Origin of the sequence: Paraburkholderia sp. EG286B (assembly GCF_040965655.1) — a bacterium.
Classification (GTDB): domain Bacteria; phylum Pseudomonadota; class Gammaproteobacteria; order Burkholderiales; family Burkholderiaceae; genus Paraburkholderia.
The window spans coordinates 454,598-568,232 of record NZ_JBFRCF010000003.1; the positions used below are offsets into that span (position 1 = coordinate 454,598).

Consider the following 113,635-nt stretch of genomic DNA (forward strand, 5'->3'; position numbering starts at 1 on the left):
GCTACATGCCCGCGCTCTTCTACTACCTCGAGGACACCGGGTGGAGGTCCAGCTGGTTCACGCGAATGGGCATCGAGACGGGGTACGAGCACGAGTCGAACGGGACCGCCGGTTCAGGGTCGCGCGGCGTCGATATCGTGTACGTGAAGCCGATCTGGGATTTCGGCGACCTCAACGCCAACCACCTGACTATCGAGCCGAAAATCTACGCGTACGAGCACATCCAGGAGTCGAATGGGGATATTGCTCACTATCGCGGCTATGTCGATCTGCTGTTCAAATATGGCAGCCCCGACGGCTGGCAACTCGCGACGACCCTGAGAAAGGGCACGAGATCGACCTATGGAAGCGTCGATGTGCAATTTACATACCCGCTCGCCAAGCTATTCGGCAATGCATGGGGCGGGTACCTGTTCCTCAACTACTTCAACGGCTACGCCGAAGATCTTCTCGATTACAACCAGCACCGCTGGGCTGCGCGCATCGGTTTCGCGGTGTCGCGCTAACTGACTTTGGCTTGCGAATGTTGGGAAACGTCATTTTGTCAGGCGGGCATCGTAGAAAGACACCAGGCGTGGGTCACGTAATGCTTTGACCCACTACGAACCGGTGGCCGTCGGGTGTGGCCACGGTGCATTCGCGCATGCCGTACGGGCGATCGACCGGAGGCTGCAGGACAATTGCACCGCTTTGCGCGATTTCATCGTGAAACGCTTGAACGTTGTCGACTTCCAGATAACCGAAGTAGCTGTGATCCCCCGTCTCCGCCGGGGACAACGCATTGGGGCAATGGCCGAGCATGATCCGCACGCCGCCCCTCTCGACGATTCGCCAGTCGGTCGAATCGGCCCAATCCACGCGGAAGCCGAGCACGTCGCGAAAGTATGCCGCGTTGCGTTCGAGGTCCTGGACGGCAAGGACGAAAGCGAAGGGACGTAGCGTGTTCGTGTTGGTCATGAGCGATCTTCTTCAACAGAGATTCGATTGCGGGTGGCGTGAGTATGACGCACGCGTCGGGCATCGTGTTTGCTCGCTGCACAGGCAGTGCGCCATTCGCAACCTGGCTAGCCGGTTGCAGTGCTGCTTACGCGCGCACATCGGAGGAATGACCATGAATGACCAACGGGAAGAGCGCGTCCGGCGACGCGCATATCAACTCTGGGAAGATGACGGCGCGCCGCAGGGGCGGGCGGACGAATACTGGAGCCGCGCCGAAAAACAGGTTGCCGCGGAATATGACGCGGAAGGAGAAACGTCGAGTATCGCCAGCGATCAGGCCGGCAAGCGCCGGCTTGCGGGTGAACCCCTGCAGGAGAGGGACGCCATGCCGCCGAACGAACTGGCGCGCGACAAGCGGCGCGGCGGCGGGTGACATCCCGCATGTGCCGCGCTTTAGTCCAATGACATGCCAGCCTGCGCGACCTGTTCGCACATCAATGATGCGCGAACAGGTCGTTGCGGCCCTCGTGTGACACGAGTGCGTCGTGGCGCGACGTTTGCGCAACCGACGCATTCGAGGTGCCCGAGCTTTCCATCCCATAGCCGGAGTCGTCGGTGCGTTGCGTGCTGGCGTGCTGCGGGTTTGCCGGTTGCTGCATCTGCATCTGCCTGGTTTGTGCCGCGGGTTCGGTGTTCTGTGCGAAGACGACGGGGGACAATACGACGCCGAGCGAGACAATAGCAGTAGCGAGTAGAGGTTTCATGATTCACGACTCCATATAATAAAATCGATTCGGATGACTAAAAAAATGCGCGGATTGCAAAAACCGTTTTTGCAGACGCTCATTCAATCTTGCGCAGTCCGATCACTACGGCGCATGTCCCCAGACTACGCAGCCAACCTTAGAATTTGCTTATGCGCAGGCAACGGTTCGCGTTTCGTGCGTATTCGGCCGTAGTTAAGGCTTAGTTAAGCAACGGCGGCATATAGTCCCAAGCTGTTTCGTTCCGCCCGTCATGCGGCGCAAGGAGTATTCATGTCCACCACCACACGAAGTCTCATCGAAGATGCGGTCAGCAAGGTCCCCGCCGTGACGCTCGGCTTCTGGATCATCAAGATTGCTTGCACCACGCTCGGCGAAACCGGCGGTGACTGGGTGACGATGTCATTGAACCTGGGCTATCTGGTCGGCTCGCTCATTTTCCTCGCGTGCTTCGTCGTGCTGGTTGGGGCGCAGATCCGCGCACAGCGCTTCTACCCGTGGCTTTATTGGGCGACGATCGTCGCCACGACCACGCTCGGCACCACGCTCGCCGACTTTTTCGACCGCTCGCTCGGCGTAGGCTATCCCGGCGGCGTATCGATCATTCTGCTGTTGCTCCTGGCCAGTCTCGCGATCTGGTACCGGGCAGAAGGCACGGTTTCGATCGAGAGTGTCGCGACGCCGCGCGTCGAGTGGTTTTACTGGATTACGATCCTGTTTTCGCAAACGCTCGGCACCGCGCTGGGCGACTGGGTCGCGGGCGAAGACCGCGGCGGCCTTGGCGTGGGCTACGAATACGGCGCTGCGATCTTCGGCGCGGGCCTCGTGGTCGTGGCGCTGCTGTGGTTGTGGCCGCGCGTGTCGCGCACGGCGCTTTTCTGGTTCGCGTTCGTGCTCACGCGCCCGCTCGGCGCGACGCTGGGCGATCTGCTAGACAAGCCTGTCGCGGACGGCGGCCTGCACTTCAGCCGCTTTTATGCTTCGGCGCTGCTGATGATCTTTATCGTCGGCTGCATCGTGGTGCTGCCTCAGCGTGCCGCTCGCCGGGTGCGCGACGCGTAGCGCGCATGAGTCATTGCGGCATCACGCACGTGAAACTGGTCGCGCGATTCAGATTGCCCTTGCCCAGATAGCGCGGAAACGCCGGGTAGCGGCACAGCGGCCGCGTGCGGCCGTTCGTGGCCTGGGCAATGTCGGTCGCGAACAACGTTTCCGGCGCGCTGTCGTGCGTGACCCAGTCGTCGAGCGCGCCCAGCAGATCGACGGACGGAATGAACACGCCGTTGCCGTGCTGGTAACCCGGCACCATGTAAAGCCGCATGAAGCTGTCCACCCGCGCTTCGCCGTAGCGCCCCACCAGCCCCTGGTAATAGGCGATGGTCTGGTTCGGGCTGATGACCTCGTCGGCGAGTCCCTGCAAGGTGATGAGCTTGCCGCCTCGCGCGATATAGCGCGACACGTCGGGATTCATCGCGCCGATTGTCGTCGACAGCGTAAGCAGCCGCTCGCGGTAACGGCCGGGATGCATTACGTCGAAGTTCGTCGAATCGAAAGTCGGGTCGTGCGTGATGAAGTATTTGAGGTAGGCATCGCCCTGCGCGTACAGGTAGCCATTGGAGACGAACCCCAGTTGAGTCAGCCGCTGCGGCGAGTGCGCGAGGCCCAGCATGCTCGTGAAGCGCGTGCCCTGGAAGACGTTGTAGCCGCGATAGGTGTCCGCATTCCAGGCGAGCGCGTAGGGCAGGCGCAGGCCGTCGCGCAGGCTTTCCAGCGTCGCGAGTTGCGGTGGCGTGAGGCAGTCGTCGGGGGCGTGCTGGCGATCCGCCTGGTCCTGTGAGGAGCAACGCAGCGAGTCGATGATCTCCGGCTCTTTCGCGCGGCAGGCTTCGACGTCGCTGATGAGGCCGTCCGCCGCGCCGTCGAGCGTGTCGCACACCTGCATCACGCGCTCGTACACGTGCTCCAGCAGCTGCGGCGACAGATAGCCGCCCGGCGTGCGGTATTCGTGCTGGCCCACCACGACGCCTGTCAGGCGCACGCCCGGGAAGTTCAGCGCGGGCGAGTTCGCGATCACGCCGTCGTAGTCGTCGGGATAGCGCTGGATCACGGTGTAGCCTTCGCGGCCGCCCGTCGAGCCGCCCGCGAAATACATGTGCTCCGGCGCCCGCCCATAGCCGAGCGTGATCAGTGCGAGCGCAACGTCATGCGCCTTCTTCAAATGCGCGTAGCCGAAGTTGGTCACGGCTTCTTCAAGCAGCCCGAAGTTGGCTTCCGACGACGTGCCGTTGTGGCCGGAGTCGTCGCCGAAGGTCGCATAGCCGCGCGCGAGCGGGGCGCGGTCGGGCGAGAAGGGCATCGGGCCGGTTCCCGTCACCACGACGCCGCTGTAGCCGCCACCGCCGAATTGCAGCGCGCGGCCGTTCCAGCGGCTCGGCAGGTTCACTTCGAAGCGGATGTCCGGCGTCCCGGCGCTCTGGGCGCGGATAACGCCGGTCAAGCGGCAGAAGTCGCCGTTGAGATTGCCTGTGGCGGTCGCGGAGATCATCGCGGCGCTCTGCACCAGCGCGCCGTTCGTCGGCAGGCCGATGCTCGCGGGCGGCAGCAGCGCGCCAGCAAGGTCGGTGCAATGCAGCGGCAGCGAAGGCGTGTGCTGGGCGAAAGCGGGGCCGCTGGCGATGAGCGTGAGCGTGGCGATGGCGATCGCCTCGAGGGATCCGAGTGCGCGTGTGCCCCGTCGTATCATCCGCAGCCGGCTCCGTTGACGCGCGCACGGGCCTTCTCCTTCTGGCGCCCGAGCGAGCCGCGCCAGGCCCTCGCGAGCATGAGCGTCGCGCCGATCGCGACGGTGTCGCCGGCGAGCGCCGCCGCGAACGCCGCCGCGCCGTGCAGCGCGTGTGGCGTGGCGGTGTCGATGATCACCGAGATCAGCGTGCCGCCGACGAAGCATACGAGCCCCGTGCGGCCCACGGTCACGACGGCGGGCACGCGCGCGGCGATCCGCGCGATCGTGCCGCGATGAACGAAATACGCCGCCACCAAGGCAATGCCGATGAAGTTGACGACGCGCGCGAAGGCCAGATGCTGTTTCATTGTCCCAGGCATGGGTTGAGTCAGGACGAACCATTTAACCGCCGCGAACAGCACCACCGCGGCGAACGCGCATCGTACCAGCCAGCGCGCGATTGCCGAGGTCTTGAAGCCGGGCGGAACCGGGTGCAGCCGGCAGAGCATGCCGAATACGAACATCAGCTGCCACGCGAATGGGTTGAACGGCCAGGTCGCGAACGCGCTCGCGCCGATGAGCGCAGGCAGCAGCGGCGCGAAGGCCCAGAGCACCAGGCTGCAGACCAGCGTGGCGAGCGGCGCGCGGCGGGCGAAGGGCACGGCCGCGGGCACGCACAGGGCAAATATGACATACATCGGCAGCACGCTCGACAGATACGGCTGGCGCGCCAGCAGGACGACGTGGAAAGTTTCGCGTATGGGATGCGTGGCGAACGACGCCCAGCCGCTCAGGTCGGCGGCAGCGGGGTTCAGGTGCAGGAGCGCGAGTATCGCGCCCGAGAGCAGTGTGAGCAGGGCGGTCAGCAGATAGGCGCGGTAGATTTCCCAGCTGCGGCGCAGGAAGCGGCCTTGCGCGGCGCTCATGCCGCGGCGCGCGCGCACGGCCATAAAGGCCGCGGCCGACGCGTAGCCGCCGAGAAACACGAACACTTCGGCGGAGTCGCACAGCGCGTAAGCGTGCAACGTCAGCTGCGACAAGGCGCTGCCCGGAATGTGATCGAGCACGATCACGATCAGCACGACGCCGCGGAAAAAGTCGACTTCGATCGAACGCCCCTGGCGAGACTCCATGGTGCCCTCGCAAGCATCGCGGCGACGCCGCTCCGGCTTGGCGTCGACCGCTCGATGAATGGCCGGGCGGCGGTTCACGTATCGTGGCGCCGCCCTTATGCGTACGAGGGCATCTCGCAGGTATCGTTCCCTGCGCTCGGCGGGGTCAATGCTTTGTGCGCCGGATATGACGCTCACGCCATGCTGGCGCCATCTGCATGCCAGCTATGTGGCGCTTGCGATGTCCGGCCGCGTGCCGCTTACTTCGCGGCAGCGGCGCGCTCGATCGCGGCGATGTCGATCTTGCGCATGGTCATCATCGCTTCCATCGCGCGCCTGCCGGCTTCGCGATCAGCGCCGAAGACGCATTCGAGCAGGCGCTTCGGCGTGATCTGCCACGAAAACCCCCAGCGATCCTTGCACCAGCCGCAGTCCGACTCCTCGCCGCCGTTGCCGACGATGGCGTTCCAGTAGCGGTCGGTCTCTTCCTGGCTGTGGGTCTCGACCATGAAGCTCACGGCCTGGTTCGCCTGGAAGTTGGGGCCGCCGTTCAGGCCCACGAAGCGCCGGCCGAGCACCGTGAATTCGACCACCAGTTCCGCTCCCGCGCCGATGCCAGGTATCGGGGAAACATGGCCAGCCCCGACATGACTGTCCGGAAACGTCGCAGCGTAGAACTCCGCCGCTTCGCGTGCTCTACCTTCATCGAACCACAGGCAAGTCACAAGCTCCGTCATCACGATCTCCTTTGACAAGGCGCCTGATTGCCGGCGCGTAGCGCACATTGTGACAAAGCCCCGGCGGTATGGGGGACTTTTGCTGGTGGAGCAGGGTGGCTAGTCGATGCAACGTTCGATCGCGAGGGACTGGGCGTTGTGTGCATCTATCCTGTCGTGTTTCGACGGTGATTCGGACTGCGACGCAAGACACAGCGCAAGATTGGCGCGGGTGCTGTTTGGCGAGAACATGAGCGCAAGGATTAACGCTATTACTGCCGCAACCAGAATGGCGACGCCGCGCAAGGTTGCGCGCAGAGCGGGCGACAAAGGAGCAATGGCGCTAAAACGCGAAGTTTGTTTGACGAGGGTTCGGAACATGGCGGGCTCTTTGCGATGAGCGTCGAGGGCATGACGCCACGATAGACAGGCCCGGCAGCCGCGACAAGACCCAGCCGCGCCTCAAAACATGGAGCCACGCACGGCGGGATCGGGGGACCTGCGACTACTTCAGGAATGCTTGACGATAGACATTCGGCGCGGCGCCAAACGCGTCGCGAAAGCGATGGCTGAAGTGACTCGCATTCGCGTACCCGCACTCTGCCGCAATCTGCGCGAGCGGCAGGGCGGTCGTGCGCAACAGCAAACGCGCCCGCTCCAGACGCTGGGCGGCGATCCACGCATGCGGCGGCCGCCCGAACGAGGCGCGAAACATGCGCGCGAGATGGTACTCGGAAAGGCACGCGACATCGGCCAGTGCGCCGAGCGTCAGCGTCTCGCCCAGGTGGGCGTCGATATAGTCACGCAGGCGCCGCCGTGTCGACACGGCGAGGCCACCCTTGAGCGCCGCGCCCGCGCGACGCACGCCCTGGCTGCGCAGCAGCAGGCTCAGCACTTCGTGCGCCGTTGCGTTGCTGCGCAAAAGGCCGTCTGGATCGGCCCAGTTTTCGTTGGCCAGCGTCTGGCACAGCACGGCGATCCGCTTGTCCTCGAAATACGTGCGGTCGGCCAGCGTGAGTTCGCGCGGTTCCCGGTCGAGTTCGCGCACCGCGCGCTGCGTGAAGTGCTCGGGCAGGAAGTACAGATGCATGAAATGCATATGGCCGCGCACCCACCAGCGCGATTCGTGGTCGCCCGGAAGCGCGCAGAGGCGGCTTGGCGCGCCGTACACGCCGGGCAGCTTCTGCCGCTCCGTGCGGTAGCCGCCGTCGAGATAGCACGACAGCGTGTGATGGCCGGGCCGGTCATAGACGGTCTCGGCCTCGCGCGTGACGCGCGTCCAGACGGCGGCCGCAAACTGGTCGCCGAGCCACGCAAAACGCTCCAGCGTCGCGTTCGCCGCGCTCAACGTGCGGCACACCGAATGCAGCCCAAAGGGCGTCTCGGCGAGGGCGGGCGCGGGAAGCGGCACCTGGGCGTTCATGGTCGGGGCGGCGGGCTGCAAGGCGGCGATGGGCTCCACAAAGCGGGTAGTCAAAGCGGGTTGGCAAAGTATACGCTCGCGCCCCCGCTGTTGCTGGCCGTGGCCGGGCGCAGGCAAGAAATGCGCAATCCTGGACAAGTCCGCGCCGCCCCCGTGCGCCATAGTTGGGGCATCGACTAAAGGTCCTTTCCGACAATGAATCTTTTACTCTACGTGCTCACCGTCCTGATCTGGGGCACCACCTGGATCGCTATCAAGTGGCAGCTCGGCGTCGTGCCTGCGCCTGTCTCGATCGCCTGGCGTTTCGGGCTCGCGGCGCTCCTGGTGTTCGCGCTGCTGGGCGTGATGCGCCGCCCCATCTGGCCGCCGCGCGCGGCGTGGCGCTACCTCGTCGCTCAGGGGCTGGCGCTGTTCTGCCTCAATTTCCTGTGCTTTTACTATGCCGAGAACATCGTGCCGAGCGGGCTCGTGGCCGTGGTGTTTTCGACCGCGCCGCTGCTGAACTCGATCAACGGACGCATTTTCATGGGGCGGCCGCTGCAACCCTCCGCAGTGGGCGGCGCCGTACTGGGCCTGATCGGGATCGTTTGTCTCTTCCTGCAGCAGATGGCCGGCCATATCGGCGATCAGACCGTGTGGCTCGGCCTCGCGGTGGCGTTTCTCGGCACGCTGTGTTTCTCCACCGGCAATCTGCTTTCCAGCCGCATGCAGTCGATGGGGCTCAATCCGCTCGTCACGAATGGCTGGGCCATGCTGATCGGCACCGCGGCGCTCGTGGCCGGCAGCGCCGTCGCCGGATTGCCGTTCAGGCTCGAAATGGACGCGCGCTATCTCGGCGCGCTGGCCTGGCTCGTCGTGGCAGGGTCGGTGATCGGTTTTACGGCCTATCTGACGCTGGTTGGCCGGATCGGGCCCGAGCGCGCGGCGTATTGCACGGTCTTGTTCCCGATCGTGGCGCTGGCGGTTTCGACGGTCTACGAGGGCTACCGCTGGTCCTTGCTTGCCGTGATCGGGCTTTTGCTGGTCGTCTCGGGCAACCTCGTGGCGTTCGATCTGACGCGGCGCCTGTTCACGCGGCGCGCGCCCGCTGCCTGAGCGGGCTTCAGCGGGCGAGGCTGGCCTTGAGCGTAATGGCGTAGCGCCGGTACAGCCAGGCGGAACACGGCGCGCTGACGGTTGTTGTTTGCGTTCGTTCTCGAAGCGACAGTCGGGCCCTTATGTGTTTTGCATCACTCACCGCTGGCCCGGGCGGCCGCGTCGATTGTGACGGGATATGGGGCGCGAGTATGTGGGATGGCAAACCAGACCTTCCCGTGAATGATTATTCAATTGAAATTCGGATGCCTCCATTCTTATTACAAAAGAGGCGGCCTTCATAATTCATCGTTTGCGCTAAAGATTCGTCTGACGGTTGCCGATACCCTCGGATGAGCAGATAAATATGAATGCAAACACGCGGCGTGCCAGCCGCTCCGGGGTTACCGCGTAGGCCCGCGCCTGCGGGGACTGAAACGAATGCAAAGCCGATGGCCTGTCTGCGCGTGCAGCCCACGCCCGCGCGCGCTTTTCACCCTCCTGGCGGACGCGGTCCCCGCCGCGCTGTTCAGGTTCGCAGCAGCACTCAAACCCGATGGCACGGCCACGACTCCAGCGGGCGGATAAGGACATGGCATTGCAGACAATGCGGAATTCGCCCAGTGCGTCCAGTGCGTCGCGTGGTCCGCGCCGGGGACAGGGACAAAACAAAGACGGGAGAGGCCAGTTAATGAAGGTTCACGCTAGCGCGCTCACGCTGCTGCACTGGCTGGCGCAACGCGAAAGCGCGTCGGTCAGTGAAATTACTGCGTCGGGATTGATGAGTTCACGCGAAGCCTCGGATGTCGTTCGCTACGCCATGCGCAACGGCGCCGCCGAACGCGTCAATAAGGGCGCGAGTGCGCGAGGAACCGCGCGCTACCGCTCGACCGGCGTGCCTCTGCCGGAGCCACGGACGGCGCCGGCCGGTGCTTCGTTCGAAGGCTTGCTGAGCGCATGGGGAATCGCTAAGGAGCCGCCCGAGCTTCCCGCGGTGCGTACGCGCGTTTACCAGATCGAAGATAATGGCCAGGAAAGCCGAAGTGATGCTCGCCTCGGCAAACAAAAACTCAATGGTTGAAATTGACTGAGGGCAACTGAGAGAATAAGCGATGTGCCAACACGAGGCCGTATCCAATTCCTGTGCGGGCGGCCTCGATTAAAAAGAGAGTCAAGACGAGAAAACATGAGAGTACGTCCTTATCGGGGAAAACGCGCCTTGCTGATTGCTGTATTGGCAGGCGTCGCTTCATTTGCAATTTGCGAGTCTTTTGCACAGGCCGCCTTGGGCGGGAAGCTCGACTCACTTCAGATCGAAGCGTCCGCGCTCAGAGGCCAGTTGTCCTCGACGGCGTCGACGTCGACCTACACCACCCAGGTCATCACGCTGCCCACCGGCACGACGGTACGCGAATACGCGAACGCGGCCGGGCAGGTTTTCGCCGTGTCCTGGAGCGGGCCGCGTCCGCCGGACCTTTCGCAATTGTTCGGCACTTATTTCTCCGAATACAAGGCCGCGCTGCAGACGCCGACCCACGCTGACCTGCATCGACATGTAGCGGTCGAGTCGGCGCAGATGCGCTATGTGGGGGGCGGCCGGATGAACAACATGCGAGGCACGGCCTGGTTGCCTGCTGCGGTTCCTGCGGGTGTCACGCCGGAGGACCTGAAGTGAGCTCGGCTCGCAACGCATTTTGGGCAATGGCGCTCTGTCTCGTGCTGGCCGCTTGCGGCGGCGGTGGTGGCAGCAGCGGTAACGGCGGCCAGACCGCGCAATCAAGCACACAGGGTTCGGGCACGAGCAACGGTGGGAACTCGAGCGACTCGACGCTGGGCACCGGTAACGTCCTGCCGATTCGGGTGGACACCTCATTGGCGCCTTCCGGTAGCGGCTATGCGCCCAATCTCCCGGTGGCCACGGTGACGGTGTGCCTCCATGGCACCACGCAATGTACGGTCGTGACTGACGTTCTCGTGGATACCGGCTCGGTCGGCCTGCGTCTTACGTCCTCGGCGCTCGGTGCGCTGGCGAGTGCGCTGCCCGAGCAAAAGGACGGCAGCGGCAACGTACTTGGCGAGTGCTATCCGTTCGCGGACGGCCGGTATTTCTGGGGCCCGGTGGCTACCGCCGATATCAAGCTGGCTGGCGAAGTTGCCAGCAACGTGCCGATGATGATTGACGGTACGCCAGGCGGATTTCCTGCCGCACCCAGCGCCTGTGGCATCACCCTCGCGAACTCGCCGTCTGTCATTGGCGCTAACGGAATTCTGGGCGTTGCGAATCGCGTGGCGGATTGCCCGGGCTGCACGAGCAATGCGTCGAACGGCTATTACTATTCCTGCAACACGACGACCGGAACCTGCACGTCGACGGCAGTGACCGCCTCGGCCCAGACTCAGAACCCGGTGGCACTCTTCCCGCAGGACAACAACGGCGTCATCGTCGTGTTGCCCGCCATTTCGGCTGCGGGACAGGCGTCCGTCGATGGTTCGCTCGTCTTCGGGATAGGAACGCAATCGAACAACACGTTCAGTGCGACGTCGGTGCTGGGCTATGACGCGAGCCTGTTCATCTCGACCCAGTACAACGGGCAGGTGATGGCCGAGTCATACGTCGACAGCGGATCCAACGGCCTGTTTTTCGCTGACAGATCGATTACCCAGTGTGCCGGTGGGACCGGGTGGTACTGCCCGACGGCCACCCTGGCATTGAATGCGACAGCCTTCGGCAACGCAGGGGCCACGACGCCGGTGAACATGTCCTTCATGGTCGCGAACGAAAATACGCTTGCGAGTACACGCGCCTCGGCTTTCAACAATCTCGCGGCGACCGGAAGCAGCAGCACCTTCGACTGGGGATTGCCATTCTTCTTCGGGCGTAATGTCTACTTCGCGATTGCGGGCAGAACGGCGCCTGGCGGGACCGCGCCTTACGTCGCGTTCTAATGGCTGATTGACCGCGTGCAGTCATGACGCGCGGCAAAAGGGCGATCACGCTGTTAATGCGTGATCGCCCTTTGTTTTTGGGCGCGCTATCGCGCCAGCCGCTCCCGCAGAAACTCGATGAAGCGCTGCGTCTTCGCCGGCAGCAAACGCGTTTCCGTAATCGCGTAGACCGGCGTGGGCGTGCCATGCCACTGCGGCAAAATCCGCCGCAATGCTCCGCTGGCCACCTCGTCGGCCACGATTTCTTCCGGCAGCAGCACGATGCCCATGTCGAGTGTGGCGAGGCGGCGGATCATGCCGACGCTGTTGAGCGTGAAGCGTCCGCCCACCTTCACCGTGCTCGTGCGCTTCGCGTCGTGCAAGGTCCACGTGTCGGCCTTCAGGATGACCAGGCATTCGTGCCGTTCCAGATCAGCCGGCTTGCCTGGCTCGCCCGCGCGCTGAAGATAGCCCGGCGACGCATAAAGATATGGTGTGAGCGATGCGAGCGGACGCGCAATGAGTTGCGAGCTTTCGGACTCCCCCATGCGGATCGCCACGTCGAACGGGTCGCTCACCAGATCGACACGCCGCGGATTCAATTCGAAATCGAAGGAGATGGCGGGGTACAGGCCGGCAAATTCGGCGATCAGGGGCGCGAGGTAGGTGACGGCGAAATCGACCGGAAACGAGGCCCGCAGCACGCCGCTGGGCTGCGCGACCATGTCGCCTAGCTGCTCGTGCGCGAGGCGGGCTTCATCGACGATGCGCTTGCAGCGCTCGAAATAGATCTGGCCTGCTTCGGTCAACTCGATCTTGCGTGTGGTCCGATGCAGCAGGCGCAGTCCGATCGCTCTTTCCAGGCCGCTGATGCGGCGTGAAAGGGTGGAGTTCGGCATGCCCGTCACGTCCGCGGCGCTGCGAAACCCCCTGGCTTTGACGACCTCGACGAACAAGGCCATGTCGTTCAGTAGTTCCACCTTTGACTGCTCCATCAACGGATCAATGATATCCAAATTACCATATTTATCCCAATCGTGAAGCAGGCGATGATGCACCCATCCAAACCAGTCGAGGTGATCATCATGAGCAAGCTTTTCGAATCCGTGCGCGTCGGGCGTTACACGCTGCCAAACCGTCTGGCCATGGCGCCCATGACCCGTTCGCGCGCGCTGGCCGACGGCACGCCCGGCGAACTGGCCGCCGAGTATTACGCCCAGCGCGCGAGCGTCGGCTTGATCGTCACCGAGGGCACGCAGCCTTCGCAAGAGGGACAGGGCTACATTACGACTCCGGGCATTTATAGCGACGCGCATGTCGCCGGATGGAAAAAAGTCACTTCGGCCGTGCATGCGAGAGGCGGCCATCTCTTCATCCAGCTCATGCACGCCGGCCGCATGTCGCATCCCGACAATACGCGGCACCATCGCGCGGGCGTCGGGCCTTCCGCCATTGCGCCGGGCACGGCCATGTTCACGGCCAGCGGCATGCAGGACATTCCGGTGCCGCGTGCCTTGACCATCGAGGAAATCCGCCGCACCGTCCAGGACTTCCGCACCGCGGCCCGCCGCGCGGTCGAGGCCGGCGCGGACGGCGTCGAAATCCACGGCGCGAATGCCTATCTGGTTCAGCAGTTCTTCGCGCCGAGCGCCAATACGCGCACCGACGAATACGGCGGCCTGATCGAAAACCGCGCGCGCTTTGCGCTCGAAGTCGCGGCCGCCATTGCCGGGGAAATCGGCGCGGACCGCACGGCCATCCGCCTCTCACCGGGCACGACGCTGTGGGGCATCGACGAGGGCGCCCAAGGCCCCGATCTTTACCACTATCTGGTGGCCGAACTCGACAAGCTGGGGCTCGCCTATCTGCATATCGCGCATCAGGGCGACGAGGCGCTGCTGGCTGACATTCGCAAGCTGTGGAAGGGCGCGTTGATCGTGAACCGGGCGGGCCGCCCGCGCGAACAGATCGGCGCCGACGTGGCCACGGGGCTGGCGGATCTGGAGTCCTACGGTCAGATGGTGCTGGCGAATCCGGACTTCGTCACCCGCCTGCAGCGCGACGCGGCGATGAACGCGCCGGATCGCAACGGCTTCTTTGGAGGCGCCGCGCAAGGCTATACGGACTACCCCAGCTTGAGCGAAGTGGCCGACGCCTGACGCGGCGGGCAGACGCGCGGCGTGTGCTCCATTCGCCGCGCCCGTGCGAAGCCGCCTGCCTTGCGCGGTTTCGCATGGCTCACCCGAGCGGACCCGCAAGGGCGCGCCGATACCACGCATGGAAATGGCGCATGCCGTCTTCGAGCGGCGACTGATACGGCCCGGCGTCGCTGATGCCGCGCCGGTGGAGCCGCAGGCGTCCCGCGTCCATGCGCTCGGCGATCTCGTCGTCCTCGATCATCGTCTCCAGATACGCCGCGCGCTGGGCTTCGATGAATTCGCGTTCGAATGCCGCGATTTCTTCGGGGTAATAGAACTCCACCACGTTGAGCGTTTCCTGCGGGCTTTTCGGATAGAGCGTCGAGACCACGAGCACGTGCGGATAGAGCTCGATCATCTGGGTAGGGAAATACGCGAGCCAGATGGCGCCGAACTCGGGCGCTGCGCCGCCGCGATAATCGAGCAATCGATCGTGCCACGCGCGATAGATTTCCGAACCCGGCTGCGCAAGCGCGGCGTGCACACCCACGCGCTGCATGCTGTACGTCTCGGCGAAATCCCAGTCGAGCGTTTCGCAGGTCACGAAGCGCCCGAGGCCTGGGTGGAATGGCGCGACGTGATAATCCTCCAGATAGACTTCGATAAAGGTTTTCCAGTTGTACCGGCAGGAATGCGTTTCGACGTGATCGAGCACGTACCCGGAGAAGTCGAACTCGGGGCGCTCGAACACGCGCGCCATGTCGCGCGCGGGCTCACGTGGCCCTTCGTAGAGCAGTCCATGGCAATTTCGCAGTTCGAAGCGCTCGAGATTGCGGCACGGTTTGCGCTCGAACTGGGGCGCGCCGATCAGCTCGCCGCCGGGGGCGTACGTCCAGCGATGTAAAGGACACACGATGTTGCCGCCGCTCGCGGCGAGATTGCCTTGCGCAGGAGGGCCGCCGCTCGCAGCGACGTTGCCGGCCTTGCCGCCCAGCATGAGCGACTGGCGATGGCGGCAGACGTTCGAGAGCAGTTGCACGCCGTGCTCGCCGCGCACCAGCACGCGGCCGCCTTCGTCCTGCGGCAGGTGCCGCCAGTCGCCGCGCTCGGGCACCGACTGTTCGTGGCCCACGTATAGCGCCGAGTGCGCGAAGATACGCGCCATCTCGCGCTCGAACAGCGCCTCGTCGAAATAGGCGCTCGCGGGCAATTGCCCATGCGCTTCCTCCGTATCGGGCGGCAGCGCGAGATGCGCGAGGTCACTGATATCGTTCATCGGTCGGTTTCATCCTGTTTCGTGTTGCGCGTTCAGGCGCACGATGCGTTCATGCTTTGCGAGCCGCGGGCAGGTGCTGCAGAGTTCGCCGTCGCGGCGGCGATAGTGGTAGCAGCAGGTGCGGCGCTCCAGCGCGAGCGCGCTTGCGCCGTCCGTGCGCGAGAACGGGAAATAGCCTGAACAGCCTTGCAGGCCGAGTGCCGCGAGCCACCGCTGCCCATGCGCCTCGGCCTGGGCGTCGCTCCATTCGGGCCGCGCCTTGCGTGCCGCAAGCAGTGCGGCGAGCACCACGTCGGCCTGCGTGCCGCGCGCCGCCGCCGGATTGAGGCGGATCACCGGCATCAGCTCGTCGTGCATCTGCTCGCAGCACGAGGCGATTTCGCGTGCGGCGTGCGCGATCAACACGTGCGTGTCGCCCTGCGCCGGTTCGTGATCGCGTATGCGGACCTCGCGGGTCCAGCCCTCGGCAATGGGCTGCGCGATGTCCGCAAGCGACAGCGACACGCCAGCCGCATGCACCCCGATCACGCTCAAGTAGAGCGGTTGCCAGATCAGGATGCCCCAGCAGCGCGACGACCAGTAGGGGCGCCCCGCTTCGGGGTAGGTGCGCGACCAGAAGGCAAGGAGGGCATCGAGCGCAGCACGATTGGCGTCGCCGTTGGGCGGCGCCGGGCGCGTATGCACGATGCCTTGCGCGGGGCGCGCGGCTACCACGCCCTGCAACCCCGGCACGAGCCGCGCGGCGAGCTGCAGCATGTCGTCGAGCGCGCGGTTTGCCGCCATGCTTATGCCGCGACCGCTTCGGCGCTCATGCCAGTCGCTTGCGCGGCGTCTCGCGGCGCACCGCGCCTGCCCGCCAGCGGGTTCTGCAGATTGCCCGCCATCTTCAGATTGCCCGCGGGATCGGCGAGATTGACCATCTGCAGGTTGTTGCCGAGTTGCAGACGGTTCAGGCACGAGTGCAGGAACTCGGGCGCGAAGAGGTCGTATTCGGCGTATTTGCGCGCGAGTTGCGGGTGCTCGTCCTGATAGCGTGCAACGCAGCGCGCCACCGTGTCCCAGAAGACGTCTTCCGTGCAGCAGCCGTGCTCGACGAGTACCTGATTCATGTAGCGGAAGAAGCCATCGAACACGTCGATGAAGATCGCGAGCAGCTTGACGCGCTCGGGCACGTCCACGGCGAGGCGCTTGACGTTTTCCGGAAGCTGCGCATCCTTGTTGAGGATGGCAGATTCTTCCGCAATGTCCTTCATGATCGCGCGCACGGGCACATGGTTTTCAAGCACGAGGATGAGATTTTCGCCGTGCGGCATGAACACGAGATCGTGTGCGTAGAAGCAATGGACGAGGGGCGCGAGATATGCCTCCATGTAGCGCTCGAGCCAGGCTTGCGCCGTGAGCCCCGAAGCCTCGATCAGCGCCGGCAGCAGCGCTGCGCCATGGCGGTCCGTATGCAGCAGCGCGGCCATGGTCATGAGCCGCTGGCCGTCTCCCGCGAGACTGAGCGGATTCTCGCGCCAGAGCGCCGAAAACATCTTCTTGTAGGGGCTGTCCACCTGGACGGCCGCTTCGTAATAGCGATTGCGAAAGCCGATGGACGCGACTTCGCGCAGGATGGTGAACCCATGGTCCTGCAGATACGGATCGCTCGCCACGAGGCCCTTGATGAAGTCGTTGATGGCGGGCGTGCCCGACATGTAGTACGGCGAGAGTCCGCGCATGAAACCCATGTTGAGAATCGAGAGCGACGTCTTCACATAGCGCTTCGAACGGTCCGAGAGATTGAAGAACGTGCGGATCGACTGCTGGGCCTGATAGCGGTCCTCGCCGAAGCCGAGGCAGACGATGCGGTTGGTCGCGACATAGCTCGCAAACGCAATCGAAAGTTTGTTGAACCACTGCCACGGGTGCGCCGGCATCAGCCGATAGTCGGCAAAGTCCACGCCGTGCGCTTCGACCATCGAGCGAAAGCGCGCGACGGTCTCCCCGCCCAGTTCTTCTTCCATCAGCTGTTCGTAGTCGAGGTCGGCGGCGCTGTGGAACGCAGCGTTCTCCTTGTGCACGGCGAGCCAGACGATCTGGAGCGGCGAGCCCGCCTCGGGCGCGAACGCGCGATAGTCGCCCGCGTCGAAACCGAGCCTGCCGTTGTTGGCGACGAAGCCGGGATGGCCCTCGCTCATCGCGGTTTCGATCGCCTGAAAGTCGGCGTCGAGGAGTTCGGCCGTATCCGGGCCGTCTTTCACGGCTTTGTAGGCCGCGCCGTACAGCGTGCTGCTGATTTCGTCGAGGTAAATGGGCAGCATCTCCTCCTTGATGCCAAGGCGAGCTTTCACATCGAGGATGAAGGCGAGCGCGTCGAGCGGTTGCGGCGCGCCGTCCTGCGAGCACACCATGGTTTCGGGGCGAATGCTCCAGTGGCGCAGTGCGAGCAGACGCGCCTCGAACGTGTAGACGCGGGTGCCGTCGTCGGATTCGAGCGCATAGCGCGCGTAGCGCTCGCCGGGCGCATCGCCCACGCGCTGCGGTTCGACGATCAGTTCGTGCGCATACTCGGCAATGGCCTTGCGCACCAGCATGCGGTTCGCGCGCTGCCAGACCTCGGGTGTGAGGTGCCCGGTAGCCTCGTGGGGCGTGAGGAGAACGTGTTGCATGGAAGCCTGGGTTGCGAAATGATTCATGTTGCGATGTCCTTATGGAATTTAGTGATCCTGCGTAATGGCAGCGTAAAAATCGGCTCGTGTGCAGAACGCGAGCGAGGCGGTTTTCTCGCGAAACGTGACGTCCTTCGTATACACGAAGCCCATCGCGCGATTCAGCGCGTGGATGCGTGCGTTGCGCGCATCCGGCTCGACGACGACGCGTTGCGCGCCAAGGCGCTCGAACAGGAACGCCATGAGCGTTTCGAACACATGGCGCGAATAGCCCGATGTACGCCGGGCAGCGGGCCCGACGAACAGATGCATGCCGAGGTCGCCGGCGCACACATCGTAGTGCTCGCCGATCTCTTCGTGAGCCGGTTCGTAGCTTTCGAACAGGAAGGCGGGTACGTCATCCTGCAAGCCGAGCCAGGCGCGCGCGTGCCCGGAGTCTTCGATCGCCTGATAGAAAGCGGCCACGTCTGCCACGCTCTTGTCGCGCATGTTCCAGAACGCGGCGCGTTCTTCGATGAACCATCGATGCAGCGTGGGTGCGTCGCGTTGCGCGTCGAGCGGGCGGATGTGAAAGGCCTCGGCTCTGGCCATGCGTGCAGGCGGGACATGACGCAACGCGATTTCGTCGGCAGCGATTTCAGTTCGCATGGGCGGTGACTCCTGTTTCGGCAATCGGGTTGGAAAGGGCGGCGTCCTCGGCGCGCGGCCGGGCGAGCAGCCAGACGCTCACGAGCGCAGTGAAAACGAGGCCTACGGAAGCCACGAAGAACGGCGCACGCAAGCCCGCTTCGTCGACAATGGCACCGGCCGCGAACGAGGCGAGCAGCACGCCGAGGTTCTGGAAGCAGTTGATGACGCTGTAATCGGCGGCATACGAGGCGGGCGTGCTCAGTGCGAACATCGTCACGTCGAGCTTCACGACGATCTGGAACAGCGCCCAGCCGAACATCACGCGGCCCACGACGATCCATAGCGGCGCCTCCACGCCTTGCAGCAGCATGCCGGCGGTGCACAGCAGCAGGTTCGCGAGCATGTGGTCGGGCACGCGCTTGCCCTGCATGGCGAGGCGCTTGTTCAGGCGCAGCGCGACGAGCGCGACCATGCCCGGAATGGCGAACACGAGCCCTGGAACCAGCTCGCCGGGCGCGTCGGTGACCGCTTGCCAGTACGACGCCATGAACGGCCGGATGAGATACACGCAGAAGTCGAACGCGAGCATGAGCAGCGCGAGTCGCAGGATCGGCATGCGCGCACGCAGTCCTCGCTTGACTGGCGCCTCATCGGCAACGCCCGCGAACCGGCAGCGTCGCGCAATGCCATGCGTGCGGATCAGCGCAAGGCAGATCGCCATCTGCACGAAGTCGCCGGCGGCCATCGCGAAGATGCAGTGATGCGCGTCCCAGACCTGCATGACGAAGCCGCCCGCCACCGCGCCCGCAATCGCGCCGAAGTGCACCACCACCGACAGCACGCCGATGGTATGCGCATGCGATTCTTTCGCTTCGAGCCGCATCATGTACGGGTACATCAGCAGATAGCTGCTTTTGCACATGAACATCGCGAGCGAGAGCACCCAGAAGAGCGGCACCGTCGCCGCGAAATAGCTCGCGACCGACAGCACGCCCGCGGCGCACTGCGTATAGACGAGCAGATGCATGGCGTCGAGGCGCTTCGCAATGCGCGCCCAGAGCGGCAGCGTGAGCATCACGACAATGGAGATGAACGCCACGTAAGCGCCCGCATGCACGGGGCTCGTCACGCCATAGCGCGCGGCGAAGAACTGCGGGTAGAACGGAATCAGGATCGCATCGCTGACGACGGCGAAGGTCGTCATCAGGATGATCGTGCTGCGCAGCTTCATTGCGCCTCCAGCGGCATCTTCACGAACGCTTCCGTGTCGGGCACCGAGAAGTCTTGCAGCGCGATGCGCCGCTCGATCTTGTAGTGCTCCACACCGGTCAGCTCGCGCAGAATGCAGGAGTTGCGATAGCAGCTCATGCCGAGGTCGGGGTTGGTCAGGCCGTGGCTGTAGAGCCCCGCGTTCTGCACGAAAACCTCGCGCCCGCTCACGTCGATCGCATAGTTGCGCGAGAGCCGGTAGCGCCCCTTGTCGTCCCAGCGGATGCGAGCGCGAATGCCGTCGATGAAGCCGGGCACATTCTGCCCATAGCCGGTCGCGAAGATGGCGCCGTCCGTGACATGGGTGTACTGCACGCCCTCGTCGCGCTGCAAGAAGCGCAGGTGAAAGCGATCTTCGATGCGGTCGTGATGACAGGCGCTCAGCTCGGAATTGGTGATGAGACGCGCACGGTTGCTGCCGCGGCTGCGGCGGTCGTCGAGCAGGTCGTAAATCTGGTTGATGAGCGAGGCGTTCACGCCTTTGTAGAGACTGTCCTGCTTGGCGATGATGTTTTCGCGCACGCCGTCCGGCAGGTTGTAGAAGTAGTCGATATAGTCGGGCGAGATCATTTCCAGCGTGAGCTTCGTGTTCTCCATCTGGAAAAACCGCGGCGAACGCGTGATCCACGTGAGCGTGTAGTCGTGCTCGTCGCTTTCCTTGAGCAGGTCGTAGAAGATCTCGGCTGCGCTCTGGCCGCTGCCGATCACGGCGATCGAGCGCTTTTGCTGCAGCTCGGCTTTGCGCGCCACGTAATGCGCGCTATGGATGCAGCGCTCGCGCAGCTCGCCGCAGCACGGCGGCAATTGCGGCACGGAACCCACGCCGATCACGAGGCGCGCGGCGCGATGCATGAACCGCTGGCCGGTGCGCACGTGCCGCCCGCGCACCACGTAATGCCCTTGCTGCGCGTCGTATTCGACATGCTCCACACTCGAGCCGAACGCGATGCTCGACAGCTGGCCGATGGCCCATTTGCAGTAGCGGTTGTATTCGGCGCGGCTCAGATAAAAGCGCTCGCGGATGTAATACGCATAGAGCTTGCCTTCCTGCTTGCAGTAATTGAGGAAGCTGAACTTGCTTTGGGGATCCGCGAGGCTCACGAGGTCGGCCAGAAACGGATTTTGCAGCGTGGTGTCGTCGATCAGCATGCCCGGGTGCCAGTCGAAATCCTCGTTGCGCTCGAGGAAGAGGCCGCGCAGATCGCGGATCGGCTCGGCCAGGCAGGCGAGACTCAGATTGAACGGCCCGAGGCCGATCGCCACGAAGTCGAGCACGGGCGAGGGCGGACCTGGCTTGACATTAGTTCTACTCATGATTGAACTTTCACCTGGAGCGGAAAGGACCATGTCGGGTTACCTCATCGAAGGACGAAGACGGCGAAAAGATTCACGAGGCGCAACCGCGCAACCGTTTGCGCGGGCGTATGGTATTTCGATGCGAATGAGAGTGATTCGCGTTTGAGGATCATAGGAAAGACGCCGCCCAATGGCAAGAGCGAAACGCAGGGCAATGAGGATGCCGAACTATCGTGCCTGCCCAATACGCATCAAGACGGGCAGGGGCAATCGGCGGCAAAGTCCGGCTGCGCCGGGGCGGGCGGGGGATCGGCGACTTTCGGGAACCAGCGGGGTTCGCGGTCGCGCCGCCTCATTTTTGGCGTCAAATCACCTGACAAAAACCCTGCACTTCGCAGGGGTTAGCGGCGCGCAGGGAGAATTTCGGCTCTAATCGCGCGCGATTCGCGCGTGCGGGGCCACGGCACAGGGGCATCCATGACGCGATGATCCCAAACGTCTCATCGCTTCCGCCATCACTCGGTCTTGCGCGGCGGCGGGCTATGCCGCGCGAGAAATCGATCGAGCTGGCCGGCGAACGCCTTGCTGTCACGCGCGCTGAACGGGGCTGGTCCGCCCGTTTCGATGCCCGCATTGCGCAATTGATCCATCACGTCGCGCATCGTGAGCCGTTCCTGAATATTTTCGCGCGTGAACCAGTTGCCGCGCGGATCGAGCGCCTGCGCGTTCTTTTCGAGCACCGCGGCGGCAAGCGGAATGTCGGCGGTAATCACGAGGTCGCCCGGTTCGACGAGTTCGACAATGCGGGCGTCAGCCGCGTCGAATCCCGCCGGCACCTGAATCGACTTGATGAAGGGCGACGGCGGTGTGCGCAGATATTGGTTTGCCACCAGCGTCACCGTGACCTCGGCACGCCGCGCGGCCCGAAACAACATGTCCTTGATGACGGCGGGGCAGGCGTCAGCGTCGACCAGCACTTGCATGTAGGGAATCCCGGCACAGTAAAGCGCGATCATATCGCAATGCCGGCGATGCGCCGCGCATGGCCCGACGTTTCCTGTCGTTTCCGGTTGCACTGCGTTTTCCTTGCATTTGCCTGCATACCTGCCAACATTGATTTCGCAATGGAGCCGGATACCCCGACCTGACACTGCGAAGACGGAGCGGATATGAGCGACGCCACCCACGGGTTCGATGCCGCCGGGGAACACAGGGGCACAAACGGGCTGCGGCTGGGCGCGCTCGTTGCCCTCGTCGTGGGCTCGATGATCGGCGGCGGCATCTTCTCGTTGCCGCAGAATATGGCCGCTTCCGCCGGTGTGGGCGCTGTGCTGATCGGCTGGGTCATTACGGCCTTCGGCATGCTGACGCTTGCGCTGGTATTTCAGACACTCGCGAACCGCAAGCCGAATCTCGATGGCGGCGTCTACGCGTACGCCAAGGCCGGATTCGGCAATTACATGGGCTTCGCCTCGGCCTGGGGCTACTGGATCAGCGCGTGGCTCGGCAATGTCGGCTACTACGTGCTGCTATTCAGTACGCTCGGCTATTTTTTCCCCGTCTTCGGCGAAGGCAATACGTTACCCGCAATCGCCTGCTCCTCGCTGCTGCTATGGAGCGTGCATTTCCTGGTGCTGCGCGGCATAAAAGAAGCGAGTTTCATCAATCAGATCACGACGATTGCGAAGATCGTTCCGCTCGTCCTGTTCATTCTCATCTGCCTCCTCGCGTTTCGCCTGCATATTTTCTCGGCCGATATCTGGGCGCGCTCGAATCCGGCGCTGGGCGGTGTGCTCGATCAGGTCCGCAACATGATGCTCGTCACGGTGTGGGTGTTCGTCGGCATAGAGGGGGCGACCGTTTTTTCGGCGCGCGCCGCGGACCGCAAGAGCGTCGGCAAGGCCACGGTGATCGGATTTTTCGTCGTGCTTCTCGTGCTGGTGCTCGTCAACGTGCTGGCGCTCGGCATCATGACGCAGCCGCAACTCGCCGGGCTGAAGAATCCCTCGATGGCAGGCGTGCTCGAACACGTTATCGGACACTGGGGCGTGGTGCTGGTGAGCGTGGGGCTCGCCATTTCCCTGGCCGGCGCGCTGCTTTCGTGGGTCATGCTGTGTGCGGAGATTCTGTTCTCGGCCGCGCGCGACCGCACGATGCCCGCGTTCCTGCGCAAGGAAAACGCGAGGCAGGTCCCGGCCAACGCGTTATGGCTGACCAACGGCATGGTGCAGCTGTTTCTGCTCATCACGCTGGTGTCGAAAGGCACGTACCTCTCGCTCATCTATCTCGCCACCTCGATGATTCTCGTGCCTTACTTCTGGTCGGCGAGCTACGCGTTGCTGCTCGCCATTCGCGGCGAGACTTATGAACTGTCGCAAAAGGAACGCCGCAGGGATTTTCTGATTGCTGCGGTTTCTGTGCTCTACGCGGTCTGGCTGCTTTATGCCGGGGGCGTGAAATACCTTCTCCTTTCGTCACTGCTTTATGCGCCGAGCGTCGTCCTGTTCGCCAAGGCGAGGCGCGAGGCCGGGCAGCAAGTGTTTACGCATCTGGAGAAATTCGTATTCGCAGCCGTGCTCGTTGCCGCGGTCGTGGCCGGCTACGGCTTGTATCGCGGGCTGCTGAGCCTTTGATTGAGCCGCCGACAATCGAAAAGCGCGCTCATACCAGCAGGCACCACAGCGCGAGGAGCGGAGTGGTGCCCGAGCGCATGGCGTGCAGGCTGTTGGGCGGATTGTGGAGGCCGCCGCCGATGCCCGGATCGAACCAGTCGCCGTCGCGCTGGCGGAATTCCCCTGCGCTGAGCAACACATAGGCTTCTTCAGGGGGATGTCGATGATCGGGGTATCGCGTGTGCGGCGCGAGCAGCGAAAACCCCAGTTGCAAGTCGTATCGGCTCTCCATGCCGCCGGGGCCGCAAATCATGCCGTTCACATGCTTTTCGACATAGTCCTCGCTTCCGTTCGCTCCGGACGTTCGCCGCTGCCAGCCGATAGCGGGTTCGAGCGTTTTGATGGCGCGGGCCGCATCGCCGAGACTGGTTGAGTCGTCAAGCAGTGGTGCGAGGGATGCATCGAGGAGATCGCAGGCGGGATAGCGTGCGCGGTTGCGCTTGCCGTCGTCGGACGGCTGTTCGAGACGCTCGAATACTTTCACGGCCATCTGGCGGCCAGCCTCCGGCAGCGCTGGCGCCTGAAACAGCGTTCGCGCAACGCGAATGAAATGCTCGAGGTTCTCATGGCGCTGATACATGGGGGCTCCGGTGATTGAGTAGATAGGATTCCTGCAGTCAGCGCGGCGCCGGGTCCCCTCGCAGCCACTCGATGAGTTGCGTGATGACCGGCGTGATGGTCCGCCCGTGAGGCACCACGACGAAGTAGGCGTCGCTGGGCCGGAACGTCGCGAGGTCGATGCGGACCAGGTCTCCCGTTCGCAACAGGTCGTCGACCAACCTGTTCCAGCCGAGCGCTATTCCCTGCCCATAGCGCACGGCCTGAATGGCGTCGGTGTAGAGGCTGCACCGCAGCACCTTGTTCAGGCGCGCGGGCCGGTACCCCACGGCGCGAAACCATTCGTTCCAGCCCATCCATCCTTCGGACGTGGCATCCGACTCCACGAGCGCCATCCTGGCGAGGTCGTCGAGCGAGCGCGGCGTGCCGTATTCCTCCAGGAACTCCCGCGAGCAGACGGGAAAGACTTCGACATCGAACAGCAGGGTCGAGGTGCCGTCCGGCCAGTTGCCGTCTCCATAGCGCACGGCGACGTCGACCTCGACATGCCGAAGGTCCGCCGTAAACATGTCGGTCGACAAGCGCAGCTGCAAAGGCGGATCGAGCTTCTTCAGCTTCGCGAGCCGCGGCAGGAGCCGGAATTGCGAAAACGCGGCCGTCGAAGCCAGCACCAGTTCTCTTTGCTCGGTGCCGGTCACCAGCCGATCGAACACGCCTGCGATCTTCTGCATCGACTCGGCGACGACCACGTATAGCGCTTCGCCTTCACTCGTCAGATCAATTGAGCGGTGCAGACGATGAAAGAGCTGCACGCCGAGCGTTTCTTCGAGGAACCGCACCTGTCGGCTCACGGCGGACTGCGTGACACCCAGTTCGCTTGCCGCGTAGGTGAAACTCCCGAGACGCGCCACGGCCTCGAATTCGACAAGGGCGGTCAGCGAGGGAACGATCCGACGATAGCCTTTCGTTGCTTTGGTGGTTTTCATCCGCTTTCACATCTGTCGACGGGTAAGGCAAGTGGGTTTGTGCCTGCATGGACGACCTCTTTTACCGGGGAAACCCTGGCCCGGCATTCCCGGTTAGTCGGCCCGCTAGGCCCGTTTCGGGCGCCGCATTCCGGGCGCATTTTCGCATGATTTAAACGAATGTGAAGCAGCTTATAAAGCGCGTTGACGGTGTGTTTTGACGGTCCAATACTTCACGCCATATCAGTGTCCCGAACGCTACGCAACGTTCTCATCCAGAGGCCCACCATGTCTGAAGTTCAATTTCAAACACACCGCGAACTCATCGATAGCCGCAAGAAAGGACACGGCATGCCCGGTGAATTGTTCGGGCGTCAGGACGTGTTCGAAACGGACGTCGAGGTGTTCTTTCACAAGCTCTGGATTCTCGTTGGCGTGACGGCCGACGTGCCGGAACCGGGCGATGTCCACACGGTGGATATCGGTCGTGCATCGGTCATCATCGTGCGCGACGACGACGAAAACGTGCGGGCGTATCGCAACGTTTGCCGTCATCGTGGCTCGCGCATCATGAAGAAGGCCGGCAAGGCGAGTGTCGGCATGCTCGTGTGTCCGTACCATCAGTGGACCTACGATCTGGACGGCAGCCTCAAGCATTCGACACACATGGGCAAGGACTTCGACGCAGGCTGCCACGGCCTGATTCCGGTTCATGTGAAGACAGTGGGCGCGCATATTTTCGTTTGCCTCGCCGACGAACCGCCCGCGGACTTCGAGAAGCTCGAGGCCGTGATGGCGCCGCGCTTCGCGCCGTACGACCTGACGCGCACGAAGATCGCCCATGAAATGGAGATCGTCGAAAACGGCAACTGGAAGCTCGTGATGGAAAACAACCGCGAGTGCTACCACTGCGCGGGCACGCACCCGGAGCTGACGAACTCGTTTCTTGCCGAAGACTTCGGCTTTTGTACGGACGGCCAGAGCGAAGCGTCGCTGCAGGCCTACGACGATTACCTGAAGCGCAACGCGGCATGCCTGGAGAACTGGGAAAGGGACGGCTATGTCTGCGGCACGGTCGAAGCGCTCGACGAGAGCGTCGATACCAACTTCCGCACTCAGCGGCTCGTCATCTCGGGCGCAAACGAATCGCAGACGCTGGACACGAAAGTGGCCTGCACGAAGCTGCTGGGCGGCGTCGCGCGCCGCGATCTCGGCGACGTCCACATGTGGGGCCATCACTCCTGGACTCACGTGATGAGCGACCACGCGGTGATTGCCTACAGCCTGCCGCTCGCGCCGGACAAGACGCTCGTGCGCACGCTCTGGCTGGTCCATGCGGACGCGGTGGAAGGCGTGGACTACGACCTGAAGAAGCTCACGGAAGTGTGGGTCGCGACGACGACCCAGGACGCGGAGCTCGTCGGCAACACGCATGCGGGCACGCAGGATCCGGCCTATATTCCGGGGCCTTTCTCGAACTTCACCGAGGCCGCGCTCGACCAGTTTTCGCGCTGGTACGACGCGAAGCTGAAGGCACACGGAGTTTGAGGTCGCCATGAACGTAGCCGCAGATTCATGTTTCATCCAGCAGGGGCAGGAAATGCTTGATCGTTTTTGCAGTGCGAGCACGTGGGAACGCGCAGACGCGCAGTGGCCAAGCCACGAACAGCGCACGCTGACGTGCATGCGCGTGTGCGCCGAGACGCGCGACGTGCGGACCTTCGTGTTCAGCACGCGGGAGGGCCACTTTAGCTTCGAGCCGGGGCAGTTCATTACCGTGTCCGCCGAAATCGACGGCAAGGAGGTCAGCCGTTGCTATACGATCTCCTCGCCGCCCACGCGTCCCTATACGCTTTCCATTACGGTCAAGCGCACGCCGGGCGGCGTCATGTCGAACTGGCTGCACGAGAACATGAGAGAGGGCGTCGAGCTGCAGGCCTTCGGGCCGTCGGGGGTCTTCACGCCGTCTTCGGGACCGGCTGCCAAGAGTCTCTATCTTTCGGCGGGATCGGGCGTGACGCCGTTGATGTCGATGACGCGCGCGGCGCTCGACCTGGGGTTGAACCGCGACATCGTGTTCATTCATAGCGCAAGGACGCCGGAAGACATCATCTTTCGCAACGAGCTTTCGAACTTGTGCGCGCTCTCGGACAAACTGCGCGTGGTTCACGTCTGCGAGGCGCTCGGGAGCGAACCGGACTGGTCGGGGCCCGCGGGGCGACTCAGCCTGGATCTGTTGATGGAGCATGTGCCGGACTACCGCGAGCGCGAGGTGTTCATCTGTGGACCCGGTGGTTATATGGACGCTTCCAGAAAGATGCTGGCGGATGGCGGCCATGACCCCGCCCGCTATCATCAGGAAAGCTTCAACTTCGCGGAGACCGTGGAGTGCGCTGAGGCGCCGGTCGCCGAGGCCAGCGCCGAGCCGGCCGCGCAGGCCGGCTTTACGGTGCAACTGGCGCGCTCGGGCCGCTCGTTCACGATGGACGCCTCGCAGACCGTGCTCGCCGCCGCGCGCAAGGCCGGTGTGCCCTTGCCGTCGTCATGCAGCCAGGGCATATGCGGGACCTGCAAGACGAAGGTGCTCGAAGGCTCCGTGGACATGAAGCACAACGGCGGCATCCGTCCGCGCGAAATCGAGAAGGGGATGCGGTTAATGTGCTGCAGCCGCCCGACTTCGAACCTGGTACTCGATTTGTAGCAGGGCGACTATGGTCTGAATGGCTTCGGCAAGCCGTTCAGCCTGAATTGAAATGCACCGATGCCCCGTCGTGGCCCGCAATGCGTTGCGGGGCGCGCCGGGGCAATTTTTTTTTGTCGTCTGGACTTTCGCCCAATTCCCCGTCGTTTCTCCCATTTACTCGCATTTTTCTCGCATTTCCCTGGTATTTTCCCTGACTGAATGCTCCCCAGGACTTTCCCTTGTCCTATGCGGCGCGCGCCGCTTCCCGAAGATTGGCCAAACGCGGCCATTCCCACCACTCAATTGCCCGCAAAGCCCCCACCTATATACGATCTGCGCGCCGTTCGCCTTTTCGCTAAACGTTTCATTGCTCACCTGGCGCCTCGCACGCATTACCAAAGGTATGGGAAAGGGCCGAAAAAATGTAGCTGGAGGGGACAAATTGGATTGCTACGCTGCAATCACTGCATCAACGGCCGCGCCCAGAACCGAAACCGCCGACGTATTGGATTCGAAGTCGGGATGCCAGCTGAATCGCCACGCTAGCACTTCAGGTCGTACCGGAGTTCGCCAGCGCCAATTTTTTGAACCAGCCAGTTGGGATGACAAATGGCCCCTCATCTGACGTTCGCACCGGGCGACACGTTGCCGCCAGGCGCAATCAACACAGCGGGTACGCCTTCGGTGGCGCGGCCCATTGCCATATCAGGAACCGACATCCTGACGGTCAAGAACCTGTCGAAGATCTTCGGCCCGAAGCCCGAGGTTGCCGCGCAACTGGTCAAGCAGGGCCTGGGACGCGATGAGGTCTTCAAGCGCACCGGCAACATGGTGGCGGTCAACGACGTCAGCCTCAACGTGAAGGCCGGCGAGATCTTCGTCATCATGGGACTCTCGGGCTCCGGCAAGTCGACGCTCGTGCGGCTGCTCAATCGCCTGATCGAGCCGACCTCCGGCCAGGTCGTTCTCGAAGGCCGTGACATTGCGCCGATGTCCACGCCCGAACTGCGCGAAGTGCGCCGCAAGAAGATGGCGATGGTGTTCCAGTCGTTCGCGCTGCTGCCGAACCGCTCGGTGCTCGACAACATCTCGTATGGCCTGGAAGTGGCGGGCATGAAGAAGTCCGAGCGCTATGAAATCGCCCGTGCGGCGCTGCAGCGCGTGGGACTCGGCTCATACGAAAAGCTGCTGCCCAGCGAGCTCTCGGGCGGCATGCAGCAGCGGGTCGGTCTTGCGCGCGCCCTGGCGGTCAATCCTGCCGTGCTGCTGATGGATGAAGCCTTCTCCGCGCTCGATCCGCTGATCCGCTTCGAAATGCAGAGCGAGCTGCTGCGGCTCCAGAAGGAGGAGCAGCGCACCATCGTCTTCATTTCGCACGATATCGAAGAGGCCATCAAGATTGGCGGCCGGATCGGCATCATGAAGGACGGCTGCCTGATTCAGGTCGGCACGCCCGCCGAACTGATCCAGTCTCCGGCGGACGACTATGTGCGGGACTTCTTCCGTCACGTCGACGTCTCGCGTTTCCTCAAGGCCGAGAGCCTGCTGACCCGCGTCGAGCGCGGACTGATTTCCGGCGACGTCGGTGCGCCCGCTGAGCGTTACCTCAATCAACTGATCGATAGCGGCGCCGAATGCGGTTACGTGTGCGATCCAGCCGGCCGCTACCAGGGTTGCGTCACGCCCGCTTCGCTGCACAAGGCGGGTGCCCAACCGCTGCGCGAAGCGTTGCTCAAGGACTTGAGCACGGTCTCGCTGGACACCGACCTGCACGAACTCTCCGCGATCGCCCTGAGCCAGCAACACGACGTGCCGGTGACGGACGCGGCAGGCAAGCTCGCGGGCGTCGTGTCGTGCCGGACGATACTCAAACAGGTTATGGAGCGGAGGGCAGCATGAATTCGTCAGTCATCGGCAAGTTCGCAGAGAACGCCGTCAATTTTCTTTTCAATCACTTCCAGGGCGGATTCAATGCGTTTTCCGCGGCGCTCGGTGCAGTCGTCAAGCTGCTCGAAGACGGCCTTGGGGCGATTCCCTTCGTCGCGATGCTCGTCTTTCTCGTGGCGTTTGCATTGTGGCGCCGCGGCATCGCCTTCGCGGTGTTCGTCGGCATCGCGCTGCTGCTGATTCACTACATGGGGCTGTGGCCGCAAACGGTCGCGACGCTGGCCCTTGTCGTCGCCGCGACGGTGTTCAGCCTCATCGTCGGCGTGCCGCTCGGCATCTGGGGCGCGCGCAACAAGCGGGTCGAACTGATTCTGCGTTCGCTGCTCGATTTCATGCAGACCATGCCGGCGTTCGTCTATCTGATTCCCGCCGTGATCCTGTTCGGCCTCGGCCGCGTGCCTGCCGTGATCGCCACCGTCGTGTTCGCCATGCCGCCCGTGGTGCGGCTTACGACGCTCGGCATCCGCCAGGTTCGCGAGGAATTGCTGGAAGCGGGCCGCTCGTTCGGCAGCACCGACGCGCAGCTGCTCTGGAAGATCCAGCTGCCGAATGCCTTGCCGTCCATCATGGCCGGCGTGAACCAGACCATCATGATGTCGCTTTCGATGGTCGTGATTGCTTCGATGATCGGCGCAGGCGGCCTCGGCGAATATGTGTTGAGCGGCATCCAGCGGCTCGACATCGGCATCGGCTTCGAAGGTGGCCTCGGCGTCGTGCTGCTGGCCATCGTGCTGGACCGCCTGACGGAGACGTTCGGCGTGAAATCGAAGAAGAGGAGGCCCGTCACGAAGGTGGGCAAAGCTGGCACCACCGAAGCGGCGCATAGCTGACTAGCCGGATGCCTGCCTGAAATCGCAGGCAGGTCATCCGCTGCGAATGGGTAGTTTCAATATAAATCCGGAGTACTAACATGATTAGCGATACTTTCAAATCACTCGTGACGAAGCTGGCGCTATCGACGGTCGTCGCCATGAGTGTCGGCGTCGGGTCTGCGGTAGCGGCGGAGCCGATCAAGCTGGCGATCACCGACTGGGCCGACGTGCTCGCCACGGCCAACGTCGCCAAGTACGTGCTCGAAACGAAACTGAATCAGCCGGTCAAGTTCGTCAATGCGGACATCGGCATTCAGTTCCAGGGCGTGGCGCGCGGCGACCTCGACATCATGGTGGGCGGCTGGCTGCCGGTGACGCACGCTGTGTACTACGCGAAGTACAAGAACGATCTGGATGATGTCGGCGTCATTTACACGGGTGGCCGCAACGGCTGGGCCGTGCCCGCCTACGTGCCGGAGTCGGAAGTGTCGTCGATTTCGGACCTCAACAAGCCGGACGTCAAAAGCAAGCTCGACGGCACGATCCAGGGCATTGGTCCGGGCTCGGGCCTGATGCAGGCCTCCCAAAAGTCGGTTCAGGCCTACGACCTGAATGGCTACAACCTGCAGTCGTCGAGCGAAGCCGGGATGCTCGCTGCCGTGTCGCGCGCGTATCAAACGAAGCAGTGGGTCGTCGCCACGGTCTGGAGCCCGCACTGGCTCTGGCAGAAGTGGCAGATGCGCTACCTGAAGGACCCCAAGGGCACGCTGGGCGGCGAAGAACAGGTCCACGCATTCGCGTCCAAACAGTTCGCCACCAAGTTTCCCCGCGCCGACGTGTTCTTCAAGCATTTCAAGCTGACGCTGGCTGACGTCGAAGCCATCGAACTCGAAGGCAACAGCACGAACGACTATGCGACCGCCGCGAAGAAGTTCGTCGACGCGCACCCGGACAAGCTGAAGGCCTGGCTGCAGCAGTAACCAGAAGGTTCGTATTCACGGGGGCAGGAAAGGCCCGCTGCCCCCAACCATTTTCATGTTCCATCAGGGCCTGCTTGACACGATTACTTCCTGGAGTGACCTGTGAGCGAATACTCGTGCTTCTTTTCTGAAACGCTCCAGAGCCGTGACCCGGTCATTGCATCGGAGATCGCGCTCGAATTGCGCCGGCAACAAACGCAGATCGAATTGATCGCTTCCGAGAACATTGTTTCGGCGGCGGTGATGGAAGCGCAAGGAACGGTGCTGACCAACAAGTATGCCGAGGGTTATCCGTCGAAGCGCTATTACGGCGGCTGCGAGCACGTGGACCGCATCGAGGCGCTCGCGATCGACCGCGTGAAGGCGCTGTTCGACGCCGAGTACGCCAACGTGCAGCCGCATTCCGGCGCGCAGGCGAACGGCGCAGTGATGCTCGCGCTGGTCAAGCCGGGCGACACGGTGATGGGGATGTCGCTGGACGCGGGCGGCCACCTCACGCATGGCGCGCGGCCGGCGCTCTCCGGCAAGTGGTTCAACGCCGTGCAGTATGGTGTGAGCCCGCAAACGTATCGCATCGACTACGACGCCGTGCGGCGGCTCGCGCAGGAGCACCGGCCGAAGCTCATCATTGCGGGCTACTCGGCGTATCCGCGCGCGCTCGACTTTGCGGCGTTCCGTGAAATCGCGGATAGCGTTGGCGCGCTGCTGATGGTCGACATGGCGCATATCGCCGGCATCGTCGCGGCCGGCCGCCATGAAAACCCGATCAAGTACGCGGACGTGGTGACGTCGACCACGCACAAGACGCTGCGCGGCCCGCGTGGCGGCTTCATCCTGACCAACAACGGCGACCTCGCCAGGAAGATCAATTCCGCCGTGTTCCCCGGCTTGCAGGGCGGTCCGCTCATGCATGTCATCGCGGGCAAGGCGGTGGCGTTCGGCGAAGCACTGCGTCCTGAGTTCGCGGGCTATATCGACCGCGTGCTGCGTAATGCCGACGCGCTCGGCAACGTGCTGCAATCGGGCGGGCTCTCGCTCGTTACGGGCGGCACCGACAACCATCTGCTGCTCGTCGATCTGCGTGCCAAACACATTACGGGCACGCAGGCCGAGAAAGCCCTCGAGCGCGCGGGCATCACCTGCAACAAGAACGGCATTCCGTTCGACACGGAAAACCCGACCGTGACTTCCGGCATCCGGCTCGGCACGCCGGCCGGTACGACGCGCGGATTCGGCACCGCTCAATTCGAGCAGATCGGCGAAATGATTCTCGAAGTGCTGGCGGGCCTCGAGCGCGAGCCGGGCGGCGACGACCACGTCGAGCGCGCCGTGCGTAGCCGCGTGCGGGATCTGTGCAACCAGTTTCCGATTTATTCGCACGCCGACGCCCTGGCATAGGCCAGCCGCTCAGTGCGAATGCAGTGAAGACCCGTTTATCTGTTTGAAGATTACTGAAGAGAGGAATCGAAATGAGCTTCGAGGGCGTACATACTCCGCTGGTCACTCCGTTCAAGGAAGACGGTGAAATCGACCATGCCTTGCTCGGCAAGCACGCAGCGAATCTCGCGGGCCGCGTATCGGGACTCGGGATCGGCGGCACCACGGGCGAATATTACGCGTTGAGCTTCGAGGAACGCGTCAAGACTTTCAACACCGTTGCCGAGGCGGCGGGTGGAAAGACGTATCTGACCGCGGGCATCAACGCGACCACGACGAAGGAAGTGATACGCCTGGGCCTCGAGGCGAAGCGTGCAGGGCTACCGGCGCTGCTGGTTGCCGCGCCGTACTACGCGCAGCCCACGCAGGAAGAACTGCTCAGCCACATGCTGAAGGTGGACGACGCGCTCGACATGCCGATCATGCTGTACAACTTTCCGGCCCGCACGGGAACGGAAATCAGCGATGGCGTGCTGGCAACGCTGCTCGAGCGTCCGAACTTCATCGCCATGAAGGAGAGCACCGGCGATATTTCGCATCTGCACCATCTCGTCACGCACTTCAAGGACCGGCTGGTGGTCAGCTGCGGCATGGACGACCAGGCGCTCGAATTCTTCGCGTGGGGCGCGAAGAGCTGGGTAGGCGGCGCCTCCAACTTCCTGCCGGAAGCGCACACGGCGCTGTTCGACGCGTGCGTCAAACAGAACGATTTCGTGTTGGGCCGCAAGCTGATGGCGCAATTGCTGCCGGTGCTCGAACTGCTCGAGCGCAGCGGAAAATTCATCCAGTACGTGCGCTACGGCTGCGAACTGGCGGGGCTGCCGGTTGGGGGGGCGCGTGCACCGCTCGGCGCGCTCACGCAGGAGGAGCGCAGCGCGTTTGCGCAGCTTGTGAAACCGCTTATTCGCAACACCCAGTAATCACTGAAAATGGTCTCGAACCTGGAATTCGCGAGGTTTCCTGCGCCGGACGGCGTCAACGGGTGGTGGGAGAGTCTCCCGCCGGCGGGGCCTGCCAGAAGCGTGACGTTGGAGCATCGATACGACTGGGTCGTCGTGGGCGGCGGCATCACCGGGCTGTGCGCGGCTCGCCGGCTTGCCGAACTGGCGCCCGATGCGTCGATCGCGCTCGTCGAGGCCGATCGCATCGGGCGCACGACGGCCGGACGCAATTCCGGATTCTTCGTCGATTTGCCGCACGACATCAGCAGTGAAAGCTATTCGCGCAGCGTGGCGGAGGACAAGGCCGACGTGCGGTTCCAGCGGCACGGCATCGACTATGTGCGCTCGATCGTACGGCAACACAAGATCGATTGCGATTGGCGCGACGACGGGAAATTTCACGCCTCGGTCAACAAGAAGGGGCTCGACGCGCTCTCGCATTTTGCGCAGGGCCTGACGCGCATCGACGAAGCTTTCGAATGGCTCGATCAGGCGGCCATCCGCAAGGTAACGGGCACGGACTTTTATCAAGGGGCGCTCTTTACGCCGGGCTGCAGCACGGTGCAGCCGGCTGGGCTCATGCGCGGACTCGCGGCCACGCAGCCGGAGAACGTCACGGTCTACGAGCTGAGTGCAGTCACCGAAATCGAGCACCGCGGCAACGAAAAGGTCCTGCATTTCGCCAGAGGAAAGATCGTCGCCAAACAGGTGATTCTCTGCACGAACGCTTATGCGGCGACGTTCGGCATCCATCCCAATGGCTTGCTGCCTGTCTACACCTTTGCATCGATGACTCGCGTCATGAATGCCGGCGAGGTCGAGAAGCTGGGCGGAACGCGGTCGTGGGCGCTGATCCCGGCGGACCCCATGGGCACGACCGTGCGCCGTCTTGCTACGGACCGTATCTGCGTGCGCAACCATTTCGCGTTCAGACCAGGGCTGCAGGTGTCCGAAGCCGATCTCGCGAAGGCTAAAACGCTGCATCAGCGCTCGTTCGACCGTCGATTCCCCATGCTCGAGGGCGTCGAGCTGGAATACACGTGGGGTGGTCCACTGTGTCTCTCAGCGAACAACGGCGCGTTGTTCGGCCGCCGCGACGATGGAATTCTGGAAGCGGTGGGATGCAACGGGCTCGGGCTGAGCAGAGGATCGTCGTCAGGCAAGCTGATCGCCGAATACGCGCTTGGCCAGAACAACGAGCTTGTCCACCAGCTTCTGAATCAGCCCCATCCGCGCTCGCTGCCGGTTCGGCCCATCGTGGACATGGCGGTGTCGGCGACGATCTGGGCAAAGGAAATGTCGGCTGGGGCCGAGCTTTAACTAACCAAGGACACGAGATGACGACGCATCAGCAATGGAAGCAGAAAGCCGCCGAACTGGCGCTCGACGGGCGGCCATTCATCGCCGGAGAGCGGTGTGGAGCGGTGTCGGGAGAAACGTTCGCCACGCTCAACCCCGCGTCGGGCAAGGTGCTGGCGCAAGTGGCGAAATGCGATGAAAAGGATGTGGATCACGCGGTCGCCGCCGCCCGCCATGCATTCGAATCGGGCGTGTGGTCGAAGGCTGCGCCGGCGCATCGCAAGGCGGTCCTGCTTCGCCTCGCGCAACTGATCGACGAGCATGCGGACGAACTGGCGCTGCTCGAAGCACTGGAGGCGGGCAAGCCGATCAGTGAATGCCTCGCGCTGGATATTCCCGAGTCGGCAGCCTGCATTCGTTGGCATGCCGAAGTGACTGACAAGCGCTACGACGCGCTCTCGCCTTCGGGCGCGGATGTCGTCAGCATGATTACGCGTGAGCCGATTGGCGTGGTGGGCGCGGTCCTGCCCTGGAACTTCCCCGCGCTGATGCTGGCCTGGAAGATCGGTCCCGCTTTGTCGGTTGGCAATAGCATGGTCGTGAAGCCCGCGGAGCAAACGTCGCTCTCGACGCTGCGCATCGCGGATCTCGCGCTCGAGGCCGGGGTGCCCGCGGGCGTGTTCAGCGTCGTCACGGGTTTCGGCGATAGCGCGGGGCAGGCGCTGGGCCGCCATCCCGATGTCGATCTCGTCGCGTTCACCGGCTCGACCGCGACCGGCAAGCGCTTTCTGCACTATTCCGCGGATACCAACCTCAAGCGTGTGGTGCTCGAATGCGGCGGCAAGAATCCGCAGGTGATTCTTCCCGATGTCGCGAATCTCGATGCGGTCGCCGAACAGGCCGTCGCCGCCGCGTTCTGGAACATGGGAGAGAACTGCAGCGCCGGCTCGCGGATCCTGGTTCCTTCGAGCAAGCGGGCGGAACTGGTCGAGAAAGTTCAGGCCGTTCTCGCGGGCTGGAGGACGGGTGATCCGCTCGACCCGGACGCGAAGCTCGGCGCGCTGATCGAGCAAAAGCACTACGAGAAGGTGCTGGCGCACATCGAGAAAGCGAAGGAGCAGGGCGCGCGCATGATTTGCGGCGGCCGTGCCGCGCTGACCGAGACCGGTGGATGGTTCGTCGAGCCCACGATCTTCGATCAGGTCACGCCGGATATGGCCATCGCGCGCGAAGAGGTGTTCGGGCCGGTCGTGTGCTTCATCGAATACGAAGACGTGGAAGATGCCATCCGCATCGCGAACGACACCTGCTACGGACTGGCGGCTTCGCTGTGGACCGATAACGTGAACAGCGCGCATAAGGTTGCGGCGCGTATCCGTGCGGGCACGGTCACGGTAAACTGCTTCGGCGAGGGCGACCTTGCGACGCCGTTCGGCGGCTTCAAGCAATCGGGCTTCGGCGGCCGCGACAAGTCGGTCTACGCACACGACCAGTATTGCGAGCTGAAGACGACCTGGCTGAAGCTCGCCTGAACTGGCAGCGGTAACGCGCGCGAGCGGGCCGTCAGGCCCCGCTCGCATTCCGTGGCGGGCTTGCGCCACACCCGAACAGGACTTGCATGCTAATGCGCATCGGATTCGTTGGAACGGGTGCAATCACAAAGGCCGTGGTGACCGGGTTGCTGCGCTCGGGCCTGCCATTCGAGCGGATCACGCTTTCTCCGCGCGGCGAACCAACGGCTGCCGAACTGGCGGCACTCGACGACCGGATCCGCATTGGCACGGACAATCAGGACGTGCTCGACGCGTCGGACATCGTGTGTCTCGCCGTCGTGCCGCAAATCGCAGCCGATGTGCTCGGCGAGTTGAAGTTCGATGCGCGCCACCACGTGATCAGCTTCGTCGCCGCGATGTCAGTCGACAGGATGGCGAGCCTCGTTCGCCCGGCCACCAAGGTCGTGCGGACCATTCCATTGCCCGCCGTTGCACAAGGCAAAGGCAGCACGGCGATCTGCCCGCCGGATGCGATTGCGAAAGCGCTGTTCTCTGCCATGGGTGAGGCCGTCGAAGTCGAAGACGAGCTGAAGTTCAACGCCATCTCCGCGGTGACTGCGACGATGGCGAGCTTCTATGCGGTGCTGGAGAGTCAGGCGGACTGGCTCGTTCGGCAAGGCGTTCCGTATGGCGACGCAAGGGCGTTCCTGTCCGGCTATTGCGTGGGTCTGGCGCACGACACGACGCTCACGGCGCAATCCTTTTCGTCGCTGGCGGAGCACTGCATGACGCCGGGTGGCCTCAACGCGCAATTGCACGCCGAACTCACGGAGCGCGGCACCTACACGCACTATGAAGAGGCGCTCGACAGGGTATTGAAGCGGGTCGTCGGCGGGACGTAAGCCAGGCGACACAGTAGAAGGGCGATGCTGCATCATTTATAAGACCCTTATTATGGAACACCTTACTTGCCACCGGGCAAACGGACTCGCACACTATTCTCATCCGAATCCCTTTCTGGTTCGTGGCGCGCCTGATCGCGTCATGCGAGCACCCGTTTAAAGAGCGCAAGCCATGTTAAAGAAGCAGCTATTCGCAGACAGACTCCTCGCGCAGATGCCGTCGCTCCGTGCACTCCGTTGCTTCGTGACGGCAGCGAGATACGAGAGCTTCACCCAGGCGGCTGAGGTGCTCTGCGTCACGCAGGCCGCAATCAGCAGACAAATCAAGGAGCTCGAAGACTCGCTCGATGTCGCGCTGTTCGAGCGCACCGGCCGGCATATCGCGCTGACCGATGCTGGACGCATTCTCTATAACGCGTCGTATCTCTCGATCATGAATATCGCCGAGGCGGCGGAGGCGGTGCGGCGCACGGATCGGCACGCATTGACCATTTGCGTCTCGCATACGTTCTCGGCCCTGTGGTTGTCGCAGCGCCTGCCGGCGTTTCGCGCGCGCTTTCCGGATATCCGGCTGCATGTGATGGTCACCGAGCACTTCATGGAGCTGGACGAACTCATGGAGCCCGACATCATCATCACGAAGAATCCGCCGCGCGAGCCGGAATACGAGGTCGAGCCGCTGTTTCATGATGTCGTTTATCCGGTTTGCAGCCCGACGTTTTACGACCGGTATTTTCGCGGCAGGAAACTCAAACCGCTCGACCTGCTTTCCGAACCCACCTTGAATCTCTCGTTGCTCGGGCGTGCGCAGGTGTGCGAACACGTGGATTGGCGCGTGTGGCGCAACTGGTTCCAGCAGGGCGACGGCACGGACATGCTGGCCGAAAACCGCAACCTCGAGAGCAACGACTACCGACTCCTCGTCGCGCAGGCGGAAGCCGGAGAAGGGACGCTGCTGGGCTGGCATCATCTGCTCCATCTTCAGGTCGAGCAGGGACGCCTGATACGGCCTGTTCCGGATGCGCTTGTGTTTAGAGACCGCTACCACTATCTGATCACGCACCGGAATGCGCGGCCTCGCACCGAGTATCTGCAGTTTCGGAACTGGCTCAGCGAAGAGGCCGGTGCGATGATGCGCGACTGGCTCGACGCCGGCGTTGCAGTCACCGGCTAACGGTTACAGGCTGATCAACGGGCAACGGATTTCGACCGTATCGATTGTTTGGAATGCATTGACAGAGGCGGTCTTCATGGTTCACCACGCGATTGACAGCGAAGGCACGGCCGCGAGGCGGCTGCGTTTCGGGATCGTGCTATTGCCCAACTTCACGTTGACCGCGTTCTCCGGCTTCGTCGACCTGCTCAGGCTCGCGAGCGACGAAGGCGACATGAGCCGCCCGGTACGGTGCTCGTGGACCCTCGTCGGCGAAAATCTCGTTCCGGTTCGCGCCAGCTGCGGCATCCAGATCACCCCGTGGACGACCTTCGATGAGGCCGAGGCGTTCGACTATGTCGTGATCGTCGGCGGACTGCTGCATTCGGGACCGCCGGCCAGCGACGCCACGCTTTCCTTCATTCGCGCGATGGCCGAAACGCCGGCCACGCTCGTGGGGCTCTGCACGGGGGCCTTCGCACTCGCAAGGGCCGGCGTGATGAGCGGCTATCGAATTTGCGTGAGCTGGTTCCACTACTGGGATTTCGTCGAGCGATTTCCGCATGTCGATGAGCGTGACCTCGTTGCCGACCGGCTCTTCGTGATCGACAGAAGGCGCATTACGTGTTCCGGCGGCCGTGCGTCGATCGACGTTGCCGCCGCGATTCTGCTGCGCCACGTCGAGGCCACGATCGTGCGCAAGGCGCTGCGCATTCTGCTCGTGGACGATGCGCAGAAGGGCAACGCGCCGCAACCGCATCCGCCAGGGCTCGAGCCGGCCACGCATCCCAAGGTCAGGCGCGCAATCTTGCTGATGGAGCAACACGTTGGCCAGCCGCTGAGTCTGCCGGATCTGGCGCATCGGCTCGATGTTTCGGTTCGACAACTCGAGCGCCTGTTCACGACGGAAACCGGCAAATCGCCGGGCGCGTACGCGAGGCAGATTCGCATACGCATGGCGTCGTGGCTGTTGACGAGTTCGGACCGCACGGTTGCGGATATCGCTTCGTCCTGCGGCTTCTCCGATGCCTCGCATCTTGGCCGTGAGTTCCGCAAGGAGTTTGGCGAGTCGCCCAACGAATATCGCACGACGCGCCTGCCGAATGCCCATGAGGCGCTGCTGGGCACGTCGGAGCCGGATACGCCGTTGCCTGTCGAATATGTCGATGCACCAGCTCGGCAACTACGAGGCGAATCGAATCGATTGCGGTAGACGTGCTGGAAGGTCGCATAATCTAAAGTCATCCGAAAAGGAAAATAAATCACGTTGACAGCCTGCGGTGTTGCTCCAATACTCCGCGCACCGCTTCCTCGTCGGGCCATAGATTGATGACAAGAAAAGGAGACATTCATCGACCAAAATACTTAGGTTAACTACGCATTTAATCAATCAGAAAATTTACATACGACCATTCGTGATCGAATGGAAAACCAGGTTTGGAGAACTTCGATGAAAGGACGCAATGTAATCGCGGCATCGATATTGGCGGCATTTGCCGCTCCCGCGATGGCTCAAAGCTCGGTGACGCTCTATGGCGTGATCGACGAAGGCTTCGACTTCACCAACAACGTACGCGGCAGCAAGGTGTACGAGTTGCAAAGCGGCTATGTTCAAGGCAGCCGCTGGGGTTTGAAAGGCGCGGAGGATCTCGGTGGTGGGTTGAAGGCCGTGTTCCAGCTTGAAAACGGCTTCAACGTCAATAACGGAAAGCTCGGGCAGGGCGGCTTGATGTTTGGCCGGCAGGCCTACGTGGGCGTAGCGAGCGACACGTACGGTACAGTCACGCTGGGGCGTCAGTACGACTCGCTGGTCGATTTTCTCGCACAGACGACGGCGAACGGAAGCTGGGCCGGCTACCTATTCTCGCACCCTTACGACAACGACAATACGGACAACACGTTCCGCGTCAACAACACGGCGAAGTATACGAGCCCGTCGCTCGCCGGCTTCCAGTTCGGCGGCACGTATAGCTTCAGCAACGACACGAATTTCGCCAACAACCGGCAGTACAGCGTCGGCGCCCAGTACACGAACGGTTCGCTTTTGATCGCGGCGTCGTATCTGCAGGCCAACAACCCGTCTTCGACGGCCACTGGCGCGATCAACAACGGCGGCGACGAAAACTTCCTGGCGCAACGCCTGCGTATTTTCGGCGCGGGGATCAACTATACGATCGGTTCGGCAACGCTGGGCTTTGCGTACACGAACACCGACGTCACGCAACCGGTCAGCAACGGCTATGTTGGCGCGATTACGCCTCCCGCCGGATCGACCCTGTCGTCGCTGCGCTTCCAGAACTTCGAGGTGAACGGTAAATATCAGTTCACCCCGGCCTTCTTCGTGGGTGCGATGTACACCTATACGCGCGCGGATTTCAATGCGACCACCGGCAAGCTGCATCCGAACTATCAGACCATCGGTTTGATGGCGGACTACAATCTGTCGAAGCGCACGGATCTCTATCTGCAGGGCGCCTATCAGCACGTTGGCGGCGACAAGACCCAGACGGTGCTCGACGTCGCCTATGTGCCGGGCGCGGCCGACGTTTCCTCGAACTCGAATCAGCTCGTGATTCGCGCTGCAATCCGTCACAAGTTCTGATCAGCCGCGTTATCGCGGACGGCGTGCTGGCGGGCACGCCGTAACGAGCGCGCAGTGCGGCCCTGAACGCCGCACGACACATGTCACAGCCAATCGGTCTCGAAGGCGCAACCGGTCAAGGAGGCGCAGCCGTTCTCGGTAAGCACGACTTGCTGCTCGAGCTTGACGCCCTGCGTACCGCCTTCAGCACCGATATAGCTTTCGACGCACACCGTCATGCCCACTTCGAAGCGGCCGTCGTAGCCCGCGCTGTCCCAATCGACCTGGTGGGCAATCGAGGGATATTCGTCCACCATGCCGATGCCGTGAGCCAGGCAGCAGTAACGGTTCTTGACGAACGGCTCCGGAATCTTCCACGCCTTTTCCGAGAACTCGCGAAACGTCATGCCCGGCCGCAGAAGGTCCATATTGAAATGGACCTGTGCATACGCATACTCGTAGAGCTTGCGCTGCTCGTCAGAAGGACGGCCGTCACCAACGAGCCACGTGCGGGAGATGTCCGAACAATAGCCGTTCGGTCCCACCATATCCGTGTCGAAGGCGAGGAGGTCGCCTTTCTGTAGCACGCGCGAGGAACATTCGTGCATCCACGGGTTCGTGCGGTCCCCGGAGGCGAGCAGCCGGGTCTCGATCCACTCGCCGCCGTGGCGGATATTCTCGTAATGGAGATTCGCCCACAGGTCGTTCTCGGTCATTCCAGGGCGAAGCTCGCGTTTCATGCGCTCGATGCCCATTTCGCAGGTGCGCAGCGATTCGCCGATCAACACGAGTTCGCCGGACGACTTGATCAATCGGGCCGTCTCCATCAGGGCTTGTCCGTCGAGTAGCGAAATGCCGTGCTTTTCCAGGCAGGCTGCGCCGAACGGGTCGAGCCGGTCGACTGCGAGCACAGTTTCACCGGGTGCGTGCTGGCCCAATACGTCGACGATCTCGGCGCCCCACGCCTGCGCGCGGCGCTCCGCCTCGTGGCCCGCGTTGAAGAACGTCCAGCTGAGCGCGCCGCGCAATTCGACATCGAGGTCCACGCCGTCCCAGACGTGTTCGCTGCTGTGAAATTCCCAGGCGACGACGTGACCGTCCGCGAAGACCATGACGTAGCGCGCGGGATTGCGGCCGGCCCATACCTGCATGTTGGACGTGTCGGTCGCGTAGCGAATGTTCACCGGGTCGTAGAGCAGGATCGCGGGCACGTTGTGCTTGCGCAATTGCTCCTGCACGCGCGCGAGCCGCCAGGCCCGGACGTCGCTCAGAATCGCGTCTTTGCTGGTCGGCTCGATCGTGCTGCGTGCCGCATCGAAAAGCGGGGCGCTCGTCATCCTCATTCTCCTGGCATGGCTTTTATGTGTTGCCGTTGAGTATTGGAGGATGGGGAGTACAGCGTCAATGCGCTTTATTTTCCCGGTCGCATGACTTTGGGTTATGCGTAGACGCGGCCTCGGCGCCTCGCCCATGAACGACACCAGAAAACGCGCCCGTGCGCCGAAACCAGCGAACGGGCGCGCGGCGCGTTTCAAGCCAGCGCTTTGGCGTGAAAGGCCATATGCTCGCCGATAAAGCTGGCGATGAAGTAATAGCTGTGGTCGTAGCCTTCGCGCACGTTGAGCGTTAGCGCTTGTCCCGCCTTGGCGCAGGCCGCCTGCAGCAGTTCCGGCCGTAGCTGGGTATTGAGGAATTCGTCGCCGCCGCCTTGTTCGACGAGTAGCGGCAGGCGTTCGCTCGCGCTGCCGACCAGCTCTACGGCGTCATACTGCTTCCACGCCTCGCGGTCGTCGCCGAGGTAGGCGGTGAGCGCCTTCTCGCCCCACGGCACCTGGCTCGGCGCGACGATCGGCGAGAACGCGGAGACGCTGCGATAGCGGCCCGGATTGCGCAGCGCAACGACCAGCGCGCCGTGCCCGCCCATCGAATGCCCGCTGATCGAGCGCGCGTCGCTCGCGGCAAACCCGGCCTCGACGACGGCGGGCAACTCGGAGACCACGTAGTCGTATATGCGGAAATGCTTCGCCCACGGTTCCCGCGTGGCGTTCACGTAGAAGCCCGCGCCCTGGCCGAGATCGTAGTCGGGCGAATCGGGCACATCGCTGCCACGCGGACTGGTGTCCGGCGCGACGACGATGATCCCGTGCTCCGCCGCGTAGCGTTGCACGCCCGCCTTGGTGATGAAATTCTGCTCGGTGCAGGTCAGGCCCGAAAGCCAGTACAGCACGGGGCATTTCTGCCCGCGCAGCGCGGCCTCGGGCAGATAGATGCCAAACCTCATGTCGCCGCCAACGGTGGAAGAGGCGTGCTTCCAGACCTCCTGGCTGCCGCCGTGGCTGACGTGTCGTTCAATGCGCTCCATAAGCGTTTCAGGCCTCCCGGTAAGTGCCTTTGGCCTTGGCGGCCTGGGTGGAGAGAAGGTCCATGAGCGCGGGGCTCAGGCAGTCGTACGGCTCGAGGCCCTTGTCGCGCAGCGTCTGGCGCACATCGGCCATGGCCGCAGGCGGCGTGCCGCTCTCGATGATCGAGGAAACGAAGGCCGCGAAGCCGGGGCCGTCCCAGCCCGCGTCTTTCGACAACTCGGTGTGGATGAAATCGAGACCGTAGAACGCGTGATCCTTCTTCTCGATGCGGCCATACAGGTGCGTACCGCAGGCCGTGCAGGCGTGACGCAGGATCGTGGCTTTGTCGTCCACGACCTTCAGCTTTTCACCGTGCGCCGCGACCGTCACCTTGTCGCGCGGCACGACGCCCACGACGGAAAACAGCGCGCCTGCGGGCTTCCAGCACTGGGTGCAGCCGCAGGCGTGGTTGAACAGGACCTGCGAGTCGATGTGCACTTCGACGGGATCTTGCGCGCACTGGCAGCGCAGCGTGCCGCCCGCGAAGTTTTCGGCGCCTTTCTGGATGCCGCGGTCAACCGTGGGGTGAATGGCTGAGGCCATGGTCTCCCTCCTTCGTTCTGTGTCAGTTCAGTGTCAGTAGTGAACGACGCTGCGGATCGATTTGCCCTCGTGCATCAGGTCGAAGGCATCGTTGATGCCCGTGAGCGGCATCGTGTGGGTGACGAACGGCGCGAGCTGGATCTTGCCCTCCATCGCGTCTTCGACCATGCCCGGCAATTGCGAGCGGCCCTTCACGCCGCCGAAGGCCGTGCCGAGCCAGCGGCGGCCGGTCACGAGCTGGAACGGGCGCGTGGAGATTTCCTGCCCCGCGCCGGCCACGCCGATGACGACCGACTGGCCCCAGCCGCGGTGCGCGCATTCGAGCGCCGCACGCATCACGTTGACGTTGCCGATACATTCGAAGCTGTGGTCCACGCCCCAGCCCGTCATGTCGACGATCACCTGCTGAATGGGCTTCTCGTGGTCCTTGGGGTTCACGCAGTCGGTGGCGCCAAAGGCGCGCGCCAGATCGAACTTGCCCGGATTGGTGTCGATGGCGATGATGCGGCCGGCCTTGGCGAGCTTCGCGCCCTGGATCACGGCGAGGCCGATGCCGCCCAGGCCGAATACGGCGACGGTATCGCCTTCCTGCACCTTGGCGGTGTTCTTCACCGCGCCCAGACCCGTGGTCACGCCGCAGCCGAGCAGGCACACCTGCTCGGGGTTGGCTTGCGGGTTGATCTTCGCGAGTGAGACTTCGGCCACCACGGTGTACTCGCTGAAGGTGGAGCAGCCCATGTAGTGATAGAGGGGCTGACCGTTGTAGCTGAAGCGGCTCGTGCCGTCGGGCATCACGCCCTTGCCCTGAGTCGCGCGCACGGACACGCACAGATTGGTCTTGCCGCTCTTGCAGAACAGACACTCGCCACATTCGGCGGTGTAGAGCGGGATCACGTGATCGCCGGGCTTCACGCTGGTCACGCCTTCGCCCACTTCCACGACGATCCCGGCGCCCTCGTGGCCGAGCACGACGGGGAAGAGGCCTTCGGGGTCGTCGCCGGAGAGCGTGAAGGCATCGGTATGACAAACGCCGGTATGCGTGATCTTGACCAGCACCTCGCCCTTGCGGGGCGGTTCGACGTCGATCTCGACGATCTCGAGGGGCTTGCCCGGCGCAAACGCAACTGCAGCACGAGATTTCATAGTAGTCCTGTAAAAAAAGGGGTTCGGCCAGATCGGCGCGGCAAACCCCGCGGTGAGCTAGCGTAAATAGGTTCGAACGAGGGTGACGACATCGTCGATCGATCCCGGGGACTCCGCTGATCCCGCAAGGTGGGTGAATTCTTCGCGCAGGTGGCTCTCGAGCACACCGGCCATCACGCCGTTGATCGCGCCGCGAATCGCCGCCAGTTGCTGGAGCACCGGCGCGCAGTCCGCGCCTTCCTCCAGCGCGCGCTCGAGCGCGTCCAGCTGGCCGCGAACCTTGCGCACGCGTGTCAGCACGCGCTTCTTTTCTTCGGGGGAATGAGGCATGACGGCATCGATTGAGGATACTGTGGGGCAGTATAGGTGAATACTGGCAGGGAGTATACGTTTGCATCGATGTTGCCCACGCGATGCCAGATGAATATCGGGGCTGTTCCCTCAGGGCACGCGGCGCATAATGAGCCCATGTTGGTCCCTGGCCGCGACGAGGTGGTATGCGCTGCACAAACTGCGGATTCGAGAATCTCAACCAGGCCAGATTCTGCGAAGCATGCGGGACCCCGCTCACGCGCACGTGTCCGCGTTGCGGGCACCAGGCCGCCGCCGCCGCCCGATTCTGCAACGAGTGCGGGGCGCCACTCGGCGCGGCGCCGGAGTCGGCGCGATCCACGGCGGAAGCGCCGCCCGCGCCGATTCATTACACCCCCCATCACCTCGCCGAGCGTATCCGTGCCGAGCACGTCGCCATGGAGGCGAGAGGCGAGACCGCGGGCGAGCGCAAGACCGTCACGGCGCTGTTCGCGGACATGGCCGGCTCGACGGCCGTGATCCACGGCCTCGACCCGGAAGAGGCCCACCACCTGATCGAACCCGTCGTCGCATTGATGATGGAAGCCGTCCACTATTACGAGGGCTATGTCGCCAAATCGCTGGGCGACGGCATCCTCGCACTGTTTGGCGCGCCGATCGCTCACGAAGACCATCCGCAACGCGCGCTGTTCGCGGCCTTGCGGATGCAGCAGGCCATGCGCCGGCATGGCGACCGCATCCGGCTGGAGAAAGGCATTCCGCTGCAGATCCGCGTGGGCGTGCACACCGGCGAGGTCGTCGTGCGCTCGATCCGTACCGACGATCTGCACACCGATTACGACCCGGTTGGCCACACGATCCACATTGCGTCGCGCATGGAGAGCATCGCCACGCCCACGTCGATCCTGGTGAGCGAATCGACTCACAAGCTCGCCGAAGGCTACTTCGAGTTCAAGGCGCTGGGGGCAGCTCAGGTCAAGGGCGTGCCCGAGCCGCTGCCCGTGTACGAGGTGCTGGGCCCGGGCGCGCTGCGCACGCGGCTGCAACTGGCTGCACATCGCGGCCTCGCGCGCTTCGTCGGACGCGAGGCGGAAATGGCGCACCTGAATCAGGCGCTGGAAACGGTGCGGGCGGGGCGGGGACAGGTCGTCGGCGTGGTCGGCGAAGCCGGTGTCGGGAAGTCGCGGCTCTTTCATGAATTCAAGGAGCGTTCCCGGCGCGGGTGTCTGGTGCTGGAAACGTTTTCGGTCTCGCACGGCAAGGCGTTCGCCAATCTGCCGCTGATCGAGCTTCTGAAGAGCTATTTTCAGATCACCGCGCGCGACGATGAGCGGCGTTGCCGCGAGAAAGTCGTCGGCAAGGTGTTGACGCTCGAGCGCAGTTTCGAGGACCTCGTGCCTTACCTGCTGTATCTGCTCGGCACGGGGGAATCCGCCCCGGCGCTGGCGGACATGGACCCGAAGATCCGCCGCGACCGGACCTTCGACGCCATCACGCAGCTTCTCACGCGCGAGAGCCAGAGCCAGCCCGTCGAGTTGCTGTTCGAAGACCTGCAATGGCTGGACCGTGAGACCGAGGCGTTCCTCGTCTATCTCGTCGAGCGCGTGCCGGCCACCCGCATCCTGCTGCTCGTGAACTTCCGGCCGGAGTACCGGCCGGCATGGGATTGCAGCGAGCTCCGGCTCGAAGCGCTCGGGCCGGGCGAAGCCCAGGGACTCCTGACGGTCCTGCTCGGCGACGATGCCTCGCTCCTGCCGCTCAAGCAGCGCATCCTCGAAAAGACCGAGGGCAATCCGTTCTTCATGGAGGAAGTGGTGCAGACGCTCGCGGAGGAGCGCTCGCTGCTCGGCGAGCCGGGGCGCTACCGGATCGAGCGGACGCCGGCCGCACTGCACATTCCGACCACGGTGCAGGGCGTGCTCGCCGCGCGTATCGACCGGCTACCGCTCGCGCAGAAAGAGCTGCTGCAAACGCTCGCCGTGATCGGCAAGGACTTTCCGTTCAGCCTGATGCAGCGTATTTGCGGCGGACAGCTCGCGCGCACCGACGACGATCTGCGCGGGCTGCTCGCGCACCTCGAAGCCTCGGAGTTCATTTACGAGCGGCCGGCTTACCCGGAGGTCGAGTACTCGTTCAAGCACGCGCTGACGCAGGAGGTGGCGGGTCATTCGCTGCTCACGGAACGTCGCAGCGCGTTGCACGAGCGCACCGCGAAGGCGATCGAGGCGCTGTTTCCCACGCGTATCGCGGACTACTGCAGCGAACTGGCGCATCACTACAGCCTGAGCGGCAATATTCCGAAGGCGGTGGAATATCTGCATCGCGCGGGGCAGCAGGCGCTCAGGCATGCGGCCGACCCCGACGCGATGCATCACCTCGGCGCCGCCCTCGGTTTGCTCGAGCGACTGCCCGATACGCCCGCGCGCGCGTCCCACGAGCTGACCTTGCTGCTGGCGTTGGGGCCGGCTCTGATGAACGTGCGCGGCTATGGCGCGCCCGAGGTCGCGGCGACCTACACGCGCGCACGGCAGCTGGGCGAGCAGCTCGGCGAGACGCCGCAGCTCTTTGCGGCGCTGCTCGGGTTGAGAATCCATAACATGACGCGCGCGCATTACGCGGTGGCGCGCGAACTGGGCGAGCGCATGCTGCGCATGGCGGAGCATGCCGGCGATCTCGACTGGCTGCTGGAGGCCCACGGCGCGCTCGGCGCGTGCCTCTTCCTGCAGGGCGAACTGGACGCGGCCGCTGCGCACCTGGAACAGGCGCTCGCCCTCTACGATCCCGAGCGCCATCAGGCCCATGTGTTCGCGCATGGCGTGGATCCCGGCAGCCGGGCGTTGAATTTCCTGGCCTTGATCCGTTGGCTGCAGGGCTATCCCGATCAGGCGCACGCGCGCAGCATGGAGGCGCTTGCGCTCGCGCGCAAGCTCGCCTACGGGCCGACGCTCGCATTCACGCTCGCTTATGTGGCCGAGCTGCATCAGTTTCGGCGCGAGGCGCCGCTGGTGCGGGAACGCGCCGAAGCGGCCCTCGCCGTCGCGAACGAACACGGGTTGCCATACTGGCTCGCGTGGGGAAGCATTTTGTCGGGTTGGGCGCGCATCGAACCGGGCAGCCTGCTGGAAGGCATCGTCCAGTTGCGCGAAGGCTTGCACGCCGAACAGTCCGCCGGCGGCGAGGAACACCGCTCGTACTTTCTGGGCTTGCTGGCCGACTGCCAGGGCAGAGCCGGCGACGTGGAAGGCGGCCTGCGCACGCTGAAGCAAGCCATGGCGATCGTGGACGCAACCGGCGAGCGTTTCTACGAGGCCGAATTGCATCGGCTCGAGGGGACCATGCTGCAAGGTGCGTCGAGCGAAGAGGCGCAAGCGTGCTTTCTCGAGGCGATTGCCGTGGCCCGCGCGCAGGGCGCGAGGTCGCTGGCGCTGCGCGCGGCGTCGAGTCTGGCCCGGCTCTGGCAGCGCGCAGGCCGGGCAGACGAGGCGAGGCAGGTGCTGTCCGAAGTCCTCGACACGTTCACGGAGGGTTTCGACACCGCCGACCTGCGCGAAGCGAAGGCATTGCTGGATGCGCTCGTCTCGAGCGATGCGTGAGCGATCGATGACGTACGTGGATGAGCGTACCGCCCGAGGAGGCGACCCATGGCAACGAAGCGAACAAGAAGCCAGAAAAGCGATCACGACGCCGCGGCGCCAAGGCAGATCGCGCTCGCATTGCAGGGCGGCGGGATGCACGGCGCGTTCACATGGGGCGTGCTCGACCGCCTGCTCGAAGACGAAAGGCTCGCGATCGAAGGCGTAAGCGCGACGAGCGCCGGCGCGATGAACGGCGCGGTGCTCGCGTACGGGCTGTTACAGGGCGGCGTGGGCGGCGCGCGCCAGGCGCTGCACGACTTCTGGGAAGCGGTGGCCGAGTCCGCCGAGCGCCACAACCCGCTGCGCTGGGTGCCGTGGCTGAAGGGCTCGCACAGCTTCGGGCTCGATCATTCGCCGCTCTATGCGGTGGCCGACATCATGCTGCGCGTGTTCTCGCCCTACCAGTTCAATCCGGGCAACGTGAACCCGCTGCGCCAGGTGCTCGAAAGCCAGGTCGACTTCGCCGCGCTGCGCAAGGCGTGCCCCATTCTGCTGTACCTGTGCGCGACCAACGTGGAGACGGGCAAGATTCGCCTCTTCAGCGGTGAGGACATCTGCGCGGACGCCGTGCTCGCCTCCGCATGTGTGCCGACGCTGTTCCATGCCGTCACGATCGCAGGTGAGCACTACTGGGACGGCGGCTATATGGGCAACCCGGCCATCTATCCGCTGATCTATCACTGCCAGACGCGCGACGTGGTGATCGTCCATATCAACCCGCTCGTGCGTCCCGGCGTGCCGGTCACGGCGGCGGAGATTCTGAATCGCATCAACGAGATCAGTTTCAATTCGTCGCTCATGCGCGAAATGCGCGCGATTGCGTTCGTCACCGAGTTGATCCAGCAAGGCAAGCTCGCTCGCGACGAGATGAAGGAAATGCTGATTCATTCGATCCGCTCCGACGCCGCGATGTGCGCGCTCAGCGTATCGAGCAAGTACAACGCGGATTGGGATTTCTTGTGCGAACTGCGCGACAACGGCCGCAAGGAAGCAGAAGCCTGGCTCGCGCAGCACTACGCGGATATCGGCCAGCGCTCGACCATCGACATTCGCGAGGAATTTCTCTGAGCATCGCGCAGCGCGCAAAGGAGCAGGGGTGAACCACACGCAGGGACGCTTCGTCGAGCTATGGTCGCGCAGCGGGGGCGCGCGCGCCGACGCCGTCTACGCCGATCTCGCGCGTCATTATGGCGAGCCGGGGCGGCACTACCACACGCTGCGCCACGTGCGCCGCTGCCTGCGCGATTTCGATCGGGCGCGCGGGGCCATTGCGCATGGCGATCTCGTGGAGCTTGCGCTGTGGTGCCACGACGTGATCTATGTGCCGGGCGCCCAGGACAACGAGGAGCGCAGCGCGCAGTGGCTGCGGCGCTGCGCGGACGATCGCATCGCGGCTTGCGAGCGCATTTGCGAAGCGATACTCGCGACCCGGCATACGCGCGCGCCGGATGAGCTGGATGCGCGCTTCGCGTGCGACATCGATCTCGCCTCGCTCGGCGCGCCGCGCCGCCAGTTTCAGGACAACGGCCTGCGCCTGAGAGCCGAACGCCCGGACCTGGACGACCACGCGTACGCCATGCACGAGCGGTGGATGCTGGAAGCCCTGCTTGCGCGGCCGCGCATCTACCTGACCGATTACTTTCATTCGCATTGCGAGGCGGCGGCACGCGCCAATCTCGCGTGGCGGCTCGCGCAGCCGACGCCGGGCGCCGGAACATGAGGCCGGGCGTGCAAATCAGGATTTCCTGACGCGAAATTCAGCAAACCCGCGCGCCAGGTTACGGCTTAATCGCATGTAGCCGCGTGGTACCCGTGCCGTTATTCCGGTCATGATGCGGACGAGCGAGAGAGGCGAATGCGTACCCACCTTATGAACCCGGAGCACGCGTGATCATGACGAATAGCAAAGACGTGCTAGACGTGCTCAAGTCACAAGTGGCGGAAACGACCATCAAGATTTCGCATCTCGCGGCGAGGTCGCTCGTCATGCAGAAGTTCATCGAGTTGGCGTTGCCGAAACTGACGCCGGTGCAATGCGGCGAGATCCATGGGTCGCTCAGGCAAGTGCTGGAAGACGTCATGTCGGTCATGGACGACGTCACGCTGCCTGGCGCCTACCACGCCGCGTTTCTCGACAAGACCAACGAGATGCTGCGTGCGCTCGAAAAGCGCCAGGCGGATGACGCATGACTAGCGGAGTTCGTTGTCGGCGGGCAGAGCCCGATGGACGCTTTCCGTCGTCTCGTTGAAGACGATGCGCACCGTCGATCCCGGGCCGTCCCGGCTTCCGATATGAAACTGCGCGCCGATCATCCGTGCGCGTTCCTGCATGCCCTGCAGTCCATACGAATTGCCACGGATCGCTTTCGCCACGTCGAATCCGTTGCCGTCGTCATGGACCTCGAGTTCGAAATGGTTATGGATGCAGCGCAGGACGACCTCCGCATGCGAGGCCTGCGCGTGCCGGCTGATGTTGGTGAGCGCCTCCTGGACGATGCGAAACACGGCCGTCGCGCGGTCGTCGCTCAATGACGGTTCGCGGCCTTCGAGGCGGAACGTGCAGACCGTTGCGTTGTGCCGGGTGAAGTCCTGAACCAGCCATTCGAGCGCCGAAAGAAGGCCGAAATTGAGCGCGGCCGGCCGCAGGTGGCTCGCGACGTTGCGTACGATGTCGATGGTGCGTTCAGCCAGGCCGCCGATATCGCCGACCTTTTGTTGCCACTCGGCGCCCTGGCTCAGCGCGAGCTTGAGCAGGGACACATTGATCTTGATCGCGGTGAGCAACTGGCCCAGTTCGTCGTGGATCGTCATGGCGATCTGGCGCCGCTCTTCTTCGCGGATCGATTCCTGGTGGGACGAAAGCTGGCGCAACTGTTCGCGTGAATGGCGAAGCAGCTGCTCGGTTCGCGTGCGCTCGCGCACTTCCTCCTCGAGCTGATCGCGATGGCGCGTGAGGATCTCCATCGCCTGCTTGCGGCCCGAAATATCGGTCAACTGTCCTTCGAGGCATTGGGGGCCCGCGCCGTCGTAGCGTATACCGCGGGCGTTGAGCTGACACCAGACCGCGCTGCCGTCGGCGCGAGTCAGTTCGATTTCCAGCCCTGCGATCTTGCCGGTCAGTTGCAGCATCGCGAAGAGTTGGGCGGTCTTCTCGCTGGAGAACGGCTGTGGCGGAGCGAGAACGGTGCTCGCGTCGTTGCTTGACGCCGTCGTCATACTGCGAACGTCGCGATAGCCGAGCAACTGGGCCATCGCGGGATTGGCGTCGCAGAGCTTGCCGTGGCGATCGAGAACGAAGAATCCTTCGAGCGAATTCTCGATGATGCTCCGGTACTTGCGCTCGCTCTCCCTGAGCGATGCCGTCGAGTCGCGCAGCCGCTCCGCCATCACGTTGACGCGCTCGGCGAGCCGGCCCAGCTCGACGCTGGATTCGATGGCGCAGCGGCTGTCCAGATCGCCTGACGCGATGCGGTCGACCATTTTCTCCAGGCGCCGGATCGGCTCGCGCACGAGGTGTTTGATGAGCAGAAAGGTCGTGACGTACACCACGGCGAGCACGAGCGCGAGGGTTCCCAGCACGGCCGCGCGTGCGGCCTCGAAACCGCGGTCGGCGGCGGCCCTCGTCAGGACCACGCGGACCTCGCCGATCTTTTCAGGCGGCGCGTTGCCGGGTGGCGTGAATTCTATCGGCCGCACGCGGACCACGCGCGCCTGCGGGTCGGGCAGCGGCGCGTTGCTCGCGTCGGCGAGCACACCATAGTTGGTCGCGGTCACGGTGAAGCTCACCACCTCCGGATTCGGTTTGAGCACATTCAGTTGCCGCGCGATCGCGTCGCGATCGACATTCCAGAGCGGCTGCGCGAGCGACTGGCTGAGGAGATCGGCAATGCGGTTCGCACGTTCGTCGAGTTCCGCGATCCGACTTTCGCGCGCGTGCTCGAGCAGGAAGAAAGCCGACGTGCCCGCCACCAGCGTACAGAGCACCAGCAGCGAGAGCATGAGCTGCGCGTGCAGGCTGCGTGGGAAGCGCGCACGCAAAAAGGTTTGCAGCATCACGCGGCCTTTGAGGCGGAATTGAGCAGGGTGTCGAGATCGAACGTGTAGGCGCCGGCATGCCGGCCTTGCACGCGCGAGAAGCCGCTGAAGTCGGGGGAGGTGCGGCCTTGAAAGGCAATCTCGGCGTAACGCCTGGCGTCGCTGCTGTCGAGCACCTTCAGGTAGTCGAGCCGCTGACGCGGTCCACCCACTTGCGCAAAGTCCGCGCCGTAATGGTAGTCGTGAATGAGGACCATCGCGCAGGCGCCGATGAACTGGTCGCCGGCAACGATCGCGGCCAGCTCGCCGCGAATGACCGAAGCCACGGCTTCGGGCAGCGCCCCGAGCCCGCCGACGATGGTGGACAGATGCCGTTCCTGCACCACACTCAGTGCGCCAAGCGTCATCGTATCGTTGGCAGCCCAAAGGATATTGGCGTCCGGATAGCGCGAGAGCAGCACGCGCGCCTTGTCGCGGCCGTCGGAAAAGCTCCAGTCGCCGTAGACGAGCTGGTCGATGCGGTCCTGCGGCCGGCGCGCCAGCGCGGCCTGCACGCCCGCCGCGCGCTCCGCCGAAACCGGCGTGGCCGGGTCGCCGGTAATGCCGATCACGCGGGCGGGCCCGCTGCCGTTCAAACGGATCAGGTAATCCATGAGCCGGAAGCTGCCGCGCCCGGCATCGGCGGTGACGGTGCCGATCCAGTTCGCGATCCGGTCGCGCTCGTTGCCGGTCTGGGCGCGCTGGGCTTCGGTCAGATCGTTGTGGATCAACAGCACTTTGGCGGGCGAGCGCGCCAGCGTTTGCAGCATCTGGGGCGCGGCCATCTTTTCGTTGACGATCGCCACATAGTCGGGCGGCGCCGCACGCGCCGCCACGGCTTCGGCCTGGCGCAGCATCAGCAGATGATCGCGCTCCGCGTAAAGCACTTCCAGCTGCATGCCGAAGCGTCTGGCAGTCGCGGCCATGAAGCGCGAGACGAGTTGCCAGTGCTGGCCCGTATCGTGTTCCACGCTTTCGCCGGGATTTAAAAATACGACGCTTGCTGGCGGGCGGCTGACCGGCAACGCCATGGTCGCCCGCATCGTTATCAGGCTCGCGCCTATACCGACGCATTGCGCGATCATCTGTCTTCTGTTCATACGAAATCAGCGGATGCCGTGCGCGGCATTGTGTGGAACCGAAGGGGCAGTCGCGCGCAGCATAACGCGATGTAATCTCGCCGACAATCCGCTTTACTTCGGGCTAGGCGGGCAATGCGCGGCAGACCTTCAGGGGCGCGATTGCGGGTCGAAGCGCGCCGTTCAGGATTCCCTGACACGAAATTCAGGATTCCCCTTTACCGTTTGCAGTCGAAGACGACTGCACGCGAAGATTGGCGGGCTCATCATGACGTCAGCAAAATTTCGAAGCTGCAGAGGCGACGCGCGATGATTTCCGAGTGGGGCGACCGTAAGGCGCGCGTGCAGGACGTGAACTCGATCTGCATGCGCCTGTTCGAAACGTGGTGCGAATCCCGCAATCTCACGCCGCTGGCTTATCTGATGCATTGCTGGCCGCTGCCGGACAGCCGCGCGGGCACGATCCGGCGCTTGCAGGAAAGCATGAAAGACTTGCGCCGCAATCATGCCGACAAACTCGATCTGTACGCGTTGCGGGCACTTGGCGAACTCGCGCGCAGTCTCGACGAACTGATCGACCGTGCGGAAATTTCCGCGAGGCATTCGTTCGCAACGTCGGGCACCTGGAGCATGGAGGGCTAACGGGGCGCGGAATCCGTCTTACCTGCATACGTGATAAAGGGTTGCCGAAGGGCCATGGCTTTGGCGACGAGGACAAAACAAAGTAACCAGGGCCGGAGCAACCGTGGGCAAGATGATTGACTCGCAGGCCGCGACAACGAGCGCCTGCACGATTCTGGTCGCAGGCGGTACGCCGAACGAGACCCGTTTGATCGCCGACCACCTCGTATGGGAGGGCTTCGAGGTGCTCGCCGCGAACAGCGGCCTCGAGGTCCTGGAGCGTTCGTGCGTGTCCCAGCCCGAACTGATTCTGCTCGATTCGGAGGCCGCCAGCGTCGGCGCCCTGGCCACCTGCCGCAGCCTGAAGTCGGACGCGCGCACGCGCGATATTCCCGTGGTGCTCATGATGCCGGCAGGCCATCATCGAAACCTGGCCGATGGCCTCAGCGCCGGCGCAGCCGACCATGTGCGCAAGCCCGTGCAGGTCGAGGAACTGATGGCCAGGGTCCGCACGCACCTCGCGCTGCGTTCGGCCCACCGCCAGCTCGCCCTGCAGCAGCGCGGCCTCAACGCGTGCGAAACGCGTTTTCGCGCGATCGTCGAATCGGGCCCGGTGGCCATGGCCATTACCTCGATGCCCGACGGCGATCTGCTCTATGCCAACGCGCGGTTTCGCGAACTCCTTCGCCTCGATGAAGCGGCGTGCGCGAACGTCAATATCGTCGACTTCTACGTCGATCCGCTGGAGCGCGAAAGACTCGTGCGCTGTCTCGCGGCGCAAGGCAGCTTCGGCGACGCGGAGGTGAAACTGCGCCGGCCGGACGGCACGCAGTTCTGGGCCATGGCGACGGCACGGCTGTCGAACTACGACGGCGCACCGGCGAGTTACGTGGGCCTGCACGATATTTCCGGCCGCAAGCGCGTGGAAGACGAACTCGTGCGCTCGCGCGAGCAGCAGCGGGCCTTGTCGGCCTATCTGGAGGGGATTCGCGAAGACGAGCGCAAGCGCAGCGCGCTGGAGATACAGGACGAACTGGGCCAGTTGCTGACTGCGCTGAAAATGGATGTCTCGCTGTTGCGGATGCGGCTCACCGACGACCCCGAGGCCGTCGGCCGGGCCGACGACATGCGCGAGCTGGTCGAAGGCACGATCTGGATGGTCCGTAACGTGGCGAGCCACCTGCGGCCCGCTGCGCTCAATTTCGGCCTCGTGTCGGCGCTCGAGTGGCTGACAAGTCAATGGAGCCGGCACAACGCCATCCCGTGCGAGCTGCACATGGCAAGCGCCGAGCCCGCCTTGTCGGACATGCAGGCCACGGCGCTGTTCCGGATCGTCGAGGCGGCGCTGACGAACGTCGCGCGCCACGCGGCGGCGCAGCGCGTCGAGGTCACGCTCACTGCGGAGCCCGGCTCGCTCGACTTGCGTGTGCGCGACGACGGCCGCGGCTTCGACGTGGCCGCCGCGTATGCCAGGTACGCTTACGGTCTGCTTGGCATGGCAGAGCGCGCGAGGCTGATTGGTGGTACGTTGAGCATCGACAGTCAGCCCTGCAAGGACCTGACCATCGGCATTGCGTCGGGCACCACGATTTCGATCCACGTTCCGCTTGAAGACCCCCATGATCAGAATACTCATCGCCGATGACCATGCCATCGTGCGTGGCGGACTCAAGCAGATCCTCGCGACGACGGCCGACATGGTCGTGACGGCGGAGGCCGGGCAAGGTTCGGAGGTGATCGAAAAGCTGAGGACCTGCGAAGTCGACCTCCTGCTGCTGGACATGACGATGCCGGGCATCAGCGGCGTCGATCTGATCCGCCGCGTGCGCGCCGAGGAACCCGCGTTGCCGGTGCTCGTGCTCAGCATCCACAACGAAGCCCAGGTGGCGTCGCGCGCGCTGCGCGCCGGCGCGACAGGCTATGTGACGAAGGACAGCGATCCCGAAGTGCTGCTGGCCGCGATTCGCAAGCTGGCGGACGGCGGGCGCTTCATCGACCCGAAACTCGTCGACGCCATGGTGTTCGAGAAGCATTCGGGCGACGTGCCCCCGCACGAGGTGCTCTCGGACCGCGAGTTCCAGGTGCTGCAGATGCTCGCGTCGGGCAAGAGCATCAACGATATCGCCGATGCGTGCGCGCTCAGCGCCAAGACGATCAGCACGCACAAGATGCGGCTGATGCAAAAGCTCGGGCTCGCCAATAACGCGGAGGTGATCCGCTATGCGATCCGGCATGGCCTGGTCGGCGAGTGACGCTCGGCCACGCGCGGCGAGAAGGAAATCCTGACAAGCGAACCAGACGATCCCGAGGGAACTATCTACCCGTCCCGATGGCGGCCGGTTTAACGGCTGTCTACGATGATTTCACCTAAAGCGTGGGGGGGCGGCGATGGCGGTGCGGCAGTCGTTAGGGGCAGCGGTCGTGAAGTGGCTGAATCCCACCAGCAGGCAGACAGTGCGGGTCGTGACGGTGCATCGTGCGCCGTCCGGGCGGATCGCGAGCGTGTTCATCGAGGCGCAGACAGCGGACGGACCGCGCGCGCTGTTTTTCTTCCGCCATCCTGACCGGGGATGGCAAGTGTTTCCCCCCGAAATCCTGCGTCCTTCGATGGGCGCAGCACGTGTCGCGACAAGAATATAGCGGCAGGCAGGCCGCGAGCGGAGATTGCGCATGGAAGAGATCGCGCCAGACGAATTGCCGTCCCCCTATGAAACGAAGCTGCGCGAGTGGATGAGCCGGTGGTACGACCACGCCATTGCGCAAGGGCTCGTGCGTCCGCCGTTTTTGCTCGACGACGCCAAGGCCGAGCGCCTCGAAGGCTATTTCGCCGCCGGACTGACGCCATCGGAAGGTGCGCAGGCCTTCTTCGGACCGGCGCACTGACCGGCGCCTTCGTCACGGGGTGTCGCGCGCTCATGCGGCCTCGAGCTGGTCCAGCAGGTGCCGAAGCCGCCGGGACTGGGCGGGCATGATCTCCGGCGTGGACGCAATGCGCTGGACGCGATCGAGCCAGTAGTGCCGGCCGAACACGGCGATGTTGCCGTCGAAGCCGATGGCGATTTCGAGGTGCGTGATGGCGCCGTCGAGATTTTTCGCCGTATATGGACTGACGGCCTGCGCCCCGGTTTTCGCGTCCTCGCGTGTGGTCGCGCGCTTTGCATTTGGACTGGCGGACTCCGTACGCTGCGGTGTTTCCCGTTCAATTGCAACTATCATTATTTCGCCTTGCCGTCGAATATATTCGCCATCCACGCGTATTGCGTATTGCGCTGGTGCATCGCGACCCCGTCGTGATTTCGATGCGCGTGTTGGCTTTTCTGGTCCCGAATGTTCGACAGTAAGCAACCATCGTGCCAGTGCTGCGAGACCCCGGCGGTGACGGGTTACGGCAGCGCGTGAGAGGGCGGCGCAGGACGATTTCGACCGCGGAAATCGCCGGGAGTGGACGATTTCGGCCAGTTCCCGGCGTGGCGGATTTGGCGTGGTGAAGTGGCGCGACTCAACGGCCTGCGGCGGGTCCCAAAGCTTCGTGGCGCAGTTCGGCCAGCAACGCGATAGCGTCCGTGATGCGGCGGGTGGAATCGGCCGCTTGATCCCGCAACGCGCGGGCGAGCGTGTCGATCGCTTCGCTCGTGCGACCCGTGGCGCGCAGGAGGTCGGCGAGATAGCGCGCGGCCTCCACGCGCGCGGGCACCGAACCGAACGCGAGCGCCGTCGAAAGGGCGGTGCGCAATCCCTGCTCGGCAGACGTCAGATCGCCGAGCGCCCACTGCGCCCGCGCGCGGGTGACCAGCAGCTCGCCAAGGTGGGCGCGCTCCTGGCGCGCGAGGGTTTCGTCGACCGCGGCGGCCAGCATCGTTTCGCATTGCTTCGCACGGCCGGATCGCAGCAGCAGCTCGCCGTGCTGCCACATCTTGAAGGAATGGAACAGCGCACCGCCGTTGCAGACCATGTGGTTGTCGTAGCCGTCGAGCATGACGGCCTCGGCTTCCGCGTTCAGGCCTTGCGCGCTGAGCTCGGCGCTGCGGAAGATCTGGCCCATGCCGCGATAGAACGGGAAGCCGTTGGCGATCGACACCGACTCGAGTTCGCTCGCGAGCGGCCCGCGCCGCTGATCGTCGAAAAGGCTGGCCAGCCACGCGGCGCCCTGCAGGTTGAGCACGTGCGCCAATGCGTGCGCGCCCGGCTCGCTCGCGCGCAGGATCAGCATGTCCATCGCGCGCCGGGCCTGCCCGAACTCGCCGATCTGGTAGGCGGCCAGCCCCTCGAATGTCAATGCGAGGCTCGCCAGATCGATGCCCTGCGAACCCGTGCGCACATCGTCGCGCGTCACGCCGAGCAGACTGCCGCGCGCGAGGCAGGCGAGGGCTTCTTCGCTGTCGCCCAGCCAGTAGAGCGTGTTGGCCATGGCGACGTGCGCTTCGTCGAGCGACACGCGGTTGCCGCTGTTCTGGGCGCGCTGCAGCATCTCCTGTGCGCTCGCGCGCGCCTGCTTGAGCTGGAGCGTCGTCAACTGGGTGGTCCAGACGCCGAACTGGATCGCCGCGATTTCGCCAGGCTCGCAGATCCCTTCCCCGACTTCGAGCGCCGCCGCGTAGCAGGCCGTGGCTTCTGCGTACAGCCAGCCGCGCACGCTGCGCAGGCTCATGCCGAGCAGCCGGTAGGCGTCGAACTGGGCGCGCCGCGCGGCGGGTTCGTCGCGACTCGTCTGCAGCACGTCGAGGCAACGCCGCAAATGGGGAATGGCCTCGGCGAAGCGCGCCGCATCGATCAGCGCGTTCGCATGTTCGAGACTCTTGTGCGCTTCGCGATGGTGTTCCTCGCGCGACTTCAGGCGCCGTTCGACGGTCTTGCGACCGACGCCGAGCAAGGTCGCGGCGGCGCTCTTGTTGCCCGCGGTCCGCTCCAGCGCGCGGTCGATGAGGAGGTCTTCGGCGGCGGCGAGTTTGTCGCGTCCCTCGAGTTGCAGCAGCATGTCCGCGAGCTCTGCGCGCGAAACCGCTCCGGCTGATTCGCTGAGCAGAAACGGCTCGAGCGTGTCTTCCTCGATCAGCGGCTTTTCGGCAAGCACGCTCAACTGGCTGACCAGGTTGCGCAACTGGCGGATGTGGCCCGGCCACGCATGCCGGCCGAGGCGCCGCAGCGCAGCCGGTGAAAACTCGATGCGGCGCTCCTGTTGCGAGGCGAAATGGGCGGCGAGCGCGGCAATGTCCTCGACGCGCTGGTCGAGCCCGGGCACGGCCAGCACGAATACCGCGAGCCGGTAGAACAGGTCCTCGCGAAACAGCCCCTTGCGCGCCAGTTCGCGCAGATCGCGGTGCGTCGAGGCGACCACGCGTCCCTCGAAACGCACGCTCGACGAGGCGCCGACCGGGCGGAACGTGCGCGTTTCCAGTGCCCGCAGGAGCTTGGGCTGCAGCGCGAGCGGCAATTCGCCGATTTCGTCGAGCAACAGCGTGCCTTTGCCGACCTGCTGCAAGAGCCCGGGACGGCTTTCGCCGGCGCCGGTGAACGCGCCTTTGACGTGCCCGAACAGCTCCGCTTCGACGAGATGCTCGGGAATCGCCCCGCAGTTGACGTCAACGAATGGTTGATCGCGGCGCAGGCTGCGCGTATGCACGCGGCGGGCGACCAGCTCCTTGCCCGAGCCGGTCGGCCCGATGATGAGCAAGGCGTGATCGGTGGGCGCGACGCGATCGATCATCCTGACCAGCTGACGAAACGCCGGCGCCTCGCCAATGAACGCGTCGTAGTCCGCTTTTTCTCCGCAAGGGGGAACGAAGGGGAAAGTACTCATTGCCTCGTGGGCTCCAGATTAACGCGTGGCATGTTTTTATGATTGTCCTGGAGTCTGCGATCGGTGACCGCGCATCGATCCCGCCCTCCGCCTTGCGGTTCGGGGGCGGACAGCGCAGGCGCAGTCTGTCCAGTAAGGTCACTAGAACCTGCAGTTTTCGAACTTGTAGCGCGAAGGGGACTTGCCGCTGTTCTCGAGAAAGAAACGCGAGAACGCGGAAGGAGAAGAAAAGCCGAGAAGATCGCTCACCGCGGCAACCGAATAATCGGCCAGCGGCAGCAACCGCCTGGCCTCCTCGAGCCGCGCATGGGACAGGATCGCCTGGAAGTTCGTCCCTTCACCCTGCAAGCGCCGGTGCAGGGTCGAGCGTGAAATGCCAAGGCGGCCGCAGACTTCTTCCATGGGGTTCGCAAATGGCAGGCCGGCATGCGCCTCACGAATCATCTTCGTCACGAAATCTTCGATTCTCGAAGAAAACGAATGGCCGACAACGAAGCGTCGGATATCGGCATCGGCCTGCCCGCAGAGAATGTTTTCGGTGATCTCGTTGTACTTGCAGTACGGCAAGTCTGCCGCTCCGGTTTTCATCAGCATTCGGTTGCGGCCTTGCCTGAATTTCACCGTCGCGCCACACAGGTGCGAGAGCTGGGAGACGGGCGCAAACGATTCGCCAGTCAGCTCGATCTGGGTGGGATAGGGCTCGTCGTCGTTGTACTGTTCGGCGAGGCGAATGAGCAGCAGAAAATTATAGAAAGCGCTCGATGAACTTCTGCCCGCGCCGTCCAGCACATACTCGAATTCGAACGTCTGGCCAGCCCGCTTGACCTTCACGGTATCGACGTTTCCGATCAATACCCGGTAGCGCAGAAACTGGTCAAAGGCCTTCGTCAACGTCGGGCTGTTTGTGACGATGGCCAATAACGTGCTGATAGGTGCGCGAAAGGAATAACTGGAAAAAATTTCGAACCGCTCCGAGGCCTGGTAACCCGGCTCCAGCAGATTGAGCATGGCAATGTGCTTGTGTGCGGGGATGCGCCCGTCCGGATGGGCGAGTTCGGCCTCGGTGATGCCGGTGAGGCGCGTGAAATCGTGCGGCGACATGCCATGTTCGACGGCGGACTTGAGCGAGAGTTGGGCAAGGACGTTTGATACGGTCTTTTGATCGGTCGTCATGGGAGACACCATGGAACGGAGAAACGTCGCCTCGGCTAACCGCTGGTAGCTGGTGACTTTAGCATTCTTGCTGCAATCCTCAAACGGCCCGATGGGGCCGGATATCGAATCCGCATGAACCGCTGCCCGGGCGCCGTGAGCCGGTTCGAAGACTCGTAAACTGCCTGCAAGGTAGCGACGAAATGGCAGACGGCGCAGGGCTAAGGCAAACCCTGATGCCGCGACGCCAGGTTAAGTTCCGCGACGGCACGATAAGCGCAAACGTTTCGCCGGGTGCTATCGTCATCTCGCTACGTAGGGTAATTCAACATAAAACTAGAAGAAAAATGTAGTCCGATTACGGTCCCGCAATCCTGCGGGTCATCGCTCATGCAATCGGCAAAACAGGAGAGACACCGTGAGGAATGCGAAGCAAATAGCGGTTGCGGTCGCCGGCGCATTGTGTGCCGGCTCTGTGGCGTATGCGGATCAAGCCGCCACCGGCAACACATGGGGCGCCAGCCCATTTTCGATTGTGGCGCAGTTCTTTTCCCATGATTCGGGTGCGTCACAGCCGGTCTTCGACTGGAAAGCGAAGGGCGACCAGGCCGACAGGCGCGCGGCAGTGCTGGTCTCGCAACTGACGCTCGACGAAAAGATCCAGCTGGTGCACGGGACGGGCATTCCCACCGTCGGACTCGGTGGCCCGTTTCCTTCGTGGGTGCAGGGCGCCGGCTATATCCCCGGCGTCAGCCGTCTGGGCATTCCGCCGTTGGCCACCGCGGATTCGGCGGGCGGCGTGAACGTGCAGAACGCGCATACCACGGCCTTTCCCGCGCCGATCGGGCTCGCCTCGAGCTGGGACGTGGCGCTCGCGGGGGCCTACGGGGCGCGTATTGCCCGTGAGCTGCGCGTGCTCGGCTACGCGGAAGGACTCGGTGGCGGCGTCAATCTCGCACGTGAACCGCGCGATGGCCGCACGTTCGAGTACATGGGCGAAGACCCGGTCCTGAGCGGCACGATGAGCGCCGCGCGCACCATGGGAACGCAGTCGCAGAACGTGATCGCCACGGTGAAGCACTACGCGATGAACGACCAGGAAACCAACCGGATGACGAGCAATTCGGTGGTCGACGAAAGGACGATGCGGGAAACGGAACTGCTCGCCTTCGAGATTGCCGTGCGCGAGGGGCATCCCGGCAACGTGATGTGCTCGTACAACCTGATCAACGGCGTGTATGCGTGCCAGAACCCGGAACTCCTCACGACCATCCTGAAGCAGGAGTGGGGCTTCAAGGGCAAAGTCCAGTCGGACTGGACGGCCAACCACACGACTGTCGCATCCGCGATGGCGGGTCTCGATGAAGAGCAGCCAGGCGATCTCGGCACGGCAGGGGCGGGCTTCGGCATTCAGTCATATTTCAGCAGCGCGCTGAAGGCCGCGGTCCAGGCCGGTACCGTTCCGGTCGCCCGCCTCAATGACATGGTCTTTCGCAAGCTGCGCACCATGATCGCCCTTGGCGTCATGGACAACCCGCCCACTCCCGGTGGCTCGGTCGACCAGACGGCAGGCAACCATGATGCTCTCGCGGTGGCGCACGAGTCGATCGTTCTACTGAAGAATGGCGCGGCTTCCGGCAGCAACCAGCCGGTCCTTCCGCTCGCCGCTGGCGGCCTGCACTCGATCGTCGTGATCGGCGGCCATGCCGATGTCGGCGTGATGTCCGGAGGCGGGTCGGGAGGCGTGCCCGCGGCAGACGGCAATGCGGTGTCGGGATGCCAGTCCGGCAACCCGCTGCTGTCGAGTTGCGCGACCTGGTACAAGTCCTCGCCGTACAACGCGATCAAGGCCAAGGCGTCTCAGGCCACGGTGACGTACTTCGACGGCACGAACGCCTCCGCCGCCGCTAGCGCGGCCGCCAGCGCCGATGTCGCGATCGTGTTCGCCACGCAATGGGAAAGCGAGGGCACGGATCTGGCGAACCTGTCCTTGCCGGACAACAAGGCGGACCCGAGCAATCAGCTTTACGACCAGAATGCGCTGATCAACGCGGTGGCTGCGAAGGCCAAGCGGGTCATCGTCGTGCTGGAGAACGGCAGTCCCGTCACGATGCCGTGGCTCGGCAGCGTTCACGGCGTCGTGGAAGCGTGGTATCCCGGTGTGCAGGGCGGCCAGGCGATCGCGGACATCCTGTTCGGCGACGTGAATCCGTCCGCGAAGCTGCCGATCACGTTCCCGCGCCAGGAAGCCGATCTGCCGCAGCCGACCATCGACCCCAACAACCTGAACGTCGTCTATAGCGAAGGACTCCTGATGGGATACCGCTGGTACGATGCGAAAAACATCGATCCACTGTTCCCGTTTGGCTATGGTCTTTCCTATACGACGTTCTCGTACTCGGGGCTCAGGACGCATACCGATCAGGGCGGCAACGTGATCGCCACGTTCACCGTCGCCAACACGGGCTCGCGTGCCGGCGCCGAAGTCGCCCAGGTGTACGCCACGCTGCCGCCGGGTCTGGGCGAGCCGCCGCAGCGCCTGGTGGGATGGACGAAGATCGCCTTGCGGCCCGGGCAGTCCCAGCAGGTGAGCGTCGTCATCCCGGCGCGGCGCCTCGCGACGTGGAACGTCACGAAGCACGCGTGGCAGGTGCATGGCGGAAGCTACGAGATTCGCGCCGCGTCGTCGTCGCGTGATACGAACGCGTTGTCGGCACGCGTTGTCGTTGGCGATATGCACTGAGGTGGGTGCGGCCTGGGCGCAGCGCGCGCCCAGGCCTTGCGGACGAGCCGGGACACCCAGCATCCAGACAAAATCGGCAGATGCAATAGTGTGCCGGCCTGCGGCACTGCCGATGCGCTGCGGGCTCCTTCATGTGCGATGATCGCCGCGGGCGAGTTGACGCCGGTGGCCGTGGCGCGAGGCTACGCGCGGGTTCAAACCTTGATGCGCGAAATGGCCGATGGCGCTACACGAGGCTGGTGCGCCTTGGCTTCGAGCCGGCTCAGGCGAAGCAACTTGCGGCGCTGCATACGCGCAATTTCATGTAGCGGCGGGTTACGGCCGCCTCATCAGCAACGACGTGTCAGTCGCATCGATCACCTGGAACCCAAAGCGCTGGTAAAGGGTGATTGCCCGATTGCCCTTCAGCACGCTGAGTTTGACAGGGACACGAGCGTCGTCGGCCTGACGCAGAAATCACCGAGCAGCTGGGCCGCGATACCGCGACCCTGATGTTCGGGCAGGATCTGGATTTGTACGATGGTCCATTCATCCGGGGCGCGAAAGAACTTGAAGAGTCCGAGTCTTTCCGATCCGCAACAGATGACATTCGCGTCGTCGTAGCGATAGCGTAGACGCGCCCAATGCGCTTCCTCGTCGGTCGATTCGCCGGCACGTTCCAGATGCCCGGTCATCGTTGCCCTGCGTAACTCGAACAGAAATGGTTCGGCGGCGGGCGTCGCTGCGCGCAGCGTGAATTCAGGTTGATTCATTCGTGGCGGTGGAAACTGGCATTGGCGGGCCCGGTGATTGTTGACCATCTCAAGGGCGTTGTCGACCTCGATGCCGTGGTGGCGAACCGTGCTGTCGTGCCTCCTGCACGAGCCACCGCGTCAGGTCATACGCGCGAAGTTTGCTATCAACCGTGGACGTGCCCGGGTCTCTTACATTCCGTTATCCGGATGCCCGGGACTAGTAATTTCCCGATGAAACAAGCGGTCTCGCGAGGCGATTCTTGAACTAGACTTTGACTGTTAGTCTTACTATATTCCAGAGACTTTTCTATGTAAGTTGATGCGGCGATCGATAAGCAAAGGGGAAAGTTTTATGGCTATCGTCGTACACAACATCCCTGCAGGTCATTCGCGCTGGAGCGTAGCGTGACGGCGAGCGATGCCGCGCGCGCTGCGAGCGACTGGCGGCATATCGTGCGCGCGCAGGGCATCAGCCTGTCCTACGGCAAGATCCGCGCGCTTTCCGGCATCGACCTCGCCATTGGCCGCAACGAGATCGTCGGCCTGATCGGCGATAACGGCGCGGGTAAATCCACGCTCATCAAGGTGCTGACCGGGGTCGTGCGGCCGAGCTCGGGCAAGCTGTTCATCCGCGACGAAGAGGTCGACTGGAGCCGCTTTTCCGTGCGCGAGGCGCACCGGTTGCGCTTCGAGACGGTCTATCAGGAGAAATCGCTCGGCGAGAAGCAGCCGCTGTGGCGTAATTTCTTTGTCGGGCGGCAGATCACCAACCGCTTCGGTTTTATCAATGTCGCCGAAGAACGGCGCATCGCCAACGATATTCTCAAGCAACAGCTCGGTTTTCGCGGCGTGGGGATCGACGCGGATTCGTTGATCGCGAAACTTTCCGGCGGCGAGCGCCAGGGCATCGCGATCGGACGCGCGATGCATTTCGACAGCGATCTGATCATTCTCGATGAACCCACGGTGGCGCTTGCCATCAGCGAGGTGCGCAAGGTTCTCGACTTTGTGCGCTCCATTAAGGAGTCCGGCCGCGCCTGCATCTACATCGAACATAACCTCGCCCATGTGCATGAGCTCGCCGATCGACTGGTCGTGCTCGATCGCGGCCGGATCGTTGCGGATATCAAATCCGGTGAGATGAGCCTCGAGGATCTCACGCGGTTCCTGATTTCGCTTCAGCAGAGCGGGCACGGGCCGGCGCCGGTTGCGGGGACGAGGACGTGAGCGATCCGATCAAGGAAAAGCGGCCGGTGCGCCCGGTAGGTTTGCGCCTGCCGGGTTTCGCCCGCATGGAGGGCTTGCCGAGCCTGGTCGTATTTGCGCTGGTGGTCGGCCTGTTCATGGCGACCGCGCCACGCGTCTTTCTGGGCTGGCCAATCTACTTCTCCTTCCTGACCACCGTGCCGCCTCTCGCGGTGTTGGCGATCGGGCTGACGCTGGTGATCGCGGCAGGGGAGATCGACCTGTCGTTCCCCTCGGTGATGGCCTTCTCGGGCTTCCTGTTCGCCTGGTGCGTGAACACCACGGGATCCGCCTGGCTGGCCATTATTGCGGCGTTGGCGGGCGGTGCGCTGGTCGGCGTGGTGAACGGGGTGCTGGTCGCGGTGGTCGGCATGCCGTCCATCATCGTGACGATCGGCACGCAGTTCCTGTGGGCCGGTGTGGCGTCGATCCTTTCCGGCGGGCTCTCCTATGCGCTGCAGCAACTCGCCAGCGGGTCAGCGTACGCGGTATTCACGGGCACGCTGTTCGGTCTGATCCCGATGCAGGCGCTCTGGGCGCTCGGCCTCGCCGTGTTCATGTGGTTCATCCTCAATCGCCACCGTTTCGGCGAGCACGTGCTGTTCATCGGAGACAACCGCAACGTGGCGAAGGTCGTGGGCATCAACGTGCTGCGCGAGACGGTGAAGCTGTTCGCGCTGATGGGGGTGCTGGCCGGCTTCGCCACGGTCCTGCTCACGCTCGAGAATCTGAACTACTTCTCGACCCAGGGGCAAGGCTATCTGCTGCCGGCGCTCGCCGGTGTGTTCATCGGCGGAACCTCGGTGTTCGGCGGCACGGCGACGATCGTGGGCACGTTCTTCGGCACCTTCGTGATTGGCATGCTGGAGGCCGGCATCGTTGCGACCGGTATCGCCGGCTTCTGGGTCCAGGCGATCGAAGGGGTGGTGTTCATCGTCGCCGTGATCCTGCATCTGTTGGTCGAGAATCCCGCCAGGCTGCGCGCGTTGCGTGAAAGACTCAGGCTTGGGCGGCGCTAAAGCCGTTAAATCAGGAGATAGGAGCGGAAATGAACAAGATCATGACTGGGTTTCTCCTGGGGGCGGGCGTGCTTGCGTTCGGCCTCTCGCCGAACGCTGGTGCCACCGATCCGACCACGTCAGGCCAGCTCGGCGCCGGTATGACGATGTATATGCAGATGGGCGGAAACCCCGGCGACGGCGCCACGCTGCCGCGTCAGACCGGGGCGGCGGATGCGGGGCATGCCTTCGGCATCAAGGTGATCGAGCAGTTCTCGGCCTGGAGCCCGGAGACGATGCTTGCGCAGTTTCGCCAGGCGATGGCGGCGAAGCCGACCTGTATCGGCATCATGGGCCACCCGGGCGATCCGGCCTTCGCCCCGCTGATCAAGCAGGCGGTGGATCAGGGCATCATCGTGACCGTCGGCAATACGCCGCTGCCCGACAACCAGAAGCTCTACGACGCGAAGGGCTTCGGCTACGCCGGCGTCGAACTCTACGTGGGCGGCCAGATCACCGCACAGGCGATGCTCAGCGCCGGGCTCAAGAAGGGCGACGAGGCGCTCGAATACGGTGTCTTCAACGAGAGCGTGCGTAGCCAGTCCGACCGCGGACTTGCCGAGACGCTGGAGAAGGCCGGCGTGAAGGTGACCCGGCTCAATATCTCGCCGCAGGTGGATTCCGATTCATCGCTCGCCGTGCCGATCCTGGTCGCCTTTATCCAGGCGCACCCTGGTCTGAAGGCGATTGGCACCCAGCACGGCGGCGTGACCGGGTTCATTCCGCAAGCGCTCCAGCAGGCTGGCAAGAAGCCGGGACAAGTCATCGTGGGCGGCATCGATCTGGCGCCTGCCACGATTTCCGGGCTGCAGAGCAAATTCATCACCGCGACGCTCGATCAACAGCTTTATCTGCAGGGTTTTCTGCCGGTCACGCAGTGCGTGCTCTCGGCGGCCTATCACTTCGCGGGACTGACCATCAACACCGGCGCAGGTGTGCAGACGCCCGCGACGATCGACTCGCTCATTCCGCTCATCAAGCGCGGGATTCGCTAAGGACGCGTGATGCGAGATGGAGTGGCCCGGATGCCGTCGTCATATCGAACCGATCTGGCGCAGGTATCCCGGCCTTCCGCGCCTTTCATGAGCCGATCAGCGCGTCGTCGATCGCGGCGCATCTCGGCTGCAACGCGGCCGGTCAGTGGTCGTGCTCAAGGGCGCTGCACACAAGCGCGAAATCGATCCGGACTGGACGGGAGCGCTCTACCGGCCCCTGGCTGAAGCGGCCGATGCAACACCGCGCCACGATGCCACCTTGATCGCCATTCCTTACTTCGCCTGGCATCACCGCGAAAGCGGACCGATGAAGGTCTGGCTGAACTACCGTGGGGAGTGAAGCTGGCGAAGCGCGTAACGACCCTTCGCGACCGTAAGCGAGGACAGGCTTTCGTTCACTCGAGGTCGAGCCTCGCCCCCATCTCGACGACACGGTTGGGCGGCACCTTCAGGTGGTTGGTCGCATCGAGTTCATTTTTGCGCAGCAGAATAAAGACGCTCAGCAGCAAACGGCGCGCGGGATTGAGATTCCTGGATACCGTGAGCGACTCGCGCCCGAGGTAAAACGACGTAGTCATCGGGTCGTAAGCCTCTCGTCCGGCTTTCTGCAACGCTTGCTTGAGCAGCTCAGGAACATCGAGCGACTCCATATAGCCGTAACGACCCACGACGCGAATGAAGCCTTGATCGAAGCATTGCACATCGAAGCGGTCGTCCTGCGATACGCGCGGAATTTCCTCGGTCAGCAAGGTCAGCAGGATCACCTGCCGGTGCAGGACCTGATTGTGCTTCAGGTGATGCAGCAGCGTCGTGGGCACCGAGTCACCGGCGGCCATCAGAAACACGGCCGTGCCCGTCACCCTGTATGGCGCGTCCTGCGCGAGACTGGCGATGAAGACGTCGAGCGGCAAGCCCGAATCCCCCCGTGAACGGCGCATCGTCCGCAGCCCGACGAGCCAGGAGGTCGAGAGCAGAAACGTCAGGCCGCCGATCGCCAGCGGCAGCCAGCCGCCATCCGCAAATTTCATCGCGTTGGCGGCGACGAACGATGCATCCACCACCATGAAAACGCCGGCGACGAGTGCGACACGCCACACCGGCCACTTCCATCGCACGTGCGCGAACGCCGCGAACAGCAAGGTGGTAATCGCCATGGTGGTGGACACCGCAATGCCAAAAGCGGCCGCAAGACTGTCCGATGAGCGGAAGAGCAGCACCACGCCAATGGTGCCGGCCATGAGAAGCCAGTTCAGGCCGGGCAGGTAGATCTGTCCGGCCGTGCTCGATGAAGTGTGCCTGACCGTCACGCGAGGCGAGAGACCGAGTTGTCCCGCTTGTCGCGTGAGTGAAAACACTGCGGAGATCAGGGCCTGCGACGCGACGATGGTGGCGAGCGTCGCCAGCACCACCATGGGATACAGCCCCCACGTGGGGACGGTCGTATAGAAGGGCCGCGCCGCTGCGCCGGGATCGCGCAGCAAAAGTGCGCCCTGTCCAAGATAGCTGGCAGTCAGGGCAGGCAGTGCCAACCCGTACCAGGCCAGACGTATCGGCCTGGCGCCGAAGTGCCCCATGTCGGCATACAGCGCTTCGCCGCCGGTCAGGCACAGCACCACGGCTCCCAGCGCGAGAAAGCCCCGGAAGCCGTTGTGCATGAAGAACGTGATGCCGTTGATCGGGTTGAACGCCGCGAGAATGGCGGGCGTGCCCGCAATGGACGCGACGCCGAGGATAAAGATCACGACAAACCAGATGGCCAGTATCGGCCCGAACGCCACACCGACGCGGCCCGACCCGAGTGGCTGAACGGCGAACAGCGCCACGAGGATCACCACCGTGACCGGCACGACGTAGTGCGAAAAGGCCGGCGTGGCGACCTCGATGCCCTCGACCGCGCTCAGCACGGATATCGCGGGCGTGATGACGCCGTCGCCATACAGCATGGCCGTGCCGAACATCGCGAGGAACACCCAGCGCAGGGCGGCCCGCCGCATTTCGCGTCCGGTCCGCTCTCCCACCAGCAGCGCGAGGAGTGCCAGCAAGCCGCCTTCGCCATGGTTGTCAGCCTGCATCAGAACGAGAACGTACTTGACGCTCACCATCAGGATGAGGGACCACAGAAAGAGCGAGACGATCCCCACCACGTTTTCCGGTGTCGCGGCCACGCCGCGCGCGCCATTGAAAGCTTCCTGCAATGCGTAGAGCGGACTCGTACCGAGGTCGCCGAAAACGATACCGAGCGCGGCGAGCGCCAGCGATGCCATTGCGGTGGCGCCGCCCGCGGACGGCGGCGCATGAGGAGGACTCGCGTTTGTCCCCCGCGGGTCAGCCGGATCGACGCTGGCATTGGTCGGGTTCGACATGTTGGCTAAGGTCGTGTGGTTCGGGTCGCTGCAATTCGCAGACGTCAGTGCGCGGATTTTGCATCAGTTTTATGACGCCGTTGTTCGTAGCGTAGGTCACACGAGAAAGATTTTGCAGGCGAACCCGTCATGTCGAGACCGGGGGCCGATGAATTAAACAGCTTACGCAATGGAACCCGGTGACGCGACGGACACGGAAGTGTCGACGGCTGCCTTTTTCCATGGCTTCGATATTTACACCTTTTTTATTCGCGGTTTCCTAGTCTTGACAAGGCCAGTAGAAGGGGCCGACTTCACGTCGTGATTTCCGATCGTTTGCGGAGCATCGATATGGACCTGATCTACATCGCCGGCATTGTGGTCTTCCTCGGGCTCAGTGTCGCGCTTGTCATGGGTTGCGAGAAGCTTTACGGGCATGCACCGGGAGGCCGGCCATGACCGCATGGATGATCTGGCTCGCCGGCGCCGCGACGCTGCTCCTGCTCGTGTACCTCGTGTACGCGCTATTGCGCGCGGAGGAACTCGAATGAATACCTACAACCTGCTCCACGTCGTGCTCTTCATCGTAGTCCTGACGGCTGTCTCCATTCCGCTCGGCCACTACATGACCTCGGTGCTCGACGGCTCATCGGTCGTCGTGCGCAAGATCGGGCGGCCTGTCGAGCATTCGCTGTATCGGCTTGCGGGCGTGGACCCCGATGCCGAAATGACATGGAAGCAGTACGCGTTCGCGGTGCTGCTGTTCAATGCGCTCGGTGCCCTGGCGGTATATGGCTTTCTGCGCCTGCAGCAATGGTTGCCGGCGAACCCGCAGGGCTTCGGTCCCATGACGCCCGATGGCGCCTTCAATACGGCCATCAGCTTCATCACCAACACGAACTGGCAGAACTATACGCCGGAAAGCACGGTCAGCTATCTCACGCAGATGACGGCGCTCGCCGTGCAGAACTTCCTTTCCGCAGCGACCGGCATTGCCGTGGCCGTCGCGCTGATCCGGGGGTTTGCGCGCCACACGACAAAGACGATCGGCAATTTCTGGGTCGACCTGACGCGCTCCACGCTGTACATCCTCATGCCGATCGCGTTCGTCATCGCGCTGGTGCTCGTGAGTCAGGGGGCGATCCAGAACTTCAAGGCGTATGTGGACGTGCCGACGCTGCAGGTCACGACCTACCAGGTGCCGAAGACCGATGCGCAGGGCAATCCGGTCAAGGATGCCAAGGGCAACCCCGTGATGCAGGACATGAAGGCCGACAAGCAGACCATTGCGATGGGCCCGCTGGCATCGCAGGAAGCGATCAAGATGCTCGGCACCAATGGCGGCGGATTCTTCAATGCCAATTCCGCGCATCCGTACGAGAACCCAACGCCTCTGTCGAATTTCGTCCAGATGATCGCCATGCTGTGCATCGGCGCCGCGCTGTGCATCGTCTTCGGCCGGATGGTCGGCGACAACCGGCAAGGCTATGCCGTGCTTGCGGCCATGACCATCGCGTTTGCGATTGGCTGCTGGGGCGAGATCTCGGCGGAGCAGGCCGGCAATCCGCTGTTCGCCTCGCTGCGCGTCGACCAGACGAGATCGGCGCTGCAGACCGGCGGCAACATGGAAGGCAAGGAAGTGCGATTCGGCATTGCCGATTCCGGCATCTTTACGGTCGCCACCACGTCGGCGTCGTGTGGGGCGGTGATCAATGCACACGATTCGCTCACGCCGATGGGCGGCTTCGTGCCGATCCTGATGATGCAGCTGGGCGAGGTCGTCTACGGCGGAGTAGGTTCGGGGCTGTACGGGATGCTGGTCTTTGCGCTGCTTGCGGTGTTCATCGCCGGGTTGATGATCGGTCGCACACCTGAGTACATCGGCAAGAAGATCGAATCTTACGAGATGAAGATGGTATCGATCGCGGTCCTCATCATGCCGATGATCGTGCTCGTCGGCACGTCGATCGGCGTGCTGTCTCCGCTCGGCACCGCGGGCATTGCCAATCCCGGCCCGCACGGCTTCTCCGAAATTCTCTACGCGTTTACCTCGGCCACGAACAACAACGGCAGCGCATTTGCGGGGCTCTCCGTCAATACGCCGTTCTATAACGTGCTGCTGGCCATCGCCATGTGGTTTGGCCGGTTCGTGCCGGCGGTCGCGGTGCTCGCCGTCGCGGGCTCGCTCGCCGAAAAGAAGCGCATTGCGGTGACAGAAGGGACCTTGCCCACGCACGGCCCGCTGTTCGTTGTGCTGCTGCTGGGGGCCGTGCTCCTGATCGGCGCGCTGACGTTCGTGCCCGCGCTTGCGCTCGGACCCGTTGCCGAGCATCTGTCGATGATTGCCGGTCACTGAGTACGAGGAAAGCATGTCTACGCCCACTCAACCGCCTGCCCATCGTCCCGACAATCTTGGCCAGGCACGCACGGCCGCACGCTCGATGTTCGACCCGGTGCTCGTGAAGCCCGCCATCGCCGAGTCGTTCAGGAAGCTCAAGCCCCGTACGCAGTTGCGCAATCCCGTGATGTTTTGCGTGTACGTGGGCAGCATCCTGACGACGATCCTCTGGTTCGCCGCGCTCGCCGGCCAGGCCGAGGCGCCGGCGGGCTTCATCCTCGCCATTGCGCTGTGGCTGTGGTTTACCGTGCTGTTCGCCAACTTTGCGGAAGCGCTCGCCGAAGGCCGCTCCAAGGCACAGGCAGCGTCGCTGCGCAGCGCGAAGCACAACGTGATGGCGAAAAAGCTCAACGACCCGCATCCGAAATCGCCCGTCACGGTGATGGCCTCCACCGATCTGCGCAAAGGCGATGTCGTGCTGATCGAGACGGGCGACACGATTCCGGCCGACGGCGAAGTCATCGAGGGCGTCGCGTCCGTTGACGAATCGGCCATTACCGGCGAATCCGCGCCCGTGATCCGCGAATCGGGCGGCGACTTTTCGTCGGTGACGGGCGGCACGCGCGTGCTGTCCGACTGGATCGTGGTGCGGGTTTCGGTCAATCCCGGCGAGGCTTTCCTCGACCGGATGATCGCGATGGTCGAAGGAGCCAAACGGCAGAAGACCCCGAACGAGATCGCGCTGACGATCCTGCTGGTGGCGTTGACACTCGTGCTGCTGTTCGCCACGGCGACCTTGTTGCCGTTCTCGATCTTCTCCGTGGCAGCCGCACAGGCGGGCCATGTCGTGACCATCACGGCCCTCGTGGCCCTGCTGGTGTGCCTGATTCCCACCACCATCGGCGGGCTGCTTTCCGCGATTGGCGTGGCGGGTATGAGCCGCATGATGCAGGCCAACGTGATTGCAACTTCGGGGCGCGCGGTCGAGGCGGCGGGCGACGTCGACGTGCTGCTGCTGGACAAGACAGGCACCATCACGCTGGGCAACCGGCAGGCATCGACCTTTGTGCCGGCGCCCGGCGTCTCGGAGCAGGACCTCGCCGACGCGGCGCAACTGGCGTCGCTCGCCGACGAAACGCCGGAGGGCCGCAGCATCGTCGTGCTCGCCAAGCAGCGCTTCAACATCCGGGAGCGCGACATGAGCGCGCTGCACGCCACGTTTCTCGGCTTCACGGCGCAGACGCGGATGAGCGGCGTCGACCTGCCGGAGCGCGAGATCCGCAAGGGCGCGTCGGATGCGGTGAAGCTGTACGTCGAGTCGCATGGCGGCCGCTACCCGGGCGAGGTCAACAACGCGGTCACGGATGTCGCGCGGCGCGGGAGTACGCCGCTGGTGGTCGCCGAAAAGCCCGGTGGTCACGGCACGGGCGAAGGCGGGCCGGCGCGCGTGCTCGGCGTGATCGAGCTGAAGGACATCGTGAAGGGCGGCATCAAGGAGCGCTTTGCCGAACTGCGCAAGATGGGCATCCGCACGGTCATGATCACCGGTGACAACCGGCTCACGGCCGCAGCCATTGCCGCTGAAGCCGGTGTCGACGACTTCCTCGCCGAAGCGACGCCGGAAGCCAAGCTCAAGATGATCCGCACGCATCAGTCGGCCGGGCGCCTCGTCGCGATGACGGGCGACGGCACCAACGATGCGCCCGCGCTCGCCCAGGCCGACGTGGCGGTGGCGATGAACAGCGGCACGCAGGCGGCGAAGGAAGCGGGCAACATGGTCGATCTCGATTCGAACCCGACGAAGCTGATCGAGATCGTCGAGATCGGCAAGCAGATGCTGATGACTCGCGGCTCGCTGACGACGTTCTCGATCGCGAACGACGTCGCGAAGTATTTCGCGATCATTCCGGCGGCCTTCGCCTCGACTTATCCGAAGCTGCGCGTGCTGGACGTGATGCACCTGACGTCCCCGTCGTCGGCCATCTTGTCTGCGGTGATCTTCAACGCGCTGATCATCGTCGCGCTCATTCCGCTTGCGCTCAAGGGCGTGAAGTATCGCGCGCTCGGCGCCGCTGCTGTTTTGCGCCGGAACCTGCTGATCTACGGGCTTGGCGGCATCCTGTTGCCGTTTCCGTTCATCAAGCTGATCGATGTCGTGCTTACCGCATTTGGATGGGTGTGAACCATGAACAATTCCGTGCGCCCCGTGCTGGTGTTGTTTGTGTTGCTGACGGTGATCACGGGCGGCATCTACCCGCTCGTGGTGACGGCGGTGTCCCAGGCCGTGTTTTCGCATGACGCGAACGGCAGCCTGATCGAAAGGAACGGCAAACCGGTCGGCTCGACATTGATCGGCCAGCAGTTCGACGCACCGTACTATTTCTGGGGCCGCGTCTCGGCCACGACGCCGAATCCCTATAACGCGCAGAATTCCGGCGGCTCGAACCTCGGACCGACGAATCCGGCCCTTGCCGACGAAGTGAAGGGGCGCCTGGCGGCGCTGCACGACGCCGATCCGTCGAACACGGCGCCACCGCCGGTCGATCTCGTGACGTCGTCAGGCAGCGGGCTGGACCCCGACATCACGCCGGCCGCGGCGGCGTATCAGGCCGCGCGCGTGGCGAAAGCGCGTGGACTGCCGCTCGACCAGGTCGACGGACTGATCGCGCAGCACACGTCTGGCCGGCAGTTCGGCCTGTTCGGGGAGCCACGCGTCAATGTGCTGACATTGAATCTCGCACTCGACGAGATCAAGCCGATGCATTGAGGTTTTGCCGGCGCGGCGTGACCTGGCCAACGCCCGCCCCGACAGCACGACTATGGGATGACTCGCAAGGAGACGTGCGATGAACCGGCCCGATCCCGACGAACTGCTGGACCGGATGCAGCGTGACGAGGAGAAAAGCCAGCGAGGACGGCTGAAAATATTTTTTGGCGCATCGGCCGGCGTCGGCAAGACATTTGCGATGCTGCAGGCAGCTCGCCGCCGCAAGGACGAAGGTGCCGACGTCGTCGTGGGGATCGTCGAAACGCATGGACGCAAGGAGACGCTCGCACTGATCGAAGGCCTGGAGGTCATCGCACCCGCGCGCATCGAATATCGCGGCCGCCTGCTTGCCGAATTCGATCTCGACGCCGCGCTCGCGCGCAAGCCGCAACTGATCCTCGTCGACGAACTCGCGCATTCGAACGTCCAGGGCAGCCGGCATCTGAAGCGCTGGCAGGACGTGCAGGAACTGCTGGCTGCCGGCATCGACGTGTTCACGACGGTCAACGTCCAGCATCTCGAGAGCCTGAATGACGTGGTCGGACAGATCACGGGCATCCGCGTGTGGGAGACGGTGCCCGACCGCGTATTCGATCTCGCCGACGAGGTCACGCTGGTCGATCTGCCGCCCGAGGAACTGCTTGACCGGCTGCGCGAAGGCAAGGTCTACATGCCGCAGCAGGCGGAACATGCGGTCCGCAATTTCTTTCGCAAGGGCAATCTGATCGCGCTGCGCGAACTCGCGTTGCGCCGCACGGCCGACCGCGTCGATGCGCAGATGCGCGAGTACCGCGCCGATCAGTCGATCGAGCGCATCTGGCAGGCGCGCGAACGCATCATCGTGTGCGTCGGTGCGGGCCAGGCGAGCAGCAATCTCGTGCGCGCGGCGGCGCGCCTCGCTTCGAACCAGAAAGCGGACTGGCTGGCGGTCTACGTCGAGACGCCGAAGCTCGCGCGGCTGCCCGACGCCATTCGCAAGCGCACGCTCGAGGCGCTCAAGCTCGCCTCCGAGCTGGGCGCGGAAACCGTCATGCTGCAGGGCGACGAGGTCGCGACGACGGTGCTGGCTTACGCTCGCATGCGCAACGTATCGAAGCTGGTGGTGGGCGCGTCGTCGGTGCGGGGATGGCGCGCGCGCCTCAGTCCGTCCGTCGCGCAGCAGATGGTCTGGTCGGCGCGCGATATCGACGTCACGGTGGTCAACTCCGGCGCGGTGCGCGAAGCCGCCGAGCGCCACGATGCCGTGAGCGGGTTTGCGGGGCCCGATATGGGCGCGCACCGCTCCGCACCGGTCTCCTACGCCTGGGCACTCGCGATCTGCGCGGCCATTACGGCGATCGCCGGCATGCTGCTTGACCGGATCGCGCAGACCAATCTCGTGATGCTCTATCTGCTCGGCGCCGTCTTCACGGCCGCGCGGCTCGGGCGCGGGCCGGGCGTGCTGTTCTCGTTTCTCGGCGTGGCGGCATTCGATTTCTTTTTCGTGCCGCCACGCATGTCGTTCACGGTCGCCGACACCCAATATCTGCTCACCTTCGCCGTGATGCTGATGACCTCGCTGATGATCAGTCACCTGACCGCGAGCCTCAAGCGTCAGGCGCATCTCGCCACGCTGCGCGAGCGCCGCACGGGCGCCATGTTCGCGATGACGCGCGAACTGGGTGGCGCACTGATGACGGACCAGATCATCGAGATCGGCATGCGTCACGTGAGCGAAGTGTTCCAGGCACGCACGGCGGTCCTGCTGCCGGATAGCGCGGAGAAGGTGCGGCCCAAGGTCGAGAATCCCGATCCGGCGACCGCACTCGACGACGTCGATCTCGATATCGCCCAATGGGTCTATGACCAGCAGAAACAGGCCGGCCACGGCACGGAGACCCTGCCTGCCGCGACGGCGCTGTACCTGCCGCTGAAGGCGCCGATGCGCACGCGCGGCGTGATCGCGCTGCTGTCTGAACGGATGGCGGAGTTTGCCGTGCCCGAGCAGCGGCGCATGCTCGACACCTTTGTCGCGCAGATCGCGCTCGCGCTCGAACGGGTGCACTACGTCGAGATCGCACAGGACGCGCTGGTCAGCATGGAATCGGAACGCCTGCGCAACTCGTTGTTGTCCGCGATTTCCCATGACCTGCGCACGCCCCTCACGGCGATCGTGGGTTTCGCCTCGGTGCTCGCCGAGCAGGGCGCCGCCGTGACAGGCGGGCCCAGGGCACAGGAGCTTTCGGAGGCGATCCGCGAGGAGGCGCTGAGAATGAACGGGCTCGTCGTCAATCTGCTCGACATGGCGCGTCTCGAGGAAGGCAGCATGCGGCTGAACCGGCAGTGGTCGTCGATCGAGGAGGTGATCGGCTCCGCGCTGGCCGGCTGCCGGCGCATGCTGGGCGAACGCAAGGTTGAGGCACGCGTGCCCCCCGATATCCCGCTCGTGCAGTTCGACGCGGTACTCGTCGAACGGCTCTTCGCCAACCTGTTCGAGAACGCGGCCAGATATACGCCCGCAGGGTCGCCGCTCACCATTGGTGCGTCCATGTTGCACGAGGAGGCACACCGGTACGTGCGGGTCGAAGTCCGGGATAGCGGGCCGGGGCTGCCTGCGGGCATGGAAACACGGGTGTTCGACAAGTTCACCCGTGGCGAGAAGGAATCGGCACTGCCGGGCATGGGTCTGGGGCTTGCCATCAGCCGCGCGATCGTCGAGGCGCACGGGGGCAGGATAGGCGCGTCCAACCGCACCGATATGAACGGGAACGTGCTCGGCGCGTGTTTCTGGTTCATGTTGCCTGCGGACGAAACACCGCCTGCGGAAACCGAAGTCCCGGAACTACGCGGGGCGGGGACGTCCCAGAACCGGTCGCCGGACGCCTCCGGTAGTGCCGTGAATCGCCTGGCCATGCCATGAGCGATCCGGGCGTTACGGTTGTCCTGATCGGGGACGACCGGCAGATTCGCCGGTATGTGCGAGCCGCACTCGAAAGCGAGGCGATGCGCGTCTTCGATGCCGGCACCGGGCAGGAAGGGCTCGCCATCAGCGCCAGCGCCAGGCCCGATCTGGTGATCATCGACCCGGGCCTGCCGGACATGGAGGGTGTGGACGTGATCCGGCAACTGCGCGCCTGGTCCGCTGTGCCGGTCATCGTGCTGTCGGCACGCGCCCGGGAAAACGACAAGGTGATGGCGCTCGACGCGGGCGCTGACGACTACGTGACCATGCCGTTCGGCATCGCCGAATTGCTGGCACGCATCCGGGCGCATCTGCGCAGGCAGGATCGCTCCGTCACCCCGGATTCGGCCAGGGTGTCGTTCGGCGCGGTGACGGTCAATCTGGCAGCCAGGTCGGTAGAACGCGACGGCGAGACGATCCATCTGTCACCCATCGAGTATCGCCTGCTGGTCACGCTCGTTCGTCACGCAGGCTGTGTGCTGACCCATCGCCAACTCCTGGAGGAGGTTTGGGGACCCGCCCATGCGCAAAATGCGAACTATCTGCGCATCTATATGGCGCACCTGCGCCAAAAACTCGAAGGGGATCCGGCCCGACCCGAGCATATCGTGACGGAGACCGGGGTTGGATATTGCCTCGTCGGCGTAGGCTGTTGATGAGATTTTTATACGTTGCCCCGCGACTTTTACGTCATTCTGGCGAGGTCCGTGCTTCAATCAGGCTGGAAATGACGAATGGGTGTGGACTGGAGGTTGGCTGTGCTGAAACTGCTTATTCCCGTACTCGGCGCCAAAGGGGCGACCGAAGCGGCGCGTCACGGAGCATTCCTGTTTTCGGAACGTTGCGTATCCGAGGTCGAGATCGTCGAAGTGCTCGACGATGTGGCACGAGGCCGTGCCGTAGCGTTCCATTCGCCGGCGGCGTTGCACAGGCGGGAGAAGCAGGCAGCACTCGATGCGCTCATGCAGACGCGGGCGATTCTCGATGACGCGGGCGTGCCGTATACGTGGAAACGCGTGTTCGGGCCGGCGGAGCGGACCATCGCACAGTGTGCAGAGAAGGGGCATGCGGATATCGTGGTGCTCGATGCAAGCCACCTCGGCTTCTTCCACAAATGGGCCGTCCTCGCCAGGCTATGGCGCCTGACTTCGACACCAGTGACGATGCTCCACTGAAATCTGCATGCCGCTGGGCGCAGCGTCACACGACTCGCAAGCGCCGCAGCAGCACTGTCATCGTGGTGCCCTGAACGAAAATCGAAAAGGCCACCACGGCAAACGACACCGTGACGATTTCCTCGCGACGCGGCACGCCGGGCGGCAAACCCATGGCGAGCGCCAAAGCCAGCGCGCCTCGCATGCCCCCCCAGAACAGGATATGTTGATGCCGCACGTCGATGCGCAGCGATGAGCGCGCGAACAGCATGCAGCACGGGTAGACCGCCACCGCGCGGGCCAGCATCACGACGACCACGGCGATGCCGATCGAAGCCCACACTGTTTCGTACTCCCGCTGGGCCTGCTGAATGCCGATGAAGAGAAAGATGAACGAATTCGCGGCGAATACCGCGTATTCGAGTACGTTCTCGACGGCTTCGCGGCCTCTCTTCGTCATCGGATTGACCGCGTTGCGCGTCCCCATCACGAGGCCTGCAACCAGCGTTGCGAGCACCCCCGAAAGATGAAGGTTCTCGGCGAGCAGAAACGAGCCATAGGCCGCGATCATGGCGAACGCGATCTCGACGAGGTGATCGTCGGTACGGTGTAGCAGCGACAGCACCACGTTGCCGATCAGCAAGCCGCACAGGACCGAGCCGAGAAGCACGACGCCGGTGATCTTCAGCACGTCGAGCGGATGAACGTGCGCGCCGCCAACGAATGCCAGCACGACGCGAAAGCCTGCGGCGGCCGTGCCGTCATTGAAGAGGCTCTCCGCCTCCATCAAATTCCTGAAGCGGCCCGCCACGCCGGCTTCCCTGAAACTGGCCAGGACGGAGACGGGATCCGTCGCGGCGATCAACATGCCGAAGAGCAGGCCCGAAATCCATTCCCAGTGCAACAGGTAATGCATGCCCATGGCCGTCACGCCAGCCGACACGAGCACGCCGACGAAAGCTAACGTCTGGACGACGGCAAAGTCTCTGCGAATTTCCCCCCAACGCATGTGAAACGCCGCTTCGAAAATGAGCGGCGGCAGCAGTACGTTGTAGATGAAGTCTTCGTTGAGAGGGATAACGGGAAATCGGGAAGAGGCGAGAAAAGAGAGGGCGATTCCAGCGATAACCAGACCGACGCTGTACGGCATGTGCAAACGCCGCACGAGCATTGCCACCAATGCCGAAACGAGCAACAGCACTTCGAAAAGGCCGACGTTAAAGTCCATCCGGACGGCTCCGGTCGAGGGAGGCGGAAATTTCGCTGCGGCTGGCCCGATCTCGCCAACGCATTGTGTTGCCGGCGAATCCCGCAGTATAGGCGCTGCGCTGTTATCAGATCATCCGCAGGGAAAGGTCCTGGCTGCTATGCGTGCCGGGCCTGGACGATGTGGACATCGACGCGCCTCCTGTTCGTCGCCAGGGCGTGACGATATAGGCGGTGGCATGCCCATTAGAATTGGCGTAGCTGGCGGCATCTCATCGGCCATGGCACGACGTGTCCAGCGGACCCGCGAACGCTGGCTTTGCGCGCGAACGGCGCACTGCGGCGTATGATTCCAGTCATAGTCCGAGCGAAACGCCGGCGCTAAACTGCTTGCGACTTTCGACTGGAGCACCCCATGAAATGCCCTTCAACCACCGCATTCGCGACATGGACTGCCGTGCTGCTCGGCGCCGCCGTTCTTTCGTCTCCCGCCACCGCCGAAGTCACGGCACGACAGGGAGACGTTGCGCAACAGGGCGCAAAGGTGATGCCATTCTCGCTTGCCGCCACCACTCACATCTTTACGAAGACCGCAGACGGTGGGATTCAGCAGGTCGTCACGAAGCATCATGATCCGAAGCAGGTCGCGCTGATCCGCAGGCATCTGGCCGGGATCGCCCAGCGGTTCGCGGCGGGTGACTTCGAGGCGCCGGAGCAGACCCACGGCAGCGATATGCCCGGCCTCGCTGCCCTGCGTACAGCCCAGCCGGGCGAACTGAAGATCCACTATCTCGACTCGCCCAATGGCGGCGAAATCGTGTACCGCTCGGAGGAGCCTCGCCTCGTCGCCGCGCTGCACGTGTGGTTCGATGCGCAGCTGTCCGATCACGGCCAGGATGCGATGGCGGGGCACGAATCCGGCATGATGCATCATCATTCGATGAACGCTTCGACAGCGCAATAGACCGCACAGGTGAACACGACCGATATTTCCGATTCCTTCAGTGCATATGCGGTGGCGGACCTGCAGACGTGGCCGGACGCGCTGCGCAATTCAGCCCTGTTGCGTCGCTACGATCGGGGCGCTTACGTATTCAAGCGCGGACAGCGGGTCGAGTCGGTCTACCTTGTTCAGAAGGGGCAGGTACTCTTGCGACGTGACGAAGCGCACGGCGAATCCCTCACGCTGCAAACTGCGCGTCCTCGTGAGTTCCTCGCCGAAGCGAGCCTCTTCAGTCCGCACTACCACTGCGATGCATTTTGCGCGAGCCCGAGCGAACTGCTGGTCTTTCCAGCGAAGACGCTGCTTGCGTGTCTGGAGGGTGATCCATTGTTCGCGGTCGACTGGATCCGGCTCCTGTCTCGGCAACTCGTGCGCAGTCGCGCACGCGAGGAACGCCTGACGTTGCGTTCGCCGCGCGATCGCGTCCTGCATTGCCTGCGTCTTGAGCACGACACTCACAAACGGTTCACGGCACCCGGCACGCTCATGCAATGGGCGGGCACGCTCGGAATCGCCCATGAAACCTTGTATCGCACTCTGGCTCAGCTGGAACAGCAGGGCCTGATCGTGCGCGACGGGACTCAAATCGTCCTCACGGAGCGTCAACGGGAGAATGCCGGACGATCACGCCGAACGCAAAGCCGTTGAGAGCGAGAAGGAAAGGTTTTCGGGCGTCAATTATTTTTGAGTTTTCGTTATCGAGCCAGGTGGACAGGCTCGGTGCTTTTCGGGAGCGTGCAAGATGATCTTCGTAAATCAGCAAAGACTCTGGGATGCGCTGATGGAGATGGCGGCAATCGGCGCGACCGCGCACGGCGGTAGTTGCCGGCTGGCGTTGACCGACGAGGACGTGCAGGGCCGGCGGCGCTTCATGCGCTGGTGCGAGGAAGCCGGCTGCGAAATCCGCATCGATCCGATCGGCAACGTGTTCGCGCGACGGCCAGGCACGCAGCCCGACGCCCCCGCCGTGATGTGCGGCAGTCATCTCGACACGCAACCGCTCGGCGGCCGATTCGACGGCGTGTACGGCGTGCTCGCGGGTCTCGAGGCCATTCGCACGCTCAACGAGCTTGGCATCGCGGCGCGGCATCCGATCGACGTGGTGGCATGGACCAATGAAGAGGGCTCGCGCTTCACGCCGGGCATGATGGGCTCCGCGGTCTACGCGGGCACGCTGGATCTCGATACCGCACGCGAGCGGCCCTGTATGCAGACGGGCGTGCGGCTCGGCGAGGAACTCGAGCGCACCGGCTTTGCCGGCAGCGCGCGCGAGCGGCAGATGCCGAAAGCCTACTTCGAAGCCCATATCGAGCAAGGCCCGGTGCTGGAGAACGCCGGCGTGCCGATCGGCGTCGTGACCGGCGTGCAGGGCATGTACGAACTCGATGTGACGGTGACCGGCTTCGAATCGCACGCGGGCACGACGCCGATGAGCGTGCGCAAGGATGCGATGGGCGCAGCGGCCGCGATGATCGCCGCGATCATCGAGCACGGCCATGGCTTCGATGCCGACGCCCGCGTGACCGTCGGGCATGTCGCCTGCCAGCCGAATTCGCCGAGCACGATACCGGGGCTCGTCAAGTTCAGCCTCGACGTTCGCCACCCATCGCGGCCGGCGCTGCAACGGCTCGTCGCCGACATTGAAGCGATCTGCCTGCAGCGCACCGCGCTGCGCGGCACGAGTGTGCAGGTGCAGACGGTCGCCGAGTATGAACCGGTGGTCTTCGACACCGAGTGTGTTGCGCGCGTGCGCGAGGCGGCGACCGCCGCCGGCTATCCCTGGCTGGAGATGTGCAGCGGCGCGGGGCACGACGCGGTGAACCTCTCGTACGTTGCGCCGAGTGCGATGGTGTTCGTTCCGTGCAAGGCCGGACTCAGCCACAACGAGGCGGAAGACGCCGACCCGCTGCATCTCGCGCAAGGGGCGTCGGTGCTGGCGAATCTGCTGGCAGATTGCGCGCGGTAAAGGAGTGAGGCGTGAAGCAGTTCGCTCACCGCGCGCATACCGGGATCGTACCCTTGGCGCGAGGTTCGCGCGCCTCAACAGCCCGTAGTTCGGGCATGGCGTATGCGAAACGGGAGTCTCACGCGGTTACTCGACGGGAGCAAACCTATGACAACCACTGTCATTGCCATGCTGAACGAGTTGATCGAAACATCAAAGGACGGCGAGCAAGAATTCACGAAAGCAGCCGACGAGGCACAGCACGCAAGCGTGAACGAAGCACTGCTCGAAAGTGCTGTGCACTGTTCGCGTGGCGCGCGCGAGTTGCAGGAACTCGTCGTCAAGCTTGGCGGCAAGCCGGAAAACGGCGGCAGCGTTGCGGGCGCGTTGCATCGCGGCTGGCTCAATGTGAAATCTGCGGTTGGCACCCGCACCGACGACGCCATCCTGGCGGAATGCGAAAAGGGTGAAGATGCCGCGGAGAAGCGGTTTCACGTTGCACTTGAAAGGAATCTGCCCGCTGATGTGAACGCCGTGGTGGCGCGGCTATATAGCGATGTGGCACAGGATCTCGATCGCATCCGCGAGCTGCGCGTCCAGTTTGCCGAGACGAAGCCCTGACCTGAGGTCGCGCGGCCGTTTCATGGTGACCCGTGCCGCCACTGCGGCGGCAAACAGCGAGACCGGGCCTTCTGGCGATCAATGAAATTTGGCGGTGTGGCGACGGTGCGCGGTCGCAAGGAGCGTATTGTCTGCGTGGTCGACGTGGCGCTCCTGCGCGCCAGGTTCAGTCACGACCACCCGCACGTCCTGCGCGAAGGCGTCCTCGAACCGGATGCGCGCCACTGTAAGACAATCCGCGGGCGTGCCGGCTCCCAGACGTACCGCGGTCTGGGCAGTGGCCTTCGCGGCAAGGCCAAATACAGCGACCGCCTCATCCCATGTGAGGCCTGTCGTCATCACCTCCTGAATGAGCCTGCCCGCCACCGCCTCGATCTTCACTCTTCGTTCCTTATTCATCACACTACTCCCGGTATTGCACGTAGTCGCTTCAGGTATGGAAACAGCGCAAATTTCGGGCCTGGTGCGAAGCCGGGCTTGCTGCGGGGCAGCTACCTCAATCGATTTCAGTGTTCTTGAGCGAGCGCCCCTGGAGACGGCTACGTTTTCACTTCCGAGTGTTTTGCGATAAAACGACTGCCTTGTGATAATAAAAATTATCTTTACAGATGTGTCGTGGATCGCTTTTCCGACGAATCTCCAACAGTTCGTGTCCTACGGTCGCCGGGTTACCCTGCTCCGCGCGACACGTTATTCGACACGACAATTGCATCGCGTGAGCTTGCGAAAGATCTGAAGCGCGAGCCCGCCGATCACCACGATCAATGCGCGACCGATACTCGTATCGACACTCGCCATGACCTCGGTGAAATAGATCGCGGCGCCTGCTACCAGGGGATGAAAGAGCCCCTTATCATGAAGTTCATCCATTTGAACTCTCCAACGTATGGACCGCCGACGGACGGCCCGCGCAACGTCTTTCCACTTGATACCGAAGGCGGTTCTCTCGCTGATTCGCTGCGATGCTTCGCATACCTTATTTCGTGTTTCCATGATCGACCACTCGTCCTGTCTAGCTAGTGCACCGTTCTTGTTCCTCTTTTCCGAGGATCCAGGGGAATCTTAGCGATCGCATGAGCGCGATTCAATTACGTCACGGGTAATCGAGAAGCTTCGAGGAAGCGGGGGCACGCTATCGTGATCGTTTAGTCAGCCATCACTCCCACATGCACCGCATCTTCGTAAGCCTGCGATAGCAGGTCCTCAGTTCCGAAGAAATCGTTGGCACTTTCGTCCAGCCAGGTACGGCTTAGCCCTCCATCGCGCTTGCACGAAGAGACGAATTGGTAGGGGAACGAAGGTGCGGTCGATGGATTCACGTTGTTCATGATTGGCTCTTGTCCTTAAATCGGCGCACACGATTACCCCACAGGGTTGATGGGTCTGTACCCTGGCTTAGAGGAACCGGAGGATCAAAGACCCTTTCCCGAAGGGGAAAGGGCTTGAACGAGGCATTCTGCGGCGGCGGGTTTGGATGGTGCTCCCGCCACTCAAACTCACTTCACGCCTTCCACGCGTAGGGCTGGAACATGTCTTCGAGGGGCGGCTGGGTGACGCTCGCGGTGTAGTTCGTGATCGTCGAGGCGGCGACCACGAGGATGACGTCGAGCACCAGTGCCTGATCGAAGCCAGCTTCGGTGAACGCAGCGATGTCGTCATCGTCGACGTGGCCGCGCTTTTCGATCAGCGTGCGTGCCAGGCGCGAGAGCGCCGCGAGCTTCGGGTCCTCCGGGAGGCGGCGCTCGCGGATCGCCTGCACGTCGGCCTCGCTCAGGCCTTCCTTGAGGCCGAGGCACGAGTGGAATGCGACCGGCCAGGTGGCGCCATTGGTCACCGCATTGGTGAGCAGCAGCGTCTGGACATGCGCTTCGGAAAAGTTGCCGCCATGCGCCTGCTGAAACAGGCCGACGAGGCCATTGATCAGCTTCGGCGAGCCGGCAATCGCGCCAGCGATATTGGGCACCATGCCGAAGGCCTGGGCGAGCCCGTTCAGCGCGGGCTTCGATTGTTCAGGGGCGGATTCGAGGGTATAGATGGGGAAGTGAGCCACGGTATTTCCTTGAGAGTTGAAGGTATCGCTGATATCGATCAGGCGACAAGCACAGATTAGTGAGAGAAACGAGCCTCGCCAATTACATGGCTGGTAATCGGCGAGTCAAATCATTCCCGGGCCGCATCGAGCAGGGCGATGTGCCGCGCTTCGGTTGCGTCGTCGGCGGGAAACATGCATTCGATCCGCAGTTCCTGTGCGGCGACCGTCAGCGGTGTTCCGACCGTTGTGATCATCGAGAAGTAGTTGAGTACGGCGCCGTCGTTGATGAAGCCCATCGGCACGATCGGCAGCGTGGACGCAGAACCGGCCATCCCTTGCGATCGCCATTCGGGGCGCACGCCGGGGTAGGACAGCAGCGCGTCGAGGAGCTGCTTCGTCTGAGGATCGACGACGTGGCCCACCGATTCGCGTTGCACGCGCTGGATAAGGCTGTGCGCCACCGCCTCCCAGTTGGCCATATGGGGCCGCAAGCCGCGGGGATCGAAGATCAGGTGCAGGATGTTGCGCGGTCCCGCGCGTGCCGCCATATCGACGAAGCGGTTGAAGAAGTCCGGCGCGGCACGGTTGGTCATCAGCACGTTCCAGTACCGGTCCATGACGATCGCCGGATACGGCTCGTGCTGCTGCAGAACACGCCTGGCCGCGCCTGTCACCAGCGACATCTCCTGGGCATTCCACGCCGCTTCCGAATACATGGGTGCGTATCCGGCCGACAACAGCAGAACGTTGCGCTCGCATAGCGGCACATCGAGCGACTGCGCGAGATTCAGCAGTGTCTGCCGGCCCGGCACGCGTCGGCCGCTCTCGATGAAGCTGACCTGCCGCTGCGAGAGGCCCGCGTCGAGCGAAAGATCGAGCTGGCTGACGCCTCGCACTTCTCGCCAATAGCGAAGCAATCCGCCCAGCTCCTTCGATACTCGCTGGTTGAGGTCCAATGTGCTCATGGTCTTTCCGTATGTATGAGAACAAGCGGTCCGTTGCGATCGATGTACAACCGCGTTCGACCGGATAGCGGAAATTATCGATTCGTGACCATTTCGAGCAATTACGTCGCATGTAATCATTACGGCGGCGCGCCAACTGCCGCGAACTGATGTTCGGAAATGTTCCGCTAAATGGACCTTATCCCTTCGAAGGACCTTCAAATACCGGCATCAAAGCCTGTGACATCTGCACGGGCGATCGGTCTCTCGCGTGTGCGACGAGAAGCTATATTGAGCAGTGACGACATCCATACACGAGCATGTCGGGTGTTCGTCCTATCGTTGCTCGCGCTGTTGGGCTCACGCGAGAACGTTCGTCGCGAGGTGCCGTTCTAAAACCGCCCTGGAGGGAGCATGGGAAGTCGCCTTGGAGGACAAGTCGTCGGTGCCGCACTGGTATTTGCCATCGCAGGCGGCGCGACCTGCGCCAGCGCGCAAACAACTGTAAGTCCGCCTGTCGAGACGTCCGCGCAAACGGCGGCGGCTGCGCCGGCCGCGCCGCGACGGAGGTCCGATACCATGCTGGCCGGCGACGTCCGTCGAGCCCTCGTGCGCAATCCTGGGGTGAATTCCATGAATATTCACGTACAGGTGCGCGGCGGCATCGTTACGCTGACTGGGTGGGTACCACAGCGTTCGCAGATCGAGCGGGCCAGTATCGCGGCAAGGTCCGTTCGCGGCGTCAGAGCGGTTTCGAATCGTTTAACGGTACGAACGGGGCACGGCGGTGGTCGTTGAGCACGCCGACTGGGACGGCCCGCCCATACCCGACAAGCGCGAACGCTGCTGACCATTTTCGGAACCACAGTGCAGAGGGCGGATCGCTACGTCTAGCCCGCGTTACCCCCCCGCCTTGCCCCCAAGATCAACCGTATCGACAAAGTCCTCAGTCACACGAGGCAGCGTCCGACCGCGCTTCTTGACGAGCGCAATCGGGCGCACGAACGCCGGATCGTCGATCGGCCGCATGACGAGACCTCGCTCCGCATGCACTTCGCGCGCGGACTCCGGAAGAACCGAGATCCCGAGGCCGCCGCGCACCATCGCAACGGCGGTCATCATATACATCGGCTCGCACGCGATATCGGGCGTGCAACGCGCGTTCGACAGCGCGGCGTCCACGACCGCACGCACGCTGGTTCCAGGCGCGGTCAGCACGAGCGGCATCGATGCGAAGTCGTCGACCGTCACCGTGCGCTTGCGGGCGAGCGGGTGGGTCTTCGGGCACACGATCACGAGGCGATCCTCGCCCGTCTGCAGGACATCGAGCGTCGCATCGACGCTGTGCCCGCCCGTCAGCCCAATATCGACCTCTTCATTGCGCACGAGCGTGTTGACAGCGCTCGCGACGACATCGCGAACCTGAAACCGCGCCTGTGGCACGCGCTGGCGAAACGTCTGGATCAACTCGGGCAGCGCGCTCGCGGCGAAGGTCGGCAGACACGCGAGCCGCACCGTGCCGCTCGACCCGTCGCCAAGCGCGCGCGCATCTCTGAGGGCCTGCTCCATATCGCTTAGCGATCGCGTCAGGATAGGCAGCAATTCGCGGCCCGTCTGGGTCAGCGCGACGCTGCGGCTGTTGCGATCGAACAAACGCGCACCCACCGTTTCCTCGAGGCGTCGAATCTGCACAGTCAGCGCGGGCTGCGACAGATGCAGCCGCGCCGCCGCGCGCGTGAAGTTGCCCGCGTGCGCCACGGTCACGAACGCACGAATGTCGCGGAGATTGAGATCCATAACGAACTGTGATTGCTGCGATCAATTCATTTCAATTGTGTTATTGCAGCGCCGAACTTACGCTGGTCCGCACTAAAAGACAAGACTGGAGACAGAACATGCTGCCGTTGCTGGGGCTCGTGACGATCGTGGTGCTGCTGGCCGCGATACTTTCAAAACGCATGTCGCCGCTCGTCGCGCTCATCATCGTGCCGATCGTCGCGTCGCTGATCGGCGGATTCGGCTTGCAGACGAGCAAGTTCGTCATCGACGGATTGAAGGGCCTCGCGCCCGTCGTCGGCATGTTCGTGTTCGCGATTCTCTATTTCGGCACGATTACGGACGCGGGCACGCTCGATCCGATCATCGACCGCATCCTGCGCACGGTCGGCACCAAACCGACGCGTATCGTGGTGGGCACGACGCTACTCGCGCTGCTCATTCACCTCGACGGCTCGGGCGCCGTGTGCTTTCTCGTCACCATCCCCGCCATGCTGCCGCTGTACGAGCGCCTGAACATGGACAAGCGCGTGCTGGCCGCGGCCGTCTCGATGGCGGCCGGCATCAACTTCCTGCCATGGACGGGGCCGATGATCCGCGCATCGGCGTCGCTGCATCTGCCGGTTTCGGCGCTGTTCAATCCGTTGATTCCGGTCCAGGCGATCGGCCTCGTGTTCGTGTTCAGCATGGCCTGGTGGCTCGGCCGGCGCGAGGAAAAGCGTCTCGGCTATTCTTCCGCCAGCGGCACGCTTGCGCTGCCCAAACGCGAACTCACACCCGAGGAGCAGGCGCTGCGCCGCCCGCAGAACTTCTGGTTCAACATCGTGCTGACGATCGTCGTGCTCGGCACGATGGTCGTGATGGGCGAGAAGATTCCGCCCGCGATCATGTTCATGGTGGGCCTGTGCATCGCGCTGATGGTGAATTACCCGAACGTCGACATGCAGCGCAAGCGCATCGACGCGCATGCGCGCGCCGCGCTGATGATGGCGGGCATTCTGCTCGCAGCGGGCGTGTTCACCGGCATCATGCAGGGCAGCGGCATGCTCAAGGCGATGGCGCAGGCGGCGGTCGGTTTCGTGCCGCCTGCGTTTGCCGGACGCATTCCGGTCGTGCTCGGCGTGCTGTCGATGCCGCTCTCGATGCTCTTCGACCCCGATTCGTTTTATTTCGGCGTGCTGCCGGTGATTGCCGAAGTGGCGTCGCAACTCGGCGTGCCGGCGGTGCACATCGGCCAGGCCGCGCTGCTCGGCCAGATGACCACCGGCTTTCCCGTGAGCCCGCTCACGCCCGCGACATTTCTCGTCGTCGGCCTGTGTGGAATCGATCTCGCCGATCATCAGAAGTTCACGTTTCCGCTGCTGTTCGGCGCGTCGATCGTCATGACGATCGCGTGCGTCGTGCTGGGCGTGTTTCCGCTGTAAAGAGGAGTGGTAGAAGTCATGAACCGTATCGAATCACCAAGGCGCATACGGATAGGCGCGGGCGCAGGCTATTCGGGCGACCGCATCGAGCCCGCTGTCGAGCTCGCGGAGCACGGCGCGCTGGACTACCTCGTATTCGAATGCCTCGCGGAGCGCACGGTCGCGATCGCCCAGCAGACGCGCCGTCACGATCCCGCACTCGGCTACGATCCGCTGCTCGAAGCACGCATGCGCGCCGTACTGCCGGTCGCCGTGAGGAAGCGCGTACGGATCATTTCGAACATGGGCGCGGCCAATCCCCGCGCGGCGGCGATCAGGACGGCGCAGATCGCGCAGGAGCTCGGACTCGGCGGACTGAAGATTGCCGCCGTCACCGGCGACGATGTGCTCGATGTCGTCCTGCGTTCCCAACTGCGCTTCGAAGAGTCCGGCGACGATGTCAGCCACTACACGGACCGCATCGTTTCGGCGAATGCGTATCTCGGCGCCGCGCCTATCGTCGATGCGCTCGCGGCGGGCGCGGATATCGTGCTGACGGGGCGCGTCGCGGACCCGTCCCTGTTCGCGGCGCCGCTCATCCACGAGTTCGGCTGGCGCATGGACGACTGGAACACGCTTGGGCAGGCAACCGTCGTCGGGCATTTGCTCGAATGCGCCGGGCAGGTGACTGGCGGCTACTTCGCCGATCCCGGTTTCAAGGACGTACCGGATCTCGCGCGGCTCGGTTTTCCGATCGGCGAAGTGAGCGCCGATGGCAGCGTCGTCGTGACGAAGGTGCCGCATGCGGGCGGCCGCGTGACGGAAGCGACATGCAAGGAACAATTGCTCTACGAGATTCACGATCCGCAACGCTACTTGCAGCCCGATGTCGTCGCTGATTTCAGCGGAGTGCGTGTCGTGGAAGAGGCAAGAGACCGCGTGCGCGTGACGGGCGGACGCGGCAGCACACGCACCGGAACGCTGAAGGTGTCGGTCGCCTATGTCGACGGCTACATCGGCGAGGGGCAGATTTCCTATGGCGGCCCGGGCGCGGTCGAGCGTGCGCGACTCGCGCTCGACATCGTGCGGGAGCGGCTGGCGATCACGGGCGTCGACACGAGCGAACTGCGCTTCGACCTGATCGGCATGAACGCGCTCTATGGCGATGCCCTCGCGGCACGTCACGACGCGCCGTACGAAGTGCGCGTTCGCGTAGCAGGGCGCGCGGCCAACGCAAAGGAAGCGGCGCGCATCGGCAACGAGGTCGAAACGCTCTACACCAACGGCCCTGCGGGCGGCGGGGGCGTAACGAAATCGACTCGCGAGGTGCTCGCCGTGCAGTCCGTGTTGCTGCCACGCGAACAGGTGAATCCGGTTTTCCAGGTTGTCGAGGCAAGCGATGAAACTGCGTGAACTGGCCCATGGCCGCACTGGCGACAAAGGCAATACGCTGAATATCTCGGTGATCTGCTACGACGCGAAGCACTACGCCCATCTGCGCAACGTCCTGACGCCCGAACGTGTCAAGGCTCACCTCGCCGACGTGGTCAAAGGCGAGGTCGTGCGCTACGAACTGCCGCTGCTGGGCGCGTTCAATTTCGTGCTCGGCAACGCGCTCGGTGGGGGCGTCACGCGCTCTCTGGCGCTGGATGCGCACGGCAAGTCGATGAGCATGGCGCTCCTCGATCTCGAAGTAGACGACCTCCCTGAATGACCGCATTGCGGCGCACTTCCCAGCGCCGCGCGACACCCGGGCTGAGCTTTAAGGGTTCTCCCCAATGCAGACCCATGTCCTAAATTTGTATGATGACCCTATGACATGGCAAATCTGCTGATATGTTCGAGAAAATTCCCAACCGGGCGCTGAGCGACACCGTCGCGCAACAGCTGCTCGCACAGATCGACAAGGGCACGTTCGCGCGCGGCGGCAAGCTGCCGACGGAAGCCGTGCTCGCCCAGGAGTTCGGCGTCAGCCGCACGGTGATCCGCGAGGCCATTTCCCGTTTGAAGAACGAAGGCGTCGTCGAGCCGCGTCAGGGCAGCGGCGTGTACGTAGCCGCGCATGGCGCGATCCGGCCGCTGCGCATCGACTACGCGGAAGCGATGGAAGGCGGCTCGGTGCTGCAGATTCTCGCGGTGCGCCGCGCGATCGAAGCCGAAGTCGCGGCGGAGGCCGCGATGCGCCGCACCGACGCCGACATGATGGCCATCGACGCCGCGCTCAGAAAGATCGACGAAGCCGTCGCCGAAGGCCGCGACGGCGTTGCCGACGACGTCGCGTTTCACCGCGCGATCGCCTCCGTGACGGGCAATCCGTACTTTCTGAAGACACTGACGTTCCTCAATCAATACCTCGAAGCGGGCACGGTCGTCACGCGCCGCAACGAGGCGCTGCGCGAGGACTTCTCGCGCCAGGTGCGCGACGAACACGCCGCGATCGCCGCAGCGATCCGCGCTGGCGATCCGATGGCCGCGCGCAATGCCGCGCAAACCCACATGTACAACGCGGCGCGCCGCCTGGCCGAAGCCGGTATCTGCTGAATTTGCAGACGCATTTGCAGACGCATTCGCCCGTGCAATCCGCTGCGCGCGCTCTGCAGCACGGTTCGTAAAGGAAAGGGTATGTCGAGAAATGTCGGAGTAATCGGTCTGGGTGCGATGGGCACGGGTGTCGCGCGTTCGCTGCTGCGCGGCGGCTTCAACGTCCATGCGTGCGACGTGCGCCGCGAAGTGCTCGACCCGTTCGTGGCCGCTGGCGGCACGGCCTGCGCGAGTCCCGCCGAGCTTGGCGCGCGGTGCGACGTGGTCGTCACGCTCGTCGTCAATGCCGCGCAAACGGAAACGGTGCTGTTCGGCGAGCAGGGTGCGGTGCATTCGATGAAGCCGGGCGGCGTCGTGATTGCGTGCGCGACGGTTGCGCCCGACTTCGCGATCGACCTCGGCCGCCGTGTGGAAGCGGCCGGCCTGCAACTGCTCGATGCGCCCGTCTCGGGCGGCGCGGCGCGCGCGGCATCGGGCGAAATGACGATGATGACGTCCGGGCCCGCCGCCGCGTATGCCGCATGCGAGGACGTGCTCGCCGCGATGGCGGGCAAGGTGTACCGGCTGGGCGAGCAGCATGGCGCGGGCTCGAAGGTGAAGATCATCAACCAGTTGCTCGCGGGCGTGCATATCGCCGCCGCCGCCGAGGCGATGGCGCTCGGTCTGCGCGAAGGCGTCGATCCCGACGCGCTCTACGACGTGATCACGCACAGCGCCGGCAACTCGTGGATGTTCGAAAACCGCGTGCCGCACATTCTCAACGGCGACTACACGCCGCTGTCGGCCGTCGACATCTTCGTCAAGGATCTCGGCCTCGTGCTCGATACCGCGCGGCGCTCGAAGTTTCCGCTGCCGTTGTCGGCGGCTGCGCATCAGATGTTCATGATGGCGTCGACGGCCGGTCACGGCGGCGAAGACGATTCGGCCGTCATCAAGATTTTCCCGGGCATCGATGTGCCCGCGAAGCGCTGAGCGGGAAGGGCGCAACGACATGACGAACACGAACGCCTCTGCCGGCAAGCCGCTGCTCGGCTGCATCGCCGACGATTTCACGGGCGCGACCGATCTCGCGAACATGCTGGTGCGCGGCGGCATGCGCACCGTGCAGACGATCGGCGTGCCCGGCGCCGACACGCGCATCGAAGCCGACGCGCTCGTGGTCGCGCTGAAGTCGCGCACGATCGACGCCGCCGACGCCGTGGCGCAGTCGCTTGCCGCACTCGAATGGCTGCGCGCGCAAGGCTGCCGCCAGTTCTTCTTCAAGTACTGCTCGACCTTCGATTCGACCGATCGAGGCAACATCGGGCCCGTGGCCGACGCGCTGCTCGACGCGCTGTCGCGCAAGGGAGGCGACGCGCCGTTCACGATCGCGTGTCCCGCGTTTCCGGAGAATGGCCGGACGATTTATCGCGGGCATCTGTTCGTCGGCGACGTGCTGCTGAATGAGTCGGGCATGGAGCATCATCCGCTCACGCCGATGACGGACGCGAACCTCGTGCGCGTGCTGCAACGTCAAACGCGCTCGAAAGTCGGCCTCGTACGCTACGACGCCGTGGCGCGAGGCGCGCAAGCCGTGCGCGCGTCGGTCGACGCGTTGCGCGCCGACGGCGTGCGCATGGCAATCGCCGATGCCGTCTCGGACGCCGATCTCTATACGCTCGGCGAAGCGTGCGCGGACCTGCCGCTGATCACGGGCGGCTCGGGTGTCGCGCTCGGTTTGCCCGCGAATTTCCGCCGCGCCGGGTTGCTCGCCGACGCCGCCGATGCAGGCGAGCTGCCGCATATCGACGGCGCGTCGGCGGTGCTGGCGGGCAGTGCGTCGAAGGCGACGAACGCCCAGGTTGCCGCATGGCGCGAAACACGCCCCGCGTTCCGCATCGATCCGCTTGCGGCGGCGCGCGGCGAGCCCGTCGTCGAGCATGCATTGGCCTTCGCGCGCGAGCACATGCACGCAGCGCAGCCCGTGCTGATCTACGCGACGGCCTCGCCCGACGAGGTGAAGGCGACTCAGCGCGAACTGGGTGTGGCGCAAGCGGGCGAACTGGTCGAACGCACGCTCGCGTCGATCGCGCGAGGGCTGCGCGATCTCGGCGTGCGCAAGTTCGTCGTCGCGGGCGGCGAGACCTCGGGCGCTGTGGTGCAGGCGCTGGGCGTCGCCATGCTGCGCATCGGCAAGCAGATCGATCCGGGCGTGCCCGCCACCGCCACGATCGCTGCCGAGCCGCTTGCGCTCGCGCTCAAGTCCGGCAACTTCGGCGCGGTCGACTTCTTCGCGAAGGCGCTGCGTATGCTCGACGGAGGCGCGCAGTGACGGCGGCCATTCACACCAGCGGCGAGGCGAAGGTCCGCGAAGAAATCTGCGTGACGGGCGCGAGCCTCTACGCGCGCGGCTACACCGTCGGCAGCGCGGGCAACATCAGTGCGCGGCTCGACGACGGCTGGCTCATCACGCCGACGGATGCCTGCCTCGGCCGCCTCGACCCCGCGGAGATCGCGAAGGTCGATCTCGACGGCAACGCGGTGTCGGGCGGCAAGCCGTCGAAAACGCTGGCGCTGCATCGCGGCGTCTACGAGTGCAATCGCGAGGCGCGCGGCATCGTGCATACGCATTCGACGCACCTCGTCGCGCTGACGCTCGCGGGCGTCTGGAGCGACGCCGACGTGCTGCCGCCCATCACGCCGTATTACGTCATGAAGGTCGGGCACATTCCGCTGATCCGCTACCGGCGTCCCGGCGATCCGCAAGTCGCGCAACAGCTCGCCGCGCTCGCCGAGCGCGTGCGCGGCGTGCTGCTGGAGCGGCTCGGACCGGTCGTCTGGGAGCGTTCCGTTTCGCAGGCTTCGTACGTACTCGAAGAACTGGAAGAGACGGCGCGCCTGTGGCTGACGACGAACCCGCGTCCCGCGCCGCTCGACGACACCGCGCTCGAAGAGTTGCGCACGGTGTTCGGCGCGCGCTGGTAGCCCCCTCGATCCCATCGAGCGTTCCGCGCCCCCACGCGGAGCCTCCGTATCACCCACCTCAGGCAAAAAGCCGGAGGGCCGTCCGGTATGAAGCGGGCGGCCTGCAACCGGCGCCAACCCGAAGGAGACAAGCGCATGACAAGCTATCAGGCGGCATCCGTTCGCCCCGCATCCACCGCCGACGCTGCCGGGCAACCCGGCGCGGCCGAAATCGAACGCACCTACGGCAAGGTGTTCTGGCGCATCGTGCCGTTTCTGATGCTGTGCTACGTGGTCGCGTATCTGGACCGTGTCAACGTGGGCTTTGCGAAGCTGCAAATGTCGCAGGACCTCGCGTTCAGCGAGACCGTCTTTGGTCTCGGCGCGGGCGTGTTCTTCGTCGGCTACTTTCTCTTCGAACTGCCCAGCAATATCCTGATGCATCGGCTCGGCGCGCATCTGGATTGCGCGCATCATGATCACGTGGGGCCTGCTTTCCGCCGTGTTCGTTTTCGTACGGACCGATGCAGTTCTATGCACTGCGTTTCCTGACCGGCGCGACGGCGGCTGCGGGCATCGCGATCATCAATTCGATCGGTAATCTGGCGGGCTTCGCCAGCCCGTACATGATCGGCTATCTTAAGGATCTCACGCACAGCACACAGACCGGCATGTACGTGCTGGCCGCGATGCTCGTCATCGGCGCGCTCGCCGTCTGGCTGACGCCCGCGCGGCTCGTGAACCGCTAACCGTATTCAAGGAGTCGCTTCGATGCCACGCTTTGCCGCCAATCTTTCGATGATGTACAACGAACACGCGTTTCTCGACCGTTTCGCCGCCGCCGCGCGCGACGGTTTCGAGGCCGTGGAGTTTCTGTTCCCTTATGAGTTTCCGGCCGCCGACATCAAGCAGCGTCTCGACGACAACGGCCTCACCCAGGCGCTCTTCAATGCGCCGCCGGGTGACTGGGCAGCCGACGAGCGCGGCACCGCGTCGCTGCCGGGCCGCGAGGACGAGTTTCGCCGCAGTATCGAGACCGCACTCGACTACGCGCGTGTACTCGGCAACGACAAGCTGCACGTGATGGCCGGGTTGATCAAGCCGGAGCAACCGCGCGCCGCGCATCGCGAGGTGTATCTGAAGAACCTCGCTTATGCGGCGCAGGCCGCCCAGGCTCACGGCATCACCGTCGTCATCGAGCCGATCAACACGCGCGATATTCCCGGCTTCTTTCTGAACCGGCAAGACGACGCGCAGGCCATCTGCGCGGAAGTGGGCGCGCCGAACCTGAAAGTGCAGTTCGATCTCTACCACTGCCAGATTGTCGAAGGCGATCTCGCCGTCAAGCTCAAGCGTGACATGAAGGGCATCGGGCATATCCAGATTGCCGGCGTGCCTGAGCGGCACGAGCCGGATCTTGGCGAAGTGAACTACCCGTATCTGTTCTCGCTGATCGACGCACTCGGCTACGACGGCTGGATCGGTTGCGAATACCGGCCGCGCGCGGGCACTTCGGAAGGGCTTGGATGGATCAGGCCGTACGTGAAGGCGCGTAGCTGAGCGAAAGTACCTGAGCGCATTCGACGGACACACTGAGGAACAACAGCGACATGAAAGTACTGATCACGGGCGGTGCGGGATTTCTGGGCCAGCGTCTCGCGCGCGAACTGCTCGCACGCGGCGAACTGAAGGGCGCAGATGGGCAGCGCGAGCCGATCACCGAACTGGTGCTGCTCGACGTCGTCGCGGCGCCGGGGCCGGCTGACGAACGCGTGCGTGTCGAGGTCGGGGACATTGCCGAGCGCAGCGTGCTCGAACGTGTAGTCGACGACAGGACCGCGGCGATTTTCCATCTCGCGGCGATCGTCAGCGGCCAGGCGGAAGCGGACTTCGATCTCGGCATGCGCATCAATCTCGACGCGTCGCGGCTGCTGCTCGACGTGTGCCGCGAGCGCGGGCATCGGCCGCGCGTCGTGTTCACGAGTTCGGTCGCCGTCTATGGCGGCGATCTGCCCGACGTCGTCCTCGATGAAACCGCCTTGAATCCACAGTCGTCGTATGGCGCGCAAAAGGCCGTCGCCGAGTTGCTGCTCAACGACTTCTCGCGACGCGGTTTCGTCGATGGCCGCGTGCTGCGTCTGCCGACCATCAGCGTGCGGCCGGGCAAACCGAATGCGGCGGCGTCCTCGTTTGCCAGCGGCATCATTCGCGAGCCGCTGAACGGCGAGCCGGCCGTGTGCCCGGTGAGCGGTTCGACGCGGCTGTGGCTGCTGTCGCCGCGCAAGGCGATCGAATGCCTCATTGCCGGATGCGAGATCGACGGCGCGGCGCTCGGCAACCGGCGCACGGTGAATCTGCCGGGCGTCTCGGTGACGGTCGACGAGATGATCGCCGCGCTGCGGGAAGTCGCGGGCGTTGCCGTCGCGGCACGGATCGAATTTAAGGCGGATGAACGTGTGGAGAAGATCGTCGGCAGCTGGCCCGCGCAGTGGGACATCGCGCGCGCGTCCCAGCTTGGCCTGCAAGGCGACGCGTCGTTCAAGGATATCGTGCGCGCGTTCGTCGACGATGAACTCGGTGGGAAGACTGCGCAGCGTTGATTGCCTGCCCGGCTTCTTGCGCGAGAAATAACACACGCCGCCTTCGCAGACCTGAGTCTTTGCGAGGCGGCGTTCTCGTTTTACCGCAGTTGGAGACCCTCGCGATGCTGCGGGCCGCGCGGACCATAGTCGAGTTCGGCGCCCAGATTGCTGCTGCGCGTGATTGGCGCGGGTGCATCGCAGGCGTCCATGATCGATTCGACAAAAATCAGTTTGTCGTTCGGCGCGGCGAGGGCGTTTTGCAGATCCCCGCAGGTCCTTGCCACGAACGACTGCACGGAGGCGCCGGGATGGAGCACCTTCGGCAGCTCCGCGTAAGCCCAGTTCGCAATGTCGTTATAGGGCTCCGTCTTGCCCAGGTAGCCGCGTTCGATGGTGTAGCCGCCATTGTTGATCAGCAGGATCGCCGGCTTGTGATCGTGGTGCAGAATGGTCGACAACTCCTGCGCCGTGACCTGGAACGAACCATCGCCGATGAGCAGCACGTGGCGGCGCTCAGGGGCCGCAGTCAGCGCGCCGAGCAGGGCGCCGACCGAATAGCCAATCGATCCCCAGTTGATCGAACCGATGAACGTGCAGCCCGGCGGCAGCTTCAGGCCGAGAAGGGAAAACGACGTGCCATTGTCGACATACAGGACGTCGCCGGGCCGCAGATAGTCCTGGACAGACTGCCAGTAAGCGGCTTGTGTCAGCTTCGCGGCAGCCTCGACGTGCATCCGTGCGGCGGGCGCATCCACCGGGCGTTGCACGCGCGTCGCCACCTGCGGGATCGCATCGATCACGCCCCGTAGCACTTCCTTGAGCGTCACCGCCTGATAGTTGTCTTCGCCGATGTCAACGGCGTGCGCGCGCGCGTGGATCGTGCGGGCCGGAAGCGTTGCCGAGAAATCGCCCGTGGTCACTTCGATCGGCCGGTAGCCCACGGCGAGAAGGCAATCGCTGCTCTCGATCGTTTCCTGCACCCCAGGCTCGCTGCCCTTGCCGGCGTAGATGCCAACGTATTGCGGGTGCGATTCGTCGACCACGCCCTTGGCGGCGTTGATCACCGCGACCGGAGCCTGCAGCTTTTCCGCCAGCGCCACGAGTTCGGGGACGACGCCGAACCGGTCGGCGTCCGTATCCACGAGGATCGCCGGTGCGGTTGCCGCGGAAAACTGTTGGGCGAGCGCGGCGATGCACGTTTGCAACCGTTCCGGATCGCTCGGAACGTGGGCAGGAACGAGCGGCGCGGCCGGCACCTCGATCTCGAGGTAAGCGATGTCGGAAGGCAGTTCCATATAGACCGGGAGCTTTTCCCGCCAGGCGGTGAGGATCAGCCGGTCGATCTCGACGACGGCGTTGCGCGGCGTGATCCTCGCCTGGGCGACCGTCACCGGCGCATAGGCGCGCAGGAAGTGGTCGAAGTTGCCGTCGGCCATGGTGTGATGCATGCCGAGGCCGCGATCGATGGAGCGCAGCGGGATCGAACCGCTGATGCAGATGACGGGGACGTGCTCGGCATAGGCGCCCGCCACACCGTTGAGCGCGCTCAAGGCGCCGACGCCGTTCGTGACGAGCAGCGCGCCGAGGCCATTGAGACGGGCATAGCCGTCCGCAGCATACGAGGAGGTCAACTCGCCCGTCGTGCCGACCCATTCCAGCTCACCGCTATCCTGGAGTTGCTGCAACAGCGTGAGATTGTAGTCGCCCGGGACACCAAACAAATGACGAATACCGGCTTCCTGGAGACGGCGCAGCAGGAAGTCGCCAATCGTCATGCGTTGGGTGAGTTTGGCCGTGTTTTGCGTGATTTCCATGGAGGACTCCTAAGGTGGGTCATTGGAGGAAGGGGCGGTACCGGTGATCCATTGCACTCCGCGGAAACGGCGCTGCGTAAATCGGTATGCGGTACAACGGAATCGAAGTCTAGGCGCCCTGCAAAAACAAGAGCGTGACCGGGCCATTACAAAAAAATATCAGGGAGAGAACACGCTGCACTTCGTCATTTCTCTGTAATGATTGAGTAACGGCCCTGTTGGAACGCACTGCCTAGACTGCTATCACGCCTGGCTGGCATAGGGGCGCAAAACGAGCACAGAATCAGTGACACGCGCATGAGAGTGCAGGGATCGACGCCATGAAAATCCTCGTCATCGAAGACGAAGCCAAGACCAGCGAGTACATCCAGAACGGCTTGACGGAAGCCGGCTACGTGGTGGACGTGGCCACGAACGGCATCGACGGGCTGCACCTCGCACAGGAGATGGCTTACGACCTGATCCTGCTCGACGTGATGATGCCGGAGATGGACGGCTGGACCGTCATGAAGAAGCTCGGTGCCCGCATCAAAACGCCAGTGTTATTCCTGAGCGCACGCGGCACGCTCGAAGACCGGCTCAAGGGCCTCGATCTCGGCGCCGACGATTATCTCGTCAAGCCTTTCTCGTTTGCCGAGTTGCTGGCGCGCATCCGCATCATACTGCGGCGCGGCCAGCCACAAAAGCAGGAGGAGCAGGTCTTCGAAGTCGGGGATCTGCGGGTCGACGTGCCGAAGCGGCGAGTCGACCGGGGCGGCGTGCGCCTCACGCTCACCAACAAGGAATTCAACCTGCTGGCGTTCTTTCTGGAGCATCAAGGTCAGGTGCTGTCGCGCGCCCTGATCGCTTCGCGCGTCTGGGACATGAACTTCGACAGCGATAGCAACGTGGTCGATGTTGCGGTGCGCCGGCTGCGGCAGAAGATCGACGACCCGTTCCCGATTCGTCTGATTCATACGATTCACGGCGTGGGATACCGTTTCGAGTACGAAGCATGAAGCGGCTTTCGCTCACCACGCGCCTTGCGGTGTTATACGCGCTCATCGTTTTTACCGCGATGGCGTTGCTCGGCACCTTGCTGTATCGCGGGCTGGAGCGGCAACTGATGGTGCGCGACGACGCGGCGCTGGTGACGCGCGTGGACCAGCTTCGCACGCTGATGAACGATGTCGACGTGCGCGAGCTGATACGCGACAAGCCCCATCTCTTCGCGAACATGCTCGGCAATACGGAATCGCTGCTGATCGTGGGCTTTCCGGGTGAAGCGCCGCTCATTACGGTGAATCCCGGTCACCGGGCGGTGCCGGACATGAAGCCGGTGCCGGTGGATATGCCGCTCACGCTGGGCGCGGTCCAGCATACGGTTGCGGCCGATGGGACGCCGTTCATCTACGTCGCCGCTGCGGCGCACGACGTAGCCGGAAAACAGGACCTGCAGATCATCTCCGGCCGCTTGCTGACCGAGCGCACGCAATTGCTGCGGGCATATCGGAACCAGATACTGCTATTCGCCTCCGCCGGCGCAACTATCGTCGCCTTGCTCGCTTTCGTCCTCGCGCGCCGCAACATGCAGCCGTTGCGTGTGCTCGCGGCGCAAACCGGGGCGATCGGCGTCAGCACGCTTTCGACGCGCATCGAGCAGCGCGCCACGCCGCCCGAACTCGACGCACTGATCGCCGCATTCAACGGCATGCTCGACCGGCTGGAGCGCGGGTTCACCCAGTTGAAACAGGTGTCGGCCGACATGGCGCATGACCTGCGCACGCCCATCGGCAATCTGCTCGGGCAGACCGAAGTCGGCTTGAGCCAGACGCGCGACACCGCGTATTACCAGCGGCTGCTCGGCTCGAATTACGAGGAATTGCAACGTCTGTCGAAGATGATCGACAACATGCTGTTTCTCGCGCGCACCGAGCAGGCCGATAACGCCATCGAGCGCAAGGACCTGCCGCTCGCCGTGGAGTTCGAGCGCATGCAGGAGTATTTCGAGGGTCTCGCGGAGGACCGCAACGTGAGCCTCGAGTGGCGCGGCGAAGGCCACGTATGCGCGGATCCGGATCTGCTGCGCCGTGCGCTGGGCAATCTGCTTGCGAATGCCTTGCGCTATGCCGAACCGGGGACGGCCATCTCGACCGTGGCGCAGCAAGGACCGGAGGCGACGACGCTCCATGTCGAGAATCGCGGGCCGACGATCGAGCCGCATCATCTCGAACGGATCTTCGACCGCTTCTATCGGGCCGATCCGTCACGGCACCGCTCGTCGGAGTCCAGCGGGCTAGGGCTTTCGATCGTGCGCAGCATCATGTTGCTGCACGGCGGAACGTGGCAAGCGTCCAGCAGCAACGGCGTGACGCGCTTTACGCTCGTGTTCCCGCGGCAGCGCGAGCGGCTGGGCCAGTAGGCGCCCCAGGGGCGGCGGCTCGACAAACCGCGCTATGATGGGTTGCCTTGAATTGGGGAATGCGGGACGCAACCCGTCGATGCGCGCGTGGGTTGTTCGTACGAGTGGAATTCAGCATCTATTCCAGTCATGAAGCCCAGTCATGAAGCGTAGAAGAAGCGATGAAACAACGTACATGGCCCAGACTCACTGTCGTTTGTTCATTCCTGGCTTTCATGCCGCTTGCGGGTTGCGTGGCCCGCGGCGCGCCGTCCTGGTCGCTCTTCGGCGCGTACTTTCCGTACTGGCTCGTGAGCGCCGTGATCGGCATCGTGGGCGCGCTCGTCGCGCATCGCGTGTTCATCTCGACCGGCTGGATTCGCGTGGTGCCATACCAGCTGTCCGTCTGCACCGCGATCGGCATCGTCGCCGGGGTGCTCGTCTGGCTGTGGGGAACGGGGCAGCTCTGACATGAAAATGGCCGGCCAGAATCCTCGACATGCCTGGAAGGGCCGCGCGATCGCCATCGTGATCGTCCTGCTCGGCGCGGCGGCGCTCTGGTACGCGTACGAGCGCTCGTCGCGCTATCCGTCTACCGACGACGCGTCGATCGACGCGGACGTCGTCCACGTCGCGTCCCCCGTGGGCGGCCGCATCATACGCGTGCCCGTGGAGGAGAACCAGCATGTTGCCAAAGGCGACGTGCTGTTCGAAATCGATCCGGTGCCGTACCGGCTCGCGGTCGCGCAGGCGCAGGCCGAAGTCGAGCTGGCGCGCGCCGCGCTCGCCACGCGCCGCCGCACGCTGATCGGCGAGACCTCGAACGCGACGATCGCGGCCGACCAGACCCGTCGTGCGACGCACAATTACGACCTCGCGACGCGCAGTGTCGACCGGCTGCGGCCGCTCGAGGCGCAAGGCTATGTGTCCACGCAACAGCTCGACCAGGCGGTCGTGGCGCAGCGCGATGCGAGCGTCTCGCTCGCGCAGGCGAAGGTGCAGCAGCGCTCCTCGGCGCAGACGATAGGCGACGACACCGACGCCATCGCGGCCTTGCACGCGCGCGAGGCCGCGCTGGCCATCGCGCAGCGCGCGCTCGACGACACGGTCGTGCGCGCGCCGTTCGAAGGCTACGTGACGGGACTGACGATCCTCGCGGGCGAGACGGTCGCGCCGAACCAGTCCATCTTCACGCTGGTTCACTCGGGCGAATGGTTTGCCGTGGCGAACTTCCGCGAGACGGCGCTCGGCGCCATCGAGGTGGGCGACTGCGCCACCGTGTACTCGATGATCGACCGCAGACAGCCGATGAGCGGCAAGGTGATCGGCATCGGCGCCGGCATCATGGATACGGACCGCGTGAACCTGCCGCGCAGCCTGCCGTACGTGCAGCAGTCGGTGAACTGGGTGCGCGTGGCGCAACGCTTCCCGGTTCGCGTGCGCATCGACGCGCCGGTCAACAAGCTGGTGCGCATCGGCGCCAGCGCGATCGTCGAGGTCCGGCATGGCCAGTCTTGCCGCTGACATCAGGCGGCCCGGTCCGCGGGAAATCGCCAGGCTGCTCGCGCCGTTTCCGGGCCGCGCCGCGATCGTCACACGCATCGCGCTGATCTGCGCGCTCACGGTGCTCGTGACGGTCGGCTACGGCACGCCCGATGCCGCGACGGCCGTCTATATCGTGTTCTTCCTGAACCGGCCCGACCGCATGACGAGCGTGGTCATGTCGTTCGCCTTGATGCTGCTGGTGACCGTGATCATCGGGATCGTGATGATCTTCGCGATCTTCACGATCGACCAGCCGCCGCTGCGGGTGGCGAGCATGGCGCTCCTGTCGTTCGGACTGCTATTCGCCACGTCGGCAAGCAAGCTTCGTCCGATCGGCGCGATCCTGGCGATGATCGTCGGCTTCGGGCTCGACGAACTCGGCCTCGCGCCGCTTGGCGAAGCGGCGACGCGTGGCCTGATGTACGCATGGCTGATGGTTGCGATTCCGATCGGCGTGGCGATCGTCGTGAATGTCGTGATCGCGCCGTCGCCGCGCCGGCTTGCTACCGCGCAGCTTGCGCGGCGCCTGAGGCTCGCTGCGCGCCGCCTCACGGGCACTGCGACCGATGAGGAGCGTGCCGCATTCGAAGCGAGCCTGCGCGAGGGCGACCATCAGATCCTCACGTGGCTCAAGCTCTCGACGCTCGAAGGCACGTTGGTGCCAGCCGACGGCGCGGCGCTGCGCCAGGCGGCGGCGTCCACGACGGCGATCCTGGTCGCGACGGATTTTGCCGCGAGCGAGCCCGGCGCGCGCCTGCCCGACGCATGCACGGCGCAGCTTGCCGAAACGATGACGCAAATGGCCGCGATGCTGGAGGCGGGCGGCTATCCCGTGGATGTCACGCTCGACGTGCCGGACCTGCCCGAGGGAGCCGCGCTGCCAGCGCTCGTGCTCGCCGACCTGCGCGCCGCGCTGGAGGGCTTCGCGGTGCCGCCTGCAGAAGGCGCCGCCGCGCCGGTTCCGGCTTCCGAAAAAGCCGCCGAGCTTCCTGCAAGCAGCGGCTTTTTCGACGCCGACGCCTTCTCGAATCCCGATCACGTCCGTTACGCGTTGAAGACCACGGCGGCGGCAATGTTCTGCTACGTGCTGTATCAGCAGCTCGACTGGCAGGGCATTCATACGTGCTTCATCACCTGCTATATGGTGTCGCTCAGCACCACGGCCGAAACCGTCGAGAAGCTGACCCTGCGCATTGCGGGCTGTCTCATCGGCGCGTTGTTCGGCACGGCGGCGATCGTGTTCGTCACGCCGCGATTGACCTCGGTGGGCGAGCTGATGGCGCTGGTGTTCGCCGGTGGCTGGCTGGCCGCGTGGGTGGCGATGGGGTCCGCACGGATCGCCTACGCGGGCATGCAGATCGCGTTCGCCTTCTTCCTGTGCGTGATCCAGGGCGCGGCGCCCGCATTCGACCTCACGCTCGCGCGCGACCGCGTGATCGGCATCCTGATCGGCAACGTCGTGATCTATCTGATGTTCACGCGCGTCTGGCCGGTGAGCATCGCCAGCCGGATCGACGCGACGTTCAAGACGCTCGTGGCGCAATGGAGCCGCATCGCGCGCGCCGCGGACGCCCGCACGCGCCGCGCGCTCGCGGCAGGCGCGCTCGCCCAGTACGGTGGACTGCGCCAGGATGTCGGGCTGATCCATTACGAGCCCTCGTGGGTGCGTCCCGAGCCGGAGTGGGTGGCGAGCCGGCGGCGTGCGCTTGCGGAAATCGAGGCGCTGGAGGCGCCGCTGGTCCTGGCGGCAGGGCGCGCGGGCGCGTCGCGGCTGGGTGAGATCGCCGAGCGCCTCGCTGCCGGCAACGACACGCAGGGGCAAGCCGCACATCATGCCGCCGACATGCAGACGCGAGACGCCGGGGCCACGGAGGACCGCACGGCCGACCCCGCGCTCGATGCGCTCCAAAGCGTCATCGCCCGGCGGTTCCGACAGATCGCCGAGATCACACGCCCAGCTTCGGCCACGGAGACGACGACCGATGCGCGCCCCTGAACCGACGCCCCGGCTCATCGTATTGGCCGCCACGCTGGCTGCCACATTGGCTATATCGGGACTCGAGGGTTGTGCGACGTCGTCGATCGATCTTGCACCTGCCGCGCCGGACCGCCCCTGGCCGCCGCAGACGGACGCCGGCGGCAACATCGTGCCCGGGCCGCCGCGCAGTGCCAGCGAGGCGACGCAGGCGGGCTACACGTTGCCGCGCAGCGCCGCGCTCGCTTCGATCGAACCCGCGGCGGCGCTCGATGCGAACCACGCGTACACGCTGCCCGAGCTGATCGATCTCGCGGAGTCGACGAACCCGCTCACGCGCATCGCCTGGAACGACGCGCGCAATGCGGCGCTCGCAGCGGGCATCGCGAAGACCGCCTACTTGCCGCAGCTCACCGCCACCGCCATGGGCGGATACGAGGCGGCGAGCGGCGCGGCGTCGACGCCGCTGCTCGGCACCACATCGACCAACTCGAACATTCACGGCACGGTTTCGGTGCTCTCGCTGCAATGGCTGCTATTCGATTTCGGCGGCCGGCGCGCGCACCTCGACGCGGCCAAGCAGCTTTCCGTGGCGGCGAACGTCGCCTTCACGTCGGTTCACCAGCACGTGATCCACGACGTGAGCATCGCGTACTACACGTATGAAGCCGCGAACGCGCGGGAGCATACCGCGCAGCAGGCGCTCGACAACGCGGACGGCATTCTCAGCGCCGCGCGCGCACGGCGAAAGCAGGGCGTGGGCACCGTGGTCGAGGTCGCGCAGGCCACGCAGAACCGCGCCCAGGCCAATCTCCTGAAGGTGCAGGCGGACGGCGCGCTGAGCGACAGCTATCTGAGCCTCGTCTCCGCGCTCGGTATCTCGCCGTTGTCGAAACCGCTGATCGCCCCGTTGCCGACGCGTACGCTCACGCCGGCGTTGCACCAGAGCGTCGATGAGATCGTGGCCGATGCGATTGCGCGACGGCCGGACGTGCAGGGCGCCTATGCGCTGGAACAAGCCAAACAGGCGAAGATCCGCGCGGCCGAATCCGCCTTCATGCCGAAGGTCTTCCTCTCGGCAGCGGCCGCGTATGGCACCGGCACGACGTCGATCACGGCGATTCCCCCGGTCGGCGATCAGGCGGCGACGGTGAACCTGAACGGCAGCCGCCGCAGCGGCAGCATCTTCCTCGGCGTGACGATTCCCCTGTACGACGGCGGCTTGCGTTCCGCCGTATTGATGCAGGCGCGCAACGATGCGGACAGTGCGTCCGCGCAATTGACCCATACGAGGCAAGAAGCCGTCCGGCAGGTCGTTGCCGCGCAGAACGGGCTTTCGACTAGCCTCGCCTCGAACGACGCCGCGAAGGCGCTGGTCGAGGCCGCGCAGACGACCTACGATGCGGCGTTCGCCGCGTTCCGGCACGGCGTCGGTACCATCACCGATGCGCTCCTCACGCAGAATCAGCTGCTCGCCGCGCAGAACGCCTATGCCGACAGCTACAGCGCCGCGCTTTCTGCCGCGGCGACGCTCGCCCTGGCAACGGGCGAGATCGGCTCGCCGTCCATGGAAGGCGAGCCGTTTCAACAGGATCACTAAATAAAATTCGCCGGCGATTCAGCTGCCAAAATACGTCATGCAATAACTGGCGGGGCCAACACAGGTGGACGGTGCGGGCGTATGCGTACGCGAACCCGCAGCCGAGCTGCCCGCCATCGATACGCCACCCATGTCGTGTTGCGCCGAATCCTGCGCGTATTGTGCAGCTGCGACCTTGGCCTCGGCGGCCTGAATGTCAGCCGGATAGTCGATGTCGTCGCCGCGGCCCGGGCTGTAGCCGGCTTGCTCGACACGCACGAGATCCGCACGCACTTCGGCGCGGGTCAGCGGTTGAGTGGACTGCGCGAAGCTATATGCCGGGACGGCGACCGCAGAAGCTGCGACGAGAATGCTGAGAAGAAGCCTGGACATGATCAATACTCCTATATACCCGCAGAGCGGATGAGTCGGGAAGGAAAGCCGCAGCATCGACTGTGCATGGACGCGAAGACAGGCTTAGGAACGGGCGACTTGAAACATGGCTAAGCGAGGCAAGGCGTTACTGCGTGGTTGCAGTGTAGGTAAGCGATCCGGTCGCCAAGGTTACCCAGTCATTACAAGAAAATAACGAATCTTCCGTCCCTTTGATTCGATGCCCCGGCGCCGGCACGTCATTTTTTCGTAATGACCGGGTAACCCTCCCGTTCGAGGCGGCTTTCTAGACTGGCCGTGTTGTCAATCGATTCGTACTCACATCGCGTCATTCCGAGGAGCTGCCATGTCTTTCCCTTCTTTCCGATCTGCCGTTGCCCATGCAGCAGCGGCGCTTTGCCTGGTTGCCGGCGCCGCTACGACAGCGCAGGCCGCGCCCGTCAAGAACGTCGTCCTCGTGCATGGCGCGTTTGTGGGCGGCGCCGGATGGCGTCCGGTCTACGACATTCTCACAAAGGATGGCTATAACGTGACGCTCGTGCAGGAACCGCTGACGTCATTCAAGGACGACGTGACGGCGACGAAGCGCGTCATCGATAGTCTGGACGGCCCGTGCGTGCTCGTCGGCCATAGCTACGGCGGCGCCATCATCACGGAGGCGGGCAACGACGCACACGTGAAGTCGCTCGTCTACATTGCCGCGCATGCACTCGATGTCGGCGAGACCGAAGTCTCGAATGGCAAGCGTTATCCGAATGCGACGCCCCACGAGGACATCGTGAAGACAGCCGACGACTATCTGTACCTGAAACCCGCCGATTATCCGCGCGATTTCGCCGCCGACCTTCCGATCGCGCAGGCCGAATTCGAGGCCCATGAACAAATGCCGACCGCGGCAGGTGTATTCGCGTCGGAGATCCCGGATCCGGCGTGGAAGATCAAGCCGACGTTTTATCTGGTCGCGAAGGCGGACAAGATCATCAACCCGGACCTCGAACGCATGTACGCGAAGCGTGCTCACGCGCAGACGGTGGAAATCGATGGCGCGAGCCATTCGGTTTATGAGTCGCATCCGAAGGAAGTCGCCGCGTTGATCGAGCAGGCGGCTCAGCAGCAGGGGCAATGAGTCGGCGTGCGCGCGTCGGACCGTCGCCGTCGCTCGCGGGATGAATCCAGCGCCCGAAAGCGCGGTTGCGCCAGGACTCAGTCCCGAAGCGTCTCAAGGGGGAGCGTAAAATTGCGAGGTGAGGTCCACCCTCACATCGGCGGCACCACGCCGTCCTTTTCGACCACGACGCGCTGCGCAAGGCGACGCGCCCGTCCTGCGTATTCCTGGAGCTTGTAGACGCAGTCCAGGTAGGGTGCGTCAGCCGACGTTCCCACGTGGGTGCCGAACCTCCCGCTGTTGATGCTGACGTCTTCCCTGGTGCCGCTTTGGCCTGGAAGGACGATAGCGTTGTCAGCAATTGCCGTACCTTTGAATGGCTCCGCCTGCGGCATGAACGTTGCTGTTTTTTTTACGGAACCGCTATTGGAGTATGAGATGAGACACAGCATGACAGGGATTGCGCTTGCGGCGCTGGTGGCACTACTGTCCGCAGCTGGATGCAAACGCGCCGACAATACCAGTGCCCAGAGCGGCACGGGCATGAGTAGTTCGCCTGCTGCGGCAAGCAGCGCTGGCGGTGCCAGTCAGTGAGGAAAGGCGCACCCCTTTGGGATGTATTTTCAGCGGTGAGTCGAGCGACGTCAGCCTCCGGACGATGCCACGTCGCTTCGGCCGTGTGCGGCCGGTGAATCTGGCTGGTACAAGTTGCAACGGGGCTGCAGGTCTTACAAGGGCGTAGCGGTGCTGGCCGGGGCGTTCTGGCCGGTGCCACTGCCGGCGCGAATGCCACAAACGCTGAATATGGGCGGCGGAGTTCAACGATTGGTGCGCTCGCGCATGACGGATGCCCGAGACTGGCCGGCATTGAAGCCATTCTGTTCCGAAGTGCTTCCCCATCGAGGGACCCTATGAAAACCGAACACGTTACCGAATACCGCGGTTGGCTGATCCGGTCCGTTGTAACGCCCGCTGAAAGCGGTCGCTGTAAGGCGGCTGCCATCGTGACGGACCATGCGGGTGAAGCCAGGACGCTTGGCGTCGACGGCGACTTTGCGCAGGCCGATGACGGTCTCGTCCAGGCGACAGAACTCGCGATTGCATGGATCGACCAGCGTCACGTCGTATCCGCTCGCTATGTGCGCCACAGGTAAGCCGGAATTCTCCCGGCGAATATTCGCCCCGCAGCGCGTATTGCCTGTATCGCCCCATCCTCACGCGTGCAGGCTCAGCTTGGGTCCAATGGACGCGGGATCGCGCGTCATCGCTTCTGCAACCATGGTCAGGGTCGATAACAAATACGTATCGACGCGAAGCCGACATCGCGGCGTAGCCGGCATGCGCGATGCTAGACAAAGGCTGACGAGGTCATCAGCCCGCCTGAATTCCTGCGCTTCCTGCAATGCCGGAATAGGCGGTTTTCAATTTATCGGAACGTTTCCGTCCCTGGCTCCTCGCCAGTCGGCGTGAGACCCCGAAGCGATGAAGGGCAAATGTTGCCTTTTACGGAGCGCGAAGATGAAAGTCAGGATCGCCAACGAAGGAGATGCGCCCATCTCGCTGATTGTGGATGGCGACGAAGAACTGCAGGAAACGGTCGAGGCGGGTGCGGAGTTGCTCGTGGCTGGCGACCAGGTCGAACTAAGGGATCCAGAGGCCGGACAGTACATGCTTCCGGACGAATGACACATTAACCTGCATGTTGCGTGTGGCCCATGTCCCGGAATCCATCCGCTCGAACGGCCTGGCGTGCGTTGCTTTTCGGCCATATTTTTGTCAGGGAGGACATCCTATGAAAGCAGGTAGGGCGGTCTTCATTTCGGCTGTTCTGTTGGCAACGGGCTCAAGCGGTGTCGTGCTTGCGCAGCGGAATCCGGACGCGGCAAGCGGCGGGACCGGAAACGGCAACGCGTCAGGCGTCCCAGGGAACGCTGTCGTTGGGCCAACGGCAACCACGAATGTGCCGGCCAGGTCGACCACATCGCGTGAGGAAACACTGGGGAAGCACCATACGCACGCGAAGAGGCCGATGACGACAGAAAGCAGGGCAACGAACGCGGGCAGCAACTCGAACGGACAATGACCATGCCCGTGTCGCGAGATGGTAGCTATGCAGGAGCTAACCATGTATTCAGTGGGTGAATACTTCGTGGAATGCGTTGCGAACCACGTACCCGGTGACGGATGGACAGCAACAGCTCGCATCTCCCGCAAGGAAGACTGGCGGAAGTTAATCGAAACGCCGAAAGCAGTATTCGCACTGTCGTTTGATCATCCTACGAAGCGGGACGCCGAACGCGCCGCTATCCGGTGGGCTCGCGAGCGCGTCTCCAGACACGGTGACGCTATTGAAATGGCCCTCAACGAATGCACACGGACGTTGCAAGACCGGTTCCAGGCCCGCATAGGGCACAACTAATGGCGATCTCACTACGGCTAGCCGGAAAGAGTTCGTACCGTGCGGCAATGGGGCGACGCTTTGCTACTCGGCCGCATTGGAAAGGGGCTATGATGCGTCGCGGAACTCATACATTGCTGGCGACTGCGAAAGAAACCGGCGCAGGCTTCACTGGATCAAGCGCGGCGGCGTACACCCACGCGGCGGTAACAGTCACTGTACGGGAATCCGAGGCAAAGCCCTACGACGAATCCGTGATCCCGGCGTTGGTAGAGGTCAACATCGACGAAACGTTTACCGGAGATATCGAAGGCGACTCGCACGCTCGCGCCTTGCAGGTTCGACACGACGATCAATCTGCAAGTATGGTCAGCGTGCAGAGAGTCCGCGCAAAACTGGGGGAGCGCAAGGGCACCTTCGTGCTGCAGGGCTCCGAAAATATCGCAAACGGCAGGATCACGGCGACATGGTTCGTTGTGCCCGGCTCGGGGACCGGCGCGCTTGCCCGATTGCGCGGCAGGGGCGGCTTTGAGGGCGCATTCGGAAAGCAGTCCGAGGCAACGCTGGACTACTGGTTTGAATGATTTCACCCTGCAGGCGTGATGTTCGCGGCTCCGTCAAGCATTTCGCTAATCACGCGATCGGCCGCCAAATGCCTGCAGCCCGGGACTCCCGATTTCCCGGTTGCTCAGTGCAGGCGCACGTCCGAATCGAGCCCGGTGAGCAACGCCACCATGGCGTGCGCCGACGGGCCAAACTTCGTGAGGCCCGGTATCAGGTTGTCACGCAGGAGGCCGACGAGGTCGGCCTCCTGGCGCAGCGCATCGAATTGCACGCCGCGTTCGGGAACGACGCCGCGCTCGCGCAAGGCTTGCGCGAGCAGTGCCTCGCTGCGAGCCTGCGACAGGATCGTCATTCCGTAGCGCGGATGCGCGCCAGCGAACTCGAGTTCCGCAATCAGTTTCCAGTCCTCGTAAAAGCGCGTGCGGTGGATGGCGCGCCCTTGCGCGACCATCG

General features: G+C 63.9%; 107 protein-coding genes and 1 pseudogene (2 of these 108 cut by a window edge). 68 read left to right on the forward strand and 40 right to left on the reverse strand.

What is annotated here, in order from left to right; translation table 11 throughout:
- A protein-coding gene (locus tag AB4Y42_RS08205) for a phospholipase A (RefSeq protein WP_368691350.1) crosses the window boundary here: on the forward strand, positions 1-506 show its end. It extends 583 nt beyond the left edge of the window; only the last 506 of its 1,089 coding nucleotides appear in the window; its start codon lies beyond the left edge, outside the window; the stop codon is at positions 504-506.
- 73 nt (positions 507-579) lie between these two features.
- On the opposite strand, the gene AB4Y42_RS08210 is transcribed toward AB4Y42_RS08205, so the two are convergent.
- Positions 580-957 carry a VOC family protein gene (locus AB4Y42_RS08210; RefSeq protein ID WP_368691349.1) on the reverse strand — a complete coding sequence of 126 codons (378 nt, stop codon included), beginning with the start codon at positions 955-957 and terminating at the stop codon, positions 580-582.
- A 154-nt stretch (positions 958-1,111) separates the two neighbouring features.
- Here AB4Y42_RS08210 and AB4Y42_RS08215 point away from each other — a divergent pair, with 154 nt between their 5' ends.
- Positions 1,112-1,372: a DUF2934 domain-containing protein gene (locus tag AB4Y42_RS08215; protein ID WP_368691348.1), complete on the forward strand. Its 261-nt coding sequence runs from the start codon at positions 1,112-1,114 to the stop codon at positions 1,370-1,372.
- 61 nt (positions 1,373-1,433) lie between these two features.
- Here the strand turns inward: AB4Y42_RS08215 and AB4Y42_RS08220 are convergent, their stop codons facing one another.
- Positions 1,434-1,703, reverse strand: coding sequence for a hypothetical protein (locus AB4Y42_RS08220; RefSeq protein ID WP_368693888.1), 270 nt, complete (start codon positions 1,701-1,703; stop codon positions 1,434-1,436).
- Positions 1,704-1,976: 273 nt separating this feature from the next.
- Between AB4Y42_RS08220 and AB4Y42_RS08225 the strand changes: the two genes are divergently transcribed.
- Positions 1,977-2,765: a hypothetical protein gene (locus AB4Y42_RS08225; RefSeq protein ID WP_368691346.1), complete on the forward strand. Its 789-nt coding sequence runs from the start codon at positions 1,977-1,979 to the stop codon at positions 2,763-2,765.
- A gap of 10 nt (positions 2,766-2,775) precedes the next feature.
- Here the strand turns inward: AB4Y42_RS08225 and AB4Y42_RS08230 are convergent, their stop codons facing one another.
- The 5 genes from AB4Y42_RS08230 to AB4Y42_RS08250 all read right to left on the reverse strand — a co-directional run bounded on the left by AB4Y42_RS08230 (position 2,776) and on the right by AB4Y42_RS08250 (position 7,676).
- Positions 2,776-4,446, reverse strand: a complete 1,671-nt coding sequence (locus AB4Y42_RS08230) for a tannase/feruloyl esterase family alpha/beta hydrolase (RefSeq protein ID WP_368693889.1) — start codon at positions 4,444-4,446, stop codon at positions 2,776-2,778.
- The gene (locus AB4Y42_RS08235; RefSeq protein ID WP_368693890.1) at positions 4,443-5,558 is read right to left on the reverse strand and encodes an OpgC domain-containing protein; all 1,116 of its coding nucleotides are present in this window, start codon (positions 5,556-5,558) and stop codon (positions 4,443-4,445) included. The genes AB4Y42_RS08230 and AB4Y42_RS08235 overlap by 4 nt, the downstream gene beginning before the upstream one ends.
- Before the next feature lie 239 nt (positions 5,559-5,797).
- On the reverse strand, positions 5,798-6,274 hold the full coding sequence (locus AB4Y42_RS08240; RefSeq protein WP_368691343.1) for a VOC family protein: 477 nt from the start codon (positions 6,272-6,274) through the stop codon (positions 5,798-5,800).
- Positions 6,275-6,373: 99 nt separating this feature from the next.
- Positions 6,374-6,634 (reverse strand): hypothetical protein, encoded by a 261-nt coding sequence (locus AB4Y42_RS08245; RefSeq protein ID WP_368693891.1) that lies wholly within the window; start codon positions 6,632-6,634, stop codon positions 6,374-6,376.
- A 124-nt stretch (positions 6,635-6,758) separates the two neighbouring features.
- Positions 6,759-7,676, reverse strand: a complete 918-nt coding sequence (locus AB4Y42_RS08250) for a helix-turn-helix domain-containing protein (RefSeq protein WP_368693989.1) — start codon at positions 7,674-7,676, stop codon at positions 6,759-6,761.
- Between the two features lie 195 nt (positions 7,677-7,871).
- On the opposite strand from AB4Y42_RS08250, the gene AB4Y42_RS08255 reads away from it, so the two are divergent.
- The 4 genes from AB4Y42_RS08255 (at position 7,872) to AB4Y42_RS08270 (ending at position 11,696) form a co-directional block, all read left to right on the forward strand.
- Positions 7,872-8,771 (forward strand): DMT family transporter, encoded by a 900-nt coding sequence (locus tag AB4Y42_RS08255; RefSeq protein WP_368693892.1) that lies wholly within the window; start codon positions 7,872-7,874, stop codon positions 8,769-8,771.
- Between the two features lie 670 nt (positions 8,772-9,441).
- On the forward strand, positions 9,442-9,831 hold the full coding sequence (locus AB4Y42_RS08260; RefSeq protein ID WP_368693893.1) for a hypothetical protein: 390 nt from the start codon (positions 9,442-9,444) through the stop codon (positions 9,829-9,831).
- A gap of 138 nt (positions 9,832-9,969) precedes the next feature.
- Entirely contained in the window at positions 9,970-10,425 is a 456-nt protein-coding gene (locus AB4Y42_RS08265; protein WP_368693894.1) for a DUF2844 domain-containing protein, read from the forward strand.
- 26 nt (positions 10,426-10,451) lie between these two features.
- A complete protein-coding gene (locus AB4Y42_RS08270) occupies positions 10,452-11,696 on the forward strand; it encodes a DUF3443 family protein (RefSeq protein WP_368693895.1) in 1,245 nt (414 codons plus the stop codon).
- Between the two features lie 86 nt (positions 11,697-11,782).
- On the opposite strand, the gene AB4Y42_RS08275 is transcribed toward AB4Y42_RS08270, so the two are convergent.
- Complete coding sequence (locus AB4Y42_RS08275) at positions 11,783-12,655, reverse strand: LysR family transcriptional regulator (RefSeq protein WP_368693990.1); 873 nt, start codon at positions 12,653-12,655, stop codon at positions 11,783-11,785.
- Positions 12,656-12,760: 105 nt separating this feature from the next.
- On the opposite strand from AB4Y42_RS08275, the gene AB4Y42_RS08280 reads away from it, so the two are divergent.
- Complete coding sequence (locus AB4Y42_RS08280) at positions 12,761-13,834, forward strand: alkene reductase (protein WP_368693896.1); 1,074 nt, start codon at positions 12,761-12,763, stop codon at positions 13,832-13,834.
- A 79-nt stretch (positions 13,835-13,913) separates the two neighbouring features.
- On the opposite strand, the gene AB4Y42_RS08285 is transcribed toward AB4Y42_RS08280, so the two are convergent.
- The 7 genes from AB4Y42_RS08285 to AB4Y42_RS08315 form a co-directional block, all read right to left on the reverse strand.
- Complete coding sequence (locus AB4Y42_RS08285; RefSeq protein WP_368693897.1) at positions 13,914-15,089, reverse strand: aromatic ring-hydroxylating dioxygenase subunit alpha; 1,176 nt, start codon at positions 15,087-15,089, stop codon at positions 13,914-13,916.
- A gap of 9 nt (positions 15,090-15,098) precedes the next feature.
- Complete coding sequence (locus AB4Y42_RS08290) at positions 15,099-15,872, reverse strand: siderophore ferric iron reductase (RefSeq protein WP_368693898.1); 774 nt, start codon at positions 15,870-15,872, stop codon at positions 15,099-15,101.
- Positions 15,873-15,874: 2 nt separating this feature from the next.
- Complete coding sequence (locus tag AB4Y42_RS08295) at positions 15,875-17,740, reverse strand: IucA/IucC family siderophore biosynthesis protein (protein WP_368693991.1); 1,866 nt, start codon at positions 17,738-17,740, stop codon at positions 15,875-15,877.
- Positions 17,741-17,788: 48 nt separating this feature from the next.
- A complete protein-coding gene (locus tag AB4Y42_RS08300) occupies positions 17,789-18,388 on the reverse strand; it encodes a GNAT family N-acetyltransferase (RefSeq protein WP_368693899.1) in 600 nt (199 codons plus the stop codon).
- The gene (locus tag AB4Y42_RS08305; RefSeq protein WP_368693900.1) at positions 18,378-19,601 is read right to left on the reverse strand and encodes an MFS transporter; all 1,224 of its coding nucleotides are present in this window, start codon (positions 19,599-19,601) and stop codon (positions 18,378-18,380) included. The genes AB4Y42_RS08300 and AB4Y42_RS08305 overlap by 11 nt, the downstream gene beginning before the upstream one ends.
- On the reverse strand, positions 19,598-20,953 hold the full coding sequence (locus AB4Y42_RS08310) for a lysine N(6)-hydroxylase/L-ornithine N(5)-oxygenase family protein (RefSeq protein ID WP_368693901.1): 1,356 nt from the start codon (positions 20,951-20,953) through the stop codon (positions 19,598-19,600). Before AB4Y42_RS08310 ends, AB4Y42_RS08305 begins: the two co-directional genes overlap by 4 nt.
- A gap of 497 nt (positions 20,954-21,450) precedes the next feature.
- A complete protein-coding gene (locus AB4Y42_RS08315) occupies positions 21,451-21,918 on the reverse strand; it encodes a YaiI/YqxD family protein (RefSeq protein WP_368693902.1) in 468 nt (155 codons plus the stop codon).
- Positions 21,919-22,104: 186 nt separating this feature from the next.
- Here AB4Y42_RS08315 and arcD point away from each other — a divergent pair, with 186 nt between their 5' ends.
- Complete coding sequence (gene arcD, locus AB4Y42_RS08320) at positions 22,105-23,568, forward strand: arginine-ornithine antiporter (RefSeq protein WP_368693903.1); 1,464 nt, start codon at positions 22,105-22,107, stop codon at positions 23,566-23,568.
- A 28-nt stretch (positions 23,569-23,596) separates the two neighbouring features.
- On the opposite strand, the gene AB4Y42_RS08325 is transcribed toward arcD, so the two are convergent.
- Entirely contained in the window at positions 23,597-24,187 is a 591-nt protein-coding gene (locus AB4Y42_RS08325) for a dimethylsulfoniopropionate lyase (RefSeq protein ID WP_368691328.1), read from the reverse strand.
- A gap of 37 nt (positions 24,188-24,224) precedes the next feature.
- On the reverse strand, positions 24,225-25,151 hold the full coding sequence (locus tag AB4Y42_RS08330; protein WP_368693904.1) for a LysR substrate-binding domain-containing protein: 927 nt from the start codon (positions 25,149-25,151) through the stop codon (positions 24,225-24,227).
- A 267-nt stretch (positions 25,152-25,418) separates the two neighbouring features.
- On the opposite strand from AB4Y42_RS08330, the gene AB4Y42_RS08335 reads away from it, so the two are divergent.
- The 13 genes from AB4Y42_RS08335 to AB4Y42_RS08395 all read left to right on the forward strand — a co-directional run bounded on the left by AB4Y42_RS08335 (position 25,419) and on the right by AB4Y42_RS08395 (position 41,379).
- On the forward strand, positions 25,419-26,678 hold the full coding sequence (locus tag AB4Y42_RS08335; protein ID WP_368693905.1) for an SRPBCC family protein: 1,260 nt from the start codon (positions 25,419-25,421) through the stop codon (positions 26,676-26,678).
- A gap of 7 nt (positions 26,679-26,685) precedes the next feature.
- Positions 26,686-27,831, forward strand: coding sequence for a 2Fe-2S iron-sulfur cluster-binding protein (locus AB4Y42_RS08340; RefSeq protein WP_368693906.1), 1,146 nt, complete (start codon positions 26,686-26,688; stop codon positions 27,829-27,831).
- A gap of 591 nt (positions 27,832-28,422) precedes the next feature.
- Positions 28,423-29,712: a glycine betaine/L-proline ABC transporter ATP-binding protein gene (locus AB4Y42_RS08345; protein WP_368691324.1), complete on the forward strand. Its 1,290-nt coding sequence runs from the start codon at positions 28,423-28,425 to the stop codon at positions 29,710-29,712.
- Entirely contained in the window at positions 29,709-30,590 is an 882-nt protein-coding gene (locus AB4Y42_RS08350; RefSeq protein ID WP_028203873.1) for a proline/glycine betaine ABC transporter permease, read from the forward strand. Before AB4Y42_RS08345 ends, AB4Y42_RS08350 begins: the two co-directional genes overlap by 4 nt.
- A gap of 80 nt (positions 30,591-30,670) precedes the next feature.
- Positions 30,671-31,552 (forward strand): glycine betaine ABC transporter substrate-binding protein, encoded by an 882-nt coding sequence (locus AB4Y42_RS08355; protein ID WP_321924185.1) that lies wholly within the window; start codon positions 30,671-30,673, stop codon positions 31,550-31,552.
- A gap of 102 nt (positions 31,553-31,654) precedes the next feature.
- On the forward strand, positions 31,655-32,950 hold the full coding sequence (glyA, locus tag AB4Y42_RS08360) for a serine hydroxymethyltransferase (protein ID WP_368693907.1): 1,296 nt from the start codon (positions 31,655-31,657) through the stop codon (positions 32,948-32,950).
- A 71-nt stretch (positions 32,951-33,021) separates the two neighbouring features.
- Entirely contained in the window at positions 33,022-33,909 is an 888-nt protein-coding gene (locus AB4Y42_RS08365) for a dihydrodipicolinate synthase family protein (protein WP_368691322.1), read from the forward strand.
- A 9-nt stretch (positions 33,910-33,918) separates the two neighbouring features.
- The gene (locus AB4Y42_RS08370; protein WP_368693908.1) at positions 33,919-35,250 is read left to right on the forward strand and encodes an NAD(P)/FAD-dependent oxidoreductase; all 1,332 of its coding nucleotides are present in this window, start codon (positions 33,919-33,921) and stop codon (positions 35,248-35,250) included.
- A 17-nt stretch (positions 35,251-35,267) separates the two neighbouring features.
- The gene (locus tag AB4Y42_RS08375; RefSeq protein ID WP_368693909.1) at positions 35,268-36,761 is read left to right on the forward strand and encodes an aldehyde dehydrogenase; all 1,494 of its coding nucleotides are present in this window, start codon (positions 35,268-35,270) and stop codon (positions 36,759-36,761) included.
- 92 nt (positions 36,762-36,853) lie between these two features.
- Positions 36,854-37,624 carry a pyrroline-5-carboxylate reductase gene (locus AB4Y42_RS08380; protein WP_368693992.1) on the forward strand — a complete coding sequence of 257 codons (771 nt, stop codon included), beginning with the start codon at positions 36,854-36,856 and terminating at the stop codon, positions 37,622-37,624.
- 172 nt (positions 37,625-37,796) lie between these two features.
- Complete coding sequence (locus AB4Y42_RS08385; RefSeq protein ID WP_368691319.1) at positions 37,797-38,798, forward strand: LysR substrate-binding domain-containing protein; 1,002 nt, start codon at positions 37,797-37,799, stop codon at positions 38,796-38,798.
- 76 nt (positions 38,799-38,874) lie between these two features.
- The gene (locus AB4Y42_RS08390) at positions 38,875-39,990 is read left to right on the forward strand and encodes a GlxA family transcriptional regulator (protein ID WP_368693910.1); all 1,116 of its coding nucleotides are present in this window, start codon (positions 38,875-38,877) and stop codon (positions 39,988-39,990) included.
- Between the two features lie 237 nt (positions 39,991-40,227).
- Positions 40,228-41,379, forward strand: coding sequence for a porin (locus AB4Y42_RS08395; protein ID WP_368693911.1), 1,152 nt, complete (start codon positions 40,228-40,230; stop codon positions 41,377-41,379).
- Between the two features lie 83 nt (positions 41,380-41,462).
- On the opposite strand, the gene AB4Y42_RS08400 is transcribed toward AB4Y42_RS08395, so the two are convergent.
- From AB4Y42_RS08400 to frmR, 5 genes are all read right to left on the reverse strand, one after another.
- Positions 41,463-42,695: a M24 family metallopeptidase gene (locus AB4Y42_RS08400; protein ID WP_368693912.1), complete on the reverse strand. Its 1,233-nt coding sequence runs from the start codon at positions 42,693-42,695 to the stop codon at positions 41,463-41,465.
- Between the two features lie 194 nt (positions 42,696-42,889).
- Positions 42,890-43,720, reverse strand: a complete 831-nt coding sequence (gene fghA / locus AB4Y42_RS08405) for an S-formylglutathione hydrolase (RefSeq protein ID WP_368693913.1) — start codon at positions 43,718-43,720, stop codon at positions 42,890-42,892.
- Positions 43,721-43,727: 7 nt separating this feature from the next.
- Entirely contained in the window at positions 43,728-44,303 is a 576-nt protein-coding gene (gene gfa / locus AB4Y42_RS08410; protein WP_368693914.1) for an S-(hydroxymethyl)glutathione synthase, read from the reverse strand.
- A 33-nt stretch (positions 44,304-44,336) separates the two neighbouring features.
- On the reverse strand, positions 44,337-45,446 hold the full coding sequence (locus tag AB4Y42_RS08415; RefSeq protein WP_368691313.1) for an S-(hydroxymethyl)glutathione dehydrogenase/class III alcohol dehydrogenase: 1,110 nt from the start codon (positions 45,444-45,446) through the stop codon (positions 44,337-44,339).
- Positions 45,447-45,503: 57 nt separating this feature from the next.
- Positions 45,504-45,776: a formaldehyde-responsive transcriptional repressor FrmR gene (gene frmR / locus AB4Y42_RS08420; RefSeq protein WP_028203886.1), complete on the reverse strand. Its 273-nt coding sequence runs from the start codon at positions 45,774-45,776 to the stop codon at positions 45,504-45,506.
- Positions 45,777-45,943: 167 nt separating this feature from the next.
- Between frmR and AB4Y42_RS08425 the strand changes: the two genes are divergently transcribed.
- The 4 genes from AB4Y42_RS08425 (at position 45,944) to AB4Y42_RS08440 (ending at position 51,583) form a co-directional block, all read left to right on the forward strand.
- A complete protein-coding gene (locus tag AB4Y42_RS08425) occupies positions 45,944-49,351 on the forward strand; it encodes an adenylate/guanylate cyclase domain-containing protein (RefSeq protein ID WP_368693915.1) in 3,408 nt (1,135 codons plus the stop codon).
- A gap of 48 nt (positions 49,352-49,399) precedes the next feature.
- The gene (locus tag AB4Y42_RS08430; protein WP_368693916.1) at positions 49,400-50,461 is read left to right on the forward strand and encodes a patatin-like phospholipase family protein; all 1,062 of its coding nucleotides are present in this window, start codon (positions 49,400-49,402) and stop codon (positions 50,459-50,461) included.
- Between the two features lie 28 nt (positions 50,462-50,489).
- A complete protein-coding gene (locus tag AB4Y42_RS08435) occupies positions 50,490-51,113 on the forward strand; it encodes a hypothetical protein (protein ID WP_368693917.1) in 624 nt (207 codons plus the stop codon).
- Positions 51,114-51,286: 173 nt separating this feature from the next.
- The gene (locus AB4Y42_RS08440; protein ID WP_368693918.1) at positions 51,287-51,583 is read left to right on the forward strand and encodes a hypothetical protein; all 297 of its coding nucleotides are present in this window, start codon (positions 51,287-51,289) and stop codon (positions 51,581-51,583) included.
- Here AB4Y42_RS08440 and AB4Y42_RS08445 read toward each other — a convergent pair whose 3' ends face one another.
- Both AB4Y42_RS08445 and AB4Y42_RS08450 read right to left on the reverse strand, forming a co-directional pair.
- A complete protein-coding gene (locus AB4Y42_RS08445; RefSeq protein ID WP_368693919.1) occupies positions 51,584-53,446 on the reverse strand; it encodes a PAS domain S-box protein in 1,863 nt (620 codons plus the stop codon). It abuts the gene before it with no gap.
- On the reverse strand, positions 53,446-54,438 hold the full coding sequence (locus AB4Y42_RS08450; RefSeq protein WP_368693920.1) for an ABC transporter substrate-binding protein: 993 nt from the start codon (positions 54,436-54,438) through the stop codon (positions 53,446-53,448). Before AB4Y42_RS08450 ends, AB4Y42_RS08445 begins: the two co-directional genes overlap by 1 nt.
- A 417-nt stretch (positions 54,439-54,855) precedes the next feature.
- Between AB4Y42_RS08450 and AB4Y42_RS08455 the strand changes: the two genes are divergently transcribed.
- From AB4Y42_RS08455 to AB4Y42_RS08475, 5 genes are all read left to right on the forward strand, one after another.
- Complete coding sequence (locus AB4Y42_RS08455; protein ID WP_368693921.1) at positions 54,856-55,188, forward strand: hypothetical protein; 333 nt, start codon at positions 54,856-54,858, stop codon at positions 55,186-55,188.
- A gap of 112 nt (positions 55,189-55,300) precedes the next feature.
- Positions 55,301-56,812, forward strand: coding sequence for an ATP-binding protein (locus AB4Y42_RS08460; RefSeq protein WP_368693993.1), 1,512 nt, complete (start codon positions 55,301-55,303; stop codon positions 56,810-56,812).
- Positions 56,787-57,419 carry a response regulator gene (locus AB4Y42_RS08465; protein ID WP_368691305.1) on the forward strand — a complete coding sequence of 211 codons (633 nt, stop codon included), beginning with the start codon at positions 56,787-56,789 and terminating at the stop codon, positions 57,417-57,419. Before AB4Y42_RS08460 ends, AB4Y42_RS08465 begins: the two co-directional genes overlap by 26 nt.
- Before the next feature lie 169 nt (positions 57,420-57,588).
- The gene (locus AB4Y42_RS08470; RefSeq protein ID WP_368691304.1) at positions 57,589-57,807 is read left to right on the forward strand and encodes a hypothetical protein; all 219 of its coding nucleotides are present in this window, start codon (positions 57,589-57,591) and stop codon (positions 57,805-57,807) included.
- A gap of 30 nt (positions 57,808-57,837) precedes the next feature.
- Positions 57,838-58,050 (forward strand): hypothetical protein, encoded by a 213-nt coding sequence (locus AB4Y42_RS08475; RefSeq protein WP_028203895.1) that lies wholly within the window; start codon positions 57,838-57,840, stop codon positions 58,048-58,050.
- 30 nt (positions 58,051-58,080) lie between these two features.
- On the opposite strand, the gene AB4Y42_RS08480 is transcribed toward AB4Y42_RS08475, so the two are convergent.
- The 3 genes from AB4Y42_RS08480 to AB4Y42_RS08490 all read right to left on the reverse strand — a co-directional run bounded on the left by AB4Y42_RS08480 (position 58,081) and on the right by AB4Y42_RS08490 (position 62,137).
- A complete protein-coding gene (locus AB4Y42_RS08480) occupies positions 58,081-58,383 on the reverse strand; it encodes a hypothetical protein (protein WP_368691303.1) in 303 nt (100 codons plus the stop codon).
- Between the two features lie 283 nt (positions 58,384-58,666).
- Complete coding sequence (locus AB4Y42_RS08485; RefSeq protein WP_368693922.1) at positions 58,667-60,964, reverse strand: sigma 54-interacting transcriptional regulator; 2,298 nt, start codon at positions 60,962-60,964, stop codon at positions 58,667-58,669.
- Between the two features lie 141 nt (positions 60,965-61,105).
- A complete protein-coding gene (locus AB4Y42_RS08490) occupies positions 61,106-62,137 on the reverse strand; it encodes a helix-turn-helix domain-containing protein (RefSeq protein WP_368693923.1) in 1,032 nt (343 codons plus the stop codon).
- A gap of 397 nt (positions 62,138-62,534) precedes the next feature.
- Here AB4Y42_RS08490 and AB4Y42_RS08495 point away from each other — a divergent pair, with 397 nt between their 5' ends.
- Entirely contained in the window at positions 62,535-64,859 is a 2,325-nt protein-coding gene (locus AB4Y42_RS08495) for a beta-glucosidase (RefSeq protein ID WP_368693924.1), read from the forward strand.
- 404 nt (positions 64,860-65,263) lie between these two features.
- Here AB4Y42_RS08495 and AB4Y42_RS08500 read toward each other — a convergent pair whose 3' ends face one another.
- Positions 65,264-65,611 carry a GNAT family N-acetyltransferase gene (locus AB4Y42_RS08500; RefSeq protein WP_368693925.1) on the reverse strand — a complete coding sequence of 116 codons (348 nt, stop codon included), beginning with the start codon at positions 65,609-65,611 and terminating at the stop codon, positions 65,264-65,266.
- A gap of 387 nt (positions 65,612-65,998) precedes the next feature.
- Between AB4Y42_RS08500 and AB4Y42_RS08505 the strand changes: the two genes are divergently transcribed.
- From AB4Y42_RS08505 to AB4Y42_RS08520, 4 genes are all read left to right on the forward strand, one after another.
- Positions 65,999-66,820 carry an ATP-binding cassette domain-containing protein gene (locus tag AB4Y42_RS08505; protein ID WP_368690377.1) on the forward strand — a complete coding sequence of 274 codons (822 nt, stop codon included), beginning with the start codon at positions 65,999-66,001 and terminating at the stop codon, positions 66,818-66,820.
- Entirely contained in the window at positions 66,817-67,857 is a 1,041-nt protein-coding gene (locus tag AB4Y42_RS08510; RefSeq protein WP_368693926.1) for an ABC transporter permease, read from the forward strand. The genes AB4Y42_RS08505 and AB4Y42_RS08510 overlap by 4 nt, the downstream gene beginning before the upstream one ends.
- A gap of 29 nt (positions 67,858-67,886) precedes the next feature.
- Positions 67,887-68,891, forward strand: a complete 1,005-nt coding sequence (locus AB4Y42_RS08515) for a substrate-binding domain-containing protein (RefSeq protein ID WP_368690378.1) — start codon at positions 67,887-67,889, stop codon at positions 68,889-68,891.
- Between the two features lie 145 nt (positions 68,892-69,036).
- On the forward strand, positions 69,037-69,231 hold the full coding sequence (locus tag AB4Y42_RS08520) for a hypothetical protein (RefSeq protein WP_368693927.1): 195 nt from the start codon (positions 69,037-69,039) through the stop codon (positions 69,229-69,231).
- Between the two features lie 55 nt (positions 69,232-69,286).
- On the opposite strand, the gene AB4Y42_RS08525 is transcribed toward AB4Y42_RS08520, so the two are convergent.
- Positions 69,287-71,254 carry a potassium transporter Kup gene (locus AB4Y42_RS08525; RefSeq protein ID WP_368693928.1) on the reverse strand — a complete coding sequence of 656 codons (1,968 nt, stop codon included), beginning with the start codon at positions 71,252-71,254 and terminating at the stop codon, positions 69,287-69,289.
- Between the two features lie 434 nt (positions 71,255-71,688).
- Here AB4Y42_RS08525 and AB4Y42_RS08530 point away from each other — a divergent pair, with 434 nt between their 5' ends.
- From AB4Y42_RS08530 to AB4Y42_RS08560, 7 genes are all read left to right on the forward strand, one after another.
- Entirely contained in the window at positions 71,689-71,784 is a 96-nt protein-coding gene (locus tag AB4Y42_RS08530) for a potassium-transporting ATPase subunit F (RefSeq protein ID WP_368690381.1), read from the forward strand.
- Positions 71,781-73,589 (forward strand): potassium-transporting ATPase subunit KdpA, encoded by a 1,809-nt coding sequence (gene kdpA, locus AB4Y42_RS08535; RefSeq protein ID WP_368693929.1) that lies wholly within the window; start codon positions 71,781-71,783, stop codon positions 73,587-73,589. Before AB4Y42_RS08530 ends, kdpA begins: the two co-directional genes overlap by 4 nt.
- 13 nt (positions 73,590-73,602) lie before the next feature.
- Positions 73,603-75,753 carry a potassium-transporting ATPase subunit KdpB gene (kdpB, locus tag AB4Y42_RS08540; RefSeq protein ID WP_368693930.1) on the forward strand — a complete coding sequence of 717 codons (2,151 nt, stop codon included), beginning with the start codon at positions 73,603-73,605 and terminating at the stop codon, positions 75,751-75,753.
- Positions 75,754-75,756: 3 nt separating this feature from the next.
- Positions 75,757-76,338: a potassium-transporting ATPase subunit KdpC gene (gene kdpC, locus AB4Y42_RS08545; RefSeq protein ID WP_368693931.1), complete on the forward strand. Its 582-nt coding sequence runs from the start codon at positions 75,757-75,759 to the stop codon at positions 76,336-76,338.
- Positions 76,339-76,417: 79 nt separating this feature from the next.
- Positions 76,418-79,237: a DUF4118 domain-containing protein gene (locus AB4Y42_RS08550; RefSeq protein ID WP_368693932.1), complete on the forward strand. Its 2,820-nt coding sequence runs from the start codon at positions 76,418-76,420 to the stop codon at positions 79,235-79,237.
- Positions 79,234-79,935, forward strand: a complete 702-nt coding sequence (locus tag AB4Y42_RS08555) for a response regulator (protein WP_368693933.1) — start codon at positions 79,234-79,236, stop codon at positions 79,933-79,935. Before AB4Y42_RS08550 ends, AB4Y42_RS08555 begins: the two co-directional genes overlap by 4 nt.
- Positions 79,936-80,037: 102 nt before the next feature.
- Positions 80,038-80,454, forward strand: a complete 417-nt coding sequence (locus AB4Y42_RS08560; protein ID WP_368690387.1) for a universal stress protein — start codon at positions 80,038-80,040, stop codon at positions 80,452-80,454.
- Positions 80,455-80,479: 25 nt separating this feature from the next.
- On the opposite strand, the gene AB4Y42_RS08565 is transcribed toward AB4Y42_RS08560, so the two are convergent.
- Positions 80,480-81,661 carry a cation:proton antiporter gene (locus tag AB4Y42_RS08565; RefSeq protein ID WP_368693934.1) on the reverse strand — a complete coding sequence of 394 codons (1,182 nt, stop codon included), beginning with the start codon at positions 81,659-81,661 and terminating at the stop codon, positions 80,480-80,482.
- 393 nt (positions 81,662-82,054) lie between these two features.
- Between AB4Y42_RS08565 and AB4Y42_RS08570 the strand changes: the two genes are divergently transcribed.
- From AB4Y42_RS08570 to AB4Y42_RS08585, 4 genes are all read left to right on the forward strand, one after another.
- On the forward strand, positions 82,055-82,603 hold the full coding sequence (locus tag AB4Y42_RS08570; RefSeq protein WP_368690389.1) for an aspartate carbamoyltransferase: 549 nt from the start codon (positions 82,055-82,057) through the stop codon (positions 82,601-82,603).
- Between the two features lie 9 nt (positions 82,604-82,612).
- On the forward strand, positions 82,613-83,290 hold the full coding sequence (locus AB4Y42_RS08575) for a Crp/Fnr family transcriptional regulator (protein ID WP_368693935.1): 678 nt from the start codon (positions 82,613-82,615) through the stop codon (positions 83,288-83,290).
- A 94-nt stretch (positions 83,291-83,384) separates the two neighbouring features.
- Positions 83,385-84,608, forward strand: coding sequence for a Zn-dependent hydrolase (locus tag AB4Y42_RS08580; RefSeq protein WP_368693936.1), 1,224 nt, complete (start codon positions 83,385-83,387; stop codon positions 84,606-84,608).
- A 147-nt stretch (positions 84,609-84,755) separates the two neighbouring features.
- On the forward strand, positions 84,756-85,208 hold the full coding sequence (locus AB4Y42_RS08585; RefSeq protein WP_368693937.1) for a PA2169 family four-helix-bundle protein: 453 nt from the start codon (positions 84,756-84,758) through the stop codon (positions 85,206-85,208).
- A gap of 78 nt (positions 85,209-85,286) precedes the next feature.
- Here AB4Y42_RS08585 and AB4Y42_RS08590 read toward each other — a convergent pair whose 3' ends face one another.
- From AB4Y42_RS08590 to AB4Y42_RS08610, 5 genes are all read right to left on the reverse strand, one after another.
- A complete protein-coding gene (locus AB4Y42_RS08590; RefSeq protein ID WP_368693938.1) occupies positions 85,287-85,607 on the reverse strand; it encodes a hypothetical protein in 321 nt (106 codons plus the stop codon).
- 291 nt (positions 85,608-85,898) lie between these two features.
- A complete protein-coding gene (locus AB4Y42_RS08595; RefSeq protein ID WP_368693939.1) occupies positions 85,899-86,078 on the reverse strand; it encodes a hypothetical protein in 180 nt (59 codons plus the stop codon).
- Between the two features lie 275 nt (positions 86,079-86,353).
- The gene (locus tag AB4Y42_RS08600; RefSeq protein ID WP_368690395.1) at positions 86,354-86,536 is read right to left on the reverse strand and encodes a hypothetical protein; all 183 of its coding nucleotides are present in this window, start codon (positions 86,534-86,536) and stop codon (positions 86,354-86,356) included.
- Positions 86,537-86,709: 173 nt separating this feature from the next.
- Entirely contained in the window at positions 86,710-87,258 is a 549-nt protein-coding gene (locus tag AB4Y42_RS08605) for a carboxymuconolactone decarboxylase family protein (RefSeq protein ID WP_368693940.1), read from the reverse strand.
- Positions 87,259-87,368: 110 nt separating this feature from the next.
- Complete coding sequence (locus AB4Y42_RS08610; RefSeq protein ID WP_368693941.1) at positions 87,369-88,205, reverse strand: helix-turn-helix domain-containing protein; 837 nt, start codon at positions 88,203-88,205, stop codon at positions 87,369-87,371.
- A gap of 558 nt (positions 88,206-88,763) precedes the next feature.
- Here AB4Y42_RS08610 and AB4Y42_RS08615 point away from each other — a divergent pair.
- The gene (locus tag AB4Y42_RS08615; RefSeq protein WP_256095105.1) at positions 88,764-88,982 is read left to right on the forward strand and encodes a BON domain-containing protein; all 219 of its coding nucleotides are present in this window, start codon (positions 88,764-88,766) and stop codon (positions 88,980-88,982) included.
- A 102-nt stretch (positions 88,983-89,084) separates the two neighbouring features.
- Here AB4Y42_RS08615 and AB4Y42_RS08620 read toward each other — a convergent pair whose 3' ends face one another.
- Positions 89,085-89,981, reverse strand: a complete 897-nt coding sequence (locus tag AB4Y42_RS08620; protein WP_368693942.1) for a LysR family transcriptional regulator — start codon at positions 89,979-89,981, stop codon at positions 89,085-89,087.
- 98 nt (positions 89,982-90,079) lie between these two features.
- Between AB4Y42_RS08620 and AB4Y42_RS08625 the strand changes: the two genes are divergently transcribed.
- The 10 genes and pseudogenes from AB4Y42_RS08625 (at position 90,080) to denD (ending at position 99,447) form a co-directional block, all read left to right on the forward strand.
- On the forward strand, positions 90,080-91,384 hold the full coding sequence (locus AB4Y42_RS08625; RefSeq protein WP_368693943.1) for a CitMHS family transporter: 1,305 nt from the start codon (positions 90,080-90,082) through the stop codon (positions 91,382-91,384).
- Positions 91,385-91,402: 18 nt separating this feature from the next.
- The gene (locus AB4Y42_RS08630) at positions 91,403-92,776 is read left to right on the forward strand and encodes an acyclic terpene utilization AtuA family protein (protein WP_368693944.1); all 1,374 of its coding nucleotides are present in this window, start codon (positions 91,403-91,405) and stop codon (positions 92,774-92,776) included.
- Positions 92,763-93,077, forward strand: a complete 315-nt coding sequence (locus tag AB4Y42_RS08635; RefSeq protein WP_368690401.1) for a hypothetical protein — start codon at positions 92,763-92,765, stop codon at positions 93,075-93,077. The genes AB4Y42_RS08630 and AB4Y42_RS08635 overlap by 14 nt, the downstream gene beginning before the upstream one ends.
- Positions 93,078-93,199: 122 nt before the next feature.
- Positions 93,200-93,904, forward strand: coding sequence for a FadR/GntR family transcriptional regulator (locus tag AB4Y42_RS08640; RefSeq protein ID WP_368693945.1), 705 nt, complete (start codon positions 93,200-93,202; stop codon positions 93,902-93,904).
- Positions 93,905-93,985: 81 nt separating this feature from the next.
- Positions 93,986-94,876: an L-threonate dehydrogenase gene (gene ltnD / locus AB4Y42_RS08645; protein WP_368693946.1), complete on the forward strand. Its 891-nt coding sequence runs from the start codon at positions 93,986-93,988 to the stop codon at positions 94,874-94,876.
- A gap of 19 nt (positions 94,877-94,895) precedes the next feature.
- Complete coding sequence (gene otnK / locus AB4Y42_RS08650) at positions 94,896-96,215, forward strand: 3-oxo-tetronate kinase (protein WP_368693947.1); 1,320 nt, start codon at positions 94,896-94,898, stop codon at positions 96,213-96,215.
- Positions 96,212-96,868, forward strand: coding sequence for an aldolase (locus AB4Y42_RS08655; protein WP_368693948.1), 657 nt, complete (start codon positions 96,212-96,214; stop codon positions 96,866-96,868). Before otnK ends, AB4Y42_RS08655 begins: the two co-directional genes overlap by 4 nt.
- Before the next feature lie 135 nt (positions 96,869-97,003).
- Positions 97,004-97,596: pseudogene (locus tag AB4Y42_RS08660) on the forward strand (MFS transporter).
- A gap of 22 nt (positions 97,597-97,618) precedes the next feature.
- Positions 97,619-98,407, forward strand: a complete 789-nt coding sequence (gene otnI / locus AB4Y42_RS08665) for a 2-oxo-tetronate isomerase (RefSeq protein WP_368693949.1) — start codon at positions 97,619-97,621, stop codon at positions 98,405-98,407.
- A gap of 50 nt (positions 98,408-98,457) precedes the next feature.
- A complete protein-coding gene (gene denD, locus AB4Y42_RS08670) occupies positions 98,458-99,447 on the forward strand; it encodes a D-erythronate dehydrogenase (protein WP_368693950.1) in 990 nt (329 codons plus the stop codon).
- 80 nt (positions 99,448-99,527) lie between these two features.
- Here the strand turns inward: denD and AB4Y42_RS08675 are convergent, their stop codons facing one another.
- A complete protein-coding gene (locus AB4Y42_RS08675; RefSeq protein WP_368693951.1) occupies positions 99,528-101,243 on the reverse strand; it encodes an alpha-keto acid decarboxylase family protein in 1,716 nt (571 codons plus the stop codon).
- A 320-nt stretch (positions 101,244-101,563) separates the two neighbouring features.
- Between AB4Y42_RS08675 and AB4Y42_RS08680 the strand changes: the two genes are divergently transcribed.
- The 6 genes from AB4Y42_RS08680 to AB4Y42_RS08705 all read left to right on the forward strand — a co-directional run bounded on the left by AB4Y42_RS08680 (position 101,564) and on the right by AB4Y42_RS08705 (position 108,743).
- Positions 101,564-102,241 (forward strand): heavy metal response regulator transcription factor, encoded by a 678-nt coding sequence (locus tag AB4Y42_RS08680; protein ID WP_368690409.1) that lies wholly within the window; start codon positions 101,564-101,566, stop codon positions 102,239-102,241.
- Complete coding sequence (locus tag AB4Y42_RS08685) at positions 102,238-103,644, forward strand: heavy metal sensor histidine kinase (RefSeq protein ID WP_368690410.1); 1,407 nt, start codon at positions 102,238-102,240, stop codon at positions 103,642-103,644. Before AB4Y42_RS08680 ends, AB4Y42_RS08685 begins: the two co-directional genes overlap by 4 nt.
- Before the next feature lie 161 nt (positions 103,645-103,805).
- Positions 103,806-104,093 carry a hypothetical protein gene (locus tag AB4Y42_RS08690; RefSeq protein WP_368693952.1) on the forward strand — a complete coding sequence of 96 codons (288 nt, stop codon included), beginning with the start codon at positions 103,806-103,808 and terminating at the stop codon, positions 104,091-104,093.
- Between the two features lies 1 nt (position 104,094).
- Positions 104,095-105,147, forward strand: coding sequence for a multidrug transporter subunit MdtN (gene mdtN / locus AB4Y42_RS08695; RefSeq protein ID WP_368690412.1), 1,053 nt, complete (start codon positions 104,095-104,097; stop codon positions 105,145-105,147).
- Positions 105,128-107,164: an FUSC family protein gene (locus AB4Y42_RS08700; protein ID WP_368693953.1), complete on the forward strand. Its 2,037-nt coding sequence runs from the start codon at positions 105,128-105,130 to the stop codon at positions 107,162-107,164. Before mdtN ends, AB4Y42_RS08700 begins: the two co-directional genes overlap by 20 nt.
- Entirely contained in the window at positions 107,151-108,743 is a 1,593-nt protein-coding gene (locus AB4Y42_RS08705) for a TolC family protein (protein ID WP_368693954.1), read from the forward strand. The genes AB4Y42_RS08700 and AB4Y42_RS08705 overlap by 14 nt, the downstream gene beginning before the upstream one ends.
- Before the next feature lie 18 nt (positions 108,744-108,761).
- On the opposite strand, the gene AB4Y42_RS08710 is transcribed toward AB4Y42_RS08705, so the two are convergent.
- Positions 108,762-109,115 (reverse strand): DUF4148 domain-containing protein, encoded by a 354-nt coding sequence (locus tag AB4Y42_RS08710; RefSeq protein ID WP_368690415.1) that lies wholly within the window; start codon positions 109,113-109,115, stop codon positions 108,762-108,764.
- 346 nt (positions 109,116-109,461) lie between these two features.
- On the opposite strand from AB4Y42_RS08710, the gene AB4Y42_RS08715 reads away from it, so the two are divergent.
- Positions 109,462-110,241 carry an alpha/beta hydrolase gene (locus AB4Y42_RS08715; RefSeq protein WP_368690416.1) on the forward strand — a complete coding sequence of 260 codons (780 nt, stop codon included), beginning with the start codon at positions 109,462-109,464 and terminating at the stop codon, positions 110,239-110,241.
- Positions 110,242-110,372: 131 nt separating this feature from the next.
- Here the strand turns inward: AB4Y42_RS08715 and AB4Y42_RS08720 are convergent, their stop codons facing one another.
- The gene (locus AB4Y42_RS08720) at positions 110,373-110,765 is read right to left on the reverse strand and encodes a hypothetical protein (protein ID WP_368690596.1); all 393 of its coding nucleotides are present in this window, start codon (positions 110,763-110,765) and stop codon (positions 110,373-110,375) included.
- A 366-nt stretch (positions 110,766-111,131) separates the two neighbouring features.
- On the opposite strand from AB4Y42_RS08720, the gene AB4Y42_RS08725 reads away from it, so the two are divergent.
- From AB4Y42_RS08725 to AB4Y42_RS08735, 3 genes are all read left to right on the forward strand, one after another.
- Positions 111,132-111,374, forward strand: coding sequence for a hypothetical protein (locus AB4Y42_RS08725; protein ID WP_368690417.1), 243 nt, complete (start codon positions 111,132-111,134; stop codon positions 111,372-111,374).
- Between the two features lie 364 nt (positions 111,375-111,738).
- Positions 111,739-111,906 (forward strand): hypothetical protein, encoded by a 168-nt coding sequence (locus AB4Y42_RS08730; protein ID WP_368693955.1) that lies wholly within the window; start codon positions 111,739-111,741, stop codon positions 111,904-111,906.
- A gap of 822 nt (positions 111,907-112,728) precedes the next feature.
- Positions 112,729-113,202 (forward strand): DUF3224 domain-containing protein, encoded by a 474-nt coding sequence (locus AB4Y42_RS08735; RefSeq protein WP_368690419.1) that lies wholly within the window; start codon positions 112,729-112,731, stop codon positions 113,200-113,202.
- A 104-nt stretch (positions 113,203-113,306) separates the two neighbouring features.
- Here AB4Y42_RS08735 and AB4Y42_RS08740 read toward each other — a convergent pair whose 3' ends face one another.
- Positions 113,307-113,635, reverse strand: partial view of an FAD-dependent oxidoreductase gene (locus tag AB4Y42_RS08740; RefSeq protein WP_368690579.1) — the 3' portion only. 172 nt of this gene lie beyond the right edge of the window; the window shows 329 of its 501 coding nt (coding positions 173-501); its start codon lies beyond the right edge, outside the window; it ends in the stop codon at positions 113,307-113,309.

Bases quoted from the DNA above. Each gene is read 5' to 3' on its own strand.
- AB4Y42_RS08335 (WP_368693905.1), top strand. From the start codon at position 25,419: ATGTCTGAAGTTCAATTTCAAACACACCGCGAACTCATCGATAGCCGC.
- AB4Y42_RS08700 (WP_368693953.1), top strand. From the start codon at position 105,128: ATGGCCAGTCTTGCCGCTGACATCAGGCGGCCCGGTCCGCGGGAAATC.
- AB4Y42_RS08600 (WP_368690395.1), bottom strand. From the start codon at position 86,536: ATGAACAACGTGAATCCATCGACCGCACCTTCGTTCCCCTACCAATTC.
- AB4Y42_RS08245 (WP_368693891.1), bottom strand. From the start codon at position 6,634: ATGTTCCGAACCCTCGTCAAACAAACTTCGCGTTTTAGCGCCATTGCT.
- AB4Y42_RS08400 (WP_368693912.1), bottom strand. From the start codon at position 42,695: ATGACGAGCGCCCCGCTTTTCGATGCGGCACGCAGCACGATCGAGCCG.
- AB4Y42_RS08315 (WP_368693902.1), bottom strand. From the start codon at position 21,918: ATGCAAGTGCTGGTCGACGCTGACGCCTGCCCCGCCGTCATCAAGGAC.
- ltnD (WP_368693946.1), top strand. From the start codon at position 93,986: ATGTCGAGAAATGTCGGAGTAATCGGTCTGGGTGCGATGGGCACGGGT.
- AB4Y42_RS08375 (WP_368693909.1), top strand. From the start codon at position 35,268: ATGACGACGCATCAGCAATGGAAGCAGAAAGCCGCCGAACTGGCGCTC.
- AB4Y42_RS08290 (WP_368693898.1), bottom strand. From the start codon at position 15,872: ATGGCGGCAAACCGCGCGCTCGACGACATGCTGCAGCTCGCCGCGCGG.
- AB4Y42_RS08635 (WP_368690401.1), top strand. From the start codon at position 92,763: ATGAAACTGCGTGAACTGGCCCATGGCCGCACTGGCGACAAAGGCAAT.
- AB4Y42_RS08355 (WP_321924185.1), top strand. From the start codon at position 30,671: ATGATTAGCGATACTTTCAAATCACTCGTGACGAAGCTGGCGCTATCG.
- AB4Y42_RS08255 (WP_368693892.1), top strand. From the start codon at position 7,872: ATGAATCTTTTACTCTACGTGCTCACCGTCCTGATCTGGGGCACCACC.
- AB4Y42_RS08235 (WP_368693890.1), bottom strand. From the start codon at position 5,558: ATGGAGTCTCGCCAGGGGCGTTCGATCGAAGTCGACTTTTTCCGCGGC.
- AB4Y42_RS08365 (WP_368691322.1), top strand. From the start codon at position 33,022: ATGAGCTTCGAGGGCGTACATACTCCGCTGGTCACTCCGTTCAAGGAA.
- kdpA (WP_368693929.1), top strand. From the start codon at position 71,781: ATGAATACCTACAACCTGCTCCACGTCGTGCTCTTCATCGTAGTCCTG.
- AB4Y42_RS08580 (WP_368693936.1), top strand. From the start codon at position 83,385: ATGATCTTCGTAAATCAGCAAAGACTCTGGGATGCGCTGATGGAGATG.
- AB4Y42_RS08630 (WP_368693944.1), top strand. From the start codon at position 91,403: ATGAACCGTATCGAATCACCAAGGCGCATACGGATAGGCGCGGGCGCA.
- AB4Y42_RS08585 (WP_368693937.1), top strand. From the start codon at position 84,756: ATGACAACCACTGTCATTGCCATGCTGAACGAGTTGATCGAAACATCA.
- AB4Y42_RS08465 (WP_368691305.1), top strand. From the start codon at position 56,787: ATGATCAGAATACTCATCGCCGATGACCATGCCATCGTGCGTGGCGGA.
- AB4Y42_RS08485 (WP_368693922.1), bottom strand. From the start codon at position 60,964: ATGAGTACTTTCCCCTTCGTTCCCCCTTGCGGAGAAAAAGCGGACTAC.
- AB4Y42_RS08445 (WP_368693919.1), bottom strand. From the start codon at position 53,446: ATGCTGCAAACCTTTTTGCGTGCGCGCTTCCCACGCAGCCTGCACGCG.
- AB4Y42_RS08625 (WP_368693943.1), top strand. From the start codon at position 90,080: ATGCTGCCGTTGCTGGGGCTCGTGACGATCGTGGTGCTGCTGGCCGCG.
- AB4Y42_RS08640 (WP_368693945.1), top strand. From the start codon at position 93,200: ATGTTCGAGAAAATTCCCAACCGGGCGCTGAGCGACACCGTCGCGCAA.
- AB4Y42_RS08380 (WP_368693992.1), top strand. From the start codon at position 36,854: ATGCGCATCGGATTCGTTGGAACGGGTGCAATCACAAAGGCCGTGGTG.
- AB4Y42_RS08260 (WP_368693893.1), top strand. From the start codon at position 9,442: ATGAAGGTTCACGCTAGCGCGCTCACGCTGCTGCACTGGCTGGCGCAA.
- AB4Y42_RS08225 (WP_368691346.1), top strand. From the start codon at position 1,977: ATGTCCACCACCACACGAAGTCTCATCGAAGATGCGGTCAGCAAGGTC.
- AB4Y42_RS08285 (WP_368693897.1), bottom strand. From the start codon at position 15,089: ATGAACGATATCAGTGACCTCGCGCATCTCGCGCTGCCGCCCGATACG.
- AB4Y42_RS08385 (WP_368691319.1), top strand. From the start codon at position 37,797: ATGTTAAAGAAGCAGCTATTCGCAGACAGACTCCTCGCGCAGATGCCG.
- arcD (WP_368693903.1), top strand. From the start codon at position 22,105: ATGAGCGACGCCACCCACGGGTTCGATGCCGCCGGGGAACACAGGGGC.
- AB4Y42_RS08325 (WP_368691328.1), bottom strand. From the start codon at position 24,187: ATGTATCAGCGCCATGAGAACCTCGAGCATTTCATTCGCGTTGCGCGA.
- AB4Y42_RS08430 (WP_368693916.1), top strand. From the start codon at position 49,400: ATGGCAACGAAGCGAACAAGAAGCCAGAAAAGCGATCACGACGCCGCG.
- AB4Y42_RS08220 (WP_368693888.1), bottom strand. From the start codon at position 1,703: ATGAAACCTCTACTCGCTACTGCTATTGTCTCGCTCGGCGTCGTATTG.
- kdpB (WP_368693930.1), top strand. From the start codon at position 73,603: ATGTCTACGCCCACTCAACCGCCTGCCCATCGTCCCGACAATCTTGGC.
- AB4Y42_RS08395 (WP_368693911.1), top strand. From the start codon at position 40,228: ATGAAAGGACGCAATGTAATCGCGGCATCGATATTGGCGGCATTTGCC.
- AB4Y42_RS08210 (WP_368691349.1), bottom strand. From the start codon at position 957: ATGACCAACACGAACACGCTACGTCCCTTCGCTTTCGTCCTTGCCGTC.
- AB4Y42_RS08725 (WP_368690417.1), top strand. From the start codon at position 111,132: ATGAAAACCGAACACGTTACCGAATACCGCGGTTGGCTGATCCGGTCC.
- AB4Y42_RS08440 (WP_368693918.1), top strand. From the start codon at position 51,287: ATGACGAATAGCAAAGACGTGCTAGACGTGCTCAAGTCACAAGTGGCG.
- AB4Y42_RS08425 (WP_368693915.1), top strand. From the start codon at position 45,944: ATGCGCTGCACAAACTGCGGATTCGAGAATCTCAACCAGGCCAGATTC.
- otnI (WP_368693949.1), top strand. From the start codon at position 97,619: ATGCCACGCTTTGCCGCCAATCTTTCGATGATGTACAACGAACACGCG.
- AB4Y42_RS08570 (WP_368690389.1), top strand. From the start codon at position 82,055: ATGAAATGCCCTTCAACCACCGCATTCGCGACATGGACTGCCGTGCTG.
- AB4Y42_RS08675 (WP_368693951.1), bottom strand. From the start codon at position 101,243: ATGGAAATCACGCAAAACACGGCCAAACTCACCCAACGCATGACGATT.
- AB4Y42_RS08500 (WP_368693925.1), bottom strand. From the start codon at position 65,611: ATGAATCAACCTGAATTCACGCTGCGCGCAGCGACGCCCGCCGCCGAA.
- AB4Y42_RS08345 (WP_368691324.1), top strand. From the start codon at position 28,423: ATGGCCCCTCATCTGACGTTCGCACCGGGCGACACGTTGCCGCCAGGC.
- AB4Y42_RS08550 (WP_368693932.1), top strand. From the start codon at position 76,418: ATGAACCGGCCCGATCCCGACGAACTGCTGGACCGGATGCAGCGTGAC.
- AB4Y42_RS08480 (WP_368691303.1), bottom strand. From the start codon at position 58,383: ATGATAGTTGCAATTGAACGGGAAACACCGCAGCGTACGGAGTCCGCC.
- AB4Y42_RS08460 (WP_368693993.1), top strand. From the start codon at position 55,301: ATGATTGACTCGCAGGCCGCGACAACGAGCGCCTGCACGATTCTGGTC.
- AB4Y42_RS08705 (WP_368693954.1), top strand. From the start codon at position 107,151: ATGCGCGCCCCTGAACCGACGCCCCGGCTCATCGTATTGGCCGCCACG.
- denD (WP_368693950.1), top strand. From the start codon at position 98,458: ATGAAAGTACTGATCACGGGCGGTGCGGGATTTCTGGGCCAGCGTCTC.
- AB4Y42_RS08735 (WP_368690419.1), top strand. From the start codon at position 112,729: ATGATGCGTCGCGGAACTCATACATTGCTGGCGACTGCGAAAGAAACC.
- gfa (WP_368693914.1), bottom strand. From the start codon at position 44,303: ATGGCCTCAGCCATTCACCCCACGGTTGACCGCGGCATCCAGAAAGGC.
- AB4Y42_RS08680 (WP_368690409.1), top strand. From the start codon at position 101,564: ATGAAAATCCTCGTCATCGAAGACGAAGCCAAGACCAGCGAGTACATC.
- frmR (WP_028203886.1), bottom strand. From the start codon at position 45,776: ATGCCTCATTCCCCCGAAGAAAAGAAGCGCGTGCTGACACGCGTGCGC.
- AB4Y42_RS08305 (WP_368693900.1), bottom strand. From the start codon at position 19,601: ATGAAGCTGCGCAGCACGATCATCCTGATGACGACCTTCGCCGTCGTC.
- AB4Y42_RS08620 (WP_368693942.1), bottom strand. From the start codon at position 89,981: ATGGATCTCAATCTCCGCGACATTCGTGCGTTCGTGACCGTGGCGCAC.
- AB4Y42_RS08615 (WP_256095105.1), top strand. From the start codon at position 88,764: ATGCTGGCCGGCGACGTCCGTCGAGCCCTCGTGCGCAATCCTGGGGTG.
- AB4Y42_RS08340 (WP_368693906.1), top strand. From the start codon at position 26,686: ATGAACGTAGCCGCAGATTCATGTTTCATCCAGCAGGGGCAGGAAATG.
- kdpC (WP_368693931.1), top strand. From the start codon at position 75,757: ATGAACAATTCCGTGCGCCCCGTGCTGGTGTTGTTTGTGTTGCTGACG.
- AB4Y42_RS08270 (WP_368693895.1), top strand. From the start codon at position 10,452: ATGGCGCTCTGTCTCGTGCTGGCCGCTTGCGGCGGCGGTGGTGGCAGC.
- AB4Y42_RS08730 (WP_368693955.1), top strand. From the start codon at position 111,739: ATGAAAGTCAGGATCGCCAACGAAGGAGATGCGCCCATCTCGCTGATT.
- AB4Y42_RS08710 (WP_368690415.1), bottom strand. From the start codon at position 109,115: ATGTCCAGGCTTCTTCTCAGCATTCTCGTCGCAGCTTCTGCGGTCGCC.
- AB4Y42_RS08530 (WP_368690381.1), top strand. From the start codon at position 71,689: ATGACCGCATGGATGATCTGGCTCGCCGGCGCCGCGACGCTGCTCCTG.
- AB4Y42_RS08490 (WP_368693923.1), bottom strand. From the start codon at position 62,137: ATGACGACCGATCAAAAGACCGTATCAAACGTCCTTGCCCAACTCTCG.
- AB4Y42_RS08415 (WP_368691313.1), bottom strand. From the start codon at position 45,446: ATGAAATCTCGTGCTGCAGTTGCGTTTGCGCCGGGCAAGCCCCTCGAG.
- AB4Y42_RS08230 (WP_368693889.1), bottom strand. From the start codon at position 4,446: ATGATACGACGGGGCACACGCGCACTCGGATCCCTCGAGGCGATCGCC.
- AB4Y42_RS08295 (WP_368693991.1), bottom strand. From the start codon at position 17,740: ATGCAACACGTTCTCCTCACGCCCCACGAGGCTACCGGGCACCTCACA.
- fghA (WP_368693913.1), bottom strand. From the start codon at position 43,720: ATGGAGCGCATTGAACGACACGTCAGCCACGGCGGCAGCCAGGAGGTC.
- AB4Y42_RS08240 (WP_368691343.1), bottom strand. From the start codon at position 6,274: ATGACGGAGCTTGTGACTTGCCTGTGGTTCGATGAAGGTAGAGCACGC.
- AB4Y42_RS08555 (WP_368693933.1), top strand. From the start codon at position 79,234: ATGAGCGATCCGGGCGTTACGGTTGTCCTGATCGGGGACGACCGGCAG.
- AB4Y42_RS08525 (WP_368693928.1), bottom strand. From the start codon at position 71,254: ATGTCGAACCCGACCAATGCCAGCGTCGATCCGGCTGACCCGCGGGGG.
- AB4Y42_RS08515 (WP_368690378.1), top strand. From the start codon at position 67,887: ATGAACAAGATCATGACTGGGTTTCTCCTGGGGGCGGGCGTGCTTGCG.
- mdtN (WP_368690412.1), top strand. From the start codon at position 104,095: ATGAAAATGGCCGGCCAGAATCCTCGACATGCCTGGAAGGGCCGCGCG.
- AB4Y42_RS08590 (WP_368693938.1), bottom strand. From the start codon at position 85,607: ATGAATAAGGAACGAAGAGTGAAGATCGAGGCGGTGGCGGGCAGGCTC.
- AB4Y42_RS08595 (WP_368693939.1), bottom strand. From the start codon at position 86,078: ATGGATGAACTTCATGATAAGGGGCTCTTTCATCCCCTGGTAGCAGGC.
- AB4Y42_RS08310 (WP_368693901.1), bottom strand. From the start codon at position 20,953: ATGAGTAGAACTAATGTCAAGCCAGGTCCGCCCTCGCCCGTGCTCGAC.
- AB4Y42_RS08455 (WP_368693921.1), top strand. From the start codon at position 54,856: ATGATTTCCGAGTGGGGCGACCGTAAGGCGCGCGTGCAGGACGTGAAC.
- AB4Y42_RS08370 (WP_368693908.1), top strand. From the start codon at position 33,919: ATGGTCTCGAACCTGGAATTCGCGAGGTTTCCTGCGCCGGACGGCGTC.
- AB4Y42_RS08215 (WP_368691348.1), top strand. From the start codon at position 1,112: ATGAATGACCAACGGGAAGAGCGCGTCCGGCGACGCGCATATCAACTC.
- AB4Y42_RS08250 (WP_368693989.1), bottom strand. From the start codon at position 7,676: ATGAACGCCCAGGTGCCGCTTCCCGCGCCCGCCCTCGCCGAGACGCCC.
- AB4Y42_RS08720 (WP_368690596.1), bottom strand. From the start codon at position 110,765: ATGCCCGTGCCGCTCTGGGCACTGGTATTGTCGGCGCGTTTGCATCCA.
- AB4Y42_RS08685 (WP_368690410.1), top strand. From the start codon at position 102,238: ATGAAGCGGCTTTCGCTCACCACGCGCCTTGCGGTGTTATACGCGCTC.
- AB4Y42_RS08715 (WP_368690416.1), top strand. From the start codon at position 109,462: ATGTCTTTCCCTTCTTTCCGATCTGCCGTTGCCCATGCAGCAGCGGCG.
- otnK (WP_368693947.1), top strand. From the start codon at position 94,896: ATGACGAACACGAACGCCTCTGCCGGCAAGCCGCTGCTCGGCTGCATC.
- AB4Y42_RS08610 (WP_368693941.1), bottom strand. From the start codon at position 88,205: ATGAGCACATTGGACCTCAACCAGCGAGTATCGAAGGAGCTGGGCGGA.
- AB4Y42_RS08350 (WP_028203873.1), top strand. From the start codon at position 29,709: ATGAATTCGTCAGTCATCGGCAAGTTCGCAGAGAACGCCGTCAATTTT.
- AB4Y42_RS08300 (WP_368693899.1), bottom strand. From the start codon at position 18,388: ATGCGAACTGAAATCGCTGCCGACGAAATCGCGTTGCGTCATGTCCCG.
- AB4Y42_RS08690 (WP_368693952.1), top strand. From the start codon at position 103,806: ATGAAACAACGTACATGGCCCAGACTCACTGTCGTTTGTTCATTCCTG.
- AB4Y42_RS08475 (WP_028203895.1), top strand. From the start codon at position 57,838: ATGGAAGAGATCGCGCCAGACGAATTGCCGTCCCCCTATGAAACGAAG.
- AB4Y42_RS08330 (WP_368693904.1), bottom strand. From the start codon at position 25,151: ATGAAAACCACCAAAGCAACGAAAGGCTATCGTCGGATCGTTCCCTCG.
- AB4Y42_RS08390 (WP_368693910.1), top strand. From the start codon at position 38,875: ATGGTTCACCACGCGATTGACAGCGAAGGCACGGCCGCGAGGCGGCTG.
- AB4Y42_RS08280 (WP_368693896.1), top strand. From the start codon at position 12,761: ATGAGCAAGCTTTTCGAATCCGTGCGCGTCGGGCGTTACACGCTGCCA.
- AB4Y42_RS08565 (WP_368693934.1), bottom strand. From the start codon at position 81,661: ATGGACTTTAACGTCGGCCTTTTCGAAGTGCTGTTGCTCGTTTCGGCA.